This is a genomic window from Pseudomonas sivasensis (assembly GCF_052938085.1).
Genome location: NZ_CP176442.1, coordinates 2498407 through 2611985 on the forward strand (window position 1 = coordinate 2498407; position 113579 = coordinate 2611985).

General features: G+C 61.0%; 108 protein-coding genes (2 of these 108 only partly in view). 57 read left to right on the top strand and 51 right to left on the bottom strand.

The genetic code is table 11. From position 1 onward, the window contains the following. Window positions 1-317, bottom strand: partial view of a helix-turn-helix domain-containing protein gene (locus ACKZ62_RS11630; RefSeq protein WP_032889585.1) — the 5' portion only. Its footprint begins 310 nt before the window's first position; only the first 317 of its 627 coding nucleotides appear in the window; it begins with the start codon at window positions 315-317; the stop codon falls past the left edge of the window. 4 nt (window positions 318-321) lie between these two features. Beyond that, entirely contained in the window at window positions 322-480 is a 159-nt protein-coding gene (locus tag ACKZ62_RS11635) for a hypothetical protein (RefSeq protein WP_163033225.1), read from the bottom strand. A 237-nt stretch (window positions 481-717) separates the two neighbouring features. Here ACKZ62_RS11635 and ACKZ62_RS11640 point away from each other — a divergent pair, with 237 nt between their 5' ends. The 3 genes from ACKZ62_RS11640 to ACKZ62_RS11650 all read left to right on the top strand — a co-directional run bounded on the left by ACKZ62_RS11640 (window position 718) and on the right by ACKZ62_RS11650 (window position 4423). Beyond that, window positions 718-2835 carry a TonB-dependent receptor family protein gene (locus ACKZ62_RS11640; protein WP_095184461.1) on the top strand — a complete coding sequence of 706 codons (2118 nt, stop codon included), beginning with the start codon at window positions 718-720 and terminating at the stop codon, window positions 2833-2835. A gap of 116 nt (window positions 2836-2951) precedes the next feature. Beyond that, window positions 2952-3494, top strand: a complete 543-nt coding sequence (locus tag ACKZ62_RS11645) for a sigma-70 family RNA polymerase sigma factor (protein WP_447096696.1) — start codon at window positions 2952-2954, stop codon at window positions 3492-3494. Then, window positions 3491-4423, top strand: a complete 933-nt coding sequence (locus ACKZ62_RS11650) for a FecR family protein (RefSeq protein ID WP_447096697.1) — start codon at window positions 3491-3493, stop codon at window positions 4421-4423. Before ACKZ62_RS11645 ends, ACKZ62_RS11650 begins: the two co-directional genes overlap by 4 nt. Here ACKZ62_RS11650 and ACKZ62_RS11655 read toward each other — a convergent pair. Continuing rightward, entirely contained in the window at window positions 4420-6231 is a 1812-nt protein-coding gene (locus ACKZ62_RS11655; RefSeq protein WP_032889581.1) for a sigma-54-dependent Fis family transcriptional regulator, read from the bottom strand. The genes ACKZ62_RS11650 and ACKZ62_RS11655 overlap by 4 nt on opposite strands. Window positions 6232-6467: 236 nt before the next feature. Between ACKZ62_RS11655 and ACKZ62_RS11660 the strand changes: the two genes are divergently transcribed. The 8 genes from ACKZ62_RS11660 (at window position 6468) to ACKZ62_RS11695 (ending at window position 15044) form a co-directional block, all read left to right on the top strand. Continuing rightward, window positions 6468-7562 (top strand): ABC transporter ATP-binding protein, encoded by a 1095-nt coding sequence (locus ACKZ62_RS11660; RefSeq protein ID WP_032889580.1) that lies wholly within the window; start codon window positions 6468-6470, stop codon window positions 7560-7562. Then, window positions 7562-8659, top strand: coding sequence for an ABC transporter ATP-binding protein (locus ACKZ62_RS11665; RefSeq protein WP_122822437.1), 1098 nt, complete (start codon window positions 7562-7564; stop codon window positions 8657-8659). The genes ACKZ62_RS11660 and ACKZ62_RS11665 overlap by 1 nt, the downstream gene beginning before the upstream one ends. After that, window positions 8656-9522 (top strand): carbohydrate ABC transporter permease, encoded by an 867-nt coding sequence (locus ACKZ62_RS11670; protein WP_032889576.1) that lies wholly within the window; start codon window positions 8656-8658, stop codon window positions 9520-9522. Before ACKZ62_RS11665 ends, ACKZ62_RS11670 begins: the two co-directional genes overlap by 4 nt. Window positions 9523-9532: 10 nt before the next feature. After that, the gene (locus tag ACKZ62_RS11675; RefSeq protein WP_003232361.1) at window positions 9533-10333 is read left to right on the top strand and encodes a carbohydrate ABC transporter permease; all 801 of its coding nucleotides are present in this window, start codon (window positions 9533-9535) and stop codon (window positions 10331-10333) included. A gap of 10 nt (window positions 10334-10343) precedes the next feature. Continuing rightward, window positions 10344-10616, top strand: coding sequence for a DUF2160 domain-containing protein (locus tag ACKZ62_RS11680; protein WP_014718862.1), 273 nt, complete (start codon window positions 10344-10346; stop codon window positions 10614-10616). A gap of 32 nt (window positions 10617-10648) precedes the next feature. Then, window positions 10649-12391, top strand: a complete 1743-nt coding sequence (locus tag ACKZ62_RS11685) for an ABC transporter substrate-binding protein (protein WP_032889572.1) — start codon at window positions 10649-10651, stop codon at window positions 12389-12391. 317 nt (window positions 12392-12708) lie between these two features. Further along, entirely contained in the window at window positions 12709-14088 is a 1380-nt protein-coding gene (locus ACKZ62_RS11690) for an iron-containing redox enzyme family protein (RefSeq protein ID WP_095184465.1), read from the top strand. 11 nt (window positions 14089-14099) lie between these two features. Then, on the top strand, window positions 14100-15044 hold the full coding sequence (locus tag ACKZ62_RS11695) for a methyltransferase (RefSeq protein WP_181639965.1): 945 nt from the start codon (window positions 14100-14102) through the stop codon (window positions 15042-15044). A 113-nt stretch (window positions 15045-15157) separates the two neighbouring features. On the opposite strand, the gene ACKZ62_RS11700 is transcribed toward ACKZ62_RS11695, so the two are convergent. Further along, a complete protein-coding gene (locus ACKZ62_RS11700; RefSeq protein ID WP_339482966.1) occupies window positions 15158-15589 on the bottom strand; it encodes a hypothetical protein in 432 nt (143 codons plus the stop codon). A gap of 1001 nt (window positions 15590-16590) precedes the next feature. After that, window positions 16591-17379: an AraC family transcriptional regulator gene (locus ACKZ62_RS11705; protein ID WP_095184469.1), complete on the bottom strand. Its 789-nt coding sequence runs from the start codon at window positions 17377-17379 to the stop codon at window positions 16591-16593. A gap of 85 nt (window positions 17380-17464) precedes the next feature. Between ACKZ62_RS11705 and ACKZ62_RS11710 the strand changes: the two genes are divergently transcribed. From ACKZ62_RS11710 to ACKZ62_RS11720, 3 genes are all read left to right on the top strand, one after another. Next, a complete protein-coding gene (locus tag ACKZ62_RS11710) occupies window positions 17465-18463 on the top strand; it encodes a bile acid:sodium symporter family protein (RefSeq protein ID WP_099602696.1) in 999 nt (332 codons plus the stop codon). 77 nt (window positions 18464-18540) lie between these two features. Next, window positions 18541-18903 (top strand): type 1 fimbrial protein, encoded by a 363-nt coding sequence (locus ACKZ62_RS11715; RefSeq protein ID WP_095184471.1) that lies wholly within the window; start codon window positions 18541-18543, stop codon window positions 18901-18903. Between the two features lie 123 nt (window positions 18904-19026). Then, window positions 19027-20211: a sugar transporter gene (locus ACKZ62_RS11720; protein ID WP_032889558.1), complete on the top strand. Its 1185-nt coding sequence runs from the start codon at window positions 19027-19029 to the stop codon at window positions 20209-20211. 39 nt (window positions 20212-20250) lie between these two features. On the opposite strand, the gene tal is transcribed toward ACKZ62_RS11720, so the two are convergent. The 7 genes from tal to ACKZ62_RS11755 all read right to left on the bottom strand — a co-directional run bounded on the left by tal (window position 20251) and on the right by ACKZ62_RS11755 (window position 27436). After that, window positions 20251-21174 carry a transaldolase gene (tal, locus tag ACKZ62_RS11725; RefSeq protein ID WP_032889556.1) on the bottom strand — a complete coding sequence of 308 codons (924 nt, stop codon included), beginning with the start codon at window positions 21172-21174 and terminating at the stop codon, window positions 20251-20253. A gap of 24 nt (window positions 21175-21198) precedes the next feature. Further along, window positions 21199-22152 carry a sugar-binding transcriptional regulator gene (locus tag ACKZ62_RS11730; RefSeq protein WP_032889554.1) on the bottom strand — a complete coding sequence of 318 codons (954 nt, stop codon included), beginning with the start codon at window positions 22150-22152 and terminating at the stop codon, window positions 21199-21201. Between the two features lie 45 nt (window positions 22153-22197). Further along, window positions 22198-22998 (bottom strand): SDR family oxidoreductase, encoded by an 801-nt coding sequence (locus tag ACKZ62_RS11735; protein WP_447096698.1) that lies wholly within the window; start codon window positions 22996-22998, stop codon window positions 22198-22200. 11 nt (window positions 22999-23009) lie between these two features. Further along, the gene (locus tag ACKZ62_RS11740) at window positions 23010-23789 is read right to left on the bottom strand and encodes an SDR family oxidoreductase (RefSeq protein ID WP_447096955.1); all 780 of its coding nucleotides are present in this window, start codon (window positions 23787-23789) and stop codon (window positions 23010-23012) included. Between the two features lie 132 nt (window positions 23790-23921). After that, a complete protein-coding gene (locus ACKZ62_RS11745; protein WP_032889548.1) occupies window positions 23922-25430 on the bottom strand; it encodes a sugar ABC transporter ATP-binding protein in 1509 nt (502 codons plus the stop codon). 15 nt (window positions 25431-25445) lie between these two features. Next, complete coding sequence (locus ACKZ62_RS11750; protein ID WP_032889545.1) at window positions 25446-26378, bottom strand: sugar ABC transporter substrate-binding protein; 933 nt, start codon at window positions 26376-26378, stop codon at window positions 25446-25448. 50 nt (window positions 26379-26428) lie between these two features. Beyond that, window positions 26429-27436 carry an ABC transporter permease gene (locus ACKZ62_RS11755; RefSeq protein ID WP_050442857.1) on the bottom strand — a complete coding sequence of 336 codons (1008 nt, stop codon included), beginning with the start codon at window positions 27434-27436 and terminating at the stop codon, window positions 26429-26431. Window positions 27437-27798: 362 nt separating this feature from the next. On the opposite strand from ACKZ62_RS11755, the gene ACKZ62_RS11760 reads away from it, so the two are divergent. The 3 genes from ACKZ62_RS11760 to ACKZ62_RS11770 are packed head-to-tail and all read left to right on the top strand — an operon-like array spanning window position 27799 to window position 31038. After that, window positions 27799-28635 carry a transketolase gene (locus tag ACKZ62_RS11760; protein WP_032889543.1) on the top strand — a complete coding sequence of 279 codons (837 nt, stop codon included), beginning with the start codon at window positions 27799-27801 and terminating at the stop codon, window positions 28633-28635. Next, a complete protein-coding gene (locus ACKZ62_RS11765; protein ID WP_447096699.1) occupies window positions 28625-29557 on the top strand; it encodes a transketolase family protein in 933 nt (310 codons plus the stop codon). The genes ACKZ62_RS11760 and ACKZ62_RS11765 overlap by 11 nt, the downstream gene beginning before the upstream one ends. Before the next feature lie 5 nt (window positions 29558-29562). Further along, entirely contained in the window at window positions 29563-31038 is a 1476-nt protein-coding gene (locus tag ACKZ62_RS11770) for an FGGY family carbohydrate kinase (protein ID WP_447096700.1), read from the top strand. 352 nt (window positions 31039-31390) lie between these two features. Here the strand turns inward: ACKZ62_RS11770 and ACKZ62_RS11775 are convergent, their stop codons facing one another. Continuing rightward, complete coding sequence (locus tag ACKZ62_RS11775; RefSeq protein WP_447096701.1) at window positions 31391-32335, bottom strand: aliphatic sulfonate ABC transporter substrate-binding protein; 945 nt, start codon at window positions 32333-32335, stop codon at window positions 31391-31393. 208 nt (window positions 32336-32543) lie between these two features. Next, complete coding sequence (locus ACKZ62_RS11780; RefSeq protein WP_032889532.1) at window positions 32544-32879, bottom strand: hypothetical protein; 336 nt, start codon at window positions 32877-32879, stop codon at window positions 32544-32546. A 90-nt stretch (window positions 32880-32969) separates the two neighbouring features. Between ACKZ62_RS11780 and ACKZ62_RS11785 the strand changes: the two genes are divergently transcribed. The 3 genes from ACKZ62_RS11785 to ACKZ62_RS11795 all read left to right on the top strand — a co-directional run bounded on the left by ACKZ62_RS11785 (window position 32970) and on the right by ACKZ62_RS11795 (window position 34807). Then, window positions 32970-33314: a hypothetical protein gene (locus ACKZ62_RS11785; RefSeq protein WP_032889529.1), complete on the top strand. Its 345-nt coding sequence runs from the start codon at window positions 32970-32972 to the stop codon at window positions 33312-33314. A gap of 55 nt (window positions 33315-33369) precedes the next feature. Continuing rightward, the gene (glsB, locus tag ACKZ62_RS11790) at window positions 33370-34278 is read left to right on the top strand and encodes a glutaminase B (RefSeq protein ID WP_032889526.1); all 909 of its coding nucleotides are present in this window, start codon (window positions 33370-33372) and stop codon (window positions 34276-34278) included. Window positions 34279-34432: 154 nt separating this feature from the next. Continuing rightward, window positions 34433-34807: a hypothetical protein gene (locus ACKZ62_RS11795; protein WP_164558480.1), complete on the top strand. Its 375-nt coding sequence runs from the start codon at window positions 34433-34435 to the stop codon at window positions 34805-34807. A 73-nt stretch (window positions 34808-34880) separates the two neighbouring features. Here the strand turns inward: ACKZ62_RS11795 and ACKZ62_RS11800 are convergent, their stop codons facing one another. The 3 genes from ACKZ62_RS11800 to ACKZ62_RS11810 form a co-directional block, all read right to left on the bottom strand. Continuing rightward, window positions 34881-35120, bottom strand: a complete 240-nt coding sequence (locus tag ACKZ62_RS11800; protein WP_447096702.1) for a DUF6124 family protein — start codon at window positions 35118-35120, stop codon at window positions 34881-34883. Between the two features lie 506 nt (window positions 35121-35626). Continuing rightward, complete coding sequence (locus tag ACKZ62_RS11805; RefSeq protein WP_032889518.1) at window positions 35627-36871, bottom strand: saccharopine dehydrogenase family protein; 1245 nt, start codon at window positions 36869-36871, stop codon at window positions 35627-35629. A gap of 28 nt (window positions 36872-36899) precedes the next feature. Then, entirely contained in the window at window positions 36900-37997 is a 1098-nt protein-coding gene (locus ACKZ62_RS11810) for a carboxynorspermidine decarboxylase (protein ID WP_074847089.1), read from the bottom strand. 185 nt (window positions 37998-38182) lie between these two features. Between ACKZ62_RS11810 and ACKZ62_RS11815 the strand changes: the two genes are divergently transcribed. From ACKZ62_RS11815 to ACKZ62_RS11850, 8 genes are all read left to right on the top strand, one after another. After that, window positions 38183-38851, top strand: a complete 669-nt coding sequence (locus ACKZ62_RS11815) for a DUF2268 domain-containing putative Zn-dependent protease (RefSeq protein ID WP_447096703.1) — start codon at window positions 38183-38185, stop codon at window positions 38849-38851. A gap of 315 nt (window positions 38852-39166) precedes the next feature. Then, the gene (locus ACKZ62_RS11820) at window positions 39167-40186 is read left to right on the top strand and encodes a LacI family DNA-binding transcriptional regulator (protein ID WP_179178815.1); all 1020 of its coding nucleotides are present in this window, start codon (window positions 39167-39169) and stop codon (window positions 40184-40186) included. Beyond that, the gene (locus ACKZ62_RS11825; protein WP_447096704.1) at window positions 40170-41174 is read left to right on the top strand and encodes an ABC transporter substrate-binding protein; all 1005 of its coding nucleotides are present in this window, start codon (window positions 40170-40172) and stop codon (window positions 41172-41174) included. Before ACKZ62_RS11820 ends, ACKZ62_RS11825 begins: the two co-directional genes overlap by 17 nt. Continuing rightward, window positions 41175-41993 carry an ABC transporter permease gene (locus ACKZ62_RS11830; protein ID WP_447096705.1) on the top strand — a complete coding sequence of 273 codons (819 nt, stop codon included), beginning with the start codon at window positions 41175-41177 and terminating at the stop codon, window positions 41991-41993. Then, entirely contained in the window at window positions 41990-42784 is a 795-nt protein-coding gene (locus tag ACKZ62_RS11835) for an ABC transporter permease (protein WP_032889505.1), read from the top strand. Before ACKZ62_RS11830 ends, ACKZ62_RS11835 begins: the two co-directional genes overlap by 4 nt. Further along, window positions 42781-43812, top strand: a complete 1032-nt coding sequence (locus ACKZ62_RS11840) for an ABC transporter ATP-binding protein (protein WP_447096706.1) — start codon at window positions 42781-42783, stop codon at window positions 43810-43812. Before ACKZ62_RS11835 ends, ACKZ62_RS11840 begins: the two co-directional genes overlap by 4 nt. Window positions 43813-43822: 10 nt before the next feature. Further along, window positions 43823-44656 (top strand): phosphodiesterase, encoded by an 834-nt coding sequence (locus ACKZ62_RS11845; RefSeq protein ID WP_447096707.1) that lies wholly within the window; start codon window positions 43823-43825, stop codon window positions 44654-44656. A gap of 171 nt (window positions 44657-44827) precedes the next feature. Next, window positions 44828-46147: an OprD family porin gene (locus ACKZ62_RS11850; protein WP_447096708.1), complete on the top strand. Its 1320-nt coding sequence runs from the start codon at window positions 44828-44830 to the stop codon at window positions 46145-46147. Between the two features lie 14 nt (window positions 46148-46161). Here the strand turns inward: ACKZ62_RS11850 and ACKZ62_RS11855 are convergent, their stop codons facing one another. Both ACKZ62_RS11855 and ACKZ62_RS11860 read right to left on the bottom strand, forming a co-directional pair. Beyond that, a complete protein-coding gene (locus ACKZ62_RS11855) occupies window positions 46162-46635 on the bottom strand; it encodes a GNAT family N-acetyltransferase (RefSeq protein WP_099602707.1) in 474 nt (157 codons plus the stop codon). A gap of 142 nt (window positions 46636-46777) precedes the next feature. Next, window positions 46778-48421 (bottom strand): sensor domain-containing diguanylate cyclase, encoded by a 1644-nt coding sequence (locus ACKZ62_RS11860; protein WP_122681248.1) that lies wholly within the window; start codon window positions 48419-48421, stop codon window positions 46778-46780. Window positions 48422-48603: 182 nt separating this feature from the next. On the opposite strand from ACKZ62_RS11860, the gene metE reads away from it, so the two are divergent. Continuing rightward, window positions 48604-50892, top strand: coding sequence for a 5-methyltetrahydropteroyltriglutamate--homocysteine S-methyltransferase (gene metE / locus ACKZ62_RS11865; protein WP_447096709.1), 2289 nt, complete (start codon window positions 48604-48606; stop codon window positions 50890-50892). 740 nt (window positions 50893-51632) lie between these two features. Here the strand turns inward: metE and ACKZ62_RS11870 are convergent. Continuing rightward, window positions 51633-52787, bottom strand: coding sequence for an acetyltransferase domain-containing protein (locus ACKZ62_RS11870; protein WP_447096710.1), 1155 nt, complete (start codon window positions 52785-52787; stop codon window positions 51633-51635). 134 nt (window positions 52788-52921) lie between these two features. On the opposite strand from ACKZ62_RS11870, the gene ACKZ62_RS11875 reads away from it, so the two are divergent. The 4 genes from ACKZ62_RS11875 (at window position 52922) to yfcF (ending at window position 57755) form a co-directional block, all read left to right on the top strand. Then, entirely contained in the window at window positions 52922-53419 is a 498-nt protein-coding gene (locus ACKZ62_RS11875) for a sigma-70 family RNA polymerase sigma factor (RefSeq protein WP_095184486.1), read from the top strand. After that, window positions 53416-54369, top strand: coding sequence for a FecR domain-containing protein (locus tag ACKZ62_RS11880; protein ID WP_447096711.1), 954 nt, complete (start codon window positions 53416-53418; stop codon window positions 54367-54369). The genes ACKZ62_RS11875 and ACKZ62_RS11880 overlap by 4 nt, the downstream gene beginning before the upstream one ends. A gap of 89 nt (window positions 54370-54458) precedes the next feature. After that, window positions 54459-56894, top strand: a complete 2436-nt coding sequence (locus tag ACKZ62_RS11885; RefSeq protein WP_447096712.1) for a TonB-dependent siderophore receptor — start codon at window positions 54459-54461, stop codon at window positions 56892-56894. A gap of 228 nt (window positions 56895-57122) precedes the next feature. Next, window positions 57123-57755, top strand: a complete 633-nt coding sequence (gene yfcF / locus ACKZ62_RS11890) for a glutathione transferase (protein ID WP_099602229.1) — start codon at window positions 57123-57125, stop codon at window positions 57753-57755. Here the strand turns inward: yfcF and ACKZ62_RS11895 are convergent. Continuing rightward, window positions 57730-58002, bottom strand: coding sequence for a hypothetical protein (locus ACKZ62_RS11895; protein WP_032889487.1), 273 nt, complete (start codon window positions 58000-58002; stop codon window positions 57730-57732). The two genes, yfcF and ACKZ62_RS11895, sit on opposite strands and share 26 nt — an antisense overlap. Before the next feature lie 130 nt (window positions 58003-58132). On the opposite strand from ACKZ62_RS11895, the gene ACKZ62_RS11900 reads away from it, so the two are divergent. Both ACKZ62_RS11900 and ACKZ62_RS11905 read left to right on the top strand, forming a co-directional pair. Beyond that, on the top strand, window positions 58133-58777 hold the full coding sequence (locus ACKZ62_RS11900) for a hypothetical protein (protein ID WP_032889485.1): 645 nt from the start codon (window positions 58133-58135) through the stop codon (window positions 58775-58777). Between the two features lie 34 nt (window positions 58778-58811). After that, the gene (locus ACKZ62_RS11905) at window positions 58812-59144 is read left to right on the top strand and encodes a hypothetical protein (RefSeq protein ID WP_095185009.1); all 333 of its coding nucleotides are present in this window, start codon (window positions 58812-58814) and stop codon (window positions 59142-59144) included. Window positions 59145-59244: 100 nt separating this feature from the next. Here the strand turns inward: ACKZ62_RS11905 and ACKZ62_RS11910 are convergent, their stop codons facing one another. Next, window positions 59245-59991 carry a creatininase family protein gene (locus tag ACKZ62_RS11910; protein WP_099602230.1) on the bottom strand — a complete coding sequence of 249 codons (747 nt, stop codon included), beginning with the start codon at window positions 59989-59991 and terminating at the stop codon, window positions 59245-59247. Window positions 59992-60021: 30 nt separating this feature from the next. Further along, window positions 60022-60732, bottom strand: coding sequence for a murein L,D-transpeptidase catalytic domain family protein (locus ACKZ62_RS11915; protein WP_032889480.1), 711 nt, complete (start codon window positions 60730-60732; stop codon window positions 60022-60024). A gap of 40 nt (window positions 60733-60772) precedes the next feature. On the opposite strand from ACKZ62_RS11915, the gene ACKZ62_RS11920 reads away from it, so the two are divergent. Further along, window positions 60773-62374, top strand: a complete 1602-nt coding sequence (locus ACKZ62_RS11920; RefSeq protein WP_099602232.1) for a L,D-transpeptidase family protein — start codon at window positions 60773-60775, stop codon at window positions 62372-62374. A 7-nt stretch (window positions 62375-62381) separates the two neighbouring features. Here ACKZ62_RS11920 and ACKZ62_RS11925 read toward each other — a convergent pair whose 3' ends face one another. The 6 genes from ACKZ62_RS11925 to ACKZ62_RS11950 form a co-directional block, all read right to left on the bottom strand. Then, on the bottom strand, window positions 62382-64118 hold the full coding sequence (locus tag ACKZ62_RS11925) for an ABC transporter ATP-binding protein/permease (RefSeq protein WP_122752805.1): 1737 nt from the start codon (window positions 64116-64118) through the stop codon (window positions 62382-62384). Next, window positions 64115-66871 carry a M16 family metallopeptidase gene (locus ACKZ62_RS11930; RefSeq protein ID WP_447096713.1) on the bottom strand — a complete coding sequence of 919 codons (2757 nt, stop codon included), beginning with the start codon at window positions 66869-66871 and terminating at the stop codon, window positions 64115-64117. Before ACKZ62_RS11930 ends, ACKZ62_RS11925 begins: the two co-directional genes overlap by 4 nt. A 29-nt stretch (window positions 66872-66900) precedes the next feature. Further along, a complete protein-coding gene (locus tag ACKZ62_RS11935) occupies window positions 66901-69720 on the bottom strand; it encodes a TonB-dependent receptor plug domain-containing protein (RefSeq protein WP_447096714.1) in 2820 nt (939 codons plus the stop codon). Between the two features lie 139 nt (window positions 69721-69859). Continuing rightward, window positions 69860-70819 (bottom strand): FecR family protein, encoded by a 960-nt coding sequence (locus tag ACKZ62_RS11940; protein ID WP_032889996.1) that lies wholly within the window; start codon window positions 70817-70819, stop codon window positions 69860-69862. A 109-nt stretch (window positions 70820-70928) separates the two neighbouring features. After that, window positions 70929-71432 carry a sigma-70 family RNA polymerase sigma factor gene (locus tag ACKZ62_RS11945; protein ID WP_032889474.1) on the bottom strand — a complete coding sequence of 168 codons (504 nt, stop codon included), beginning with the start codon at window positions 71430-71432 and terminating at the stop codon, window positions 70929-70931. Between the two features lie 121 nt (window positions 71433-71553). Continuing rightward, on the bottom strand, window positions 71554-72045 hold the full coding sequence (locus tag ACKZ62_RS11950) for a P-loop nucleotide/nucleoside kinase family protein (RefSeq protein WP_032889472.1): 492 nt from the start codon (window positions 72043-72045) through the stop codon (window positions 71554-71556). 79 nt (window positions 72046-72124) lie between these two features. On the opposite strand from ACKZ62_RS11950, the gene dapF reads away from it, so the two are divergent. Then, window positions 72125-72928 (top strand): diaminopimelate epimerase, encoded by an 804-nt coding sequence (dapF, locus tag ACKZ62_RS11955; RefSeq protein WP_099602236.1) that lies wholly within the window; start codon window positions 72125-72127, stop codon window positions 72926-72928. On the opposite strand, the gene ACKZ62_RS11960 is transcribed toward dapF, so the two are convergent. Further along, complete coding sequence (locus ACKZ62_RS11960) at window positions 72916-74058, bottom strand: PAS domain-containing sensor histidine kinase (RefSeq protein ID WP_095184496.1); 1143 nt, start codon at window positions 74056-74058, stop codon at window positions 72916-72918. The genes dapF and ACKZ62_RS11960 overlap by 13 nt on opposite strands. Beyond that, on the bottom strand, window positions 74048-74863 hold the full coding sequence (locus ACKZ62_RS11965; RefSeq protein ID WP_099602237.1) for an alpha/beta fold hydrolase: 816 nt from the start codon (window positions 74861-74863) through the stop codon (window positions 74048-74050). Before ACKZ62_RS11965 ends, ACKZ62_RS11960 begins: the two co-directional genes overlap by 11 nt. A 128-nt stretch (window positions 74864-74991) precedes the next feature. Between ACKZ62_RS11965 and ACKZ62_RS11970 the strand changes: the two genes are divergently transcribed. Beyond that, a complete protein-coding gene (locus ACKZ62_RS11970; RefSeq protein WP_447096715.1) occupies window positions 74992-76221 on the top strand; it encodes a TPM domain-containing protein in 1230 nt (409 codons plus the stop codon). Window positions 76222-76241: 20 nt separating this feature from the next. Here ACKZ62_RS11970 and ACKZ62_RS11975 read toward each other — a convergent pair whose 3' ends face one another. The 3 genes from ACKZ62_RS11975 to ACKZ62_RS11985 all read right to left on the bottom strand — a co-directional run bounded on the left by ACKZ62_RS11975 (window position 76242) and on the right by ACKZ62_RS11985 (window position 78467). Further along, a complete protein-coding gene (locus ACKZ62_RS11975; RefSeq protein WP_447096716.1) occupies window positions 76242-76667 on the bottom strand; it encodes a GNAT family N-acetyltransferase in 426 nt (141 codons plus the stop codon). Window positions 76668-76713: 46 nt separating this feature from the next. Continuing rightward, window positions 76714-77913, bottom strand: coding sequence for a hypothetical protein (locus ACKZ62_RS11980; RefSeq protein WP_032889461.1), 1200 nt, complete (start codon window positions 77911-77913; stop codon window positions 76714-76716). A gap of 62 nt (window positions 77914-77975) precedes the next feature. Next, entirely contained in the window at window positions 77976-78467 is a 492-nt protein-coding gene (locus ACKZ62_RS11985) for a GNAT family N-acetyltransferase (RefSeq protein ID WP_095184501.1), read from the bottom strand. Window positions 78468-78673: 206 nt separating this feature from the next. On the opposite strand from ACKZ62_RS11985, the gene ACKZ62_RS11990 reads away from it, so the two are divergent. Beyond that, the gene (locus tag ACKZ62_RS11990; RefSeq protein WP_122681824.1) at window positions 78674-79138 is read left to right on the top strand and encodes a GNAT family N-acetyltransferase; all 465 of its coding nucleotides are present in this window, start codon (window positions 78674-78676) and stop codon (window positions 79136-79138) included. 61 nt (window positions 79139-79199) lie between these two features. Here the strand turns inward: ACKZ62_RS11990 and ACKZ62_RS11995 are convergent, their stop codons facing one another. Both ACKZ62_RS11995 and ACKZ62_RS12000 read right to left on the bottom strand, forming a co-directional pair. Then, a complete protein-coding gene (locus ACKZ62_RS11995; RefSeq protein ID WP_122756578.1) occupies window positions 79200-79967 on the bottom strand; it encodes a PaeR7I family type II restriction endonuclease in 768 nt (255 codons plus the stop codon). Window positions 79968-80009: 42 nt separating this feature from the next. Beyond that, window positions 80010-81719, bottom strand: a complete 1710-nt coding sequence (locus ACKZ62_RS12000) for an Eco57I restriction-modification methylase domain-containing protein (protein ID WP_447096717.1) — start codon at window positions 81717-81719, stop codon at window positions 80010-80012. Between the two features lie 304 nt (window positions 81720-82023). Here ACKZ62_RS12000 and ACKZ62_RS12005 point away from each other — a divergent pair, with 304 nt between their 5' ends. After that, window positions 82024-82353 carry a DHCW motif cupin fold protein gene (locus ACKZ62_RS12005; protein ID WP_032889453.1) on the top strand — a complete coding sequence of 110 codons (330 nt, stop codon included), beginning with the start codon at window positions 82024-82026 and terminating at the stop codon, window positions 82351-82353. A 10-nt stretch (window positions 82354-82363) separates the two neighbouring features. On the opposite strand, the gene ACKZ62_RS12010 is transcribed toward ACKZ62_RS12005, so the two are convergent. Continuing rightward, window positions 82364-82846 (bottom strand): copper chaperone PCu(A)C, encoded by a 483-nt coding sequence (locus ACKZ62_RS12010; protein ID WP_095184506.1) that lies wholly within the window; start codon window positions 82844-82846, stop codon window positions 82364-82366. Next, complete coding sequence (locus ACKZ62_RS12015; RefSeq protein ID WP_032889449.1) at window positions 82846-83451, bottom strand: SCO family protein; 606 nt, start codon at window positions 83449-83451, stop codon at window positions 82846-82848. The genes ACKZ62_RS12010 and ACKZ62_RS12015 overlap by 1 nt, the downstream gene beginning before the upstream one ends. Before the next feature lie 181 nt (window positions 83452-83632). On the opposite strand from ACKZ62_RS12015, the gene ACKZ62_RS12020 reads away from it, so the two are divergent. Then, window positions 83633-84016, top strand: coding sequence for a DUF2946 domain-containing protein (locus ACKZ62_RS12020; RefSeq protein ID WP_032889447.1), 384 nt, complete (start codon window positions 83633-83635; stop codon window positions 84014-84016). A 62-nt stretch (window positions 84017-84078) separates the two neighbouring features. Further along, window positions 84079-84624, top strand: a complete 546-nt coding sequence (locus ACKZ62_RS12025; protein ID WP_447096718.1) for a putative natural product biosynthesis protein — start codon at window positions 84079-84081, stop codon at window positions 84622-84624. Between the two features lie 124 nt (window positions 84625-84748). Here ACKZ62_RS12025 and ACKZ62_RS12030 read toward each other — a convergent pair whose 3' ends face one another. Together ACKZ62_RS12030 and ACKZ62_RS12035 are read right to left on the bottom strand one after the other, a co-directional pair. Then, window positions 84749-85030: a hypothetical protein gene (locus ACKZ62_RS12030; RefSeq protein ID WP_447096719.1), complete on the bottom strand. Its 282-nt coding sequence runs from the start codon at window positions 85028-85030 to the stop codon at window positions 84749-84751. Between the two features lie 61 nt (window positions 85031-85091). Then, entirely contained in the window at window positions 85092-85568 is a 477-nt protein-coding gene (locus ACKZ62_RS12035; RefSeq protein ID WP_122681830.1) for a PA2171 family ribosome-binding persister protein, read from the bottom strand. 324 nt (window positions 85569-85892) lie between these two features. On the opposite strand from ACKZ62_RS12035, the gene ACKZ62_RS12040 reads away from it, so the two are divergent. Next, window positions 85893-86099 (top strand): PLDc N-terminal domain-containing protein, encoded by a 207-nt coding sequence (locus ACKZ62_RS12040; protein WP_095184509.1) that lies wholly within the window; start codon window positions 85893-85895, stop codon window positions 86097-86099. Between the two features lie 62 nt (window positions 86100-86161). Here ACKZ62_RS12040 and ACKZ62_RS12045 read toward each other — a convergent pair whose 3' ends face one another. Then, window positions 86162-86722 (bottom strand): type 1 glutamine amidotransferase domain-containing protein, encoded by a 561-nt coding sequence (locus tag ACKZ62_RS12045; protein ID WP_032889437.1) that lies wholly within the window; start codon window positions 86720-86722, stop codon window positions 86162-86164. A gap of 340 nt (window positions 86723-87062) precedes the next feature. Between ACKZ62_RS12045 and ACKZ62_RS12050 the strand changes: the two genes are divergently transcribed. Together ACKZ62_RS12050 and ACKZ62_RS12055 are read left to right on the top strand one after the other, a co-directional pair. Next, entirely contained in the window at window positions 87063-87494 is a 432-nt protein-coding gene (locus ACKZ62_RS12050; RefSeq protein WP_032889435.1) for a hypothetical protein, read from the top strand. Beyond that, on the top strand, window positions 87491-88228 hold the full coding sequence (locus ACKZ62_RS12055) for a DUF72 domain-containing protein (RefSeq protein ID WP_241150244.1): 738 nt from the start codon (window positions 87491-87493) through the stop codon (window positions 88226-88228). The genes ACKZ62_RS12050 and ACKZ62_RS12055 overlap by 4 nt, the downstream gene beginning before the upstream one ends. Here ACKZ62_RS12055 and ACKZ62_RS12060 read toward each other — a convergent pair. Then, window positions 88193-88978 (bottom strand): DeoR/GlpR family DNA-binding transcription regulator, encoded by a 786-nt coding sequence (locus ACKZ62_RS12060; protein WP_099602245.1) that lies wholly within the window; start codon window positions 88976-88978, stop codon window positions 88193-88195. The two genes, ACKZ62_RS12055 and ACKZ62_RS12060, sit on opposite strands and share 36 nt — an antisense overlap. A 121-nt stretch (window positions 88979-89099) precedes the next feature. Between ACKZ62_RS12060 and ACKZ62_RS12065 the strand changes: the two genes are divergently transcribed. Further along, on the top strand, window positions 89100-90260 hold the full coding sequence (locus tag ACKZ62_RS12065) for an alpha-hydroxy acid oxidase (RefSeq protein WP_032889430.1): 1161 nt from the start codon (window positions 89100-89102) through the stop codon (window positions 90258-90260). 192 nt (window positions 90261-90452) lie between these two features. Here the strand turns inward: ACKZ62_RS12065 and ACKZ62_RS12070 are convergent, their stop codons facing one another. Next, window positions 90453-91379: an alpha/beta hydrolase gene (locus ACKZ62_RS12070; RefSeq protein ID WP_032889428.1), complete on the bottom strand. Its 927-nt coding sequence runs from the start codon at window positions 91377-91379 to the stop codon at window positions 90453-90455. A 162-nt stretch (window positions 91380-91541) separates the two neighbouring features. Between ACKZ62_RS12070 and ACKZ62_RS12075 the strand changes: the two genes are divergently transcribed. The 6 genes from ACKZ62_RS12075 to ACKZ62_RS12100 all read left to right on the top strand — a co-directional run bounded on the left by ACKZ62_RS12075 (window position 91542) and on the right by ACKZ62_RS12100 (window position 97224). Then, window positions 91542-92387 (top strand): SDR family NAD(P)-dependent oxidoreductase, encoded by an 846-nt coding sequence (locus ACKZ62_RS12075; RefSeq protein ID WP_447096720.1) that lies wholly within the window; start codon window positions 91542-91544, stop codon window positions 92385-92387. Between the two features lie 35 nt (window positions 92388-92422). Continuing rightward, complete coding sequence (locus tag ACKZ62_RS12080) at window positions 92423-93010, top strand: NUDIX domain-containing protein (RefSeq protein ID WP_447096721.1); 588 nt, start codon at window positions 92423-92425, stop codon at window positions 93008-93010. Between the two features lie 88 nt (window positions 93011-93098). Then, complete coding sequence (locus ACKZ62_RS12085; protein ID WP_122681833.1) at window positions 93099-93689, top strand: antibiotic biosynthesis monooxygenase; 591 nt, start codon at window positions 93099-93101, stop codon at window positions 93687-93689. Next, a complete protein-coding gene (locus ACKZ62_RS12090; RefSeq protein ID WP_181639940.1) occupies window positions 93686-95524 on the top strand; it encodes an amidohydrolase in 1839 nt (612 codons plus the stop codon). Before ACKZ62_RS12085 ends, ACKZ62_RS12090 begins: the two co-directional genes overlap by 4 nt. A 21-nt stretch (window positions 95525-95545) precedes the next feature. Beyond that, window positions 95546-96163, top strand: a complete 618-nt coding sequence (gene ycaC / locus ACKZ62_RS12095) for an isochorismate family cysteine hydrolase YcaC (protein WP_032889415.1) — start codon at window positions 95546-95548, stop codon at window positions 96161-96163. A gap of 179 nt (window positions 96164-96342) precedes the next feature. Next, window positions 96343-97224: a LysR family transcriptional regulator gene (locus tag ACKZ62_RS12100; RefSeq protein ID WP_447096722.1), complete on the top strand. Its 882-nt coding sequence runs from the start codon at window positions 96343-96345 to the stop codon at window positions 97222-97224. Here the strand turns inward: ACKZ62_RS12100 and ACKZ62_RS12105 are convergent. Next, a complete protein-coding gene (locus tag ACKZ62_RS12105; protein WP_447096723.1) occupies window positions 97211-98248 on the bottom strand; it encodes an AraC family transcriptional regulator in 1038 nt (345 codons plus the stop codon). The two genes, ACKZ62_RS12100 and ACKZ62_RS12105, sit on opposite strands and share 14 nt — an antisense overlap. A 1-nt stretch (window position 98249) precedes the next feature. Then, window positions 98250-99164, bottom strand: a complete 915-nt coding sequence (locus ACKZ62_RS12110) for a GGDEF domain-containing protein (protein WP_032889407.1) — start codon at window positions 99162-99164, stop codon at window positions 98250-98252. 382 nt (window positions 99165-99546) lie between these two features. Here ACKZ62_RS12110 and ACKZ62_RS12115 point away from each other — a divergent pair, with 382 nt between their 5' ends. The 5 genes from ACKZ62_RS12115 to ACKZ62_RS12135 all read left to right on the top strand — a co-directional run bounded on the left by ACKZ62_RS12115 (window position 99547) and on the right by ACKZ62_RS12135 (window position 106040). Beyond that, window positions 99547-102060: a TonB-dependent receptor gene (locus tag ACKZ62_RS12115; protein ID WP_447096724.1), complete on the top strand. Its 2514-nt coding sequence runs from the start codon at window positions 99547-99549 to the stop codon at window positions 102058-102060. Between the two features lie 144 nt (window positions 102061-102204). Then, window positions 102205-104070, top strand: a complete 1866-nt coding sequence (locus ACKZ62_RS12120) for a phytase (protein ID WP_032889402.1) — start codon at window positions 102205-102207, stop codon at window positions 104068-104070. 46 nt (window positions 104071-104116) lie between these two features. After that, entirely contained in the window at window positions 104117-104809 is a 693-nt protein-coding gene (gene tolQ / locus ACKZ62_RS12125; protein WP_447096725.1) for a protein TolQ, read from the top strand. A 14-nt stretch (window positions 104810-104823) separates the two neighbouring features. Then, complete coding sequence (gene tolR / locus ACKZ62_RS12130; protein ID WP_122752824.1) at window positions 104824-105270, top strand: protein TolR; 447 nt, start codon at window positions 104824-104826, stop codon at window positions 105268-105270. After that, complete coding sequence (locus tag ACKZ62_RS12135) at window positions 105267-106040, top strand: TonB family protein (RefSeq protein ID WP_447096726.1); 774 nt, start codon at window positions 105267-105269, stop codon at window positions 106038-106040. The genes tolR and ACKZ62_RS12135 overlap by 4 nt, the downstream gene beginning before the upstream one ends. A 1112-nt stretch (window positions 106041-107152) precedes the next feature. Here the strand turns inward: ACKZ62_RS12135 and ACKZ62_RS12140 are convergent. The 6 genes from ACKZ62_RS12140 to ACKZ62_RS12165 form a co-directional block, all read right to left on the bottom strand. Beyond that, the gene (locus ACKZ62_RS12140) at window positions 107153-108100 is read right to left on the bottom strand and encodes a D-isomer specific 2-hydroxyacid dehydrogenase family protein (RefSeq protein ID WP_447096727.1); all 948 of its coding nucleotides are present in this window, start codon (window positions 108098-108100) and stop codon (window positions 107153-107155) included. Further along, entirely contained in the window at window positions 108097-109266 is a 1170-nt protein-coding gene (locus tag ACKZ62_RS12145; protein ID WP_447096728.1) for an acyl-CoA dehydrogenase family protein, read from the bottom strand. The genes ACKZ62_RS12140 and ACKZ62_RS12145 overlap by 4 nt, the downstream gene beginning before the upstream one ends. 76 nt (window positions 109267-109342) lie before the next feature. Next, a complete protein-coding gene (locus ACKZ62_RS12150; protein ID WP_447096729.1) occupies window positions 109343-110026 on the bottom strand; it encodes a peroxiredoxin-like family protein in 684 nt (227 codons plus the stop codon). Next, window positions 110023-111381, bottom strand: coding sequence for an LLM class flavin-dependent oxidoreductase (locus ACKZ62_RS12155; RefSeq protein WP_447096730.1), 1359 nt, complete (start codon window positions 111379-111381; stop codon window positions 110023-110025). The genes ACKZ62_RS12150 and ACKZ62_RS12155 overlap by 4 nt, the downstream gene beginning before the upstream one ends. 11 nt (window positions 111382-111392) lie before the next feature. Then, a complete protein-coding gene (locus ACKZ62_RS12160; protein ID WP_447096731.1) occupies window positions 111393-112367 on the bottom strand; it encodes an ABC transporter substrate-binding protein in 975 nt (324 codons plus the stop codon). Between the two features lie 101 nt (window positions 112368-112468). Continuing rightward, window positions 112469-113579, bottom strand: the 3' portion of a protein-coding gene (locus ACKZ62_RS12165; RefSeq protein WP_447096732.1) for a rhodanese-related sulfurtransferase. It continues 473 nt past the right edge of the window; the window shows 1111 of its 1584 coding nt (coding positions 474-1584); its start codon lies beyond the right edge, outside the window; it ends in the stop codon at window positions 112469-112471.

Genomic DNA, 113579 nt, shown 5'->3' on the forward strand with positions numbered 1-113579 from the left:
AGGCGTTTGCTCTGTTGCGCCGGCAACACCTCGACCCCTTCGAATGCGCGGTCTTCCAGGAACGCCGCCACCGACACTTTCAATCCTTTGGCAATCTTGCACAGCACCTTGATCGACGGCACGCTGCGCCCGGATTCGATCTGCGCCAGCATCGCCCGGCTCACGCCACAGGCACGGGCCAGTCCGTCCAGTGACAAATGGCGCTTGCTGCGCAGGCGTTGCAGGTTATGTGCGACGCACAGGCTGATTACATCGTCGTCCGTAGTCGTTTTGGGTAGTGGGGCGGGAGGTTCGGGAAGCACATGCAGGAAATTCATCGGCCTACGCCCGGCGGGTATCGCTGGGCGTCGCAGCGTGGTTGGTAAACACCGCCAACCCTGCGCGTGCCGCGTACATCGTCCACATCAACTCAGCCGCTGCGCGGGCCTGGCGGCGTTTGCGGTGAAGGGTAAAGTCAATGACGTTCGCGGATGTTGGCATCAGGGTGATCTCGTAGGTGACTCAGTGGCTCCACAATAATGGTTAGTGGTTATTTCTTTAAATACTGAGTTTGCATGTGTTAATTCGTTTTTGGACTTAAAAAGAAAGCGGGTCCGAAGGTGTTGTGGGAAGGGTCTGGTCCATTAAAAAGGCGTGACTTGGTGATCATCGTTGGCTTCCCATCACTGTTCGCGTGACGGCCCAGCCGTCACGCCCCCGCATTTCAAGGACTCACCCATGCTGCTGCGCCAACCTCCATTCCTGTTTGCCGCCCTGACCTTAAGCTCGCTGGTGCATGCCGAAGACTTGCAGCTGGCACCGGTCGAAGTCACCACCGCTGAAGCCACGGCTGGAGAAGTCGCTCAGGCACAGCTCAAGAGCGTGCCCGGCGCCACCAATTACATCGACATGAGCAGCGTGCAGCAGGGGCGGGTGAGCACCAACGAAGATGTGTTCAAGTACCAGCCGGGGGTGTACGCCAAGGCGGCGAATAACGAAGGGGTGAAGCTGTCCATTCGCGGTTCGGGCCTCAACCGCAGCCCTGGCTCCCATGCGTCGGGGCTCTACGAGATGTTCGATGGGCTGCCGCTGACCGGCCCCGGCGGCACACCTTATGAGCTCAAGGATCCGTTATGGCAAAGCCGGGTCGAGGTGCTACGCGGCGCCAACGGTTTTGATCAGGGCGCCCTGGCGCTCGGTGGCGCGGTCAACTATGTGACCCGAACCGGCTACGACGCACCCAAGCTGCAGGTGCGCTATGAGGCGGGCAGTCGTGGCTACGCCCAGCGCGAGATCAGTTCGGGGCAGGTGCTGGGGGATGCGGACTACTACATCAGCCTGACTGACTCGGAATCCGACGGCTACCAGCGCCAAAGCGCGGCCACAGGCAAGGGCGTGGCTGCCAACTTCGGCTATCGCTTTAACCCGAATCTGGAAACCCGCTTTTATTTCCGTTACCGCGAAACCACCAACGACACACCCGGCAAACTCACCCGCGACCAGATCAGTCACGACCCGCGTGCCGCCAACAGCCTCAACGCCGCTCGCGACTCCAAGCGCCTGCAACCCGGCTCAACCTGGATCGCCAACAAGACCACCCTGCAACTGGACGACAACTCCCGCCTTGAAGTTGGCCTGGCGTATCACGATTACCCGATGGACCTGCGCGAGGGCACTATCCGTCTGAAAGTCGCCTACACCGACGTCAGCAGCACCCTCAATTACATCCGCCAGGACACGGTGTTCGGTCACGACAGCAAAACCACCCTAGGCCTGCGCACCACCCAGGCGATGCCCAATAACGGCGGTGCCGAGTATGTGCGCATTCCCGCTGGCAACACGGCCAGCTACGCTCCCGGCACCAAGACCCGCGACTACAGCTACCTCGGTTCCGACACCGTGTTGCATATCGGCAACGACCTGGAACTGATACCAGACCTGTGGCTGACCACCGGCCTGGCCGCCATCTACACCCGCCGCGAAACCCAGGTCAGCTATCCCGAAGGCCAGGCGCCGCTCAGCCAGCACGATTGGGACTACGCGCCTCGCATCGGGCTGCGTTACGACTTCAACCCGCAATTGCAGGTGTACGGCAACCTCAGCCGCTCCGTCGAGCCGCCGCACGCGTGGTCGATGATCTGGGGTTCCAACAAGTATTTCCCTGCGGGCAGCGGACCGGCCACCGGATTGGCGCGTGAAGGCGTCAGCCTGAAAAACCAGACCGCCACCACCCTGGAAGTCGGCGGTCGCGGTGAAGCGTGGCTCGGCCAGTGGGACCTGGCGCTTTACCGCTCCGAAGTGCGCCACGAACTGCTCACCGTAGAAACTCAAGCCCAGACTTCAACCAGCAATGCCATCGTTGCCGAATCCAACGCCAGCCCCACCGTACATCAAGGTGTGGAACTGGGCCTGCTCAGCCCGGTGTGGGATGGCGGCCGCAGCGGCAAGCTTGACCTGCGCCAGGCCTACACCTTCAGCGACTTCCATTACCGTGACGACGAGCGCTTTGGTGGCAACACCTTGCCGGGCATCCCCAAGCACTACTATCAGGCGCAACTGCGCTACAGCCACCCGACCGGTTTCTACACCAGCCTCAACACCGAGCATTCATCAAAGGTGGCGGTGGACTACGCCAACTCCTACTACGCCGCGGCCTATACGATCGTCGGCGCAACGTTCGGCTACGACGCGCCAAAGCAGGATTGGCAAGCTTGGGTTGACCTGCGCAACCTCACTAACCGCCGTTACGCCAACACGGTCACGCCGGGCTATGACGACAAAGGCCTGGATGTTGCTCGGTCTACACCCGCGGATGGTCGTGGCATCTATACCGGCGTGTCGTGGAGCTGGCGCTAAGCGGACACACCTGTGGTAACGGGCTTTCAGAGAATGTGAGCCCGCTTGCTCCAACGCTGTTTTACTGGCATTGTTTGCGCAATTGGTAACACTTCCCATTTGAGAATTTTTTGCGCATGCATGACATTCCGGCCGCGCTGGGCGACTCAGCGCGTCAGCAGGCCCTTACGGCGATGTACCGCGAGCACCATGGTTGGTTGCATGGCTGGCTGCGCAGGAAACTCGGTTGCTCCCAGCACGCTGCCGACTTGGCACACGACGCATTCATCCGTGTCCTGATGATGGCCGAGCCGCAAGCTATCAAGGAACCCCGGGCCTTCCTGGCCACCACGGCAGGGCGCCTGCTGATCGACGGCGCCCGTCGTCGGCGTATCGAAAAAGCCTATATGGAAGCGCTGGTCATCCAGTGCGAAGACGCCGGCATGCCCGACCCGGCGGCGATCCATGTTGCGCTACAAGCCTTGGAACGCATCGCCGAAATGCTCGCCGGTTTACCGACCAAGGCCCGCGAGGCGTTCCTGTTGAGTCGCCTCGATGGGTTGACCTACAGCGAAATCGCCGCACGCCTGGCGGTGTCCCCAAGCACCGTCAAAAACTACATCTCCAGCGCCCTGGTTCACTGCTATCACAGCCTGCACGTGGCGGATCCACTGACATGAACTCCGAACAGATCATCCAGCAAGCAGCGAATTGGCTGACGCGCCTGCACGATGAGGATGTCACCGACGCTGACCGTCAGGCCTTCACTACCTGGTGCGAGGCCGACCCGCGCCACGCCGTGGCCATCGATCGCATGCGCGCCTTATGGGGCAGCCTCGACAGCGTGCCGGCGCAACCGGCTCGCCTCGCCCTGAACCGCGCATTTGCCCCGCAACGGGCGCGCAGTGCACAGGTGCTGGGGGTGCTCGGCGTCGTGTTCTGCGGTTGGCTGAGCCTGGAGCACCTGCCGGTGTGGATGGCCGACCAGCGCACCGGCATCGGCGAGCGCCGTCAGATCGCGCTCGAAGACGGCAGCCAGTTGCAGCTCAACAGCAACTCGGCGGTGGACGTGAAGTTCGACGGCCACCAGCGGGTGATCGAACTGCTGCAAGGCGAACTCTGGGTAGACGTGGCCAAAGATGCGCAACGGCCGTTCGTGGTACGAACCGACCAAGGTACGGCGACCGCACTGGGTACGCGTTACCTGGTCAAGCGTGCGCCGGACGGCACAACAGTGGTCACTGTGATCGAGTCCACCGTGGCGGTTAAAGGTGAGGTCGAGGAGGGCGTCAAGGTCATCGCCGGCCAGCGTTCCGTCCTCGACCATGGCCGCGCCATGCCTGCGCAGGCGATCGGCAATGCCGACCCGGACGCTTGGACTCGCGGCCTGCTCAAAGTCAACGACCAGCCGCTGAGCGAAGTACTGCAAACCCTGGCCAGCTACCGTCCCGGCATGGTGCGTTTCGACCCACAAGCGCTGCGCGACCTGCGCGTGTCTGGCGTGTTCAAGCTGGACGATACGGCGGCGGCCCTGTCGACCTTGGCGGATAACCTGCCGATCCAGGTGGAGTACTTCACCGACTTGCTGGTGGTGATCAAGCCCCGCTAGTGCTGGCGCAGGCGTTTGTACAAGGTATTGCGGCTCACCCCCAGTTCCCGCGCCAAGTGGGAAATATTCCCGCCGGCCGCCTTCAAACGTTGGGTCAGATCAATGCTGTCGTCCAGGTACTCACTGGTCGGCAGCGGCGGCGCCACGTTCAAATCCACAAAAAAATCATCCGGCAGATGCTCCGCCCGTATCGGTTGCTCCTCGGCCATCGCCAGCGCCACCTGCAAAACGCTGCTGACCTGGCGCAAATTCCCCGGCCATGGGTGCTGCTCGAATAACGCCAGCACCTCAGCGCTCAAACCGGCCCATTGAGTGGGCTCGCGGTGTTGTTGCCACAGTTGCTGGAACAGCGCCTGCTTGTCGGTACGCTCGCGCAAGGGTGGCAACTCCAGGGTCAGGCCGCCGATGCGGTAGTACAAATCCTCGCGAAAGCGCCCGGCTTGCACCAGCTCGCGCAGTGCGCGGTTGGTCGCCGATATGATGCGCAAATCCACTGGGAACAACTCGCTGCTGCCCACCGGTTGCACGCAACGCTCCTGCAACACGCGCAGCAGGCGCGCCTGGGTCGGCAGCGGCATATCACCGATCTCATCGAGAAACAGCGTGCCCTTGTCGGCCTTGCGAATCAGGCCAATGCTGCCTTTTTGATTGGCGCCGGTGAACGCGCCTTTTTCGTAGCCGAACAGTTCCGATTCCACCAGCTCAGCGGGAATCGCCGCACAGTTCACCGCGATAAACGCCTTCTGGCTGCGGGAGCTGGCCTGGTGCAGGGCTTTGACGAACACTTCTTTGCCCACGCCGGTTTCGCCGTGGATCAGCAGCGGGATATCTTTTTCCAGCAAACGCTCGGCCTGGCGCACGGCTTTTTCTACGCGAGCATCACCAAAATGCAGGGTGTTGAGACCAATCGTTGCCTGTTTCGAAACCACAGGCTCAGTGAAGACGCGCGCCTGCACTGGCATCTGCTTGGGGCGTTTCAATAAGCACTGAAACCGATTGCGTCCCGCCGCTTGCAACGAAAACGGCAAGCCCTCCGGTTGGTTGAGTAACTCCAGCAGCGACACTTTGAACAAGCTGTCGATCATCACCCGCGACAGGCTGATGCCCAGCAGGTTATCGGCGCGGCGGTTGGCCGACAGCACCTGGCCACTTTCATCAAAGATCAGCAGGCCCGCCCATTGGCTGTCCAGGTTGCTCAGGCCGGTGTTGAAGGTCAGTTGGAAATGCTCACCACGAAATAGATTGAGGATCAGCCGGTTCTCAACGGTCTGGCTCATCATCTTGACCATGCCCAGAGTGTGGGAGGGCGGCAGGTAACTGTCGCTGGACACATCCAACACCGCGATGATCTCGCGCTGAGCATCGAAGATTGGCGCCGCCGAGCCGGTCATGAAACGGTTGGCCTTGAGGAAATGTTCGTCGTGTTCGATATGCACCGCCTGGGCACAGGCCAGCGCGGTGCCGATGGCATTCGTACCGCTGGAGCGCTCCTGCCAACTGGCACCGGCGCTGAATCCACGGGCCAGTTTGGGCTCGATAAAGCGTTGGGTGCCCCACGAGGTCAACACCTGGCCCTGGTTGTCCGCCAGCATGATCAGGCAGTTGGAATTGCTCAGGATGTTTTCGTAATAGGGCAGGACTTCCTGGTGCGTGGTCTGCACCAGGGAATGCTGGCTTTCCAGCAGTTGGCTGATGCCGTCGGCCGGCAATTGATCGAAGCTGGGCGTGCTTTGGTGGTCCAGGCCGAAGGCGCGGCAACGGCGCCAGGAGTCTTGGATGATGGTGTCGTGCGCCAAGGGTTCGGCCATCGGGCGACCTTCTGTTTTTATTGTTTTAATGGGGCCCCGCAGGCGCGGGGGCCCCATTAGTGTTGTTCAGAACTGTTCATTGTCAACCCCCTGAGTGTTCAGTTGTTCAGCCCGATTGTTCACTCCCGAACATCCCATTCACTCCATTTCCTTGTGGATCAAGCACCTGCCGTTTTTGGCACGAAACTCGCTCTGACGACTGGCCAGATTCATTCCAATAATAAAAAGGTCGTGTCATGTCATTGACCCTGGAACATGTCTCCCGCGTCGTCGAAGGCCAAACCTGGATCGACGATGCCACCCTGCGTTTCGAACCCGGTTCCTTCAACGTGCTGCTCGGTCGCACCCTGTCCGGAAAGACCAGCCTTATGCGCTTGATGGCCGGCCTGGACAAACCCGACAGCGGTCGCATCCTGATGAACGGCGTCGACGTCACCCACAAGCCGGTGCGCCTGCGCAACGTGTCGATGGTGTACCAGCAGTTCATCAACTACCCGACCATGACCGTGTTCGAAAATATCGCCTCGCCGTTGCGGCAGGCCGGTGTGTCCAACGAGGTGATCCAGAGCAAGGTGCTGGAAACCGCCAGGATGCTGCGCATTGAGAAGTTCCTCCAGCGTCACCCGTTGGAGCTGTCCGGTGGTCAGCAGCAACGCACGGCCATGGCCCGCGCGTTGGTCAAGGATGCCGAACTGATCCTGTTCGACGAGCCGCTGGTGAACCTGGACTACAAACTACGCGAAGAGCTGCGCCAGGAAATGCGCGAGCTGTTCCAGGCCCGCCACACCATTGCGATTTACGCCACCACCGAACCCAACGAAGCCCTGGCCCTGGGTGGCACCACCACCATCCTGCACGAAGGCCGGGTGATCCAGAGCGGCAAGGCCGCGGAGGTCTACCACCAGCCACAGACGGTGCTCGCCGCCGAGCTGTTTTCCGAGCCACCGATCAACCTGATGCCTGGGCGTATTGCTGGCAACGAGGTGAGCTTCGCCAATTTTGTGCACTTCCCGCTGAACGTCGACCTGCGCCCCATCGGCGAGGGTGAATTCCGCTTTGGCGTGCGCCCCAGCCATATCAGCCTGGTGCCGAGCAACGACGACGATCTGGAGCTGGCGGTAACCGTAGAAGTCGCCGAGATCAGCGGCTCGGAAACCTTCCTGCATGTGCGCAGCGAACACTTCCTGTTGGTGCTGCACCTGCCGGGGGTACATGAGTACGACGTCGACGCGCCGATCCGCGTGTATATCCCCACCCATAAACTGTTTGTGTTCGATGGCCAGGGCCGTTTGGTCCAGGCCCCCGGGCGCCGTGTCGCGAGGGTTGCCTGATGGCCGAGATCCATTTGCAGAACCTGGCGCACAGCTATAACCCCGCGCCGACCGGGCCCGAAGACTACGCGATTCGGGAAATGAACCACGTCTGGGAACAGGGTGGCGCCTACGCTTTGCTCGGCCCGTCGGGCTGCGGCAAGTCGACCCTGCTCAATATCATTTCCGGCCTGCTCAGCCCGTCTGAAGGCCAAGTGTTGTTTGACACGAAAGTGGTCAACGACCTCACGCCCGAGAAGCGCAACATCGCCCAGGTGTTCCAGTTCCCCGTGGTGTACGACACCATGACCGTGTTCGACAACCTGGCGTTCCCGCTGCGAAACCAAGGCATGGCCGAAGCGAAAATTCACAGCAAGGTGCAGGAAATCGCCGAAGTCCTCGACCTGCAAAACCTGCTGAGCAAGAAAGCGCGCAACCTCACCGCTGACGAAAAACAGAAAGTCTCCATGGGCCGTGGCCTGGTGCGTGACGACGTGTCGGCCATCCTGTTCGATGAGCCGCTGACAGTGATCGACCCGCACCTCAAATGGAAACTGCGGCGCAAGCTCAAGCAGATCCATGAGCAGTTCAACATCACCATGGTCTATGTCACCCATGACCAGTTGGAGGCTTCCACCTTTGCCGACAAGATCGCGGTGATGTATGGCGGGCAGATCGTGCAATTCGGCACGCCACGGCAATTGTTCGAGCGGCCTAGCCACACGTTTGTCGGCTATTTCATCGGCAGCCCTGGGATGAATCTGATCGAAGTGCAGGCCGAGGCGGGCGGGGTGCGGTTTGCCGGCACCCACTTGCCATTGCCCGAGGCGTTGCAACAACGCATCGCCAGCACGGACTACAAGAAATTGCAGGTGGGCATCCGCCCGGAATTTATCCACGTGTGGGACGAGTACAACCCCGACGCCATGCAGGCCGATGTCACACATCTGGAAGACCTCGGCACCTACAAGATCATGACGCTCAAGCTTGATGGCGCCACCTTGAAAGTGCGTTTGGCCGAAGACAAACCGGTGCCCGAAGGCACGGCCTCCATCAGCTTTCCCGCGCAATGGCTGATGCTCTACGCCGATGATTACCTGCTGGAGGTGCTGCCATGAACAAGGTGCAGAACAACAAGGCCTGGTGGTTGGTGCTGCCGGTTTTCCTGCTGGTGGCGTTCAGCGCGGTGATCCCGATGATGACCGTGGTCAACTATTCGGTGCAGGACATTTTCGACCAATCCAGCCGCTATTTCGTCGGCGCCGATTGGTACAAGCAGGTATTGCTCGACCCGCGGCTGCACGACTCCCTGCTGCGCCAGTTCATCTATTCGGCCTGCGTGCTGTTGATCGAAATACCCCTGGGCATCGCCATCGCCCTGACCATGCCGACCAAGGGCCGTTGGTCGTCCCTGGTACTGATCGTGTTGGCGATCCCACTGCTGATCCCGTGGAACGTGGTGGGCACCATCTGGCAGATCTTCGGCCGTGCTGACATTGGCCTGCTGGGTTACAGCCTCAACGCCATGGGCATCAGCTACAACTACGCGGCCAATACGGCGGATGCCTGGGTGACCGTGCTGGTGATGGACGTATGGCACTGGACTTCACTGGTCGCCCTGCTGTGCTATTCGGGGTTGCGGGCGATTCCGGACGTGTACTACCAGGCCGCGCGGATTGATCGTGCATCGGCCTGGGCAGTCTTCCGACATATCCAACTGCCCAAGATGAAAAGCGTGCTGCTGATCGCGGTAATGCTGCGGTTTATGGACAGCTTCATGATCTACACCGAGCCCTTCGTCCTGACCGGCGGTGGACCGGGTAACGCCACCACTTTCCTGAGTCAGACGTTGACCCAGATGGCTGTAGGTCAATTCGACCTAGGCCCGGCGGCGGCGTTTTCCCTGGTGTATTTCCTGATCATCTTGTTGGTGTCCTGGCTGTTCTACACCGCCATGACCCACTCTGACGCCAACCGCTGAGGCCGCTGACATGAGCAAACGCAAGCTTATTCCGCTGCTGATCTACATCCTGTTCCTGCTGGTGCCGATCTACTGGCTGTTGAACATGTCCTTCAAGAGCAACACCGAAATCCTCGGCGGGCTCACGTTGTTTCCCCAGGATTTCACCCTGGCGAACTACAAGGTGATCTTCACCGACCCCAGTTGGTACACCGGCTACCTCAACTCGCTGTACTACGTAAGCCTGAACACGGTGATTTCCCTGAGTGTGGCGCTGCCGGCGGCGTATGCGTTCTCGCGCTATCGTTTCCTGGGGGATAAGCACCTGTTCTTCTGGCTGCTCACCAACCGCATGGCGCCGCCGGCGGTGTTCTTGCTGCCGTTCTTCCAGCTGTATTCGTCCATCGGTTTGTTCGACACGCACATCGCTGTAGCCCTGGCTCACTGCCTGTTTAACGTGCCGTTGGCGGTGTGGATCCTCGAAGGCTTCATGTCCGGCGTGCCCAAGGAAATCGATGAAACCGCCTACATCGACGGCTACTCGTTTCCGAAGTTCTTCGTGAAGATTTTTATCCCGTTGATCGGCTCCGGCATCGGTGTGACTGCGTTTTTCTGCTTTATGTTTTCCTGGGTCGAGCTGCTCCTGGCGCGCACCCTGACATCGGTCAACGCCAAGCCCATCGCAGCGGTGATGACGCGCACGGTGTCGGCCTCGGGTATCGATTGGGGCGTGCTGGCAGCGGCGGGGGTGTTGACCATCCTGCCGGGCATGCTGGTGATCTGGTTTGTTCGCAACCACGTGGCCAAGGGCTTTGCCCTGGGCCGGGTCTGAGGAGTCGATGATGGAATGGATGGCCTGGACCACCCCCACTGCACTGTTCTTTGGCGGCATCGCCCTGATTCTGGCGGGCATGACCACTTGGGAACTGCGTTCGCCGAGCATCCCCCGGCGCGGTTTGTTACCGATCAGCACCACCCGTGGTGATCGCTTGTTTATCGGTCTTCTCGGCAGCGCCTACCTGCATTTGCTGGTTATCGGCGTTACCGACTGGAGCATCTGGGTGGCGTCCGCGCTCTCCCTGGTATGGCTGTTGAGTGTGATGCGTTGGGGTTGATGCCCTTATAAATAAACAACCTGGAGGTCTCTATGTTGAATAAGAACAATAAGCTGCGACATAGCATTTCATTGGCTGCCGTACTGGCCCTCAGCGGTTTGAGCGCCACGGCTTGGGCCGATGCGTACGAAGATGCCGCGAAAAAATGGATCGGCAGCGAGTTCAAACCGTCCACGCTCACGGCTGAGCAGCAGCTTGAGGAGCTCAAGTGGTTTATCAAGGCCTCGGAACCGTTCCGTGGGATGAAGATCAACGTGGTGTCGGAAACCCTCACCACCCACGAGTATGAATCCAAGGTGCTGGCCAAGGCCTTCAGTGAAATCACCGGGATCAAGCTGACCCACGACCTGCTTCAGGAAGGCGACGTGGTCGAGAAGCTGCAAACCCAGATGCAGTCGGACAAGAACATCTATGACGGCTGGGTCAACGATTCCGACTTGATCGGTACGCACTTTCGCTATGGCAAGACCGAATCCATCACCGACCTGATGGCCAACGAAGGCAAGGACTTCACCTCGCCGACCCTCGACCTCAAAGACTTTATCGGCCTGTCCTTCACCACCGCGCCGGACGGCAAGATCTACCAGCTGCCCGACCAGCAATTCGCCAACCTTTATTGGTTCCGCGCCGACTGGTTCGAGCGCCCGGAGCTCAAAGCCAAGTTCAAGGAGAAATACGGCTACGACCTCGGCGTGCCGGTGAACTGGTCGGCCTATGAAGACATCGCCAAATTCTTCAGCGAAGACGTCAAGGAAATCGACGGCAAGCGCATCTACGGGCACATGGACTACGGCAAGAAAGACCCGTCCCTGGGCTGGCGCTTCACCGATGCCTGGTTCTCCATGGCCGGCGGCGGCGACAAAGGCCTGCCCAACGGCTTGCCGGTGGACGAGTGGGGCATTCGCGTGGAGGACTGCCATCCGGTGGGCTCCAGCGTGACCCGCGGCGGCGACACTAACGGCCCGGCCGCGGTGTTTGCCACTCAGAAATATGTGGACTGGATGAAAGCCTATGCGCCACCGGAAGCGGCGGGCATGACCTTCTCCGAGTCGGGGCCGGTGCCGTCCCAAGGCAACATCGCCCAGCAGATCTTCTGGTACACCGCGTTCACCGCCGACATGGTCAAACCGGGCTTGCCGGTGGTGAATGCCGACGGCACGCCGAAATGGCGCATGGCGCCGTCGCCTGTGGGACCTTACTGGGAAAAGGGCATGAAGAAGGGCTATCAGGACGTAGGCTCCTGGACCTTCCTCAAATCCACGCCTGAGAAGCAAAAACTCGCGGCCTGGCTCTACGCGCAGTTCGTGACCTCCAAAACCGTCTCGCTGAAAAAAACCATCGTGGGTTTGACGCCGATTCGTGAGTCCGACATCAACTCCCAGGCCATGACCGACATGGCCCCCAAACTCGGCGGTCTGGTGGAGTTCTACCGCAGCCCGGCGCGCACCGAGTGGTCACCGACCGGCACCAACGTGCCGGACTACCCACGTCTGGCGCAACTGTGGTGGAGCAACATCGCCTCGGCCGCCAGCGGCGAGAAAACCCCGCAACAGGCGCTGGACAACCTGGCCAAGGAGCAGGACGCGATCATGACGCGCCTGGAACGCTCCAAAGTGCAACCGGTGTGCGGCCCGAAAATGAACCCCGAGCGTGACGCGCAATACTGGTTCGACCAACCGGGCGCACCGAAACCGAAACTGGCGAACGAGAAGCCAAAAGGCGAGACCGTGAGCTACGGCGACCTGCTCAAGTCGTGGGAGGCGGCGCGTAAATAACAGGTCTGCTGGATTTCTGTGACGAGGGAGCTTGCTCCCGTTGGACTGCGCAGTCGTCTCATTTTTGGGGGCGCTTCGCGGCCCAACGGGGGCGGCTCCCTCGCCACATCTATCAGTGCCTCTCGGCGCCATTCGAACCGAACTCCATGGCGGTCAGAACAACTGACCATCGCCGCTGATCCGTACCTTGCCAACCCCGATTGAATTTTCCGCATACCCGCAGGTTCTGCATTTTAGAAGCGTGTGGTTTTCAGCGCTCTTGCGGGGCCTCCTTGTCGGGAGGCCTGGTTGTATCGGACTTTGCGGAAACTGCCATCATGACGCTACTTACAGCGCTGTCGGGCCAACCGGCCTCTATCACCCACCCGGTTCACGGTCAGTATCGCGGGGTTTACCAGCAGCTCTATCGCGAAGCTCCGGGCGCTGAAGAGGCTGCGCGGGCGTTTCTGCAAGGGCAATTGAGCCAGGTGCGCGAGGCGTCGTCCGAGCTGCCGCCATTGCCTGAAGAATTGTCGGCCTGGATCGAGCAGCGGTGTGCCGATGTCGCCCAGGCCTACGCCGGGTACTTGGAACAACGCCAGCAAGGCCATCCAAGGCGCTACTTCCAGAACAAAGCTCAGGCGTTGTATTTCCTGCAACGCGTGGCGCCGACCAAACAGGTCGACGGCGCCTGGCTCAACGGTTTGCTGCGCTATTGGCAGGATCCGCGGTTCGACGGCCTGCTCACCACCTACCTGGAAGAATTGGGCGACGGCGAAGCGGCGCAGAACCATGTGCTGATCTACCGCAAATTGCTCAGCGATCACGACGCCGACAGCGACGCCGGCCTCGACGACGCCCACTACCAGCAGGGAGCTCTGCAGCTGGCGCTGGGCCTGTGTGCCGAAGCGTTTTTGCCGGAAATCATCGGCTACAACCTCGGCTATGAGCAGCTACCGCTGCACCTGCTGATCACCGCCTACGAATTGAGCGAGCTGGGGATTGACCCGTATTACTTCACCCTCCACGTCACCATCGACAACGCCAGCAGTGGCCACGCGTGCAAGGCGGCGCAGTCGGTGCTCAGCCTGCTGCCGCTGGGGGAGGGCCGTGCGGAGTTCTACCGGCGCGTTGCCGAGGGTTATCGCCTTAACGATCTTGGCCCTGGCACGCTGGCGGTGATCGACGCGTTTGATCTGCACGACGAGGTGGTCGCCATGCTCGAACGCAAGCGCACCTTCGGCCAGCACATGCATTCGGACTACTGCCGCTTCGAGGGCAAGACTGTCAACCAGTGGCTGGCCCAGCCGGGTCAGGCCGGCGCGTTTCTCAAGGCGATGGAAGACAAGGGCTGGATCAAGCGCCACCACGACCCGGCCGACAGCCGCTTCTGGCAATTGATCGAGGGCGCTGGCGCTGCGATGTTTGGTGTGTTCAGCGGCTATGAGAAACAGGTGCTGCATGACTGGATCGCCGGTGACTGGATCAGCGGCGAGCGCATCGCGCCCGTACGGCCGGGGCGCGGCAGCCGGACTTCCCGCGAGCACCATCGCCCGGCCGACCCGGATATTCAGGCGCTGGTGGATTCGTTGTGGAATTTGCCCGATGAGCAGCAGCTCACCGCACTGTTGCCCTGGCTCTCGGCACGCCGCCACTGCACGCCTGCCGGGTTGTATGCGACTCGCCGATTTATCCAACTGCGCGCACGTCTGCGCTAAGGAATTCACCCATGTCTGCGCAACAACTCGCTGATCGCGCCCTGCTGAACCTGGGCCGGGGCTTGAAGGAAAACGGCTACCGTTTCATCACGCCGACGCCGTTGACCCATGAACGGTTTTACCAGCGTCTGGGGACGCCGCTGGCGGTGGACCTTCGTGACGTGTTCGGCTGGTCCATGCCGTTTGATCACGGGCTGTTACCTGATGCCTTTCGCGAAGAATTGCAGCAAGCCGATGTAGTCGAGCAGCACGATTCGCTGTGGCGCAGCACGGTGCGGTGGTCGAGCCTGAGTGATCTGTTGTTCGCCCATTCGGCGTATCCCACCACACAGGCGGATGCGGTGTTTTTCGGGCCGGACAGTTACCGTTTCGCGCAACTGATCGAGGCCCATCTGCAGCAGCGTTTCGAGCCGATTAAGCGCGCGGTGGATATCGGCTGCGGCGCAGGTGTGGGCGCGCTGATGATCGCCCGCGCGCGGCCTGACGCTGAAGTGCTGGCGGTGGATATCAATCCGCGCGCCTTGCGCCTCACGGCGGTGAATGCCGAGTTGGCGGGGCTGGTCAACGTCAGCGCATACCACAGTGATGTGCTGGGCAGCGTCCAAGGCGAGTTCGATTTGATCGTCGCCAACCCACCCTATATGAACGACGACCGCGAACGCGCCTATCGGCATGGCGGCGGGGCGCTGGGTGAGGAACTGTCGGTGCGTATTGTCGGCGAGTCCCTCCCACGCCTGGCCTTGGGCGGCAGTCTGGTGCTGTACACCGGGGTGGCGATCGTCGCCGGGGAAGACCCTTTCCTGAAGGCGGTCATGCCTTTATTGGGCAGCGATGCAGTGGGCTGGACCTATCGCGAACTTGACCCGGATGTGTTCGGCGAAGAACTCGACAAACCGGGGTATGAGCGCGTGGAGCGTATCGCCGTGGTCGCGCTCACCGTTACGCGCTTGTTCTGACGCCGCCCAAGCCAGTGTCGCCGACACGCACGCCTGTCTGCGGCAGGTGGTGGACCGTCTTCTGGCCCAGCGTCGGGGTGACTGCTGATCAGCTGCCGCCCCGAGCTGAAAGGTCAGGCGGCCGCTTGCGGTTGCAGATGGAGCTCGCCGTCGACTTCCTTGACCAAGCCGCTGGCAAGGAACAACGGTGCCAAGCGCTTGTGCAGCTGTGGCTCGACAAATTCCTTGACCGTATCCAGTGCCAACACGCCACTGAGCGGCAAATCGGCCTTGGAGTACGACAACCATGCCTTCTTCAGCGCCATCAGCACATCACTGCCCGCTGTGGAGGCAAAGCGGCGTTGGGTCGGTTTACTGTCGAAGTTGAAAGTGTGCTGGAACTCATAGCCGCTTTCATCGCCACCGCTGGCACTGCAGCGGATGCAGGTGCACGGGCCATCACCGAAGGCGCTGCGCAGGTAGGCGTTGAAGTCCACCACGGGCTTGAGTGACAGACGCTTATCCACCTCGAACAGGTCCCCAGTCATTTTTTCGTCAGTGTTCAAGGTGCATTTCCTCGCGGGTCGGTGGCCGTTTTTCAAAGCGCGGCACAATAGCAGCCGGGCGAAGTGTGGAACAGCATTTCCACGCAGAGCGGGCTGGTGCCAGGCATGTTGCGTGGGTTGATCACCGAAACTTGCGGGGAGGGGGGGACCCGATGAGTATGGGGCTCTACACAACTCCCAGAGGCTGACACAACTCCCTGAGCCTCACATAACTCCTAGAGGCTGACACATGACCCTGTGGCGAGCGGGCTTGCCCCGCGTTGGGCTGCGCAGCAGCCCCAAAACCAGACGCTGGGTTCTAACAGAAAAATCCCCACTTTTGCTGGCTGAGTACATATCCGTTGCTGCGGTAACGGCCGCCTAGGGTTCTGCTCTTACAGCAGTTCACTTTTGTAAAGGCCGGCATGCCAGCCCAGCCAAAAGTAACCAAAAAACCTTCGCCCCACCACTCGGCACCTCGCCTAGGCTCGGTGTGCCCGTAATCCGACATTGATTTGGGGGGCCGCCGCCACGCGCCGTCCATGGCGCAGGGGGCTAAACCGGCATCCCTGCCGGTTTAGCCCCCAAATCAATGTCGAATTCCGGCCATCGTGGTTGACGGGGCGATTTCAGATCAAAAGCAAGAGCGCGGCGGCCTTAGAGCCGACCGGATTCTCAGCTCCAACTCCGTCCAAATGTGGGAGGGGGCTTGCTCCCGATGAGGGTGTGTCAGTTGATGCAGCTGTGACTGACCCACTGCTATCGGGAGCAAGCCCCCTCCCACAGTTTGATCTCCATAGATCAGACAGATAGGTCCTAGCCTGCTGTCCTGCTTTTGCTCTGCTTTTGCTCTGCTTTTGCTCTGCTTTTGCTCTGCTTTTGCTCTGCTTTTGCTCTGCTTTTGCTCTGCTTTTGCTCTGGCTTTTACATCCTTTTCACTGACGAAGTCAGCGGTCTGTTGATCTGCGCTTTTGATTGTGTGAATCGCCCCCGCCCACATTCGACCTTCAGTGCCTGAGGCGTCACCGAAAGAACTCCCCCGGCGTCGCATCAAACTGCTGGCGAAACGCATTGATAAACGCCGACGTCGACTCATACCCACACCCCAGCGCCACATCCGTCACGCGCTCGCCTTGCTCCAGGGCGGGCAGGGCGCTCAGCAGGCGTAAGCGTTGGCGCCAGGCGCGGAAGGTCAGCCCGGTATCCCTCAAAAACAAGCGGCTGAGCGTCTTTTCGCTAAGCCCCAGTTTTTCGCTCCATTGCCCCAGTGTGGTCTGTTGCTCCGGGCGCAGGTTCAAGCTGCGGTAGATCTGTCGTAAACGTGGGTCGAGAGGCAGTGGCAGCATCAAATCCACTTGGGGCGCGGCGGCGAGTTGGTCGAGTACCACTTGGGCCAGGCGCCCCTCGGGACCGTCCTCGGCATATTCCACCGGCAGCTCGCTGAAGCTGCGGATCAATTCGCGCAACAGGCTGCTCACCTCCAGCACGTGGCAACACTCCGAGGCCCAGGCGGTCACGCTGCAATCGAGGTACAGGCTGCGCATCTCGGTGTGGGGCGAGCTGAACACGCGGTGCGGCATGCCCGCCGGGATCCACACCGCCCGCTGCGGCGGCGCGACAAAGCGGCCGGCGCTGGTCTGGATCTCCAGCACGCCTGAAATCGCGTAAGACAATTGCACCCACGGGTGACTGTGGCGCCGGGTCAACGCGCGATTGGGCAAGGATTCGGTGCGCCCGTACACCGGCCGTGGCAGGCTGGACAGCCCGGGGATGCTGCGGCGCACCGTTTTGTCATGTCCTTTAGGCGGCATTTACTGGCTCATTGGCGTTAGTCGGTAACAAGCCGTTACGTTAGAGTCGCGGTGACGCTCTTGGCAACCCCTGGAAGATCCGCTTATGACACGCCCTCGTTTTCTGCCCGACAACTTCACCCTGACCCTGATCGCCACGGTGATCCTCGCTTCCTTGCTGCCCGCCAGCGGCCAGACCGCCGTAGCCTTCGGTTGGGTCACCAACCTGGCCATCGCGCTGCTGTTCTTCCTGCACGGCGCCAAGCTGTCGCGCCAGGCCATCGTTGCCGGGGCCGGCCACTGGCGCCTGCATTTGCTGGTGTTCAGCCTGACCTTCGTGCTGTTCCCCTTGTTGGGCCTGGCGCTCAAGCCGGTGCTGTCGCCGCTGATCGGCAAAGACCTGTACATGGGCATGCTTTACCTCTGCGCCTTGCCGGCCACCGTGCAATCGGCGATTGCCTTCACTTCGCTGGCGCGGGGCAATATCCCGGCGGCGATTTGCAGCGCGGCGGCGTCGAGCTTGTTCGGTATCTTCCTTACGCCGCTGCTGGTGACGTTATTGCTCAACGTGCACGGCGAAGGCAGCTCCACGGTCGATGCCATCCTGAAAATCAGCGTGCAACTGCTGCTGCCTTTTATCGCCGGGCAAATCGCGCGGCGCTGGATCGGCGAGTGGGTGGGCCGCAATAAGGCCTGGCTCAAATTCGTCGACCAAGGCTCGATCCTGCTGGTGGTCTACGGCGCATTCAGCGAAGCGGTCAACGAAGGCATCTGGCATCAGATCCCACTGTGGGAACTGGGCGGTCTGGTGGTGGCCTGCTGCGTGTTGCTGGCCTTGGTGCTGGTGGCGTCGAGCGTGCTGGGCAAAGCGTTTGGCTTCAATCAGGAAGACCGGATCACCATTTTGTTCTGCGGTTCGAAGAAGAGCCTGGCCACCGGCGTACCCATGGCACAAGTGCTGTTTGCCGGGGCGAGCATGGGGGTGTTGATTTTGCCGTTGATGCTGTTTCACCAGATCCAGTTGATGGTCTGCGCGGCGTTAGCGCAGCGGTATGCCAAGCGTCCTGAAAGCGTTCCGGAGTTGATGGCGCAGGTAGATCCTTGATTCAAACCGACGAATAACCTCAAGTTACTGCTCAGCCCGGCGACTTACTGCTTACTGGCCCAAGAAGGAGTGTCGGCATGAGCAGTAAAGGTATTTCGGTAATCGCAGGCCTCCTCGGCCTATGGGCAAGTACATGCGGCGCGGCGCAGTCCGTGGGGCAGGGCACCATCGCGTTCAGTGGCAGCATCGTCGAGCCAGGGTGTGCGACAAATGCGCGCAGTGGGCTGGTGACGGAAGGCAAGGGCTGTGTCGCTTCCGGTCGTGCCAATCGCTTCGACGTGCGCAGTTTGATGCCGGTGGCGGGTGTCGCCGTTCCCCGGCTATCGCCTGTTGCAGACAGCGGCCTTGGGCGTGATCACGATCAGCGGTATGTGCTGGTAGACAGCGCCGGCCAGCCGATTGTGTCGGGCAAATACGTCGTCACTGTGACCACACCGTGACAAAACTGAGGGTGTCTTGAGGGGTATCGGCGTCAACAGCCAGCCGAGAAACCTATAGAATGCCAAGCGGCGGCGCTTGTCCTGGGTGGCCGTTTGATCATCGCCAGAGTACCTCGCCTTTCAATGAGCATTTCAGCCGCAACCCCCCAAGCCAACTGGCAACCGGTCATCGCCCTTGCGCTGGCCGCGTTTGTGTTCAATACCACCGAATTCGTACCGGTCGGCCTGCTGAGCGCCATTGGTGCCAGCTTCGACATGCCCGTGTCCAGCGTCGGCCTGATGCTCACCATCTACGCCTGGATCGTGTCCCTGACCTCACTGCCGGTGATGCTGCTGACCCGTAACGTCGAGCGGCGCAAATTGCTGATCGTGCTGTTCGGCATGTTTATCCTCAGCCATATCCTTTCCAGCGTGGCCAACAGTTTTGGCTTGCTGATGGTCAGCCGGATCGGCATTGCCTTGTCCCATGCGTTGTTCTGGTCGATCACCGCGTCCCTCGCGGTACGCCTGGCGCCGGAGGGCAAACAAGTGCAAGCCCTCGGGTTGCTGGCCACCGGTACGTCATTGGCGATGGTGTTGGGGATTCCTCTGGGGCGTCTGCTCGGCGAGGCCATGGGCTGGCGCACTACCTTCCTGGTGATCGGCGCTTTCGCCGCCGCTCTCGTGTTCTGGCTGGCGCGCACGTTGCCACCGTTGCCGAGCCAGAACTCCGGTTCCCTGCGCAGCCTGCCGCTGCTGTTCAAGCGCCCGGCGCTGGTGGCGCTTTACGTGCTCACCGCGCTCACGGTGACCGCGCAATTCACCGCCTACAGCTACATCGAACCCTTCGTCGAAGGCGTGGCCGGGATGGATGGCAGCGCCGTGACCCTGATCTTGCTGGTCTTCGGCGGCGCGGGCATCATCGGCTCGTTGCTGTTCAGCCTGGTGCACCGCTTCAACCCGCACCTGTTTGTGGTGGGCGCGGTGTTTATCCTGGCCGCGTGCCTCACGCTGATGCTGCCCTTGAGCGGCGCCGAGTCGTACCTGGTGATCCTGAGCATTTTCTGGGGCATGGCGATCATGGGCTTCGGCCTGGCCATGCAATCCAAAGTGCTGGTACTGGCGCCGGACGCCACTGACGTAGCCATGGCGATGTTCTCCGGCATCTACAACATCGGCATTGGCGGCGGCGCCCTGATGGGCAGTTGGGTCGGCAGTCACTTCGGTTTCGCCTGGATTGGCGTGGCGGGGGGGATGCTGGCTGCGGTGGCGTTGATCGGGTATTGCCTGGCGATTCGCAGGTTCGGCACGGGTGTGGCACAAAGCTGATGCAGGAGCGAGCCAGCTCGCTCCTACAGGTTGACGGCGTTACAGCCCAGCCAACAGCGCCTCCAACTTCTCCTGATCCCGCGCAAACTGGCGAATGCCTTCGGCCAGTTTTTCGGTGGCCATTGCATCTTCATTCGACGCCCAGCGGAACTGCGCTTCGGTCAACGGTTGGCGCGCTTCACCGGCTGCCCCAGGTTGCAGCTTGCGTTCCAGCGGCCCGTTGTCTTCGGCAAGCTTTTGCAGCAAGTCCGGGCTGATGGTCAGGCGATCACAGCCGGCCAGTTGTTCGATCTGGCTGAGGGTACGGAAGCTGGCGCCCATCACCACGGTCGGGATGGCGTTGGCTTTGTAGTAGTTGTAGATGCGCGTCACCGACTGCACACCTGGGTCTTCAGCCCCGGTGTAGTCCAGGCCTGTGCTCTTGCGGTACCAGTCGTAGATGCGGCCCACGAACGGCGAGATCAGGAACACGCCAGCGTCGGCGCAGGCCTGAGCCTGGGCGAAGGAGAATAGCAGGGTGAGGTTGGTCTGGATGCCGGATTTTTCCAGGCGTTCGGCGGTGCGGATGCCTTCCCAGGTGGAGGCCAGTTTAATCAGCACGCGGTCGCGGCCGACGCCGGCCTGGTCGTACAGGGCGATCAATTGGTTGGCCTTGGCCCACAGCGCGTCTTCATCGAAGGACAGGCGCGCGTCGACTTCGGTGGAGATGCGCCCCGGAATCACCTTGAGAATGCCGCAGCCCACTGACACCGCGAAGCGGTCACACGCCAGGCCTACATCGCCTTTGGATGACGACACCGCATTGCGCAGCAATTCGGCGTATTCCGGGATCGCAGCGGCTTTGAGCAGCAGTGACGGGTTAGTGGTGGCGTCGACAGGGCGCAGGCGGCTGATGGCTTCCAGGTCGCCGGTGTCGCAGACCACGGTGGTGAATTGCTTGAGTTGTTCGAGCTTGGACGTCATGAGCGGCTGTCTCCAAAAAATAGGTTATTGGTTGAGGGCCTGTGCGGTATCCAGGTCGGTAATCAGGATGTCCAGGTAGCCGCCCTTGAGCGCGCCGCGTATCGCCTGGACCTTGTTCAGCCCGCCGGCCAGGCCGAGCACGCGGTGGATTGAGCGCAGCTTGGGCAGTGCCACCGACACCACGAATTCTTCATCTTCTTCCAGCACCGGCTTGCCCTGGGCATCGAAGTAGCGCAGGCAGATATCGCCCACCGCACCGCGCTCGGCCAGGAGGCGCAGCATGTCTTCGGTGTAGTAGTTGCCGCTGTTGCGCAGCAATTGCGAGGGCTCCAGGTCGCCGATACCGACGATCGCCAGGGTGATGCTGTCAAAGCGTTGCAGCACTTCCTTGACCTCTTCCATCTGCACGATGCGCTGCTTGCTCTGCACCGATTGCTCGATGCTTTGGGACGGCAGCAAATACGCCGGGCAGTTGAGCAGGGTGGCCAGGCGTTGGGTCAGCAAGGTGGCTTCGAACGCGCCTTTGTTGCCGACGCCACCGAGCAGTTGCACCACTTCTTCGGCGCCTTGCTTGCCCGACTGCGCATGCAGGTGGCCGACCATGGCGCGAATGGTGCTGCTCCACGATGAAATGCCGATATGGTCCTGGGGCGACAGGCTGGTTTCCAGGTAGTGCGCAGCGGCCGAGCCGATGGCTTGCTTGATGCTTTCGTCATTGCCGGGCTCGGTGGCTTCCACCACGATCACCCGGCGCACGCCGTAGCGACGTTGCAGTTGGGTTTCCAGTTCCAGGTGCAGGCCTTGCAGGCGCATCACGCTGATCTTCACTACGCCTTCCTGCAGCGCCCGGCGCAGGGCGCGGCTGATAAAGGACTGGGACAGGTCCAGCTGCGTGGAGATTTCGGACTGCTTGAGCCCTTCTTCGTAATAGAGGCTCGCGATCTTGGTGATCAGGCGCTGTTCTTCGATCTGGCTCATGAAAGCCTCAGTTATTGACACAATGGCCGTGAGGATACCAAACCCTTACGACATGATCAGGCCGCCGTCGATATTGATCGCCTGGCCGGTCAGGTACGCCGCGTCGTCGGAGGCCAGGAACGCCACCAGACCCGCCACATCCGAGGGCTTGCCGGCCCGGCGCAGGGGGATGTTCTTGACCCATTCGGCCATCAATTCACCCTTGCCGTAACGTTTTTCGTCGGTGCTGAGGATCTCGCCCCACACGCGGTCGTTGTAGTCCCACATCTCGCTTTCGATGATGCCGGGGCAGAATGCGTTGACGGTGATGTTATGCGGCGCCAGCTCCAGGGACAGGCTTTGGGTGATGCCGATCACGCCCATTTTGCTGGCGGCGTAGTGCGGTGTGTAGATATAGCCTTGGCGGCCTTGCCCGGACGAGGTGTTGATCAACCGCCCACTGCCTTGCTTGACCATGTACTTGGCCGCTTCCCTGCACCCCAGCCACACGCCGGTGGTGTTGACCTGTAGCACCTTGTCGAAATCAGCGCGGGGCATTTTGTCGTAGTGGTCGATGGTGATGATGCCGGCGTTCTGCACCGACACGTCGATGCTGCCGAAGCGGGCGTGGCCTTCGCGGTAGAGCTTCTCGATATCGCTTTCGTTGGTGACGTCGATGCCGAGGGCGAGGGCGCTCACGCCGTATTCCTGGGCCAGTTGGTCGGCGGTGAAGGTCACGCGCTCCAGGTCATTGGAGGCCAGCACCAGGTTGGCGCCTTCCTGGGCGAAGCGCTCGGCTATGCCGGCACCAATGCCACGGCAGGCGCCGGTGATCACTACGGTTTTACCGCTGAAACGTTGCGACATCACAAGACTCCTTACCAGCACACAAAGCCGCCATCGACCAACAGGTCGACACCGGTGCAGAAAGACGACGCCTGGCTGACCAGGAAAATCGCCGGGCCGACCATTTCTTCCACGCTGGCCATACGGCCCATGGGCGTGGTCTGTTCAAAGATCTTCACCTGGTCGGCGACTTCCGGGCGCGAGTTCATCGGCGTGGCGGTGTAGCCGGGGCTGATGCAGTTGACGCGCAGGCCCTTGTCGGCCCATTCCATCGCCAGGCTTTTGCTCAGATGAATCACCCCAGCTTTGGAGGTGTTGTAGTGCGCCTGCAACAGGCCACGGTTGACGATGCTGCCGGACATGGAGGCGATGTTGACGATGGCACCTTTGCCACGCGGCAACATCACGGCGGCCTGGGCTTGGCAGCTGAGGAAGATGCCGGTGAGGTTGATGTCCAGTGTGGTTTGCCAGCGTTGCAGTTCCAGGTCTTCGGCGGCCTGGGCGTTGGCGATGCCGGCGCAGTTGACCGCGACGCTGAGTGGGCCGAGTTCTTGTTCGGTTTGCGCGACGGCTGCATCCAGGGCGGCGCGCTCGGTGACGGTACCGCTCAACGCCAAGGCGCGACGGCCCAGCGTCTGGATGCGCTCGACCGTGCTGGCAATGCCGGGGCTGCCCGGAAGATCAAAGCAGGCTACATCCGCGCCGGCTTCGGCCAGCCCGACAGCGATGGCTTGGCCGATGCCGCTGCCGGCGCCGGTGACAAAGGCCACTTGGCCCTGAAGACTGAAAAGCTGCATGGATAACTCCGTTATTTGAAATCACAGTGGACCCGTGTGGGAGGGGGCTTGCTCCCGATAGCAGTGGTTCAGTGACAGATGCTTCTACTGACACTCCCTCATCGGGGGCAAGCCCCCTCCCACAGTTGGATCTGTGTAGGTGTTTGGTTATGCGGTGGCCATTTCCATCACCGACACCGGTGTGGCCTCGCCACGCTCCAGAATCCCCATCTGCCGGCCTCGGCTCATCACCATCACCCGATGGGACAACCCCAGCACTTCATCCAGGTCGGAACTGACCACAATCACCGCCATGCCCTTGGCCGCCAAGTCCGCGATCACTTCATAAATCGCCGCCCGCGCGCCCACGTCGATGCCGCGTGTTGGCTCATCCAGAATGAACACCTTGGGGTTGCGTGCCAGCCACTTGGCGATGATCACCTTCTGCTGGTTGCCGCCGGACAAACTGGAAATCCGCGACTGCGGCGAACCTTTCACGCCGAGCCGCGCCACCGCCGTTCGGGCGAATTCACGCAGCGGGGCAGGGAGCACCCAACCGCGTTTGTCCAGCAGGTCGGTGTTGCCGTAGACCAGGTTGTCTTCGATGCGATGTTCCACGACTACGCCTTGCTGTTTGCGGTCTTCAGGTACCAGCACTACACCGGCCTGAATCGCTTCAAACGGGCTGCGCAGCTGGCGCACTTCACCGTCCAGCACCATCTGGCCCTTGATGTCCTGGGCCGCACCGGCAATGGTGCGCACCAGTTCCGTACGCCCGGCGCCTACCACGCCGGCAATGCCGAACACTTCGCCGGCGCGCACGCTGAAGTCGATGCCATGCAAGGCGAATTCGCGGCAGGTCAAATCCTTGACCTGCAACATCACCTGCTCCTGCGGCGCCTGCAGCGCGGGGAAAATCCGCTCCAGGCTGCGCCCGACCATCTGCTCCACCAGCTCGCGCACCGGCACTTGCGCGGTGGCATGCAGGGCGATCTGACGACCGTCGCGCAGCACCAGCACGCGGTCGGCGATGCGCGCGATTTCTTCCAGGCGATGGCTGATGTAGATAAACGACACGCCTTCTGCTTTCAGCCGTTCCACCTGCTTGAACAGCAACTCGGTTTCTTCAGCGCCCAGCGCAGCGGTGGGTTCATCGAGAATCAGCAAGCTGGCCTTCAAGGTCAGCGCCTTGGCGATTTCCACCAATTGCTGGGCCGCCACACTCAGGCCTTCGACCTTGCGCGACGCCGGCACGTTGAGCCCCAGGCGTTCCAGTTGGATCTGCGCCTGGGCCTCGATGTAGTCGCGATCGACCCGCCCGTAACGCATGGGCAGGCGACCGACGAAGATGTTCTCGGCGATCGACAGTTGCGGCAGCAGACGGATTTCCTGGTGGATCAGGCCGATACCTGCGCCCAGTGCCGCACCCGGCGAGGCGGGTGCATACGGAGCGCCGAGCCAGGTCATGCTGCCGCCAGCTTCGGGTTGCACGAGGCCTGCGATGATCGACGACAAGGTCGACTTACCGGCACCGTTTTCACCGAGCAGGGCCAGCACTTCACCGCGGCGAATATCCACATTGACCTGGGACAACACCTGCACCGGGCCGTAGGCCTTGCTGATATTGCGCAGGCACAGCACCGCATCGGCGCTGCTATCCAGAGCTGCTGCTTGCATGACGACCTCCAAGGCTTACGGGTGCTGTTGCAGGAACGGCGCGACGTTTTCTTTGGTGGTCAGCACGGTGGGCAGCAGTTGCTCCTTGGGCACGGCCTTGCCGGCTTTGAGATCAATCGCCGAGGCCACGGCCAGGCGCCCCATTTTCTGGGTCTGCTGAGTCATGGTGGCATTGAGCACGCCGCTTTCGACGGCCTTGAGCCCGGCGACGTCGCCGTCAAAACCGACGACCACGACCTTGTGATCCAGGTTGCCGACCTTCACCGCTTGGGCAGCGCCCAGGGCCATGGCATCGGCGCGGCCGAAGAATACGGTGATATTCGGATCACGCTGGAGCAGGTCCTGGGCCACGGCGAAGCCTTTGTCCTGAGCCCATTCGGCGGGTTGCTGGGCCACGACCTTGAGGTCCGGGAAGGCTTTCAGGCCCTCCTCGAAACCCTTGGCGCGATCATTCTCCGGCGTGGTGCCGAGTTGGCCTTGCAGGATCGCAATGCGGCCTTTGCCGTCGGTGATCTTGCCCACGTACTCAGCCAGGGTCTTGGCGCCGGCCACGCTGTCGCTGGCGATAAAGGTGTCGCCTGGTGCGTCGGGGGCGTTGCGGTCCACGGCGATCACCGGGATGCCCGCGGCCTTGGCGGCTTTGACGGGCACACCGGCGGCGGTAGCACCGGCGGGGATGTAGATCAGCACGTCGATCTGGCGGGTGATCAGGTCTTCAATCTGGCTGACCTGGGTCGAGGAGTTGCCTTGGGCGTCCACGGTGATCACCTTGATCCCCTTGGCCTTGCCCTCGGCTTCCACCGATTGCTTGATCTGGTTGAAGAAGTCGGCCTGCAGGTTGGCCACGGCCAGGCCGATGGTCAGGTCCTTGGCCCAGGTGGTGCCGGCAGCGGTAAGGGTCGCGGCCGCCAGAGCAGTGGCGATAAGCAGTTTCTTGGGGCTGAACATGTCGGTGACTCCTGGTTTTATTGTTGGAGGGTGTCAACTGTCGAACAGGTTTAACGGGCAGTACTGGAACGGCGTCGAAGGGTGTCGATGGTCACGGCGAGGGCGATGACCACGCCGATCACCACTTGTTGAATAAACGGGGAAACGCCCAGCAGGTTGAGGCCATTGCGCAACACGCCAATGATCAGCACGCCCACCAGGGTGCCGCCGATGCTGCCGACGCCGCCGCTGAGGCTGGCCCCGCCAATCACCACGGCGGCAATAGCGTCCAGTTCCAGGCTGAGGCCGGCACTGGGTTGGGAAGAGTCGAGGCGCGCCGCCAGGGTCACGGCGGCGATGCCGGCCAGCGCGCCGCTGATGGCGTACACCCACAAGGTAATCGCACGCACCTTGATGCCGGACAGGCGCGCCACTTCAGGGCTGCCGCCCATGGCGTAGAGGTTGCGGCCGCCGGCACGAAAGCGCAGGAACACCCACGCCACCAGCAGCATCACCAGAAACAGCCCGACGGTTGCCGAGAGAAAGCCGAAGTGCCGCACCGTGGCCAGGCTGGTGAACCACTCCGGGTAGCCGACGATCTGCCGGCCTTCGGTGAGGATATTCGCCAGGCCACGGGCCACCGACATCATGGTCAGTGTGGCAATAAAGGGCGGCAGCTTGGCGTAGGTGATCAACGCGCCGGACACCAGCCCGGCGAGCATCCCGGTGGCAATCGAGATCGGAATCGCGAAGCCCAGCGGCACTGCCTGATCCTGGTAGAGCCAGCCGAGCATCATCATCGAGAAGGCCAGCACCGAGCCTACCGACAGGTCGATGCCGCCGATGACGATCACCGCCGTCATGCCGATCGCCAGGATGCCCAGCACCGTGACCTGATCGAGGATGTTCAGGCCATTGCGCAAGGAGAAGAAGAATTCGGAACTGAAGGAGAAGACCAGCACCAGCAACACCAGCCCGATCAACGGGCCGCCGATGTTGCTGGGCAGCAGTTTCACAATACGTGGGCGGGGTGGCGGCTTGAGTTCGGCCGGGTGCTGGACAATAGCTTTGGCGTCCACAGTGTTCTCCTGATTTATTTTTTTTGGAGTGCTTTCAGGTCGCTTGAATATTTAAGCGTGCCTGACTGTTAATTCAGATTCCAGTGACACCGTGGCAAAGTCAAGCGCTTAATTTTTCAGGTATGCCTCTAAACCGGCGCTTTCACCACGGCCAAAGCCACGGGATAGGCCAGCCCGTGTGGGATTTTGCCCGTTTGTCCGAGGGATGTTTCTTCTATTTATTTCGTTTTTCCGTGGATCGCTCACTTGACCGCGCGGACGATCAGCGTCTAAATATAAATATATTGTCACTGCTGAATAAATATTCAAACACAGCTTTGGACACTTTCACCTCACGTGGTCAGCCCCACAGGAGCCGCTGCATGAATGCCTTCCAGTACGACGCCCACCAGATCAAGGAACAGGCCCGCCTGATCCGCCGCCATGTGATCCACCTCAACGCCGATTCACCGGCGGGCGGTCACACCGGAGCGGACCTGTCGGAAACCGACATCCTCGCCACTCTGTACTTCCGCATCCTCAATACCGGCCCGGAACGCACTGAAGACCCTGATCGAGATATCTATATCCAGAGCAAGGGCCATGGCGTGGGGGGGTTGTATTGCTGCCTGGCACAGGCGGGCTATATCCCCACCGAATGGTTGCCCACTTACCAGCACTTCAATTCCCATTTGCCCGGCCATCCGGTACGCCAGAAAACCCCCGGCATCGAACTCAACACCGGCGCCCTTGGCCACGGCTTGCCAGTGGCAGTGGGGCTGGCATTGGCGGCAAAGATGTCCGGCAGCAAAAAACGCATCTACGTGCTGACCGGCGACGGCGAACTGGCCGAAGGCTCCAACTGGGAAGCCGCCATGGCGGCAGCCAAGTACGGGTTGGATAACCTGTTTGTGATCGTCGACAAGAACAAACTGCAACTGGCCGGCCTGACCGCCGAGATCATGCCGCTCGACCCACTGGACGTGAAATGGGCTGCCTTCGGCTTCACCGTCAGCGAATGCGATGGCAACGACGTGGGCCAGTTGATCGAAACCCTGGAAACCATGCAGACCCAAACCGGCGCGCCCCAGGTGCTGATCGCCCACACCATCAAAGGCAAGGGCGTGTCGTTTATCGAAGCCCGCCCTGAATGGCACCACCGTGTGCCGAAGGGCGATGAAATCAATGCAGCACTGGAGGAGTTGAACCATGGCGAGTGAACATTTGGCGAGTGTCATGGTGCAGGCCTTTATTGATGCAGTCGACGCCGGGTTGGACGTCGTGCCAGTGGTCAGCGATTCCACGTCGACGGCCAAGATCGGTCCGTTTGTGCAGCGCTTTCCAGAGCGGTTGATCAATGTCGGGATTGCCGAGCAGTCCTTGGTCAGCGTCGCGGCGGGGCTGGCGCTGGGCGGCAAGATTGCAGCCACCTGCAATGCGGCGCCGTTTCTAATCTCTCGCGCCAATGAGCAGATCAAGGTGGACGTCTGCTACAACCAGGCTAATGTGAAAATGTTCGGCCTGAACGCCGGTACCAGCTATGGCCCGTTGGCCAGCACCCACCACAGCCTTGACGATATTTCTGTGATGCGCGGCTTCGGCAATGTGCAGATTTTTGCCCCGGCGGATGCCGTCGAGTGCCGGCAGATCGTCGATTACGCGCTGCGTTACCACGGCCCGGTGTATATCCGTCTCGATGGTAAAGCCTTGCCGGATGTTCACGGTGCCGACTACCAATTCAAACCCGGCCATGTAGATATCCTGCGCCAGGGCGCGGACGTTAGCATCGTGGCCCTGGGCTCGGTGGTGCATGAAGCGGTCGATGCTGCGGCCTTGCTGGCGGAGCAGGGCATCCAGGCTCAGGTGATCAACCTGTCGTCGATCCGGCCCTTGCAGCGTGATGTATTGCTCAGCGCCTTGAGCGGCACCCGCGCCGTCATCAGCGTGGAAGAACACAACGTTAATGGCGGCGTCGGCAGCCTGGTCGCTGAAGTGCTGGCTGAAGCCGGGCTGGGCATTCCATTGATCCGCCTGGGTATCGGCGATGGCGAGTACGCCGCCGCCGGTGCCCGCGAACCGACCCGCGCCTTGCATAACATTGACGCGGCTGGGATCGTGGCGGCTGCCACTCGGTTGCGGTGAAATCAATGAATAACAACACCCCGCTGATCCTTGCGATAGATGAAGGCACCAGCAACGCCAAGGCGGTGCTGGTCAACGAACTGGGCCAGGTGATCGCGCGCGGTTCGCGGCCCTTGAGCATCAGTCATCCCCAGGCCGGGTTTTCCGAGCAGGACCCGCTGCTGATCTGGCAAAACACGTTGGCTGCGATTGAAGAGTGCCTGGCCCAGGTAGATCGGCCGATCACTGCGCTCGCGATCAGCAACCAGCGCGAATCGGTGGTGGCTTGGGATAGGCATACCGGTGAGCCATTGTCGCCGTGCATCAGTTGGCAGTGCCGACGCTCTACGGCGTTGTGCACGCAACTGCATGCGCAGGGTCATGAAGCGCTGATCCTGGAAAAGACCGGGCTGGCGTTGGACCCGATGTTCTCCGCGGGCAAATTTCGCTGGATTCTCGACAACCTGGACAATGGTCACGCCCGCGCCGCTGCGGGTGATATTTGCCTGGGCACGGTCGACAGCTGGCTGTTGTGGCAACTCAGCGGCGGTCAGGTGTTCGCCACCGACTATTCCAATGCCGCACGCACCCAGTTGTTCAACCTGCACTCATGCGCCTGGGATCCTGAGCTTTTGGCACTGTTCGGCATTCCTGCTGCGGCCTTGGCGCCGATCCAGCCGAGCGCCGGGTTCTTCGCCGAAACCGTCGCCGTGGGCGGCTTGCCCGCCGGTATCCCGGTGATGTCGATGATTGGCGACTCCCATGCCGCGCTGTACGGGCAGGGCGGTTTTGCGCCGGGTTTGGTCAAGGCCACCCTCGGCACCGGTTCGTCCTTGATGACGCCCATGAGTGGCCCGATTGCGTCCACCCATGGCTTGTCCACCACATTGGCCTGGCATGACGGCAGCCAACCCACCTTCGGCATGGAGGGCAATATCGTCCATACCGGCGCTGCCGTGCAGTGGGCGTCGCGCCTGGTGGCTGGCGAATCCCTGGATGCCTTGACCGAACAGGCTGCGCAACTGCCGGATAACGGCGGTGTGTATTTTGTCCCGGCGCTGTCGGGCCTCGGCGCACCGCACTGGAAGGCCGACGCCCGTGGGCTGATCTGCGGGTTGACCGAAGCCACGTCCGGCGCGCACATCCTGCGCGCCTCGCTGGAATCCATCGGCTATCAGATTCGCGATGTGTTTGAGGCGATGCAACAAGACATCGGCAGTCCTTTGAAGGAACTGTGGGTGGACGGCGGCGCCACGCGCAATCGCTGGCTGATGCAGTTCCTTGCCAACCTGCTGCAACGCCCGGTGGTGCGCAGCCTGTCGCCGGAGGTGTCGGCGCTGGGCGCAGCGCACCTGGCGGGACGGGCGTTGGGCGTGTGGGTGAGTGATACGGCGCTGGGGCAGTTGGAGCGCCAGCGCGAGCGGTTTGAGCCGCAGGATGACCCCGCAATGGCAGGGCGTTATGCAGAGTGGAAAAAGGCTTTAGCCCGAACACTCCTCTAACGGCATATGCAAACCCACTGTGGGAGGGGCGGTGCGACGATTCGACTTGCCGCCGATGAGCATAGGGATCTACATAACGTTGACTCAACACTGAACGTCCGGCAGATAGGGCTGTTGTGGCGAGCGGGCTTGTCCCGCGTTGGGCTGCGTAGCAGCCCCAAAACCAGCCTCAACAGAGTGTCTGATACACCGCATTCTTCTTGACTGGGGCTGCTTTGCAGCCCAACGCGGGACAAGCCCGCTCGCCACAGGGATATTTGTCAGCGTCTGAAAAGTTGTTTAGATACCCATGGTCATCGGGGGCAAGTCGAATCGTCGCACCGCCCCTCCCACAGTTGGACTGTGCCAGCCTTCAAGGCCGCCAGGTCTGCACATCCTTGGCATCCACCGCCTTCGGCAACAACCCCGCCTTGAAGAACGCATCGGCGATTTTCTGCTGCTCACCCAACTGATCCACCGTCACTGGCTGCACCTGATAACTGCGGTGCGCGTTCGCCGCTTCCACCGTGGCCACGTCCAGGTTGCCCCACAGCGGGCCGAGCACTTTCGCCGCTTCTTGCGGATGGGCTTTCACCCACTTGCCGGTCTTTTCCAATTCCCCATACACCACCTTCAACACTTCTGGGTGCGCCTTGGCGTAGGGCGTGCCTGTCAGGTAGTAACGCTTGTAACTGGCGAGGCCTGCGCCGTCGGCCAGTGTGCGGGTCGGCAGTTGGCGCTGCACGCTGGTGAGGAAGGGTTCCCAGGTGACCCAGGCGTCGACTTTGTTGTTTTCGAACGCCGCGCGGCCATCGGCTGGCGACAGGTAAGCCGGTTCGATATCCGAGAACGCCAGGCCAGCTTTATTCAGGGCGGCGATCAACAAATAGTGAGTGCCGGCAGCCTTGGTCACCGCGATTTTCTTGCCCTTCAAGTCCGCCAACTGTTGGATCGGCGAGTCCTTGCGCACCACGATGGCCTGGGCCGAAGGCGAGGGCGCTTCCTGGGCGAAGTAGGTGAGTTTGGCCTGGGCGGCCTGGGCGAAGATCGGCACGGTGTCGGCCACGTCGGCACTGATGTCGACGTTGCCGACGTTCAGCGCTTCCAGCAGCGGCAGGCCGCTGGGGAACTCATGCCAGCTCACCTCGATGTTGTCAGCCTTGAGGGCTTTCTCCAGGGTGCCCTGGGTCTTGAGCAGGGTGATCAGCGTGGAGGATTTCTGGTAGCCGATGCGCACGGTTTCCTGGGCTTGCGCACTAAAGGCAACGGAAAAGGCCAGCAATCCTAATACAGCGGCGAGTGGACGACGAAGGGACATGGTGGGCTCGATCTTCAACGAAATAGCCCTGAGCTTAATGATCTAAAAACCATTCGATAAATACTCTTTCGATCTGAGCTTAGGATGCTTTCAGCCGCTTCCTGCCCGCTGGAACAGCTGGGCCATGGGCGGGTGCGCGGCTTCGATCATCAAGTAATACACCTCCGTTTCGCTGCCCCCGCGCGCCGAATGGGGTCGGTGGTGTGGCTCAGTCCACGCAGATCGCCCGGCCCAGCTTGCCTTTCTCTACCGTCGCCGAGCAGCCGAAGTGGCCGTTATCTACCTGGCACGCGCCGGTCACCGGGCCGTTGCCGGACTGGGTGGTGACACTGGTCTGGCACTCGCCTTCACACTGACTGGAGTCGGTGCACGCCTTGCCTGCGTCCTTGTATGGCGTGATGCACTTCCAGCTTTGCAGCTTTCCGACTTGCTTCATGGTGCCGCCGCCTGCCAGGCAGGTGGACGCTGCAGCGTCCTGAGCGGGCGGGGTCGTGGTGCATGCCGATACCAGCAGTAAAGCGGCCAGGCCAATCATCAATTTCATGCAAAGTCCTCGTGGAGTGAGCGCAGCGGTGCAGTGTACGGGCATATGGACTACTTTGATTGACGAGCGATCCCCACCCGGTAATGACTCATGCACACGTTATGGAAGCGGTATGTGGCCCTGCTGGAAAATGACCTGAGCACTCAGATCTTCGACAATGTGAAAAACCTGCTGGTGTGCGCGCTGCTGTTCGCGGCGGGCACCAATACGCTGCTCGGGCAACGTGAACTCTTTATCGGCATGTTCGCGTCAAACGTGGCGGGCTGGGGGCTGATCATCCTGTCCACGGTGTTGATGCTGTTGAACGTCAGCGACGGCATTCGCCGGCTGGCCAAGCTGCGTTATCACTTGGCATTGCAGCTGTTGTTGATCTTGGTTTATCTGGTGGTGGCCGAGCGGGTTGTGGAGATTGTGTGGGGCTTCCGCGCCCATTGAAGTATCCTCCGCACCCCGCTTTCCACTGATTCAAAGACAGATGACAGGACAAGACATGCAGGCGCTGCTGGAGTCGATCCTCGACGAAGTGCGCCCACTGATCGGCCTCGGCAAAGTCGCCGACTACATTCCCGCGCTGGCCGATGTACCGGCCAACCAACTGGGCATCGCCGTGTATGGCAACGACGGTTCGGCCTACCGCGCCGGAGATGCCGATACGCTGTTCTCGGTGCAGAGCATTTCCAAGGTGTTCAGCCTGGTGCAGGCCATCGACCATGGCGGCGAATCCATCTGGGAACGCCTGGGCCACGAGCCGTCGGGGCAACCGTTCAACTCGTTGGTGCAACTGGAGTTCGAGCGCGGTCGCCCGCGTAACCCATTCATCAATGCCGGTGCGCTGGTGATCTGCGACATCAACCAATCACGCTTTGCCGTGCCGATTCTGTCGATGCGCGACTTCGTGCGGCGCCTGTCGGGCAACCCGCAGATCCTGGTCAACAGCGTCGTCGCCGACTCCGAAGCCCAGCACGGCGCACGCAACGCGGCCATGGCCTACCTGATGAAATCCTTCGGCAACTTCCACAACGACGTGGATGCGGTGCTGCATAGCTACTTCAACTACTGCGCCTTGCAGATGAGCTGCCTGGACTTGGCCAAGGCGTTCAGCTTCCTCGCCAACGAGGGCACGAGTGCCCACAGCGGCGAACAGATCCTCACCGCGCGCCAGACCAAGCAAGTCAACTCGATCATGGCCACCAGCGGGCTGTATGACGAGGCGGGGAATTTTGCTTATCGCGTGGGCTTGCCGGGCAAGAGCGGGGTCGGCGGCGGCATTGTCGCGGTGGTGCCGGGGCAATTTACCGTGTGCGTGTGGTCGCCGGAGTTGAACGCGGCGGGGAACTCACTGGCGGGGATCAAGGCGTTGGAGTTGTTGAGTGAGCGGATTGGGTGGTCGGTGTTTTGATGGCTGGCTCTGCAGATCCTTGCAGCGCACCATTCAACTAGACAGATTGATGGCCTTTTGATAGCTTTTTATAAGGTTGATCAAATCGCTATATGTCAGCGATAGGATAGTGTGTCTCCGGCTATACCGGGCTCTTATCAAGGAAGAATGTATTTTGAACGTAAAGTTTTTAGGTGTGATTGTTTTAGCCTTCGCCTGTACGAACAGTTTTGCGGCGAACAATATAAAAATCTCAGAAAAGATAGGTTCGATTACGAAGAAAAAAGGTAACTCATATACACTTTCAGGTATTGGAAAAGAAGGCGAGGCCAAAAGTGTTAGTGTGGAGTTAGAGAAAGTTGACGGTGCTAGAGGTTCTAGCGTGCGCGCTATTTATACGTTCAAAGTTGATGAGTGCGGGACGCTAACGTTCATACAAGCAGCTGGCCAAAAATATGCGTTGCTTTCACTCGATGATCAGGTTTCAGCGGATGCGGAACCTGCATGTCCAATCTTTTTTGGCTCAACAGAAAGATGGTTAATCAAATAGCTTTCAAAACATATGAGCAATGATGGTCGTTCCCCTGCGCAGCACTTTGCTGCGCAGGGGAACGATCTTTATCTCAAACTGCTGGGTCGGTGATGTCTAGCACCTTGTCCACCAGCAGTTGTACGCCTTCAAGCATGCGGCAGATGCCCAGGGCCACATTGCGTTGCGCGCCGTCGATTTCAAAGGCCAGGTGACTGGCGATGTCGGTGATGGAGGATAGATCCTGGGACGCGTTGACCAGCAGGGTTTCGGTGCCCAGGTTGGGGCGTACGGTGAAGAGTTTATCTGGGGGATTGGGGCTGTCTTTAATCATGGTGAAGCTCCGTCGACAAGTGGAGCCGCCAGCGTTCGCGGTCAAACGAAGAGGGTGGCAGCTGTACGCGGGTTGACCGACCGGTTGTCAACGAACCCGGCATACCCGAAGGTATCCCGCGCACAACTGCCGCGACACGATACCTCAGGCACAAAAAAAACGCCTGGGATAGGTGCAGGGCGTAGCAGTTCGTTAACAAGGCCGGACGGTCAAATCCGGTCGCTGAATTGGCAGCGACGGCGGAGAGATTAGTCAGCCGCGTTCCGAGCGACAACCTGAAACAGTCGTGGGAAAACTCTGAGAGTTCGGGGCGAAGTGCTATCCCTGTGGGAGGGGGCTTGCTCCCGATAGCGATGTGTCAGTGACAAGTGTATTGACTGTCACACCGCCATCGGGAGCAAGCCCCCTCCCACATTTGGATCTTCATTAGGTTTGGGATTTATGTGAGCCCAAACAAAAAATGCGCCCCTGAGGGCGCATTTTTTTGTTCGGTCAGCTATCGCCTATCAGGCAATTGCATCCCAGGCTCGATCACCGTGCTCGTCCTTGATCCGAGTCGGCAAGCCCATCACGTCCAGCGCCTTCAGGAACGGCTCAGCCGGCAGTTCCTCGACGTTGGCCATGTGTTTCACATCCCACTCGCCACGGGCTACCAGCAGCGCTGCAGCTACCGGTGGAACGCCTGCGGTGTAGGAGATGCCCTGGCTGTCGGTTTCAACGTAGGCTTCTTCGTGATCCGCTACGTTGTAGATGAACATCTCGCGCGGCTGGCCGTCCTTGGTGCCTTTGACCAGGTCGCCGATGCAGGTCTTGCCGGTGTAGCCCGGGGCGAGCGAAGACGGGTCGGGCAGCACGGCCTTGACCACTTTCAACGGCACCACTTCCAGGCCTTCGGCGGTGGTGACCGGCTTCTCGGAGAGCAGGCCGAGGTTTTTCAGCACGGTGAACACGTTGATGTAGTGTTCGCCGAAGCTCATCCAGAAACGCACGTTGGGCACGTCGAGGTTTTTCGACAGCGAGTGCACTTCATCGTGGCCGGTGAGGTAGAGGTTCTGCGAACCCACGACCGGGAGGTCGTCGGTACGTTTGACTTCGAACATGGTGTTGCTGGTCCACTGGCTGTTCTGCCAGCTCCACACCTGCCCGGTGAATTCGCGGAAGTTGATTTCCGGATCGAAATTGGTGGCGAAGTATTTGCCATGGGAGCCGGCATTGACGTCGAGGATGTCGATCGAATCAATGCGGTCGAAATGCTGTTGCTGCGCCAGCGCGGCATACGCGTTGACGACACCCGGGTCGAAGCCCACGCCAAGGATGGCGGTGATGTTCTTCTGTTTGCACTCTTCCAGGTGGTTCCATTCGTAGTTGCCGTACCACGGCGGGGTCTCGCAGACCTTGCCCGGCTCTTCGTGGATGGCGGTGTCGAGGTACGCAACGCCCGTGTCGATGCAGGCACGCAGTACCGACATGTTGAGGAACGCGGAACCCACGTTGATGACGATCTGCGATTCAGTCTCGCGGATCAGGGCCTTGGTCGCTTCCACGTCCAGGGCGTTCAGCGCGAAGGCCTGGATGTCGGCGGGAACCTTGAGGCTACCCTTGGCCTTGACGCTGTCGATGATGGCCTGGCATTTGGAGATGTTGCGCGACGCGATAGCAATACGACCGAGTTCGTCGTTGTGCTGCGCGCACTTGTGGGCCACCACCTTGGCGACACCTCCTGCACCAATGATAAGAACGTTCTTTTTCAATTGCTTTATTTCTCCTATATCCGCCAGCTTACGAAAGGCTGGACAGGTAGTCGTCGTAACCAAATTCACGAACCACTTCGACTGTACCGTCGAGTTGTTTCACTACGATGGACGGCATTTTCAGGCCGTTGAACCAATTTTTCTTGACCATGGTGTAGCCCGCGGTGTCGATGAACGACAGCCGATCGCCGATGGCCAGCGGACGATCAAATTGATACTCGCCGAAGATGTCCCCGGCCAGGCAGGATTTGCCGCACACCATGTAGGTGTGTTCACCGTCGCTCGGCGCCAGTTTGGCGTTGAGGCGGTAGATCAGCAGGTCCAGCAGGTGGGCTTCGATGGAGCTGTCCACGACGGCGAGGTTTTTGCCGTTGTAGAGGGTGTCGAGCACGGTGACTTCCAGGGAGGCGCTGTTGGTGATCGCCGCTTCGCCGGGTTCCAGGTAGACCTGCACGTCGTACTTCTGCGAGAACGCCTTGAGACGCTGGCAGAAGGCGTCGATGGCATAGCCTTCACCGGTGAAGTGGATGCCGCCGCCGAGGCTGACCCAGTTGACCTTGTGCAGCAGCGCGCCGAAGCGTTCTTCGATGGTGTTCAGCATTTGGTCGAACAGGTTGAAATCGCCGTTCTCGCAGTTGTTGTGGAACATGAAGCCGGAGATCTGTTCGATCACGCCTTCGATCTTCACCGGGTCCCATTCGCCCAGGCGGCTGAACGGGCGCGCCGGGTCGGCCAGCAGGTAGTCGGAGCTGCTCACCTGCGGGTTGACGCGCAGGCCACGGGTCTTGCCTTCGCTACGTTCGGCAAAACGCTGCAGCTGGCTGATGGAGTTGAAGATGATCTTGTCGCAGTTATCGAGCATCTCTTCGATTTCATCGTCGGCCCAGGCCACGCTGTAGGCGTGCGCCTCACCTTCGAACTTCTGGCGACCGAGCTTCAACTCATACAGCGACGACGAGGTGGTGCCGTCCATGTATTCCTGCATCAGGTCGAACACCGACCAGGTGGCAAAGCACTTGAGCGCCAGCAGGGCCTTGGCGCCGGACTGCTCGCGCACGTAAGCAATCTTCTGCATGTTGACCAGAAGCTTCTGTTTATCGATGAGGTAGTACGGCGTTTTGATCATTTTTGAGAGCCTGCGGCGGTGCCTGCCAAAAAAGGACACGCATTGTGCCCGCACTTGGATCGAATCGAAAGGTTAGCCGGCGGATTTTGCTGCGCCGCTTTTAATCTGACCTGCCAATGTGACAGCTCGTGGGTATGATCAGCCACTCGGGTGACGACACAACGTTGGGATGACGAGAGGTGAGAATGGACGCATGGACACTGCACTGGCTGGAAGCTTCGGGCTCCCTGGCCACGCATCGCAAGGCATTGATGCAAGCGTTCGATGTCGCCTACCGGGGGATTTCCCAAGTGATGCCACCACCACGCTTGGATGTACTGATTCAACGGCTGCCCGGCGAAACCATCCCGGAGTTGGGCCTGGTTGGTCGCGCTTATCGCAGCACGATGTTCTCCCTGACCCTGGACCCCGATAACCCAAATTTCGCCACGAGCCTCGAAGGCGGCGCAATGAGTCGACATGTGGTGCATGAGGTGCATCATTGCCTGCGCATGGCTGGGCCGGGGTATGGCTGGACGCTGGGGGAGGCGCTGGTCAGCGAAGGCCTGGCAGGCAGGTTTGTACAGCATGTGCTGGGCAGCGAAGCCGAGGCGTGGGAGAGGGCGTTCAGCCTTGAAGCGCTCAGGCGTTTTCCTGGACACCTTAGCGAGCTTGAGGCGACGTACTACGATCACAGCGCCTGGTTTTTTGGCACCGGCGACAAGCCTCGATGGCTGGGGTATGCCTTGGGTTATCAGATGGTCGGATTATGGTTGGCGTCGGTAGGAGCGCCTGATGCAGATACGTGGCTCAACGTTTCAGCCAAAGACATCCTGGCGATCGCGGCTGAGGAGGGCCTGGTGATTCGTGCCTGACGAGGACCGACGGACAAAGTCAGCAGGTTTGCCTGCTTTCAGCGCGGTCGCACGTAGACACCGTCCTATCCAACACCGCGCAAATTTGTAGCAGCTGTCGAGCTCCGGCGAGGCAGCGTCCGCCGCGACTCGAGTCTGAATCGGCAGCGCGCCTGACGCAGCCTCGCTTGCAGCTCGGCAACTGCTACATGCGATCACCTGACATTAGAGCGTGTCGGGGCCTGGCTGACATCAAACCGTCATCTCCCCACCACCTTCCTGCCACATTCCCCCGTTACTGTCCTCGCCAATGAGATCGATCTCAAGCGAGTAAACATGACTGACCTGAAAGACGTTGCGCGGCTGGCTGGCGTATCCCGCGCCACTGCCGCCCGCACCTTTGCCTCTCCCGAGCAGGTGCGCCCGGCGACCCGTGAGCAGGTGTTCGCCGCCGCCCGTGAGTTGGGGTTTCGGCCCAACCTGCTCGGCCGCCAACTGCGCCTGCAAACCACCCAATTGATTGGCGTGGTAGTGCCCAACCTGCTCAACCCGGTGTTCGCCGAGCAGTTCCAGGCCATGGAGCGTGCCGCGCGGTTGCGTGGCTACAGCCTGGTGCTGGCGACCACCGACTACAGCAGCGAGCGCGAGTGCATCGTAGTGGAAGAACTGCTGCGCCAGCGCGTCGATGGCCTGGTGCTGACGGTCACCGATGCCGAAAGCAACAGCGTGCTCAGCAGCCTGAATACCGAACAAACCCCGTTCGTGCTGGCCTATCACCAACCGAGCAACCCCAACTACAGCGCCGTGTCGGTGGACAACCGCGCGGGCATGGCCTTGGCCACGCGCTACTTGCTGGAGGCCGGTCATCGACGCATCAGCATGGTCGCCGGCCCCGCCTTGCAGTCCGACCGCGCACGCCTGCGCTATGCCGGTTACTGCGACGCGATGAAGGAATACGGCCTCAAAAGCCGCGCGGTGATCGAAATGCCCGCGCATACCCAGGCCGAATTCGCTGCCATCCAGCCGTACCTCAACGGCCCCGACGCCCCCAGCGCGCTGGTGTGCTCCAACGATTTCCTGGCTATCAGCCTGATCGCAGAGCTGCGCCGCAATGCCTGGAATGTACCCGGGCAGTTGTCGGTGATGGGCTTTGACGGCATCGCCCTCGGCACCCAGATGCACCCGACCCTGTGCAGCGTGGTGCAGCCCATCGCGCTGCTGGCCAGCACGGTGATTGACCAACTGCTGGCGCAGATCGCCGGGAATGCCCCGGTTTCCCATTGCCTGCCTTGCCATATCCGGCCGGGCGAAAGTACCCAACCCTTTGAGGAGTTCCTTGATGCGCGCATTCAGTAAAACCCTGGCAGCCGTGCTGCTGTGCGGTGTGGCCAGCCTGGCCCAGGCCGCCGAAACGGCTATTTGCTACAACTGCCCGCCGGACTGGGCTGACTGGGGCACCCAGCTCAAGGCCATCGCCGCCGACACGGGTGTGCAGGTGCCGCTGGATAACAAGAACTCCGGCCAGTCCTTGGCGCAACTGGTGGCCGAAAAGGCCGCGCCGGTCGCGGACGTGGTGTATTACGGCGTGACCTTCGGCTTGCAGGCGCAAAAGGCCGGTGTGGTCGATGGCTACAAACCTAAGGGCTGGGAGCAGATCCCCGCCGGGTTGAAAGACCCCGCCGGCCAGTGGTTTGCGATCCACTCCGGCACCTTGGGCATCATGGTCAACGTCGATGCATTGGGTGGCCTGCCGGTGCCGCAAAGCTGGGCCGACCTGCTCAAGCCTGAATACAAAGGCATGGTCGGCTACCTGGACCCGTCCAGTGCCTTCGTCGGTTACGTCTCTGCCGTGGCGATCAACCGCGCAATGGGCGGCGACCTGGACAACTTCGCCCCGGCCATCGACTACTTCCAGAAGCTGGCGAAAAACGCGCCCATCGTGCCCAAGCAGACCGCCTATGCGCGGGTGCTGTCCGGCGAGTTGCCGATCCTGGTGGACTACGATTTCAACGCCTACCGCGCCCGTTACAAAGACAACGCCAACGTCGCCTTCGTGATCCCCAAGGAAGGCAGCATCAGCGTGCCCTATGTGATGAGTCTGGTGGCCAACGCGCCGCACCGCGCCAATGGCAAGAAGGTGCTGGACTTCGTGCTGTCGGACCAAGGCCAGGCACTCTGGGCCAAGGCTTACTTGCGCCCGGTACGCCCGGTGACCATGCCGGCAGACGTCGCCGCGCAGTTCCTGCCCGACAGCGATTACGCCCGCGCCGGTGTGGTGGACTATCAGAAAATGGCCGCTGTGCAGGAAGCCTTCGCCGCCCGTTACCTGAACGAGGTCAAGTAAGTGGCTGCATCGGCAAAACAGGCGGCCTGGGCGCTGGCCCCGGCCTTTGCGGTGCTGTTCGCATTCTGGCTGTTGCCGCTGGCGCACTTGATGGTGCTCGGCGCCGAAAGCCGCGACAGTCTCGGCAGCGGCTATTGGCAGGTGCTCAGTAGCGCGCAGTACCTGGGCAGCCTGGCGCAGACTTGCGTGCTGGCGATCGTGGTGACGTTCACCGCGTTGTTGATCGGTGGCCTCAGCGGCGTATTCCTTGCGCGCCAGCAGTTTTTCGGGCGTTCGGCGTTGGTGGCCTTGCTCACGTTTCCCCTGGCGTTTCCGGGGGTGGTGGTGGGCTTTCTGGTGATCCTGTTGGCTGGGCGCCAGGGGCTGCTGGCGTCCCTGGGCCTGCAAGTGGCCGGTGAGCGCTGGATCTTTGCCTACTCGCTGGCCGGGCTGTTTGTCGGCTACCTGTACTTCTCGATTCCCCGGGTGATCCTCACGGTGATGGCCGCGTGCGAAAGCCTCGACCGCAGCCTGGAAGAAGCCGCGCATTCGCTGGGAGCAGGGCACTGGCGGGTGGTCTGCGACGTGATCGTGCCGGGCCTGGCGCCGGCGTTGGCGTCCTGCGGCGCGATCTGCTTCGCCACGTCCATGGGCGCTTTCGGCACTGCGTTCACTTTGGGCACGCGCCTGAATGTAACGCCGGTGGCGATCTACAACGTGTTCACCAACTACGCCAACTTTGCCGTCGCCGCCGCGTTGTCGGTGGTGCTCGGCGCGGTGACCTGGGCGGTGTTATTGCTCACGCGGCGCCTGGTGAAAAATGCGGGGACTGTCTTGTGAAGCGCTCATCGCTGTTTGTGATTCAACTGCTGTTCACCTTGCTGGTGTGCGCGTTCATGTTGGTGCCGGTGCTGATGTCGTTGCTGGCCGGGTTGACGCGCAATTTCTTCGTCGGCCTGTCCAGCGGCCTGACCTTCGACTGGCTGATCCAGGTCTGGCAGGCCTATTCGCCCACCGTATGGCTGTCGTTGCAATTGGCGCTGGCGTGCGCGGTGTGTGTCTGCGTGATCGGCGTACCGGCGGCCTATGCGCTGGTGTGCATGAACAACCGCTTCAGCCGTGCCTTCGAAGAACTGATGGTGTTGCCGGTGGCGATGCCGGGGTTGGCCAGTGCGCTGGCGTTGCTGCTCACCTACGGCCAGTTCGGCACGTTTCGCAGCAGCTGGTTGTTCATTCTGGTGGGCCATGTGTTGTTCACCTTGCCGTTCCTGGTACGTCCGGTGATGGCGGTGATGCAACGCCAGCAACTGCCGGTGCTGGAAGAGGCGGCGGCCAGTCTGGGCGCCGGGCCGATCAAGCGCTTTTTCAGCGTGGTGGTGCCCAACTGCCGGGCGGGGATTCTCGCTGGCGTGCTGATGGTGGTGACCTTGTCGTTGGGCGAATTCAACCTGACCTGGATGCTCCACACACCAATGACCAAGACATTGCCCGTGGGCCTGGCCGACAGCTACGCCTCGGCGCGCCTGGAAATCGCTAGCGCCTACACCCTTATCTTTTTGCTGATGATCGTGCCGCTGCTGATTGCGTTGCAGGCCATCAGCGCGCGTTTGTCCCGTGGAGAGCGTCGATGACCGCTATCACTATTCGCCTGCAAGGCTGTCGCAAGGCGTTCGCCGACGGCACCGTGGCTGTGCATGATCTGAACCTGACCGTTGAAGGCGGTGAAACCCTGGCGATCCTCGGCCCGTCCGGCTGCGGCAAGACCACCACCTTGCGCCTGATTGCCGGCCTGGAACGCCCTGATGTGGGGCAGGTTTTTTTCGGCACCGACGACGTCACCCGCCTGCCCATCGAGCGCCGCGACGTGGGCATGGTGTTCCAGAACTACGCGCTGTTTCCCAACCTCGATGTGGCCGGCAATATCGTCTACGGCTTGAAGATTCGCGGCATGGCGCCGCTTGCGCGGAACAAGCGCTGCGAGGAATTACTGGAGCTGGTGGGCCTGCAACAGCATGGCAAGCGCAGCATCTACGAATTGTCCGGTGGCCAGCGTCAACGCGTGGCCTTGGCCCGTGCCTTGGCGCCGCGCCCTAAAGTGCTGTTGCTGGACGAACCGCTGGCCGCCCTGGATGCGCAATTGCGCGAGCGCTTGCGCAGCGAGCTGAATGAACTGCTGCGCGGCCTCGGTATCACCTCGGTATTTGTCACCCACGATCAGGGCGAAGCCATGGCCCTGGGCGATCGTATCCTGGTGATGGAGCACGGCCGCGTCGCGCAATTGGCCAGCCCACGGGAGATCTACCAGAAACCGGCCAATGCGTTCGTCGCTGGTTTTGTCGGCAACCTCAATGCCTTTGCCGTTACCTCGCGAACAGCCCATGGCCTGAAAGTCTGCGGCGGCGAGTTGCCGTGGCAGGCCGCCGACGTGCCCAACACGGTGTACTGCCGCCCCGAACACCTGCGGGTGATGGAGAGCGAAGGGCACTTGCACGGCCATCTATTGGCGCAGTTTTTCCAGGGCGCACAAAGCCGCCTGCTGGTGGACGTGGGTGGCCCGCAACCGCTGCTGGTGGACAGCAGCGACAACCACCTGCACGCCGTCGGCGCGCCGATTGCCCTGGCGATTGCGCCGCACATGTTGTTCACCCTGAATGCGTGAGAGTTTGCTTGTGAATCGTCCGTTTCTTGTTGCGCAAATCAGCGACCTGCACCTTAAAGCCGGCCAGCGCCTGACGTACGGGGTGGTCGATACCTTGGGCGCGCTGCGCCGTGCCGTCGACCATTTGAACGCCAGCCAACCCCGGCCCGATATCGTGGTGGTCAGCGGTGACCTGGTGGACTTCGGTCGCGCCGATGAATACGCCGTGCTGCACCCCGAACTCGCGCGCCTGCACATGCCGTGCTACCTGGTGCCCGGCAACCACGACACACGCGGTCCGTTGCTTGAGGCATTCCGTGATCACGCCTATTTGCCGTCGTCGGCAGAGGGGCCGTTGGACTGGGTGGTGGACGAGCATCCACTGCGCTTGATCGGCCTGGACTCGACTATCCCCGGTGGGCATGGCGGCCAGCTACTGGACAGCCAATTGCACTGGTTGGACGAGCAACTGGCACGCCGCCCGGACGCGCCGACGTTGCTGATCCTGCACCACCCGCCGTTTATCAGCGGCATCGGCCATATGGACCGCGAAGCCTTTATCAATGCCGCCGCACTGGAGCGCGTCGTGGCGCGCCACCCGCAAGTGGAACGCCTGCTGTGCGGGCACCTGCACCGGCCGATGCAGCGACGCTTTGGCGGCAGCTTGAGTTGTGTGTGCCCCGGCACCTCCCATCAGATTGTGCTGGACCTGCAAGACGCCGCGCCCGCGCATTTCAACCTGGAACCGGCGGGGTATTTGTTGCATCACTGGGATGCGCAACACGGCTTGATCAGCCACAACGGCGTGTTCGGGGATTACCCGGGGCCGTATCCGTTTTATGACGCTCATGGATTGATTGACTGAGGTTTACGGAGGTTTCACTTCACTCAACTAGCTGACTAAGCAACTGAGTAATCGAGCAACTAGGCAACTGAATAACCGTTAACGCCGCGGCCAACTTCACATTTGGCCGACGGCATCCTGCTGCCCATTTTTTGCGCCCGGAACTTGGATTCCGCGCCGGAGTTCGTCCTGATGAAAGCCACGTTGAATGTATTAAGTGTATTGACCGGCGGCCTGGGCATTGCTCTGAGCCCCTTGGCGTCTGCTGACTTTTTGAGCGACAGCAAAGCCAACTTGAGCATGCGTAACTTCTACTTCAATAACGACAACCGCGACGGCACGGCGGCACCGTCGAAGACCGAAGAGTGGGGCCAGGCCTTTATCCTCAACTACCAGTCGGGCTTCACTGACGGCACCGTCGGTTTTGGCCTGGACGCCATCGGCATGCTCGGCGTGACCCTCGACAGCAGCGCCGCGCGCCATGTCGGCAGCTCGATGATCCCCACCGAAGACGGCAAGGCCACGGATAACTGGGCCCGTGGCGGCGCGACCGCCAAGGCACGCTTTGCCAAGACCGAAGCGCGCTACGGCTACCTGCGCCCGAACCTGCCGATCCTGGTGAGCAACGACGGCCGCCTGTTGCCGCAGTCGTTCGAAGGCGGGCAAGTCACCAGCAAGGACATCGACAACCTGACCCTGGTCGGCGGCCAGCTTGAGCACACCACCGGTCGCGGCTCCAGCGACCGCAGTGGCCTGGCCGCGGCGGGCGGTACCCAGGAAAGCAATAAATTCACCTACGCCGGCGCGGACTACCAACTGACCAAGGACCTGATGGTCCAGTACTACTACGCCAACCTCGAAGACTATTACCAACAACATTTCGCCGGGTTGATCCACGTATTGCCGCTGGGCGAATACGGCTCATTGAAAACCGACCTGCGCTACTTCAAGACCAGCGCCGACGGCAAAAACAGCAGCGTCGCCGGCCGTGCCGAGGGCTACAAGCTGGGCGGCTATACCAAGAACGGCAACGGTGAAATCGACAACAACACCTGGAGCGCCGCGTTCATCTACTCCCTGGGCCCGCACGCGATCACCGCCGGCTACCAGCAAGTCTCGGACGACAGCAACTTCGCCCAACTCAACCAGGGCGGCCTGGTGAACAAAGGCGAGGGTGGTGCCAGCCTGTACCTCTACACCGACCGAACCGTGCAGACCTTCATCCAGGCCGGCGAACGCACTGCCTTTGCCCAGTACGCCTACGACTTCGCGTCGCTGGGTGTACCCGGCCTGAAGGCCTCGGTGATGTACCTGAAGGGCGACCACATTCTTACCGCCAGCGGCAACGACGCCAGCGAGTGGGAGCGGGACATCTCGTTGGATTACGTGGTGCAGAGCGGCACGTTCAAGAACGTCGGGTTCGGCTGGCGTAACGGCGTGTCACGCAGTGAAGTGGCGCGGGACCAGGACCAGAATCGGGTGTTTGTGAGTTATTCGATTCCGTTGATGTAGTACAGCTGAGCGCCTCACCTCTGTAGGCGCGAGTGGGCGCTCAGTGATCGTGCATGCGTTGCGGTGTCATCGCTGATCTGATGAAAACCGCAGCGCAGATAAAATGCTGCGGCTTCGGGTGTATCGGTAGATAAGCGCACATCGTGGAATTTCAGCGTGGCGTAATCCAGCAGTGCTTGAACCAAGGCCTTACCCACGTCTCGCCCTCGCATTTGGGGAGTCACGTATACCCGGCGCAGCCGGCCCACGGTTGAGCCGGCGTAGGGATCACGGGAAACGCCGCCGACTGCAATCAGTTGCTCCTGGTAAAACACGCCCAAAAGGTACTCGCCCGGTTGTTCGAACCGATTGGCGCCTGTTTCCCACTCTGTGATCAGGCGCGTGAGGAACCTGAACCCTTCGGCAATGGCTTGCGCTTCCAGCGTGTGGATCTCGTCTGGGAGTTCTTCCAGTCTACGTATCGAAGGGGCTTCGCTGGAGGGCTTCATAGGGACTCTTTGTGTGGGCACTGAGCGTTCGACCTCATAGCTGATTGCGCCCCAAAGACAACAGCCTTGGGTAATGACATCCCTGTAGGGACCTATCCGAAATAGCGTGGCGGGCACTGTACCTGTGGCGAGGGAGGCGTGCTCAAACCACCCGGTTCCTGCCCGCGGCCTTGGCCTCATACAAACACATGTCCGCGCGTTTGAGCAGTGCCAGGGAGTCACGGTCCGAAGGCTCGGCCACGCCCACGCCGATGCTCACGGTCAGACGGCCTACGGTTGGAAACACTGCCGCCTCGACGGCCGCGCGGATTTTTTCGGCGACCACGTCGGGGCTGTCCGGCGCTTCGACTTCCGGCAGCAGCACGGCGAATTCTTCCCCGCCATAACGCGCCACAAAGTCAGTGGCGCGCGTCGTACTTTCTATCAGCGCGGCGAGTTGGCACAGCACATCATCGCCAATGGCGTGGCCGTAGGTGTCGTTGACGCGCTTGAAGTAATCGGCATCGATCAGTAGCAGGGCGAAGGTGCGGCCGGTACGCTGGAACAGCAGGCTGTTCTCGGCGAGTTTTTCATCGAAGCGGCGACGGTTGAACACGCCGGTGAGGGCATCGTGGGTGGCCAGCTTGAGCAACTCGGCGTTGGCCTGGGTGAGGTCGGCGGTGCGTTGGGCGACAGTGGCTTCCAGGGAGGCGTTGGCTTCCTGCAGCTGGCGTTCCTTGGCCAGCAGCGCTTGGGTCATGCCGGTAAGCGAGCGGCCCAGTTGGGCGATTTCCAGCACTGAGTGCTCCTGTGGAAACACGGCGCCGGGCTGGTGCTCCTGGACTTGCTTGGCGGATTTGGCCAGTTGTTCGATAGGGCGACTGAGGGAGGAGGCCAGGTAATACGCCGCGACCATAAACGCCACGGCGGCGAGTACACCGAGTATCAGCAATTTGTAGAGCAGCGTGCGCGCCGGTTGCAGGGCCACATCCAACGGCTGGCGCACCATGATGTACCAAGTCATTTTTGCGTTGGAGGGGCTGGGCACCGCGACCGAAGCGGTCACAAAGCCGTCCGCCGTGGACCAGCCGGAAGGCGTGACCAGCTTGTCTTTAGGCATCTGCTCGCCGGCCAGCAGTTCGGGATAAAGCACCTTGCCGTCGAAGTCGACAATCAGCGCCTCGATATCAGGGATGGCGTCCTTCTGCATCACTGCCGAATCGACGATTTGCGTCACCCAGCGCCAGTGCGCATGGGCCCCCAGCACGCCGATGGTCTCGCCCTTGGCGTTACGGATAGGCTCGGCGAAATCAATAAAACGCAACAGCTCGCCGTTGGCCGCCCCTGGCAGCAACTTGGCCAGCAGCACCGCCTCATGGGGATCGCCGGTGTACTCGCCAAGCAGACCGGCCTGGAACCATGGGCGCTGGCTGACAGATTGATTCACCAGCAGCCCATTCACCGCCTGGCGCACACGGCCGTCTGCATCGGCGACGCCCATCCACGCGTACTCGGCGCGAGACTGGGTACGCAGCTCCATCAGCGTGAGGATGTCCGGCTCGTTCAAGTCACCCTTGCGAAACAGCGGCGCTTTGCTGAGCAGGGTCACTTCCAGCTGACGCTCGCGCAGTTGCACGGCCAACAGCGCAGCCGTGGAGCGCGCTGTGCTCAACAAAGCAACGCCGCTGGCCTGCTTCATCTGCCCAGTTGCGATGTGCCCTACATAAAAGCCCACGCTCAGCAAGGTGAGCAGGGATAAACCGGCAAACCATAAGGTCAGGTGACTGCGCAGGCTGGCTTTGATCATGGGTGCTCATTTGAATGTATTGTTTGCGAGCATAGTACCCGCAATGAATGAGTGCCGTGTCGGCTAAAGGCAAGCTTCAACATGAGCGAAACTTGTGCTGATCTAAAATAGAATGAGTTTGTCTCACCATGATCAATTCCCGACAATGACTGCCATACATAACGACATTGGAGTTGTAAGTCATGGCTGTCGCTCATTCCCTGGGATTTCCGCGCATTGGACGCGATCGTGAACTGAAAAAAGCGCAGGAAGCGTTCTGGAAGGGTGAGCTCGACGAGGACGGCCTGCGCGCCGTTGGCCGTGACCTGCGCAAGACCCATTGGGCGTTGCAGAAGCAGGCCGGTATTGAGTTGCTGCCCGCTGGCGATTTCGCCTGGTACGACCAGGTGCTGACTCACTCGCTGATGTTCGGCGTGATCCCTGAGCGCTTTCGCCCGGCGGATGGCAAGGCCACCCTGCAAACCCTGTTCGGTATGGCGCGGGGTGTCAGCGACAACTGCTGCGGCGGTGCCCACGCCCAGGAAATGACCAAGTGGTTCGATACCAACTACCACTACTTGGTGCCTGAATTCAGCGTCGACCAGCACTTCCATCTGGGCTGGGATCAACTCTTCGAAGAAGTGCAGGAAGCTCTCGAACTGGGCCACACCGTCAAGCCGGTGGTGATTGGCCCGTTGACGTACCTGTGGCTGGGCAAGGCCAAGGGCGGCGACTTCGACAAGCTTGATCTGCTGGAGCGCCTGCTGCCGTTGTATGGCCAGATCTTCCAACGCCTGGCGGACCTGGGCGTGGAATGGGTACAGATCGACGAGCCGATCCTGGTGCTCGACCTGCCACAAGAGTGGAAAAACGCTTTCGAACGCGCCTATAACCTGATCCAGCGCGACCCACTGAAAAAGTTGGTGGCGACCTACTTCGGTGGTCTGGAAGAGAACCTCGGCCTGGCCGCGAACCTGCCAGTGGATGGCCTGCACATCGACCTGATACGGGCGCCGGAACAGTACCCGACCATCCTCGACCGTCTGCCGGCGTACAAGGTGCTGTCCCTGGGGGTAGTGAACGGACGCAACGTCTGGCGCTGCGACCTGGAAAACGCCCTGGCGACCTTGCAGCATGCTCATGAAAAACTCGGTGATCGCCTTTGGGTGGCGCCGTCCTGCTCGCTGCTGCACAGCCCGGTGGACCTGGGCCGTGAAGACAAGCTGGATGCCGAGTTGAAAAGCTGGCTGGCCTTCGCTGTGCAGAAGTGCGCCGAAGTGGCGGTGCTGGCCCAGGCGGTCAACCAACCTGAAGCGCCCAACGTGCTTGCTGCTCTGACGCACAGCCGCACCGTGCAGGCCGCACGCGCCGCTTCGCCAAGAATCCACAAACCGGCCGTCCAGGCACGTGTTGCCGCTATTACTGCCAAGGACAGCCAGCGCCACTCGCTGTTTGCCCAGCGTATCGAGCAACAGCGCGCTGGCCTCAAACTGCCGTTGTTCCCGACCACCACCATCGGTTCGTTCCCGCAAACAGCCTCGATTCGCCTGGCGCGCCAGTCATACAAGGCTGGCAAGTTGAGCGAGGCCGAATACGTCGAAGCGATGCACAGCGAAATCAGGCACGCCGTCGAAGTGCAGGAAAACCTCGGCCTGGATGTGCTGGTGCATGGTGAAGCTGAACGTAACGACATGGTCGAGTACTTCGCCGAGCAACTGGATGGCTACGTGTTCACGCGCTTCGGCTGGGTCCAGAGCTACGGTTCGCGTTGCGTGAAACCAGCCGTAATTTTCGGCGACCTGAGCCGTCCGAAGGCGATGACCGTGGAGTGGATCCGCTATGCCCAAGGCCTGACCCACAAGGTCATGAAAGGCATGCTGACCGGTCCGGTGACCATGCTGATGTGGTCGTTCCCCCGCGAAGACGTGAGCCGTGAAGTGCAGGCCCGCCAACTGGCCCTGGCGATTCGTGATGAAGTGCTGGATTTGGAAACCGCTGGCATCAAGATCGTGCAGATCGACGAAGCCGCGTTTCGCGAAGGCCTGCCGTTGCGCCAGGCACAGTGGCAGCACTACCTGGATTGGGCCACCGAAGTGTTCCGCCTGTGCGCCTCTGGCGTGCGTGACGACACCCAGATCCATACCCACATGTGCTACAGCGAGTTCAACGATGTGATCGAGTCCATCGCAGCGATGGATGCCGATGTGATCACCATCGAAACCTCACGTTCGGACATGGAGTTACTGGACGCGTTTGAAGCCTTCGCCTACCCGAATGACATCGGCCCGGGAGTCTACGACATCCACTCGCCACGGGTGCCCGATGCATCGGAAATGGCTAACCTGCTGCGCAAGGCAGCCAAGCGGATCCCGGCCGAGCGGTTGTGGGTGAACCCGGATTGCGGCTTGAAGACGCGCGGCTGGCCGGAGACTGAGGCGGCGCTGATTCATATGGTCACTGCGGCGCGTCAACTGCGAGCGGAATTGGCGTAGCGCGGTTAAAAATGTGGGGCGAGGTTTGCTTTCGATGGCGGTTTGTTGGTGTGCATATCCGTTTCTGCGGTCACGGCGGGTATTGGTTCCGCCCTTACGGCGGGTCACTTTGGAAAAGCCCCAAAGTAACCAAAGGGCTCTTGCCCCAACACTCGGCACCTCGCCTAGGCTCGGTGTGCCCTCACTCCGGCTTGAATCCGTGGGCCGCCGCGATGGGCCATCCATGGCCCAGCGCGGCTAACCCGGCGTCCTGCCGGGTTACCCACGGATTCAAGCCTGCGTTCGGCCAGCGTGTTTGACGGGGCGCCTGAGATCAAGATCAAAAGCGCAGATCAAAAGACCGCTGACTTCGTCAGCGAAAAGGATGTAAGGGCCAAATCAAAAGCAGATCTAAAGCAGATCTAAAGCAGAGCAAAAGCAGAGCAAAAGCAGAGCAAAAGCAGGACAGCAGGCTAGGACCTATCTGTCTGATCTATGGAGATCAAACTGTGGGAGGGGGCTTGCTCCCGATAGCAGTGGGTCAGTCACAGCTGCATCAACTGACACACCCTCATCGGGAGCAAGCCCCCTCCCACAGTTGGACGGAGTTCGGCTTAAGAATCCGGTCGCCGTAAGGGCGAAACCGTAAGCCGCCGTTATCGCAGCAACGGATATGTACTCAGCCAGCATCCTGACTCGGAGATATCGAAGTCAGGGCCTGTAGCATCGCCACACTGCCCCTCCCACAATTGAATCTACGCTCAGAGGTATTTGAGCCACGCCAGATCCCGTCGACGCGCTTTCAGGCCGGCAAACCAGCGCACTGGCACGTAAAGCACCAGCGGCAGCAACAGAACCGCCAGCCATACGGCACCGATGCTGTCGAACCCGAAGTAGTTGCCATGGTTGAGGCCGAACGCCGCCACACACGCTACATACAGCACCTTCAGCACATACAGGTGCAGCAGGTAAAAGAACATCGGCGCTGCACCAAACACGGCCAATACTCCGATCCAACGTTTATGCCCCGCGCGCTCAATCGCCAACAGCAGCAACAGTCCAATCCCCAAGGTCAACGCAAGGAACAACAACGAAGGCGGGTACTTGGTCACGTTGAAAAAGCTCATCACCGTTTGCACGCCGCTCTCGTACGTCTGCCAAGGCTTCTCGCCGTAGCCGTTGACCGCACGCAACATCACAAACCCCATCAACGAACCCGCACCGGCCAGCAACAGATGGCGCTGGCGCGCTGCAGGCACGGTGGCATTGGCGAACCACGGACCGATGCTGTAGCCCAGTGCAATCACACCGATCCACGGCAACACCGGATAGGTAGTGCGCAAGCGCAGGTCGGCGGACACGTCGATCCAACTGCGTTCATGCAGGATTGCCCACAGATTCTGCAGCGCCGAACCTGGAGCAAAGTGCACGCCATCCAGCAGGTTGTGCCCGCCGATGATCACCAGCGCCACGATGATCAGCAGCGGGCGCGGCAGCCACACGAGGGCGGCGAGGGCGATCATGCTGATGCCAATCGCCCAGATTACTTGCATGTAGATCACGCTCGGTGGGAGCTGGAAGGTCCAGGCAAAGTTGACCAGGGTGAATTCCAGCACCACCAGGAACAACCCGCGCTTGAACAGGAACGCCGACACATCGCGGCGGCCTTGGTATTTCTGGCCGTACAAAAACGCGGATAACCCCGTGAGCAAAACAAACACCGGCGCGCACAGGTGGGCGAGGGTGCGGCTGATAAACAGCGCAGGTTCGGTGTTGTCGATGCTCATCGGGTCGCCGACCTGACGGTGCAGAAGGAAGGTTTCGCGAACGTGGTCGAGCAGCATGAACAGGATCACCAGGCCGCGCAGGGCGTCGATGGAGAGCAGGCGTTGACGGAGGGGAACAGCATCGGTCATGGGTGTGGTCGCAGGGCTGGGTGGAAAGTGGATGTTATCCTATAACATTAAATTGCACATTGCTGAGGTCCGTCGCCCAGACTAGAATGCGATCAATTCTTAATTACTCCGTGGCCTTGATGCCGGTGACTCGCATGTCGTCCCCCCTCAACCTGCCTATTCAGGCGCTGTACTGCGAACACCACGGATGGTTGTACCGCTGGCTCGACCGCAAACTGGGCAATGCCAGTGATGCGGCCGACCTGGCTCACGACACCTTCGTGCGGTTGCTGAGTCGCCAGAGCTGCGCCGGTTTTGGCAGCGAGCCACGGGCGTTGCTCACTCATATTGCCAAGGGCCTGATGATCGACAGTTGGCGTCGTCAGGAGGTCGAACGCGCCTACCTGGAAACCATCGCCCACTTGCCCGAGCAGCAAGTGCCATCGCCGGAAACCCGCTGGCTGATTCTCGAAGCGCTGTACCGTATCGAAGCCATGCTGCGCGACTTGCCCGAGAAAACCCGCCAGGCGTTCCTGATGTCGCAGCTCGATGGCCTGACGTACCAGCAGATTGCCGATGAGTTGAAGGTGTCGCTGGTGTCGGTCAAACGCTATATGCGCGATGCTTTCCTCGCCTGCCTGAGCGTGGCATGAACCCGTCGATTGACCCGCTGATCCTGGGCGAAGCCGCCGACTGGATGGTGCAGTTGCAGTCCGGCAGCGCGACCGACGAAGACCACCGCGCCATCGCCCAATGGCAAGGCCGCAGCGCCCAGCACGCGCAGGCCTGGCAGCGTGCGCAGGCGATTCTGGGGGACTTCAACAGCGTGCCGAGTGCGATTGCCGGCGATACCCTCAAGCGTATCGGCCGCAAAAAATCCCTTGGCCGGCGCCAGGCATTGGGGTTGTTGCTGCTGGCAGGTCCGGCGACGTGGCTGGCCTTGCAGCAAAAGCCCTGGCAGTCGTGGGCGGCCGACCAGCGCACCGCCATCGGCGAGCAACGCAATTTGACCTTGCCTGACGGTACGCGCCTGCTGATCAACACCGCCAGCTCGTTGAATATCGGCTTCACCGATCAGGTACGGCGCATTGAACTGCTGCAAGGCGAAGTGATGATCACCACCGCCAAGGACCCTGCGCCAAGCCATCGTCCGTTTATCGTACAAACCCGCCACGGCACCGCCCGTGCGCTGGGCACGCACTTCAGCGTGCGTGTCGGTGAGCACAGCAGCCGCGTGGCCGTGATCGAAGGCGCGGTGGAGATGCTGCCTACCCACGCCGAGCGTGGGTTGATCCTCAAGGCCGGTGAGCAGAGCGCATTTGGCAACGACAGCGTGGCGGCGGTTGGGCCGCTGGATGTCAGCGCCATGACCTGGGAGAACGGCATGCTGCTGGCCCAGCATATGCGCCTGGCGGATTTGCTCGACGAACTGGGGCGCTACCGTGCCGGCGTGTTGCGTTGCCACTCAGGTGTGGCGGGGTTGACCGTTTCCGGGGCATTCCCCTTGCGTGATACCGATGCCAGCCTGCGCCTGTTGCAGGAAACCCTGCCGGTGACCGTCAGCCGCTTGACCGGCTACTGGGTCACCGTCGAGCCGCGTTGAAATTTCTTTCAGATTCGCTGATACCTTTTTCGTTGTCGTCCGGTGTAGGGGAGAACCCTCAACGTTGCACCGCGCCGACAGGAACGCCCATGAACGCCAGACTGCACCTCGTTTGCCCCCGTCCCCTCAAGACGCTGAGCCTGGCTGTTGCGCTTGCCACTCTCGCACCGCTGCACAGCGCCATGGCAGCAGAGACAGTCGCGGGCGCCGCGCGCAGCTATGCCCTCGCGCCGGGGCCCTTGGGCAATGTGTTGGCGCAGTTCGCGGCGTTATCCGGTGTGCCGCTGTCGTTTGATTCCGCGCTGCTCAATGACCAACAGAGTCCGGGCCTGCAAGGCAGCTACACTGCGCAATCGGGTTTCATGCAACTGCTCCAGGGCAGCGGCTACACCGTGCAAAGCACCGGCAGCGGCGGCTACACCGTGGTCCCCGAGGCCACTGGCGACGTGCTGCAACTGGGCGCCACCACCATCAGCGCCGAAACGAGTGGGGCAGAGGTGGACACCTATGGCGGTGGCCAGGTAGCGCGTTCGGCGCGCCTGGGGGTGTTGGGCAATCGCTCGATCAATGACGTGCCGTTCAGCGTGGTCAGCTACACCTCCAAAACCATCGCCGACCAACAGGCGCGCACCGTGGGCGACGTGTTGCTCAACGACGCGTCGGTGCGCCAGTCCTCTGGGTTCGGTAACTTCTCCCAAGTGTTTACCATCCGCGGCCTGCCACTGAACACCGATGACATTGCCTTCAACGGCCTCTATGGCGTGCTGCCCCGGCAGATCGTCACCACCGAGGCCCTTGAGCGTGTGGAGTTGTTCAAAGGCCCCAACGCCTTCGTCAACGGCGTATCGCCGGCGGGCAGCGGGATTGGCGGCAGCGTCAACCTGGTGCCCAAGCGCGCCGAAGACACCGCGACCCGCAGCATCAGCCTCGACACCACCACCGACGGCCAGGCCGGTGGGCACCTCGACCTGGGCCAGCGCTTTGGCGAAGACAACCGTTTCGGTGCGCGGGTCAACCTGGCCAAACACGGCGGTGACACGGCCATTGAGGATGAATTCAAAAGCTCACAACTGATCGCCATCGCCCTGGATTACCGTGGCGAGCGCCTGCGCATGTCCACCGATTTCGGCTACCAGAAAGAGCGTATCAACAGCGGCCGCTCGGTGGTTTACCCCACAGGTACCCAAGTGCCGAAGGCGCCATCGGCGAAACACAACTACGCCCAGGACTGGAGCTGGTCGGAGTTGGAAGACACCTACGGCATGTTCAATGCCGAGTACGACCTCAATGACAACTGGACGGCGTACGTGGGCGGCGGCGCCAAGCACACGCGGGAGAATGGTCAGTATTCGTCGTTGTATGTGGGCAACAACGGTGCCGGGCAAGTGGGCTTTTTGTATTCGCCCCATGATGAGGACAACAAGAGTGCCATGGCCGGTTTGAACGGGCACTTCAGCACTGGGCCGGTGACCCATCAGATGAACGTCGGTCTGTCGGGAGTCTGGGGCGAACAGCGTTCGGCGTTTGAAGCGATCCTGCGGGGCAATCGCAAGCCCGGCGATCTGTACAACCCGACCCAGATAGCGCGCCCGACCGTCACCTATTTCGGCAGCGATGTGCACGACCCACGCATCGTTGGCAAAAACCGCATCAAGAGTGCTGCGGTGTCCGACACCTTGGGCTTTATCGACGATCGCGTATTGCTGACGTTGGGCGTGCGCCGCCAGACCATCGAAGTGGACGCCTGGAACACCACCACCGGCGTGCGCAGTGCCAACTATGCCGAGTCGATCACCACGCCGGTTTATGGCCTGGTGGTCAAGCCTTGGGAGCATGTGGCGTTCTACGCCAACCGAATCGAAGGCTTGGCCCAAGGTCCGACGGCGCCGCTGACCAACGTGACCAACCCCGGCGAAGTCTTTGCGCCCAACCGCAGCAAACAGACCGAAGCCGGGGTCAAGTTCGATTGGGACAGCTATGGCGCTACCCTCGGCGTCTACCGCATCGAACAGCCGAACAGTGCGACCAACACCAACGCCAATGGCACCAATACCTTCAGCGTCGACGGTCAGCAGATCAACAAAGGTGTGGAGCTCAACGTCTTCGGCGAACCCCTCGACGGCCTGCGCGTGCTGGCCGGTGCAACCTGGATGAACACCGAGTTGAAGAACACCGCCAACGGCCTCACCGACGGCAACCGCGCCGCCGGTGTGCCGCGTTTTCAGTTCAACGTGGGCGCCGACTGGGACATTCCGGGCATCCAGGGCGCTGCGGTTAACGCACGGCTGCTGCGCACCGGCGGCGAGTACGTCAACGCTGACAACACACTCAGCATTCCGGCCTGGACCCGTGTTGACCTCGGTGCGCGTTATGGCTTCAAGGCCGACGACAAGTTCATCACCTTGCGCGCCAACGTCGAGAATGTCGCGAACAAGGCGTACTGGGCGTCGGCGTCGACCGCCAATAACTACCTGACCCAGGGCGAGCCACGCACGGTGAAGCTATCGGCAACGGTGGACTTCTAAAGGGTAAACACGGTCCACTGTCGAACGTGTTGGGGGGGGGGCGCCAGACGCCCACCCCAAGCCGATCTATAAAGGACGTGTAGGCACCCACCGGTAGCCCTACACGGGCGAGGTCGATATTCAGGCGTTTTAAGCAGTATTCCCGCCAGGAATGCCCCCATAAAAACCCTGCATTGTCTTTATCCGCGCACATCTCGTAGCGTGAGGGCTCATTCAAGGAGATTGCCCATGAGCCAGAGCCCGTTGCGCCTTTACGTTGATTCGCTGTTCACCAGCCCCTACGCGATGTCGGTGTTCGTCACCCTGCGGGAAAAGGGCCTGGCCTTCGAACTGGTTACCCTGGACCTGGATGCCGCGCAAAACCAGACCGCCGATTTCGCCCGGCTGTCTGTGACCCAACGGGTGCCAACCCTGGTGGAAGGTGACTTTGCGTTGTCGGAATCTTCGGCGATCACCGAGTATCTGGAAGAGGCCTACCCTGGGACAGCGGTGTACCCCGCCGATCCAAAGCAGCGGGCGAGGGCGCGGCAGGTGCAGGCGTGGTTGCGCAGTGATTTGCTGCCAATTCGTCAGGAGCGTTCCACGCTGGTGGTGTTCTACGGTCAGCAGATGCCGCCGTTGTCACCCGTGGCCGAAGCGGCCGCCAAGCGGTTGATCACTGGGGCGCAGGCGTTGTTGGCGGGTAACCCGACGAACCTGTTCGGTGAGTGGTCGATTGCTGATGTGGATCTGGCGATCATGCTCAACCGCCTGATCCTCAACGGCGACCGCGTACCGGCTGAGTTGGTGGCGTATGCCCAGCGTCAGTGGCAGCGGCCGTCGGTGCAGGAATGGGTCAATCAGCAACGTCCTGCGCTGTAGCGTTTGCGGTGATGTGTTCCACACGCCGATCCAGGTCTTCCCAATCGGCCATGCCCAGCACCCGCGTGGTGTTCAAGCCGCGCAGGTAACCGCGCAGTTGTTGGGCGCTGGCACAGACTTGGTCGGCGTCGGCGTTGATGTCCTGCAGCACGGTTTCATAGTCGACCAGGTAATCGGCGACCCGCTCGCGAAATTCCGGCAAGACGGCTTCACGGATGCGGTCGAAGGTTTTCTGGTGGGGCTTCATGGCGGCTCCTTATCGGTTTTATCGCAACACTATCGCTTCAGATAATAGTCACCATCACGCAACGCAAGTTCTGTTTTCGCACGGAAAGCGCAAAATCCCTTCATCGAGACGCTGTTCAAGGAAATGCGCGATGAGGACGATTATTCAGCTTGGTCTAATGATTCTGATGCTGGGTACGGTGGCAGTGAGCAACGCGGCCATCGCCGGCGAACTGCGTACAGGCCATTTGCTACCCATCGCCGGTAGCGTAAACTCCCTGCAGCACACGCAGTCAGTCGGTGTGTTGTTGAGCGACAATACTCGCGACAACCTCAGCTATCTGGAACGCTACCACGATATGGCCTTGAATGGCGCCAAGGATGCCCTCGACGGGCGTATCCGCCAGGCGTTCGTCAACAGCTCCGACCCGGAGTTGGCCATTGATTGGTTGATGAGTTCGCTGCAGGGCGCCTTTTTGTCGGTGACCGTCTACGACAACCTGGATGCCTTGGTGCAGGCTCATCCCGATGTAGTGGTGATGCTCGATACCCATAATCAACTGCTCACCCAGCGTAACGATCAGGTCGAGGCGCGCTTTATTGCGCGGTTCTATGACGCCGACCTGCAATACATCGCCAAGGCCGAAGGCTCGGTGCACAAACAGGTGCCGTCGGTGTGGGTCCGTGACAAAGACGCGCCGGAAATTGCCGCGCAGATCGAGCAGCAGCGGGATGTGCAGTTGGATGCTTTGAAGCAGTTTGATGCGTCGCTCAAGGCGCTGGTACGTGCCGGTTGATGTGAACGTTTATATTCAATATCAGGATTTTTTCATGCGCTCTTTTTTTGTACCGGCTACGGCTCTGTTGATGGCCGGCTGTGTCTCTGCCCCAAACACTCCAACTTTGACCCTGCAAACCAGCAAAGGCCCTGACGCCTATTTCCAATGCGTCTTGCCCAAGCTGGAAAAACACGGGATTACGTCGACCGTGACCCAGAACTCGCGCCACGCCCGCGCGGTGTTGACCAGCAAGATTGCGGCCGACGATGTGCTGGAAGCCTACAAGGCTGGAGAGGGCGCCAAGGTGTTCCTGTATGAGCGCAAGCCGCTGGCGTCGGCGTTAACGCCGTCGCGACTGGAATTGGCGGCGCAGGAATGTAAGTAGCACGCACATCCAATGTGGGAGGAGGCTTGCTGTGGTGAGCAGGCTTGCCCTGCGCTGGGCTGCGAAGCAGCCCCTTCCCACAGGTTGATGTGTACTCGACCTAGGCTTTGGCTTCGTTGCTGAAACTGTTGACGGTCTTGACCAGCCCTTGAGCCGCCAACGCCACCAATTCACCGCCTTTCTCCACCGTCGCCAGCGCCGGGTCCGAGCCCATGCGTCCATCGGGGAAGCGTGCACGGAAGTCCAGGGCTTCGCGGATCGGACCTGTGTTGGCGATCTGCGGCGAATAGTCGGCCGACTTGATCGAGTCCGGATACGCCCACTGCGTCACCGCGATCTCTGACGGCGTGGCATGACTGCCGTGGCCTACCGGGAATTGGCGGTGGGCCAGGTCACTGACGCCTTCCAGGTCCCACCAGTTCACCAGCTTCAGGGCGAAGCCGGCGGGTCGACGGGCAAAACTGGCTTCGGCGTACAACTCGGAAAACGCCGCCTCGATGGTTGCGATATTCCCGCCATGGCCGTTGAGGAACAGGATCTTGTCGAAACCATGCCCGGCCAGCGAACGTACCCAGTCGCCAATCGCGGCGATAAAGGTGGAAGGGCGCAAGGAAATGGTGCCGGGGAAACCCAGGTGATGCTGGGCCATACCGATATTGAAGGTCGGCCCGATCAGGATGTCGGCGTTTTTTTGCGCCTCAACGGCGATGATTTCCGGACACATCCAGTCGGTGCCCAGCAGACCGGTCGGGCCGTGCTGCTCGTTGGAGCCGATGGGGATCACCACCGTGCGACTGCGCTCCAGAAACTGCCCGATCTCGATCCAGGTCGATTGGTGTAGAAGCATTGAACGCTCTCTTTTATCTGTGGGGACAGGCTAACCGCCACGGATTGTACGACTACTTGCCACCTGTTGGGGTTTGCAATTGAGGTAAGTCGAGGACTTCAACCAGCGCTGGTCGGGGTACCACGAAAACATAAACTGCCCGTCCTTGAGTTTATCCACCACCTGGCGTGCCACCTGTGGGCGCACCGCCGGGCAACCCTGGCTGCGGCCGATACGGCCTTCGCGCTTGCTCCACAGCGGGCTTACGTAGTCGGCAGCGTGAATCACGATGGCGCGATCACGGGCCTGGTCATTGAACCCCGGCTCCAAGCCGTCCATGCGCAGCGAGTAACCGTGGGTGCCCAGGTAACTTTCCTGGGTGCGGAACAGGCCCAGGCTGGATTGATGGCTACCTTCGGTGTTGGAGAACTGGGTGGCGAAGTTCTCCCCGGACTTGGCGCCGTGGGCCACCAGGTCGCGCAGCACCAGGGTTTTCTTGCGCAGGTCGAAGATCCACAGCCGACGGGCGGTCGACGGCTGAGAATAGTCAATCACGGCCAGGCGCTCGGAGCGTTCCTCGCCATTGCTGACTGCGCACTGCATCGCGCTCAGGGCACTTTTCAGCACAGTGGGATTGAGTTCTGGAGCCGAGCGCGCCAGGCTGCTATACAAGGAAGGAGGGTTGCCATTGGCGGCGAGCGCAGAATTGCTCAATACAGCCAAACTCAAGGCGATCCCCAGGCGATACATAAAAGTCAGCATCTACAGTACATCTCCCCCACTGTGGATTGGAGCCAAGCCATTGTTCAAAAAACACGCATGTTACTTGAGCATTTGCCTGCTCGTTGCACCATTGGTCGCCACAGCGGATGCGCTGCCGGTGGAACCGCTGCCGGTCACGACCCCCGCGCCGGTGGACCTGGCCCCGTTGCAACAAGCCCTGGCGCAGTTGCCCAGTGTTTGCCCAGGCCTGGCGCCGCAGATTGACGCGCCAGCCCTTGCGCGCCTGCAAGCGTTCTATCAGCAGCAAGGCGATGCACCGTTATGGTCGGACGAGACGCGCCGCCAAGCACTCCAAACGCAATTGCTGATGCTCGCCGACGATGGCCTGGATCCCACCCACTATAGTCTGCCCGCGCCGCACGCCACGCAAAACGTACTGTGCAGCGATATCGACAGCAGCCAACACTACCTGCAAGCCCTCCAGGACTTGCACTTCGGCCGGCTGCAGCAATCGCGCTTCGAACCGCTGTGGCATTCCCAGCCTCCCACCCGCGATCCCAACACCGACGTGCTGGCCTTTGCCGCCATCGGCTTGAATGACATGGCGCAAGCGTTCGACCAGGCACGCCCCAGCGCAGATTTGTACCGCAGCCTGCGCAATGCCTATTCCACGGTGCGCCAGCAGCCATTGCCCCATTGGGAGGCGGTTGGCAGCGGCCCGTTGTTGCGTCCCGGCATGGAAGACCCACGCGTTCCGGAACTGGCGCGCCGGCTCTACAGCGGTGGTTATCTGCCCAGCGAACCGAAGGGCGTCGGCAAGCAATACCGTCCTGAGTTAGTCACGGCGGTGAAGGCTTTTCAGGTCAGCCACTCCTTGCAATCGGACGGTGTGATCGGCGCCGGCACCGTGGCCGAACTCAACATCAGCCCGGCCATGCGCCGCGAGCAACTGCGCATCAACCTTGAACGCTTCCGCTGGCTGGCCCAGGACCTGGAGCCCGAAGGCGTGCTGGTCAACGTCGCCGCCGCGCAATTGAGCGTGTACCAGAGCGGCATCCCTGTGTGGCAAACCCGCCTGCAAGTGGGCCGCGCCGAACGCCAGACGCCGCTGCTCAAATCCCGCATTACCCGGCTGACGCTCAACCCCACCTGGACAATCCCGCCGACCATCATGCGTGAGGATAAACTCCCGGCCATCCGCCTGAACCCTGAATACCTGCGCCAGCAAAACCTGCAAGTGCTCGACGCCGAAGGCCACCCGCTGGCGCCCGAGCAGATCGACTGGGCGCGCCCCGGCAATATCCTGCTGCGCCAGGAAGCTGGGCCGCGCAACCCGTTGGGCAAGATCGTGATGCGCTTTCCCAACCCGTACTCGGTGTACCTGCACGACACCCCGAGCCAGCCGCTGTTCACCAAAGGCCCTCGCGCATTCAGCTCCGGTTGCGTGCGGGTGGAACAACCGTTGTTGTTGCGCGATCTGCTGGTCAGCCCGGCCGAACGCGCGCGCACCGATGAACTGCTGGCCACTGGCGTGACCCATGAATTCAGGCTGTCCACACCGGTGCCGGTGTTGCTTGGTTACTGGACGGTCGAAGTCGACCGCCAGGGTGGGTTGGTCTACGCGCCGGATATTTACGCGCGGGACCTGGTGTTGATGAAGGCGATGGGCAGCGTGCTCTAGTCCCCGGTCAGTGCTCTTTCTGTGGTGAGCGGGCTTGTCCCGCGCTGGGCTGCGCAGCAGCCCCAAAACCTGCCACAACCCCAGCGTTTTGTGCCGTTTCAGGGGACCAGGTGCGATCAAACAGTGGCGCCAGCGCCACCTGATGACTGATGCCAATCACTGTGCATTCAGGCAATTGCTCACGCACCAGCACCAATAGGGCATGCGCACTGGCTTCATCCAGCTGATTGGTCGCTTCATCCAGGTACAACGTATCCGGCGCATACAGCAGCGCGCGCGCCAGACCGATGCGCTGTTGTTCACCGCCCGACAGTTCCCGCGCCCATTCACGTTGTTCGTCCAGGCGCTTTACCAACCCCGGCAACCCCACCTGTAGCAGCACGGCAACCAAGCGCACGCCACTCGGCACTTCAACCGCAGGGTAAGCCAGCAACTGACGCAGCGGCATGCTCGGCAGATAAGGCTTCTGCGGCAGCAAAAGGCTGCGCCCTGGCGGCAATTGCCAGCCGCCCCGGCAATACGGCCAGAGGCCCTGCAAGGTGCGCAGCAACGTGGATTTGCCGATACCACTGCGGCCGGCAATCAACAGCCACTCCCCCTGAGCCACTTGTACTGACACATCGCCCAGCAGCAGGCCCGCGTCAGGGCGCAGTACATCCAGGCCGCTGACGCACAGGCAGTCGCCAATCACCGGTGCCTGGGCCTGGCAGCGGCTGGCGGCGATGGCGTGTTCAAACTGCCCCAGCCGTTCCACCGCCGAACTCCAGCGCATCAACTTCGGGTACAGCTTGATAAACCAACTGAGGGAGCCTTGCACCGCGCCAAACGCGCTGCGGATCTGCATCAATCCGCCTAACGTGATGGTCTTGGCCAGAAATGCGGGCAAAGCGGCAAACACCGGAATGATCAGGCTGACCCGTTCATAGCTGACGGTAAACAGGCTGAGGTTACGCTCGCGGCCCATCAGTTGCCGCCAGTTGTGCGCAATCGCCTGGAAACGCTCAGCCAGGTGCGCGCGCTCCACCGCCTCGCCCCGGTACAGGGCGATCTGTTCGGCGTGTTCACGCTTGCGCAGCAGGCTGGCACGAAAGTCAGCTTCATAGTGCTGGCGGTCCACGTTCAGGCGGTGCAGCGGACGGCCGACCCAGTGGGTGATCAAGCTGCCGGCCAGGGTGTAGAGCACCACAATCCACACCAGGTAGCCCGACAGTGTGATGCTGTATTCGCCGACGCTGAACGTCTGCACCCCCGACAGTTGCCAGAGAATGCTCATGAAAGCACCGACCTGGGCCATGTTGATGATGAACGAAGCCACCAACTCCACACTCAGGTCGGCAACGATATCCACGTCCTCGCTGATGCGCTGGTCGGGGTTGTCCGGCTCGCCGTTCAGGCCCAGGCGGTAGAAGGCCTGGTCAGCGAGCCAGGCATGGGTGAACTGCTCGGTCATGGCCTGGCGCCAACGCAGCACCAAGGCTTTGCGCACCCAGTCCAGGGCAACGACGATCAGCACATAGGCGCCGAGGTAAATCACGTAGCGGCCCATCAGCGCGTACAGCGCAGGCGTGTCGAATGCGCCGAGGGTGTCGTAGAAGCTTTTGCTCCAGGCGTTGATCAAGACATTGATCTGTACGATCAACAGGCCCATGCCGATGATGCTGACCAGCATCAGCCAGCCCAGCCACTGCGAGCCCTGGCGCCAGAACGGCGCGGCCAGGCGGTAGAACGTACGCAGGCTCTTCAAGGGGCATCCACCTTTGGCAGGACGCGCAGCAGCACTTGGTTATTCGCCGGGAACAATTGGCTGGCCAAGGGTTTGAGCAATTCCAGGCGCAGGCCGTCCGGCAAACGGGTCTGGCGGCTCAGGTAGCGCGGGTCTTGCCATTGGCGTTCGCTGAGCAGCAGGCGGCGCCATTGGGTGGTGGGATCGAGCAAGCGCTTTCGCTCCTGACGGCGCAGTTCCATGCGTTCGTCAGCGACCCATTTCGCATCCACCGAACGGCCTAACTGCGCCAGAGTCTGCTGGGCCAGCGCCCACAGTTCGTCGGCGCGTTGGGGGTCGCAGGTGAAGCTCAACTGGCTTTCGATGCGCTGGGTGTCGGGGTTCAGTTCGCTGTCGAAGCGCAGGCGGTAGACGCCGGACGCCTCGCCACGCAGGCGTTGCTTGAGCTGCTGGTTGGCCAGTTCACGCAGGGCTGCGACACGGGCCGCCGCTTCGGGCGTCCATGGCTGTTCGCTGAAGCTGTTGGCTTCGAGTACCACGCGAGGTTCCAGGGCTACGGCGATGTCGGCGCGGCGTTGACCGGGTTTTTGCAGGGCAGGGCGGCCGGGTTGGGCAACGCCGCGCGGGATATTGGCCAGTTGCTCACCCACGGCTTTTGCCAGGTGCGCCGGATCCATGTCCGCCATCAGGTAGTAGGTGACCGGGGCCTGCGTGAGCTGCTGCCAGTCCTCATTCAGGGTGCTTGATTGCAATGCCTCCAAGGCGTGTTGATCCGGGGCTTGCCAGGTGTCGACGCCGTAGCGCAGTTCACGTCGGGCGGCGGCGATGGCGTCGGGTCGGGTGCTCACGCGGGTCAGCAGATCATCGCGGGCAGCGCTGAACAGTTCGCCATCGATCGGCGCGCCCACCTGGCTCTGGCGATAGCTTTGCAGCAGTGTGGTCAGGGCGACAATCGAGGCGTTTGAGCGGGCGCTTAATTGCAGGCGCGTAGCACTTTGTTCAAGGCTCAAGGTTGCCCTGTGCTGTTTACGCCACGCCTCCAATCCTGGCGCGCCACTCTGGTTGCCCAGTTGCGCCGCCATTTGCAGGCGCCAGGCGGGTACGTCGCGGCGCTCGTAACCGGCGGGCGATTCGGCTTGCAGTCGCCATTGGCCGTCTTCGGCATTGCGGCGCAGCCAGACCAGGCTATCACCGTTGCTCAGTTGCCAGTGCTCGACCTGTTCAGCGGTAAAGCTGCGTTTGCCCAGCACCGAACCGGGGGCACCAGCCGATGGCAGTGTGAAGGTGGCAGCAGGCGGTGCCACCGGCGGGGCCGACTGCGGCGCTGCCAGTGATGAGAGGGCAATGGACGCGCGCAACTGTTGCACATCGTCCACCTTCGGAAGGCGCACCACACGGTTGCCCGGCGCGGTGAATTGCAGCACTTGGTCGGGGCTGTTCAGCCAACGGTTCAGGCGGGCATTGAGGGCTGCGAGGTCGATGGTGTCCAGCGCGTTAAGCGTGCGCTGGGCTATCTGATGCGGCGCGACGACGGGGCGGTTCTGCACGGCGGCATCGTTGAGCGAGGTCACCCATTGCTCGAAGGTGCGCGACTCATCCTTGGCCAGCATGGCGTCTGCCAATAAGCGGATTTTGCTCCGTTCCCGGTCCAGATCCTGCGCAGTCAACCCGTGTTGGCGCACACGCTCCAACTCGGTCAGCAGCTGCCTCAGGGCATCGTCATGATGAGCACCGTCAACACCGGCCGCGACGCCCAGTACGCTGGAATACTCGCCGATCAAGGTCTTCTGCGTCGTAAGGCTGCGCACGCCGGTTGGCAGGGGTTGGCGGCGTAACTGGGCCAACAGCGCCGACAGGGCCATGCGGTCGACCAAACGCTCGCGGCTGGCTTCGGCCGTGATGCCACGGCTGTCCGGTTCGTGCAGGCGAAACAGCAGGGACACTTGGTTGCTGCCGGTTTGCGGGTCTTGCAGGCGGAAGATTTTGAGCTGGTTATCGAGAGGCAGTTCGCGGTGTTCACGTTCCGGTAGTGCCTTGGCGGCCGGGGCGCCGAAGGCCTGCTGGATCTGCTGCGTCAACTGCTGTGGCTCGAAGTCGCCGACCACCGACAACACCATGTTATTGGGTACGTACCAACGCTGTTGAAAGCGCTGCAAGGCACCGAGCGACGCTTCGCGGATCGCCGTTTCATTGCCGATGGTGCGGTGTTGTGGGTAACGCGAACCCACCCGTTGAGTGGCCGCGCGTTGGTCATTCATGCGTTGGGCCACGCCAAGGCCGCCGCGCCATTCTTCGATGACGATGGGGCGTTCGCGCTCAAGGTCTGCGGCGTTGTAATCACCCGCGAACACCAGTTGCGCAAGCTTTTCCAAGGCTATCGGTGTTTGCGTGGTACCGGCCATGGGGCTGAGCAGGTACTGGGTGCGGTCATAGCTGGTCATGGCGTTGTAGTTGCGGCCCTGCACCCAACCCAACGCGGTCATCTGCGCACGCAGGTCGCTGGCTTGGCCCGCACGGCTGCGGAAGGTCAGGTGTTCGAGCATATGGGCCACGCCCACCTGGTCGTCGTCTTCATCCACCGAGCCGGCGCGCACGGTCAGGCGCAGGTCCAGGCGACCGGTTTGGGTGCTGTCCTGCACCAAGCGGTATTCCAAGCCATTGGCCAGTTGGCCGCGCACCACCTGGGGCGCCCACGGCAGCGGTTCTTGGGTGACGGGCGATGCGCAGGCGCACAGCAGCAGTGGGCCGAGCAGGCCTGCAAGTAACTTATTCATCAAGGGTTCCAGGCTAATCAGGTGGCTGGTTAGAAGCGGTAGCCGACTTCGAGCCAATATTGGCGGCCGACTTCATAGGTGACGGTCGAGCTGCCACTGCCGACGATCTCGTTGACGTGGTCGGTGACGTTGGTGATGTCCACCGCGGCGAACAGCGCCTGCTCCTTGCCCGTGGGGATTTCCCAACTGATGCGCATGTCCCACGTGGGGGCGGCCTTGACAGTCGCGGCGTCGTACACCGCCAGGTCATCGCCGTCGACGGTCACGGTTTTGCTGGTACTGACGATCTGTTCGTAGGGACCGCGATAGCGCAGGAAGTTACTGATGGTGAGGTTCCACTGCGGGATCTCGGTGATGGTGGTCAGGCGGGCTGTCCAGGGGCGATTGAAGTCGCTGGCAGGCAGGTCGCTATAGGCCATGCGCTTGCCGTCGTAGATCACGTCAGCATCGGCGAATTCATCGGCGTCGATACCTGACTCGTAAGTGCCGTAGGCGTCTTTGGTGCGTGACCAGTCAAAGGCTGCTTGCACGCTGGTGCGGGTGCCTTGCCAATTGAATTCCCCTTTGGGGGTGATGGTCAGGCTGATGTTATCGCTCTCGCTGGAAGCTTGGTTGGTGTAGGTGTAGTAGATGCTGTCATAGCCGGCTTGTGCTCCCAGGCCCAGCACGCGAGAGGAAGCCTTGACGATTTTGTCCTTGCCTTCGCGGTGCACGTACTTGAGGCGAAAGTCGGTGTCGAGCCAAACCTGATCAAGCCCCAGGGTCCATTCGTCATCGTAGGGCACCTTGAGGTCGGTCAGCTTGTTCAGGTTTTCCACTTGAGTGGAACGCCACGCGCCGTCTTGGGTGGTGCGGGTGTAGAGCGTGTTAAAACCCTGGCGACCGTCGGCCAGGCGGTATTTGAACAGGTTGCGGCCGTAGTAGCGGTTGACGCCGAATACCAGCACGGTACTGCGGTCACCGAAGAAGTCGTAGTCACCGGCAAAACGTGGGGCCAGGTTCTGTTGTTGCATGTAGTCGTCGCCTTCCAGGCGTAACCCCGGACGCAGGCCGAGCTTGCCGATCTGCATCGCGTCTTCGACGAACACTGCGTATTTGTTTTCCGTCAGGTCGATCTTGCCGGCGCCGTACTCCAGGCGCGTACCGGCCCACTGGCGGGTGGACCCGTTGAGCAGCGTACCGATGGAACACAGGTTGTCGCTGTTGGCGCAGGTGGCAATGCTGTCGCGCTTGTTGATGGTGGCGGAGGTGGCCATTTTTTCCCGCTCCCAGGTCGCTTGGGTGCGGGTCAGTTGCAGGCCGGTGACCACTTTGTGTTCGGTGCCCGCCCAGTTGAAGGCCTGCCAGTCAGCCTTGAGTTTGTAGTCGATGCTGCTCTGGGTCTGGTCCAGGTTGCCATAGGCACCCTCGCCACTACGGGAGTTGGTAGTTTCCGGGCGACCCCAGTCTTTGGTCGTGGAGTAGAACCAGGCGATCGCGTCATTGGATTCGGAGCGGCGCGAGCTGTTGAGGTCGCTGACCGCCAGCGTGTGCGACCAGCGCGCCGTGTCGCCTTCCCATACGGCTTTGACCGAGCCCTGCCAGCCGCCGTTGATGTTGGTGAAATCAGCGTTGCGGTAGTTTTCGCGGAAATAGGTGTTTTCCTGGGGCGCCTGGATAAATGAACCGTCGAGGCTGAGCCTGTCGTTGACGTTCCAGTAGGACTTGACCATGTAGTTGTCGAGTTGACGCGTCTGGTCTCGAGTGTTCTCGCCGGTGGGGCTGTTGTAGCCCCCGGTGTAGGTGTTCAACGGAATGACCGAGCGCTTTTGCGAGAAGCTCAGGATGCCGCCGAAGTCTTCGGTCAGGTGGCCTTCGAGTCTGCCGCGCAGCGTCGTCTTCTCGAACTCGGGCTGGTATTGCTCGTTGGATGCGTTGTCGAAGTTAGCTTGGTCTTTTTCGGTGATGTGGTAACTCGTCCACGCCGACCGGCTCATGGAATAGGAGAATTTACCGTGCAGCGCCTGCGTGGGCCGACGGGTGATAGCGTCGACTACACCACCGTTGAATCCCCCATATTCGGCGGGCACGTTGCTGTCGTAGACCGTCACTTCCTGCAGCAGGTCGGCGTCCAGGGCGATGCCGTGGGAGCGACTCGGTGCTGCATCGAACTGACGGGTTTCGCCGTAGCCGTGGGCGCCGGGGTCGAGGTCGTTGTTGATCGAGATACCGTCGATCATGAAGTTGTTCTGGTAGAACTTGGCACCGTTGATGCTGATGTCCGCCGGGTCGATTTCTCCGGGGGTCTTAGAACTCTGCTGCGCACCGCTGAACTGCACGCTAGGGTGCATTTGCAGCAGCGTGGTGATGTCGCCATTGGCGCCGGGGAAGGCCTGGATCGCCTTTTGATCAATAACGGTGGCGCCCTGGAACGAGTTTTCCTGGGTGAAACCCAGCACCACCGTGCTGTCCAGCATTAAGGGTTCACCGGCAGCGGCATTGGGCAGGCGATGGAATACCAGCGCGCCATCCTGATAGCCCCAGCCGATGCCGGTCCCTTGCAACAGGTAAGCGAGGGCAGCGTCGTTGCTCATGTCGCCATTCACACCGGGGGAACTCACGCCCTTGAGGAGCTGCGGGTCAACGCTCACTTGCTTGCCGCTCTGTAGGCCGAAGGCGATCAAGGCGCCGGCCAGCGGCTGCGGCGGGATGTTGAACACGTGGCCCGAGGCGGGCGCATCGGGTTGCGCCAGGGCCAGCGGCAGCGGGCCAAACGCGCAGCAAAGCCCGAGCACGCTGGCGGCAGCACCTTTTTTCAGGCGCAGCGGCCACGTGCCCGGCGTACCGAACGGGTGAAGGGTGTGTGTCATGCAAAGATCCCCGCGCCGGCACAAAAAACCGGCCAGTCAATGAATACGAATAAATCTCAATTGCTGCGCGCGGGACAGAAGACGGGACAGCGCGGGGGATTTTCAGAAAAAAGCTGAATTATTTTTGAATGCCGGGAAATTACTTGCTCAACACCAGCAGCCACGGGCTGTAGGCGCTGACTTTTGCGCCGTAGGGTTGCAGCACGGCCTGCAGCGCCGCCTTGGGTTTGCGCAGGTCGTAAACCCCCGTGACCCGCTGCGCACCCAGTTGCTTATCGCGCAGCACAATGATGGCGGGTGTATAGCGGCGCAGTTGTTCCAGTACCTCGTTGATCGGCAGGTCATCGGCAATCAACTGGCCCTGACGCCAGGAAGCAGCCTGGCTGGGGGAAAAACTGCCGAGTTCGGCGCGCCCGGCGCGCAAGGTGAGGCGTTGCCCCGGCACCAGGCTGGCGAGGGTGCGGCGGGCTTGCGCATCGGTGACATTGACCGAGCCTTGTTGCACGGCGACGCTCGGATCATCCGGCGTGGCATTGACGTTGAACGCGGTGCCGGTCACGGTCACGCGCAATGTCGTGGTCAATACATGAAAGGGTTTGCTCTTGTCCGGCGTCACCTTGAAAAACGCCTGGCCGGTCAGCAATCGCACATCGCGGTGATTGTCGGCGATGTCGACGGCAATCGCCGAATGGCTGTCGAGTTGCACCACGCTGCCGTCACTGAGGGTGATGTCGCGGGTTTCCCCAGCGCCGGTGCGGTAATCGGCTTGCCAGCGCAGCAGCAGGCTCGGCGCCAACGCCACCACCAGACACGCCGCGATGGCAGCGGCGACCCAGCGTCGAACCCGGCGCGGGCGGGCGGTGTAACGCTGCAGTGGCGCTGCGGGCTGTGGCCAATGTTCTGCGCTGACCGGCGCTACATGCCCAGTCAACTGCCATACGCGTTCAGCCTTGCGATAGGCCTTGGCATTGGCCTCGCTGGCTGCGCACCAATCGGCCACTTGCCCACGCAGGTCCGCATCCAGCGGGGCCTGTTGCACGCGCATCAGCCAGTCGAGGGCCTGGTCGCGGCGGGCGTTGGCGCTATCCTCGGTGGGCATGAATGGCGTATCTCCGCAGGCAAAAAACGGCGGGCAGGATCCCATGGATTCGCCCTTCACCGCAAAAGACGCATCAGCAGAGTTTTTTTTCAGAAAAGTTTTGGTGCGCTCAGTCATCGTCCACCTCCAGGCAGTCCATGCAGTGGCGCAGCGCGTCGTGAACCAGTTGATGCACCAATGCAGTCGACACCCCCAAAGCGGCGGCTACCTGTTGCAACGTGAACCCGCCCAGCCGATGCATTTCAAAAGCGCGGCGGGTGCGCTCGGGCAATTGGGCCAAGGCGCGGGAGATGGCTTCCAATTCATTCTGGCTGCTCACTTCACGCTCAGGGGAGGCGCTGCTGGAGGGCAAGTCGTTGAGCAATTCGTCGCCACCGGGCTGCACCCGCTCGGTGGCGGTGCGACGCGTCAAGTCCAGGGCAAGGTTGCGCACGATGCGGTACAGGTAGCTGGCCGGGTGGCGGATATCGGCCTGCTCATCCTGGCCGCTGAAACGCAACCAGGCTTCCTGCACCACGTCCTCGGCGCGCGCGCGGCAGCCCACGATGGGCGTGGCATAGTCCAGCAGCGCGGCCCGGTGGGTCAGGTAAAGCTGGAGTTTTTCATCCGCCAAGAGAGTCAGCTGCCTGCGCGCGACTGTGCCGCGTGGCACAGACTGGGAAGTGAGAGGGCGCGGAGTTTAGCGGTGGTTGATAATGGTTATCAACAACTTGATCGCTTTTGTTGCGCGGCAATCAACGGCGCAAGTGCTTGAGGAGCTTTTCAACAGCCTGCGCCGCATCGATCTGGGCGGTGTCGACCGTCAATGGCGCGTCATTCCAAGGTTCGTATTCATGAACCAAGACCGACTGCCAGCTCGGCGCAATTAGCCCTGGAATATCGCTCTCACGGCTTTCGACGCGGCGTTGGTGCTCGCGCGTATCAGAGCAAACGATTTGGATATCGACCAACGCCACCCCCGCCGTTGCGGCAGTTGCTCGCCACGCCGCGCGGCTTTCCTGCACCGGGTTCACGCAGTCGGCGACCACCGTATGCCCCAACTGCAAGTTGCTCAAGCCCAGAGCGTTCGCCACGCCATAGCCGCTGGCGCCCGGCACCACAGCTGCATCGCGAAGCGCTTGCTCGATGACATCGATGCGCAAGTAAACCGCATTGAACCGGCGTGCCAGTTCGCGGGCAATCGTGGTCTTGCCGGTGCCGGGCAAGCCGCTGAAGACGATAAGCATGGTTCGGTCCTTCGATAGTTCACAGGGGCGGGTTCAGGGTATCCTCCACTTCCTCCACAGGTCGACCCCAGGACACTCCATGCCCTTGCAGTTCGTAAAAATGCACGCCCATGGCGATGACTTCATCATCGTCGACCGCCGTGGCCTGGACGACCCGATCACCCCACAGATCGCCCGCCGCCTGGGCAATCGCCACACTGGCATCGGCTTCAATCAACTGGCCGTGGTGCTTGATTGCGAAGATGCCGTCGCGCGTATCAAGTTCTGGAACCCCAACGGCACAGCGCTGCAAACCTGCGGGAGCGCCACCCGAGGCGTGGCCGACCGTTTGATGTATGAAATCGGCGGCGATTCGGTTGTGCTGCGCACTGACCGTGGCCTGCTGACCTGCGTGCGCGAGTCGGGGCGGCGGGTGTCGGTGAACATGGGCGAGCCGTCGTTGGACTGGGCATCAGTGCCGCTGGCCGAGGCCATGGACACGGGCACCTTGCCGATCGACGGCAGCCCGGCGGCGTGCAGCATGGGCAATCCCCATTGCACGTTTTTTGTCGACGACATCAACGCCATTGATGTGGCCGCAGTAGGTCCGGCGTTGGAGCTTCATCCGTTGTTCCCGGCCAGGACCAATGTGCATTTTGTGCAGGTGCTGGACCGTGGGCATATCCGCCTGCGCATCTGGGAGCGTGGCGGTGGCGTGCCGTTGGGTTCCGGTTCGTGCTGTTGCGGGGCGGTGGTCAATGGCATCCGGCGCGGCTTGCTGGATGCCACGGTGCAGGTGCAGTGCGATGGCGGCACGGTCACCGTGCACTGGGCGGGTGAGGGCGGCGTGGTGTTGACCGGCAGTGTCGAGCCGATCATGCAGGGCAGTGTCTATCTGTCCTGAAACTTCACCGTAAACGTGGTGCCGGCGTTGGCGCAGGAACTCACCGCCACATCGCCGCCATGCACTTTGGCCAGCTCGCGCACGATATACAGCCCCAGGCCCACACTGCGTACGTCACTGCCCTGGTCGGTGCCGCGGGTCATGGGCTCGAACAGCCCGGTCAGCAAGGCTTCGGGAATTGCCGGGCCGTGGTTGTGCACGGCGACTTCACACGCGCCATCACCCAGGTTCGAGGTGATGGTGATGGGCAGCAGCGGGTCGCCATAAGCCACGCTGTTGGCCACCAGGTTACCGATGATCTGCTGCACACGGTCTGCGTCCAGACACGCGCCGCCACTGCCTTTGGCCTGATGCTCCAACGTCGCTTTGGGGAATGCCACACGCAGCTCATCCACCGTGCGATGAATCACGTCATGCAGGTCCAGCGGCGCCGCCTTGATGCTGATGCCCTGGCCGACCCGGGCCTGGGTGAAGTCCAACAGGTCGGCAATCATGCGTTGGGCGCGTTCGGATGATTGGCCGATATGCCCAAGTAGCTGGCGTTCTTTGGCGGTGCGCTCGCCACGGTTGAGAAAGTCCGACGCCATGCGGATCGCCGTAAGGGGGTTTTTCAGGTCATGGCTGACAATCGCAACCATCTGCTCGGCAAACAGTGCGCGGCGCTGGGCAATGGCGTAGGCCTCGCTCAGTTCGGCCTGTGCCTGGTGCAGCGCCAGTTCGGTAGCGGTCTTTTCCTGCAGCAGCGCTTCGGCCAGGTTGCGTGCGTTGAGCAACTCGCGCTCGTACTTGTCCCGGTCGGTGGTGCCGAACAACGCCAGGTCGTGCACTACAGCGCCGGCCTGTTCGCGTTTGTTGCCGTTGAGCAGCACGGTCACCTTGTGCCCGTCGTGGTGCAGCATGTCCAACTTCACTTCGGTGACGCTGCCGTGCATGCGCAGCATCGGCGCCAGGTGGGTCTGGTGGAAGATCCGCCCGCCTATGGTCAGCAGGTCCTGGAAGCGATGGCCGCACAACTCGGCATTGCTGAACCCCAACCAATCACTGAAGCGCGCGTTGGCTTGCAGGATCGTGCCGTCTTCCGAGGTGACGGCCAGGGCGCAGGCGGCGCTGTCGAACAGCTCAGTGGGCACGGGAAACCGCCCAAGGCGCGAGGAATGTGTCCATGGCCGCCGCGCAGGCTTGCGGCGCGCTCATGTGGGGGCAGTGGCCGACGTTAGCCACCAGGCAATAGGTGCTGTTGGGCAACACGCGGTGCAGGTATTCGCCCACGGCCACGGGGGCAATCAGGTCGTCGCTCGATTGCAGGATCAACACCGGGGTGGTCAGGCCGATCACGTCCTGGCGGTTGTCGGACATGAAGGTGACGCGCGCGAATTGCTTGGCGATGTCCGGTTCGGTGCGGCAGAAACTGTCGGTGAGTTCGTCACTCAGCGCTGGTTGCCCAGGCGCGCCCATGATCACCGGAGCCATGGCGCTGGACCAACCGAGGTAGTTGCTGTCGAGGGTGTCGAGCAGGTCGTCGATATCGCTGCGCTTGAAGCCGCCTACGTAGTCATCGATATCGATATAGCGCGGTGAGGGACCGATCATCACATGGGCAGCGACACGGCCGGGGCTCAGGCGATCGGCGAGGGTGCCGATCATCGCGCTGACCGAGTGCCCCACCAGAATCACCGGGCCTTCGGCATAGGCGTCGATGATCTCGTTGAGGTCGCGGGCGTAGCCTTCCAGCACGTTGTATTTGGTCTTGTCGAAGGCGCTCAGGTCAGACAGACCGGCGCCCACCAAGTCATACATCACCACGCGAAAGCGGTCTTCAAACTGCGGTGCCAAGTATTTCCACATGGCCTGGTTGCAGCCGAATCCATGGGAAAACACCAGGGTCGAAGCCCCACGGCCCATCACAGTAACGTTGTTGCGGTGGCGTAGGTCCATGTGGGTCCCGAAATTATGGCGTATTGCTATATACGCGGCAGTTTAGATAGTCATCGGCGTGGGGTCACGCGTTATAGCGCTGATAAGGTAAAGTCGGCGCCTTCAGGAAGAAACTTCAGGTAACAAACATGATGCGGTGGTTACGGCAATCTCTCTCGATTCTGCTGGTAGTGGTGTTCACCAGCCCGTTAATCAGCGCCCAGGCTGACACCTCGCCGATTGGCATCGCCCTTGACCAGCGGGTGATCGACGTCACCAACACCCTCGACACCAGCACCACCACTCGTCTGAAAGAGCAGCTCGCCGCCCTCGAACAACGCAAAGGCGCCCAGGTGGCGGTGTTGCTGGTGCCCTCCACTGGCGAGGCGAGCATCGAGGATTACGCCAACCAACTGTTCCGCGCCTGGAAACTGGGGCGCAAGGACGTCAACGACGGCATCCTGCTGCTGGTGGCCAAGGCTGATCGCAAGGTGCGTATCGAAGTGGGCTACGGCCTGGAAGGCACCGTCACCGACCTGTTGGCCCACCGCATCATTGAGGAGCACATCACGCCGGCGTTTCGTCGGGGCGATTACGCGGGCGGCATCAGCCAAGGCGTGGATGATCTGGTCGTGCTGGTGGACGGCGGAGAGTTGCCTCAGGTGACAGGCCCCGGCGTTGCGCCCGAGGCCATCGCGGTGTTGCTCGCGTTTATCGTTGGTGCGATTGGCGGCGTGCTGATGGCCGCGCGCAAGCTGGGTTGGCGTGGGGCGTTAATCGCCACGGCTGCCGTCACTGTGTTGCTGGTGGTGTTCGCCGGTGGCCGGGAATGGCCGGTTTATCTGCTGGTATTGCCGCTGAGCATCCTGATTGGCGGCGCCACCTTCGGCGCATTGTGGCTGGCGCGCACGGCGTTCTACTGCGTGATGGGGGTGCTGGCCTATGTCGTCGGTGTGGTGATAGCCAACCGGTTTGTAGAGGTCAGTTATGTCCATTGGCTGGTCTGGCCGTTTGGCGGGGCGTTAGTGCTGGGCTTATACCTTGGGTTGTACTTCGTCATCAAAGCATCCTGGAAAAAGAGCCCGCGCTTTTTCCTCCTGCGTGCGTTGGCGGTCACGGCTGTCTACGTTGCCGCAGGGATGCTGCTGGGGCACGGTTACCAGGGCTGGATCGTGGCGATCCCCGTGGCCTCCTTCGTGGCGTTTATTGTGTTTGTGCAGAGCATTGCCAGTTCCGGGTCGGGTTCGAGTCGGAGTTCCGGTTCAAGCTCCAGCTCTAGTGGCTCCAGCTCTAGCTCCAGCTCCAGTGGCTCCAGCTCCAGCAATTCCTCCGGGGGCGGCGGTTCCAGTGGCGGCGGCGGGGCTTCGGGGAGTTGGTAAGCCTGACGAGGCCCTGACCGTTACAGCTGTTTAGAGAGAAAAACGCGGCTGCTGCCTTGGGGCGCGCAGGGTATTTCCCCAAACCGCACCCATCCATTTTTCTCGTAAAACCCCGGCGCCTGAAAGCTGATGGTGTACAGCACCGCATTCAGGCAGCCCCGACGCCGAGCTTCGTCTTCAAAAGCTTTCAGCAACTGGCTGTCGAGGCCCGTGCCACGCAGGGAGTCGGGCAGGTGAAACAGGTCAAGGAAGGCCATGCCGAACGCTGTTCTACCCGTAATGCCTCCCAAGACTTCCTGGGTGTGCGGGTCTCTGATCAACACCGTCAAAGGGCGCCGGTCATGGTAACCGGCGGCCTGTTCGTTGAAGGCGGCCAGGCCGCTACTCAGGATGCGCTCGGCGTCGGGGTTGGGTTGGTCGCTGATTTCAATCTGAGCATGCTGCATCGCGATGGCGTCCGTGTTGTGCCTAACCTTGGCGCTGGCCCGTGGTTCAGTGGGGCGAGGCGTCTGATGAGTGTTCGGGTGATGCTTGTCCTGTTTTGTTTCCAGAGGGCGTTGCAGCGTCTGTTGCCGGCGCCGACTTCCTGGGTGTGCGAATCGCGTTGCTGCTTTGAGTGAGGACACAGTAGTCGGAATGTTCCGGCCACTCCTTGAGCGTTTTGTTGATCAGGCGGGTTGGGCACAAAAGCAGCACATCGCCGAAGGAAAACAGTGGGAATGCGCGTACCACGGGATGACCACGCAATTCTTCGACCTCGCCCCAGATTTGCGTATCGAAATCTTCCGTGGCCCAGGTTTTTGTCAGCCAGAACCTGGCCTCCACCGGGTCACGCGCCTTCATGGCAAGCGCCGCCGAATAAACGATGGAGGCAGAACTTCCCGGTGCAACAACAATGACCATTGCCGCGCAGGCGACCACTGCCAGCAGGCTAAAGAACAGGCGCTTGAACAGGTCCCCCTTGCAGACATAGAACACCACCACGGGCAGTAGGGGGACGGTGGTGGCGAACATCGAGATAAACATCAAGCGGTTCATGCCGTCGAGCGTGTCTTTGTCGGCATAGGCGCTGTAGATCAAGCTGGCGGGAAATACCGCAGAGAACACCGTTGCAATCAGCAACAATGCAAGCATGAGGATGAACAAGCCCCGTACCGGCCAGCTGCGAGGTTTTGCGGTACTCGCAAAGGTTGCACAGATGTCGACGGCAACGCGGAATCCGGGTAACGCCACCAGGCCAAACAAGGTGGCGGCAAGACCAACCAGGGTATAGAGCAGCGTGTCGTCACCGCTCAACGAAGGCCCCTTGAAGCTGTGCCACAGCATTGCAAGGATACCGCTCAATACCGGCACAAACAGGATGCCCACCAATTTGCGCTGTTGGGACGCCGCATCACTGAACAAGGACATCGTTAGCCCGAACAGGAATGTGGTCGATAACAGAATGAACAGGTACACCCCCAGCATGCCGGCGACGGCGGCGAGCCAGGGAATCAGCGCCGACTTGGCCTCCAGCGCAGCGGCCATCAGGTCCGGGCGGCCTATCGCAGTCGCGTAGGTGGACAGCGTATAAAACCCCAGCAATGTGCCCAGCCCCGCGAAAATAACGCTGAGGGGCGCCCAATAGATGGCCATTCGTTTGAGGTTTTTCTTAACAGCTTGTTGAAAGGTGGGCGGTGTTGCGTTGAGCACGAAGTGATTCCTTCCCTGGACAAAAATAGCGGTGATGTACCCGGAGCATGTTGGGCTGAGCGTTAAAGCGCCATCACCATCTCATGCCACGCCATCCCGCCGTGATCCGAAGGCGAAGGCCGAACATAGGTGTAACCCAGCCGCGCGTACAACGGCACATGCCGCTCCTTGCACATCAGGTGAATGGTTCGTTTGCCTAGCGTCTTCATGCGCTGCACAAACTCGCTCATCAACACCGTGGAATAGCCGTTGCCCTGATGCGCTGGGTCGACCACCACCGACATGATCACCACATTCGGCGCCTCGGGTGCATGCCCCACCAACTCCTTGAATGCCTCGTCCGACATCACCACTTCATGGGCGCAGCCACTGTTGATAAATCCCACCACCTCGCCATCGGCTTCAAGAATCAGGAAGCCTTGCGGGTACAACGCAATGCGCGTGGCGATCTTCTCCAGGGTCGCGGCTTCGTCGCCTTCGTAGGCAGTGATTTCTATCTCAAAGCAACGGGCAGCGTCGGCGGGGAGGGCGTTGCGCAGGGTGAGGGAGGGCATGCAGGTTCCTGGGGCATTGATTGAAAGGGCACATGATAGATACAAACCCGCCACGTGGCACAGTCTACGGTGTATGTCGCGACATCCTGACTGTTGCACTGCCCCCAGCATCGCGCCACTTGATCGCGCTAATATAAAAAACCACGTCTGGCTCCAAGGTATCGATCAGGCCTTGAAGTCACCAACACGCATAAAGGAAGGACCCTGTGCTGGAAATAAAACGCGCCACCCCCGAAGACGCCAACGCCGCTTTTGACATCCGCCGCGAAGCCATCCGCAGCCAATGCATCGGTGCCTACACCGCTGAGCAAATGGCGCTCTGGACTCGCGGCAGTGCCGACGATGGTTACAGCACGTTGATGGAAAAACCGTTTTACCTCGGCTGGGTAAACGATGAACCGGTCGCCACCGGCATGCTCGACCTCGACAACAATGAAGTGGGCGCGTTGTTTGTACTGCCGCAGTTCACCGGGCGTGGGTACGGCAAGGCGATGCTGGATCATCTTGAGGCGCTTGCGCGGGAACTGGAGTTAGCAGAGGTGGTGCTGGATGCGACGTTGAATGCGGCGAGTTTCTATCGGGCATGCGGCTATGTGGGGGAGCAGCCGGCGATCTACCACTCGCCGTCGGGGCTGGAGTTGGCGTGTATACCGATGACTAAGCGGATTTAGCGCGGCTTGAACGGCGCCAAAAGGTAATACGTTTACATCCTCTAATTGGCGCTTGATTTATTTAAGCTTCGCTGTTTTGGATGTTGATGCTCTGGACGACTTCGCAATGTTTTGACAGCTTCAACATAAAGGTTTGTATGCTTGTTGATGCACTTACATTTGAGTAAGTGCCACTGGTTTTAGGTTCGTTGGGTGACGCTATTAGCGCTGTTGCGGTGTATAGCCCTTTCATCATAAGGCGTTTACACATTAAGTCGTAACGGTCGATATAGGAGATGCCCTTGGTTCGAGGGTGGGTTCCGTCCTTGCGGCGGGTATAAGATACATCTCTAACGGATTCATCCAGCAGAAAGCCAGGCATGACGGGGAAAAATGACATATTGATGTTGGGTGTGGCGCGACTAGCGGCGCTATCCTCAACCACGATGATGTAACCGGTGAATATATTTGCGTCTTCGCCAAATGCGGATTCTTCTATGGCTGTACGAAGATCCAGGCTGCTACCTAAGACTTCCTCGGTACGATTGTTAAAATTATTGCCGATTGACCCTACCTGAGACTTGAACTCAATGGCAGCGATAAGCTTGCCGTCATCCACTACAACGACATCCCAAGATTTGTGTGGCCGAAAAAAGCCAGGAAGTTGCGATGTGTTTCTTCCGATGTAGGCCTTTGCATTTGCCAGGCCGCTTTCTCTCACTACATGTTCAATTATGTGAACGAAAGCATTGAGAGTTTTTCCACCGAGAACGCCTTTGCCACCGTTTCGGACTGTCCAGAACTTAACGATCGCGTCTGTCACCCGCTCGTCTAACCAGCTGAGTTCCATATTAATTCCTTATGATTTTGGAGAATATATTGGCTGACGGGGCTATCCGCCGATGCACTTGATTTCTTCAGGGCTCATTCCGTACATTTTGAACGTCGCGGCATTACACGCTTTCAAATCTAAGTTCTGTGCGGCGTCGATAAGTTCGGCTCTGAGCTCGGAAGGTATGCTGTCCCAGGAGGGAAGCCTAATTCTACGCAGGTACTGAGCTTGGAACCTCATGAAACCACCTCTCATCTTCGTCGAGTAGGTGGCCACGAACAGCCGTGAAACAGCAGACAGCAATACCGCTTGAAGCGCCCTTAAATTCCATGAGTCGGAAGTGACGACGTATAAATTATGGTGCGGGTAAAGCTCGCCATTTTCATATACGACGTGTGCTTCACCTTTGATATCAGGAATAAGCAACTTTGGTTTTTTTGCGAGGGAGGGAGTAATTCTGTCAATGGTTTTATACCAGTTGGCAGGTGCTTTTTTTGCGCAGTGGCGCGCTTCGATAACTTCTCTTCTGGCGTTCAGATACTTTTTCAGGCGTGGGTAGTCCGACAGGTCGACGAGCCCTCCGTCGTCCTTGTAAGGGTTAATAACGCCTGCTCCTTTCCACAGGACCTCTCCCGTAGTGATGTCCTTTGTCGTTGCGAGTGGGAGTTTGCGGTCTGGCTCTACGTCCAGAGTGTTGAAGTCGCCTATAAAGGCTTTATCCGCACCCGTAGCGACGCCTATCCCGACCTTGCAACCCGCGCCCTCTAAACATGGGAATTCGGTTTCTAATCTGCGCACAAGGTTCAGTTGGTCGGAGGAGTCTAATAACCATGGATCTGCGCCATTAGGGACTTTGGCCAGCTCTCGTACTCCGTTGGCCTCGTTCGGCCGATCTTTTGATAGCAGCCTGGCTGACAGGTCCGCTAAATATGCAGCCTCTATATCGGGTTGATGCGCGACTCTGGTCGTTCCGGATTTTTCACGGCTGATGATCGTCACTGCAGGATAAGCCACGACATTTGTATGAAATGCCGGGACATCAGTCATATCAACGTAGATCTGCAAGTGAAAGCTTTCAGCGACTAATCGGCGTAACGGACCACCGTACCGATTTTTCATCCAGCGATCCGCGCATATAAATCCTAAGTGCCCGCGGGGAGATAGCAGGGAAAGGGCGCGCTCGATAAACGGTACATAGAGGTCAGCTCGGTCATAGAGCGTTTGATAACGCCTACGGTATTCTGCAAGCAGAGCGGCAGGAATCAACTCTTGCCTGACGTAGGGCGGGTTACCCACTACATAATCGAAATCACCCTCGAATGGCAGAAGTAAAAAGTCACCTTGAATCAGCCAAGTGCTGGCGAGTGTCTTGGCTGAGTCGGATGATAAGCCACGCTGCACAAGCAGGTTGATGACCGCTGTGTAGGTGCTTTGAAAGGTATCTCGGTGAAGTTCAACGCCGCGAATGGCGTTAGACAGATCCTTGATTTCGGATTCGTCGCCACCGTTTGTATTCCAGGCAGTGAGCAGGCGTTCGATGGCTGGTAAAAGAAAGTCGCCGCTGCCGAAAGACGGCTCCATCAGCCTGAGCTTATGCAAGGGGCGATCACTGGTATACCCAGCGAGGTCTAAAATAAAATTAACGACTTCAGCGCGGGTGAAAAATGCCCCCAATGCTTCAGAGCTGCCGCCAGACGCCAGAGCTTCTGTCGCCGAAGCGATAGGGCACTCAAGTAGGGAGGGCTGAAAATAAATGGGTTGGGAGGGCATGGTTCATCTCATTGATTGCTAAACGGGGCGCAGAAGTCGTGCGAGCCTCGTGTGCGTAGGCGGCGTGGAGCAGCCTACGGGACGCTCTAGGATACATGAAGCAATGTGGGAAAAGAGGCCTGTCCCATGGACTTCAGGCGATGGCTTCTGGGAACCGGCTGCATCAGCGCGCATCCACGGGAACAAGACCGGCAGGATAACAAGCGTCGCCACCTGTATCCCACAAAAGCATGGGATCTGTGTCTGTCGCCTACCGTTGCAGGCCGATAGCCTCCCTCCACCATCACTCACGACTGAGCCCCCCATGAACCTCACCGCTGTCCCCTTTGGCACCACCGACTGGTCCGCCATCGACCCCGTCGTTTACCCCGGCGTTACCGGCCATGCGCTGTGGCGCACCTGCCATTTCGGAAACACTCGTGTACGCATGGTGGAGTACACCCCCGGCTACCTGGCCGATCACTGGTGCAAACGCGGGCATGTGTTGTTGTGCCTGGAAGGCGAGTTGGACACGGAGTTGGAAGACGGCCGTCAGTTCACGCTGACGGCCGGGATGAGTTACCAGGTAGGTAATGACATGGAAGCGCATCGCTCATCGACGAGCGTTGGGGCGAAGCTGTTTATCGTGGATTGATGCAGCACGGTCAGTGCATCTTGCTGTGGTCCATATGGCTATGGTCCACACCATCCAAACCACGTGCTGGCGCGGTCACTTCCACGGTCTGCTGTTCACCCTTGGCGTTTTCCACCGTCAGGGTCAGCGGTACTTGGTCGCCTTCCTTGATCTGCCCGGTCAGGCCCATCAGCATCACGTGGTAGCCATTCGGGTCGAGTGTGACGGCCTTGCCTGCGGGCAAGGCCACTGCGTCTACCGGGCCCATGCGCATGACGTCGTCTTTCATGCTCATTTCATGGATCTGCACGTCCTTTGCCACCGGCGATGCCACACGCAGTAACTTGCTGTCGCTGTCGGCCGTGACGGTCATGAACGCGCCGCTGGACGGCTGGCCCTGCACCGTGGCGCGCACCCAGGCGTCGGTCACTTGCACCTGGGCGCTGGCGTGGGCGGCGAAACCCAAGAGGGCGAGGCCGAAGGTGAAGCGCTTGAGGTGTTGAACGGCAGTCATTAGCAGACCTCCATGACGGTGAGCAGGTCTTCTGCGCACTCTTTTGCGGTAAGGGATGCTTGCAGGCCCAGGCGCAGGTTGCCGCGCGTGTCGAAGACGAAACTGGTGGCCGTGTGGGACAGCGTGTAGGTGTCGCCGGCGGGGATCTTTTCATAAAAGATCCCGAACTCCTTGGCGGCCACGGCGATTTCTTCGGGGGTGCCGTACAGCGCTTCGAAGCTCGGATCGAAGGCCTTGACGTACTTGTCGAGAATCTCCGGTGTGTCGCGTTCCGGGTCGAGGGTGATAAAGATCACCTGCATGATCTCGCCGTCGCGGCCCATCAGCTTCTTGGCTTGGGCGGCGCGGGCGAGGGTGGTCGGGCACACGGCCGGGCACTGGGTGAAGCCGAAGAACACCACCGGCATCAGGCCACGGTAGGAGCTGAGGGTGACGGTGTCGCCCTCGGTGTTCTTGAGCTTGAAGGTGCGGCCCATGATCTTGTCGCTCAAGTCCTTGCCGTACTTGAAGTTCAACCTGGGGCTGTTGTCACAACCGGTCAGCAGGCCCAGACCCAGCAGGCCCATGCCGGTCAGGACCTTGCGGCGGGTGAATAACGTACTCATCAACTGTGCATCCTGTGAAACGCCTGCATTGCTCTGGATCTACACATCAGGCTTTGAAAAGGAGTAAACGAGGAGGGCGCCAAGTCTACCAACCCTGGCGATGGCACGTAATCTGCGACGTTCTGCCACAGGGGGCCGCCGTATTTCATCCCTTTGCGGCTTCGGTGGTAGAGTCGCCGCCATGAAATCGAGCCACCCTGACCGTTCGCCAATCGTCTGGACCCTGTACTTCTGCGTACTGATGAACCTGTTCGTGTGCGGTTTGGGCCATGGCCAGATGATGGGCCAGGAGCTCAATGGGATCGGCGGCGCGTTCTGTTCGGTGGACGGTAAGCAGGCGCCACTTTCCGACAAAGGGTTGGGCAGCCCGTCTTCCAGCAACATCTCGAACTACTTTGCCTGCCCGGTGTGCGCCTCGCTGACGGTCGCCCTGGTGTTCCTGATTGGACTGGCGTGGCTGTTGGGCCTCGGACAAACCCCGCGCCCGGCCCATGAACAACGCAACAAGGCGCCGCCGCGCCATGCCTGGCCCTCGGCCAATCCCCGCGCTTCCCCCGCATTCTGACGTGTGCCTTGGGCTTCCTGTGACCAGGAGGCGTTCTATCGTCACGACTGTGAGTGCATTTCATGAACCAACAATTGCCTGCAGGCGCCAGTCGCCTGGTCAGCAAGGTGTCCCGTCGCCTGCGCGCGGAACCGGCGCGGGCTGAATACCCGGTTAACTCCCGCTGCTTCGTGCACTTGGATGCACGCCTTTTGCCCTACTGGCACACCCTGTTCGATATCTGCCCAGCCCTGCTCAAGCTCGACCCGCCCGAGGGCTTGAACCTGTTCCGCAGCTTTATGACCTGGGCCTATCGCAACCAGCCCGCGCAGGATTGGACCTACCACCTGAATGTGTGCCGCTGGTTGCTGAGCTCGACGTATCGCCAGCACATCGACGATGAGCCCATCGAAGCGTTCATGGCGGCCGCCGCAGCGTGTTGGGTCAACACCGATACCAGCCACGCGCAGGGGGTAGTCCTGGCCTGGCAATCGATGACGGTGTTCGATTGCAAGCAAGCGATGTTCGCCGACGCTGCACCCTCAGCCTTGCCACCCTCGCCATGGGATTTCGCCTGGTGCCCGTTGAACGCCCAAGGACGCTTCAACGGCTGGTTGCCTGTGCCTTGATCGGTATCAAGGCGCGTGCGTATTGCGTTGGCACCAAATGGTGCAGCACATCGCAACGTCGGTGGCGTGGCCCGGAACAGCGTTCCCTGACTGACAGGCTGCGCTGCCGATTACGGTTGAGCTGTCAGCTGCCGGTGCGTGGTTTTGGCTGACGGTCTTTGTCTTCATCATCGCGGTCATCAGCCTTGGGAGTTTTGTCCGGCTGTTTGACGGTGTCCTGGCTTTTTTTGCCGCTGTCGGCCGGGCTGCTCGGGTACGTGCCGGGTGGCAGCGCGGAGCCTGCAGCCCCGTCGCCTGCAACAACATTGGCTGCAGGTGTCGGGTTGTCGCCGAAAGCGGCGAGGGCGGGTTGGCCTGAAAGAGCCGTCAGGCAGAGTGCAAGCACGATCCTTTGTCTATTCGTCATGATTCAATCCTCTTGATTCATCGAACACACCCGTGGACTTGTCCACGGGCCGACGGGTGCGTCACGCAGCCATTGGCTTGTCCGCCATCGCCTTTTTATGCGCGGCCTTCATGGCTTGCATTTGTGCACCCAGTTCTTCCAGCAGAGCTTTGCCCAGCAGTTTCTTCGCCTGAGGAAACATCTCGGTTTCCTCTTCTTCAATGTGGTGTTCCAGCAGTTCCTTGACCACCTTCACCCGACCGGAAAACTCGGTGGTGGACGGCTCCGTCTGCTTCAGGTCAGGCAGCACCAGCGAGTCGACGGTGCGATGCTCTTCCTTGGCTTCGTGGTACATGATGTCCTGCTCCTTACCGCCGGCTTTACGGAACGCCGGGTACAGAATCTCTTCTTCAAGCTTGGTGTGCAGGCTGATTTCCATTTCGAGTTTAGCCAGCAACTCGGTGCGCTTTTTAACCCCGCGTTCGGTGGATTCGCTCAGTTGGGTCAACAATGCTTTAACACGTTCATGGTCGGCTTTGAGCAGGTCGATGGCATTCATGATGAAACCTCACAGTCAGGGTATGGGCGCGTCGAGGTGCGCGCGTTGTCTGGTAGGAAATTGCATAAGTCAGACCATCATGGATGATCGGTTAAACGTCATTCGAATCAATAAGTTGAGATTGATTTTAGAAAGCCTGTGTCGTGCAGCTTGCATGGTCGGTCCCCAACCAGGTTGCATTAAACCCGCTTCTACCTGCGCACTGGACAGACGGAGGTGGCTCGGCATGTGCCGCAACCATTGGGCGAGAGCGCCCTGGCGTAATTTCGATGGAACCCTTGGGGGGAATGCTTGACCTAACCCATAGACCTCAGGAGGTGAATCATGGAAATAAATTATGTCTGGATCGGATTGGCGGTAATTCTGCTGCTCTTGGAATTGTGGGCAATTAACGTCGTATTGCGCAGTACCGGTGGCTGGGAGACCAAGGGGCTGTGGCTGGTGATCCTGATCTTTGTGCCGTTGCTGGGCCTGATTGCGTGGGCGATGTTCGGGCCCAAACGCGAGATGCCGGAACACCGCAAGAGCTGACGCCTAAGGCCGTTAGCAAACAGGCGCCCTATGGGCGCCTGTTTACGTTCAGGTGCCAGATATCAGCCAGCCAGCGCCTTGGCAATCGCCTCATTGAATGCCGGCAAATCGTCGGGTGTACGGGAGGTGATCAAGGTCCAGCCATTGGCGTTGCATTGCTTGACCTCGGCGTCGACCCAACCGGCAGCGCCGGCGTTTTCCAGGTCGATGCGGACGCTTTTGTAGGAGGTCAACGTCTTGCCTTTGATTACGCCCGCGTCGATCAGCGTCCACGGCCCATGACAAATGGCCGCAATGGTTTTGCCGTCGGCGGCGAAGTCCTTGATCAAGCGCAGCGCCGCTGCGTCCTGGCGCAGGGTGTCGGCGTTCACGGTACCGCCGGGGATCACCAGCGCATCAAAATCGCTGCTCTGCACATCCGACAGTTGCACCTCGGATTCCACGGTCCTGTCCTTTTCGGTATCACCGACAAACGTTTGGGTGCTGCCGCCCTTGCTGGAAGCGTGGGTCACCGTCGCGCCAAAACCGCGCAGCGCTTCCAGGGGCTTGAGCAACTCGTCGCGCTCGATGCCGGTGTTGGAGGTGATGATGAGGATTTTCTTTCCGTTGAGTTGCGAGGTCATGGTCGAGTGTCTCCTGGGTGAAGGGGGTTAATGGTCGTGTCTGGCCTGTCGCTTCCTGGCCATTTCAGCTTCGCCGATACCTGACTGTTGAGGGCGCGCGTGGGCAAAAGGTTTAAATTTTTTTGCGCCGATTTCTACGCTGAAATTTCCTTGAACTATCGAGATACCCAGGGCTCTGCTTTACACAGGACGCGATTTTTTGTGCGCCCTTAATTGCTTGGAGAGATACCGTGGCCGCTCCCCTAACTGCCGTTAAAACACCTGACCGTATGAGCTCGCAAGAGGCACGGAAAAGTGCAGACTCAGCCGCCACGGCTGATCGCAAGCGGGGTCAATAAGCATGGCGCGCGCGATTACCGCTGCTGAATTGGGGATCGAACTCAAGCCTGAGGACGACAGCGGTTTGTTCAAGTGGTTTATCGCCAGTTTCCTGATGGGCAAGCGAATCCAGGCACCCATTGCCGCACAGGCATACAGGGTGATTGTGGAGCAGCAGGGGCGCGACACTGCCCGCAAGTTGCAGCACTGTACGTCGCGAGAGTTGGTGGCAATGCTGGGGCGTGCCCATTACGTTCGCTACGACGAATCTACTGCGCAGCGGCTGCTGGACCTCAGCGCGAAGCTGAACGCCGATTACGGGGGAAAGATCACTCACGTACGTCGCGCCAGTGCAGACCGCAAGGCGTTTGAGAATCGCTTGGCCGAGTTCGATGGCGTAGGCCCCAAGACCATCGAGATTTTCATGCGCGATGCGGCGGCGGTCCTGTTTTGACGGGATTGTTGTACGTCGGCTGTGCGGGCTGGAGCTTGCCGCGTGAGCACTGGCCGGCGTTCAGCGACGCGGGCACGCATTTGCAGCGCTACGCGTCGCGCTTTAACGCGGTGGAGATCAACAGCTCGTTCTATCGTCCACACCTGCCGAAAACGTACGCACGTTGGGGCCAATCCGTGCCGTCTGCGTTTCGTTTTTCGGTGAAGGTGCCCAAGCGTATTACCCACGAGTTGGGCCTGCAGCGTTGTGAAGCTGCGCTGGATGAGTTTCTCGAACAGTGCGCGCCACTGCGTGAACACCTGGGCTGCCTGCTGGTGCAACTGCCTCCCTCATTGAGCTATGAGCCCTCCAGTGCCAGCGCCTTTTTCATGGCTGTTCGCCGATGTTTTGCCGGCAATGTGGTGCTTGAGCCGCGCCACGCCAGTTGGCTGGCAGCTGAGGCGATGTTGCAGGATTTGCACATAGGACGGGTGGCAGTCGACCCACCCGTGATCGACGCCACGCCCACCTGCGCGGGATGGCAAGGCGTGCGCTATTGGCGCCTGCACGGATCACCGCGCATCTATCACAGCGCCTATGGCCCGGAGCGTGTACTCGGGTTCGCAAGGCACCTGAGCCGGTCTGCTGCAGATGGCATTCCTACCTGGTGCATTTTCGACAACACCGCCAGCGGCCATGCGGTGGCTGATGCCTTGTACCTACTCGACCTCAACCCGCAACACTTCCAACCCTAGCTGCTCGTACGCCTCCACACTCGGCACATGCCACTCGGTAATCAACGTATGAATCCGGCTGCACGGCGCCACCACAAACGGCTCCACCGCGCCGAGTTTGTCCGCCATGGTCACCGCAACCACCTGGGAAGCGCTGTCGAGGAAGGCTTGCTTGACCGCGACTTCATCAAAGTGCAGCGAGCTGATGCCTACTTGCGGATGCAATGCGCATACGCCGGTAAACAACAGGTCGGCCTTGATGCTCTGGATCAGGCGTACGGCTTCGTGGCCGCCGGTGGACAGCGTGGCCGGGTTGAGTTGGCCGCCGGCCAGAATCACGGTCACATTGGGATGGTCGGCCAAGGCAATGGCGATCATCGGTGAGGTTGTGACCACCGTCAGCCGGATCGCGCGCGGCAATGACTGGGCGATCTGCAGCGTGGTCGAGCCGGAATCGAACAGCACAATCTGGCCGTCTTCCACCCTCTGTGCGGCCAACTGCGCGAGTTGGCGTTTAGCGTCATTGGTCTCGCCGACACGGGTGAAAAAATCTTTGCCTGTGTCCTTGGGCCGAGGCAGGGCGCCGCCGTGTACGCGCTGCAACAGGCCGGCGGCGGCGAGTTCGCCGAGGTCACGACGGATGGTGTCCTGAGACACGGCAAAGTGTTCCACCAGTTCCGAGGCGGTGACTTTGCCGTCGCGCTCCAGCAGCAACAGAATCTTCTGTTTGCGAAGGGAAGGCAGGTCGATGGCTTGATGAGTGTCGTGCATGTTTTTGCGCTTTTTTGCGGGTTTGTGCGAGATTAGTCGCCCGTAGATATAAACGCAATCACTGGTTGAGCGACCGTGGTGCGGCTACTCTCTGCGCTCAGTTCAGGGAGAGGTGACCTAGATGTCGTTGATCACAACCATCGAAGATTTACGCAAGCTGGCGCAAAAACGTGTCCCAAGGATGTTCTACGATTATGCCGATTCCGGCTCCTGGACTGAGAGCACCTACCGGGCGAATGAAAGCGATTTTGCCCGGATCAAATTCCGCCAGCGGGTGGCGCGCAACATTGATGAGCGCTCGATCCGCACCGCTATGATCGGCCAGGACATGGCCATGCCCGTGGCCCTGGCTCCCACCGGCCTGGCGGGTATGCAGCATGCCGATGGCGAGATTCTCACCGCCCGCGCTGCCGCCAGGTTTGGCCTGCGCTACACCTTGTCGACCATGAGCATCTGCTCCCTTGAAGACATCGCCGAACAGGTGGGCCAGCCGTTCTGGTTCCAACTGTATGTGATGCGTGACCGTGGCTTCGTCGAGCAACTGATCGAACGCGCCAAGGCCGCTGGCGTGGATGCGCTGGTGCTGACCCTGGACTTGCAGATCCTGGGGCAACGGCACAAGGACCTGATCAACGGCCTGTCTGCGCCGCCCAAACTGACCCTGCCGAATATCCTCAATATGGCGACCAAACCGCGTTGGGTGATGGGCATGCTCGGCACCCAACGGCGCGGTTTCGGCAATATCGTCGGGCATGTGAAGGGTGTGGCGGACATGAGTTCGCTGTCGTCCTGGACCGCCCAGCAATTCGACCCGCGCCTGAGCTGGGACGATGTGGCGTGGATCAAGAAATGCTGGGGCGGCAAGTTGATCATCAAGGGCATCCTCGATGTCGAAGACGCGCGCCTGGCGGCTGATTCCGGTGCGGATGCCTTGGTGGTGAGCAACCACGGTGGCCGTCAGTTGGACGGCGCGCCGTCGAGCATCAGCCAGTTGCCGGCGATTGTCGACGCGGTAGGCGAGCGTATCGAGGTGTGGCTCGATGGCGGTATTCGTTCCGGCCAGGACGTACTCAAGGCGATGGCGCTCGGCGCTAAAGGCACCATGATCGGTCGTGCGCATTTGTATGGTTTGGGTGCGATGGGTGAGGCGGGCGTGACCAAGGCACTTGACATCATCGCCCGTGAATTGGACGTGTCGATGGCGCTGTGTGGCTATAACGATATACGCGATGTGAACCGTGAGATTTTGCTGCCGGGGACCTTTCCCGAAAGCATTGTTTGAGCAAAAAAATCGTAAAAATACGAAAAGAGTTGTCCACGAAAACCGTGGGTATCTCTGTGGATAACTTTGCAAGACCCCGGCGGGTATGGCGATTTAGCCCGCGGTCAATATTTGATCAACTTTCGGCGAGGCCCAGTATGGGCAGGGTTTGCGCTTGACAGCCAAGCGCGAACCCAGTGCCGAAAAGCTGTTTTATGACTCGCCCTTGCGCTCCGCGGAGTGCGTGACAACGTGGGCGGGCATCTTGGCCTGCATCAAGTTGTCGAGAGCCTGGCGATAACTGCGACCGGCCAGACTCATGCTGTTGTTATGGCTGGCGCCGGGCACCAGCAACAGCCGCTTGGGTTCCTGGGCAGCTTCAAACAATTGCTGGCTGAAGCGTGGCGGCACGTAGCGGTCGTCGAGGCCATGCACCACCAGCAACGGCATATGGATGTCGGCAATCTTGTCGATGGAATCAAACTTTTGCGACAGCAACCAGCGCACCGGCAACGACGTGTTGGCCACCGCCGTCGCCACGTCTGCCAAGGAGGTAAAGGTGGATTCGATCACCAGGCCGCGCACCGGCCGAGGCGTTTGCTTGCCCAGTTCGGCAGCCAGGTCGATGGCGACCGCGCCACCGAGGGAATGCCCGTAGATCAGGCGCTTGCTCGGGTCGGGTTGCAGCACTTGGAAACGTTCCCAGGCGATACGCGCATCTTCGTACACGGTGGTTTCCGACGGCAGCTCGCCGCGGCTTTGGCCAAAGCCGCGATAGTCGATGGCCAGAACCGAATAGCCGAGGGCATGCAATTGCTCGATGCGGAACAATTGCCCGGTGAGGTTCCAACGTACGCCATGCAGGTAGAGGATCGCTGGCGCGTCCTTTTTGTCCGCCGGGTACCACCAACCATGAATGTTCTGCCCCGACTTAAAACTGGCGGGCTTGAGTTCAAATTCCTGCACCGCCTTGGGCAAGCCGCTGTACCAACTGGCGGTGCCCGGTTCGATGCGAAACACCAGTTCGCGCTCCTTGTGTTGCAGCACGCTGCACCCTACCGGCAGGCCGACGATCAACAACGCCATGCACAGCAGGGGCAACCAGCGCAGGCTCAGGCGCGATAGAAAACGAGAGGGCATGAAGATTCCTGAACAAAGGTGAAGCTGGGGTTTTACCAGATGGCCTACACAGGCAGGTATAAATTCGACGGCCGCCCACGGCGATTGCTTGCAAAGTGTTACAGCATTGAACAACCCGTACACCGGTTGTTAGGGTAGGCGGCCGAACAGGAGAGCAAGCACATGGATTTCACAGGTAAAACCGCCATCGTCACCGGCGGTGCGCGGGGGTTGGGACTCAGTTATGCACGGGCACTGGCCCTGGGCGGTGCCCGGGTGGTGATCAGCGATATCGGCGCCGACAAGGTGGGCGCCGGCAACGATACCTCGGTGGTCCAGGCGGCGGCAGAAGCCTTGCAGGCCGAAGGGCTCGCGGTGATCGGACATGGCGGTGACTTGTCCACCAACGAGGGCTGTCAGCAACTGGTTGCGTACGCCATCGAGGCATTCGGTCAACTCGATATCCTTATTCACAACGCCGGTTGGGTGGGTTACCAGAACATCCAAGACCTGGATGCCGCGTTCCTGCAGCGGGCCATGGACATCAACCTCTACGCGCCACTTTGGCTGTGCAAGCACGCGTGGCCGCACCTTCTGCGGTCAACCGCGCCACGGATTATCCTCACCACGTCCGACCGCGCCATGTACGCACAATACGAGCAGACCGGCCTGGTGGCCTACAGCGCTGGCAAGATGGCGCAACTGGGGATCATGAACGCGCTGAGCCATGAGGGCGCCGAGGCCGGCATCCGGGTCAATGCGATCTCGCCGGTGGCCAAGACGCGGATGTGGGGCGTGACCGAGGAACCTGACGAACTCAAGCCGGATTTGGTAACCCCGGGGGTATTGTTTCTCGCCTCCACGCTGTGCGAGGACACGGGCTACATCCTGCGGGCCAGCAACGGTCAATTCACCGCAACGCGCTTCACTGAGAATCCCGGGGTGGACTACCCGCGCAACCTGGCGCGGATCAACGCCGGCAGTGCTGAAGAAGTCGCGGCCGCGTGGCCTCGCATCAAACAAGCGTGAACCCCCGATTACTCCTTGGAACAAAGAGCCCGACCATGGACAACAGCCCCGTTCGCATCACCGCCGAAGAGACCCTCTCGGACAACTGGTACCTGCTGAAAAAATACAGCTTCGACCTGCGTCGTCGCGACGGCAGTTGGCAAGCTCAGACCCGCGAGGTGTACGACCGAGGCAATGGCGCGACCATCCTGCTGTACAACCGCGCGCAACGCACCGTGTTGCTGATTCGCCAGTTCCGCATGCCCACCTTCGTCAATGACTATCACGGTTACCTGATCGAAGCGGCGGCGGGCTTGCTGGACAATGCCAGCCCCGAGGAGCGTATTCGCCTGGAAGCCGAGGAAGAGACCGGTTATCGCGTGGGGCGGGTTGAGAAGGTCTACGCGGCGTTCATGAGCCCAGGCTCGGTCACTGAGCGGATTCACTTTTTTATCGGCGAATACCAGCCGGGGGATCGGGTCAGTGGTGGCGGTGGCCTGGAAGAGGAGGGCGAGGACATCGAGGTGCTGGAACTGGGCTTCGAGCAGGCCCTGGCGATGGTGCAGAGCGGCGAGATCGCCGACGGCAAGACCATCATGCTGCTGCAGCACCTGGAGTTGCGTATGTTGAAAGAAGGCTGGTGACTTAAACAGCACGTACATCCAATTTTCCCACCCCCCATCCGCGGCAAACTCCCCTCATCGCTGACATTTCAAGGCAGAGGGGCACACCATGGACCCAGCACCACAGACGGGACCCGACGAAGTCGTCACCCTGGTCGTCAAACACTTGATCAAGCAAGGCCAGGAAGCCAACTACGAAGCCTGGCTGCGCCGGATTGTGCGCATCGCCGGCGAGCGCCCAGGGCACTTGGGTGTCGACGTGGTGCGCAGCAAACAGAACAACCTGGCGCTATTCACTTGCGTATTGCGCTACCGCTCCACCGACGACCTGGAAACCTGGCTCGACTCCCCCGAGCGTAAAACCCTGATTGTCGAAGCTTCGCCGATGCTGGCCGATGGCGACAAGACCGAGATCGGTGCGGCCAACGAATTCTGGTTCGCGCCCCTGGCCGACAGCGCCGCCAAGCCGCCGCGCTGGAAACAGGCGGTCGTCAGCCTGTTTGTGATTTTGCCGCAGACCTTGCTGTTGCCGTTTATCTGGGGGCCCATCCTGCGTCTGCACCCTTTCCTGTCCAACTACGTGGTCTCCACCTTCCTGGTCACCCTGACCATCGTGCTGCTGGTGGTGTACCTGCTGATGCCGGCGGCTACCCGCCTGTTCGCACCCTGGCTTGAAGCCTCTGTAAAGGAAACCCTATGAACGCCGATCTGATTCTGTTCAATGGCCAGTTCCACACCGTGGACCGTGAAAACCCGCGCGCAACCGCCGTCGCCATCAGCCAGGGCCGCTTTGTCGCCGTCGGCACCGATGGCGAGGCCATGGCCCTGCGTGGCAGCGGCACCCAGGTCATCGACCTCAAGGGCCGCACCGTGATTCCCGGCCTCAATGACTCCCACCTGCACCTGATCCGTGGCGGGCTGAACTACAACCTCGAACTACGCTGGGAAGGCGTGCCGTCCCTGGCCGATGCACTGCGCATGCTCAAGGACCAGGCCGACCGCACGCCCACGCCGCAATGGGTGCGCGTGGTGGGCGGCTGGAACGAATTCCAGTTCGCCGAAAAACGCATGCCGACCCTGGAAGAGCTCAACCAGGCCGCGCCGGACACGCCGGTGTTTGTGCTGCACCTGTATGACCGCGCCTTGCTCAACCGCGCCGCCCTGCGCGTGGCCGGCTACACCAAAGACACGCCGAACCCGCCGGGCGGCGAGATCGTGCGCGACAGCAACGGCAACCCCACCGGCATGCTGGTGGCGCGGCCCAACGCGATGATTCTGTATTCGACCCTGGCCAAGGGCCCGAAACTGCCGCTGGAATACCAGGTCAACTCCACGCGCCAGTTCATGCGTGAACTCAATCGCCTGGGCCTCACCAGCGCCATCGACGCTGGCGGCGGTTTCCAGAACTACCCCGATGACTACGCGGTGATCGAGCAACTGGCCAAGGACGAACAGCTGACGGTGCGCATCGCCTACAACCTGTTCACCCAGAAGCCCAAGGAAGAACTCAGCGACTTCAAGAACTGGACCGGCAGCGTCACCCTGCATCAGGGCGATGACTACCTGCGCCATAACGGCGCCGGCGAGATGCTGGTGTTCTCGGCGGCGGACTTTGAAGACTTCCTGGAGCCGCGCCCGGATCTGCCCCTGACCATGGAGCAGGAGCTGGAACCGGTGGTGCGCCACCTGGTGGAACAACGCTGGCCGTTCCGCTTGCATGCCACCTATGACGAGTCCATTTCGCGCATGCTCGACGTGTTCGAAAAGGTCAACCGCGACATCCCGTTCAATGGGCTGCCGTGGTTTTTCGACCACGCCGAGACCATCACCCCGAAAAATATCGAGCGCGTTCGAGCCCTCGGCGGCGGCATTGCGATCCAGGACCGCATGGCGTTCCAGGGTGAGTATTTTGTCGAGCGCTACGGTGCCAAGGCTGCCGAAGCCACGCCGCCGATCAAGCGCATGCTCGCCGAAGGCGTGCCGGTAGGGGCGGGCACCGACGCCACACGGGTGTCGAGCTACAACCCTTGGACCTCGCTGTACTGGATGGTCAGCGGCCGTACCGTCGGCGGCCTGGAACTGCACGCCGAAGGTCTGCCGCGCCTCACCGCGCTGGAGCTGTTCACCCATGGCAGCGCCTGGTTCTCGTCCGAGCAGGGCAAGAAAGGCCAGATCAAGGTCGGCCAATTGGCGGACGTCGCCGCGCTGTCAGCGGACTTCTTCAGTGTCGATGAAGAAGCCATCAAGTGGATCGAGTCAGTGCTCACCGTGGTGGGCGGCAAGGTCGTGTACGGCGCCGGCGACTTCGAAGACTACGCACCGCCGCGCGTGCCGGTGCTGCCGGACTGGTCGCCGGTGGTCAAGGTGCCGGGTCACTGGCGTCCAAATTCGCCTTTGCAAGCTCAAGTACACCAATGCAGCGGCCCGTGCGGCGTGCATTCCCACAGCCATGAGAAAGCCCGTCTTTCCAGCGTGCCGGTTAGCGACTTCCAGGGTTTCTGGGGTGCGTTCGGCTGCTCGTGTTTTGCCTTTTAAAACCCCCCAAGGAGTTAACCTATGACTTACAAGCGCTTGAACAAAGATGACGCCGTCGTACTGTTGGTCGACCACCAGACTGGCCTGATCTCCCTGGTACAGGATTTCTCCCCCAACGAATTCAAGAACAACGTGCTGGCCCTGGCCGACGTGGCGAAGTTCTTCAACCTGCCGACCATCCTGACCACCAGTTTTGAAGGCGGTCCTAACGGCCCACTGGTGCCAGAACTCAAGGCACTGTTCCCGGACGCGCCGTACATCGCCCGTCCTGGCCAGATCAACGCCTGGGACAACGAAGATTTCGTCAAGGCGGTCAAGGCCACCGGCCGCAAGCAGATCATCATTGCCGGTGTAGTGACGGACGTGTGCGTAGCGTTCCCGACCCTGTGTGCCCTCGCTGAAGGCTTCGAAGTGTTCGTCGTCACCGATGCTTCCGGGACCTTCAATGAAACCGTGCAACAAGCCGCCTGGGCGCGCATGACCGCCGCCGGCGCCCAACTGGTGAACTGGTTCTCCGTGGCCTGCGAGCTGCAAGTGGACTGGCGCAACGACATGGAAGGCCTGGCCAACCTGCTGTCGCCGCGCATCCCCAACTACCGCAACCTGATGAACAGCTACTCGGCGTTTACTGCCAAGTAACCGGTTTTCAAGCCTGTAGGTGATCAATGTGGGAGGGGGCTTGCCCCCGATAGCGGTGCCTCAGTCAAAGCTATTGAGACTGACACACCGCAATCGGGGGCAAGCCCCCTCCCACATTTGATTTGTGGTGTTGCGACCATCCAGTTATAAATCAGCCCATCGTCCACCGAGAAGCGACAATGAACCCCTTCGAAGACATGCGCCTGTTCTGCCAGGTCATGGAATCCGGCAGCTTCACCGCTGCCGCCGAACAATTGGGCCTGTCTAAGCAATTCGTCAGCCGCCGCCTGATCCAGCTGGAAGATCGCCTCGGCGTGCGCCTGCTCAACCGCTCGACGCGCCGGCTGGATGTCACGCCCCTGGGCCAGAGCTACTACGAATCCGCCTTGCGCCTGCTCGGTGAAGTCGAGCAAGTGGAGCAGGGCATCGCCGGCCAGAACAGCGAACCGCGCGGCACCATTCGCCTCAGCGCGCCGTTGTCGTTTGCCATGGCGCACCTGGGTTGCCTGTTACCGCAGTTTTTGCAGCGCCATCCCCAAGTGTCGGTGGAAGTCGACCTCAGCGATCGCCCCGTGGACCTGATCGGCGAAGGCTACGACCTGGTGTTGCGCATCGGCACCCTGGAAGACTCCACCCTGATCGCCCGCCGTATCGCCAGCATCCAGCGGGTGTATTGCGCCAGCCCCGACTACCTGGCTATGCGCGGCACACCCTTGCAACCCGATGATCTGGCTCAACACGACTGCCTGCCTTACGGCCATGGCCGTCAAGTGCAATGGCGCTTCAAGGGCAAGGTGCAGGCGCTGAATGTCAGCGGTCGCATGCGCGTGAATAACGGTGAGCTGTTGCGTGACACCGCCATCGCCGGGCTGGGCGTCACTTACCTGCCGACCTTTATCGTTGGCGACGCGTTGAAGGACGGTCGCCTGATCACCATTCTCGACGACTTCGCCCCCGAAGCCCTGACCTTGTCGGCGGTCTATCCCCAACATCGGCAAAGCTCGCGGCCGGTGCAGGCGTTGGTGGAGTTCCTGCGCGAGCGCCTGGCTAGCGGCTGTTGAACAACTGGCGGATCAGGTTCGGGGTGCTGCCAGTCCAGCGCTTGAATGAGCGTCTAAAGTTCGCCGCATCATTGAAGTTCAGGTACGCCGCCACTTCATCATTGCTGTAGCCCTTGACCTGGTACAGGTGCAGCGCCACCTGTTTGCGTACCCGGTCCACTTGCTGCTGAAAGCCGGTGTGGTGTTTGTGCAGTTTGCGCTTGAGGGTCGCTGGGCTCATGGCGAAGGCCTGGGCCGCCTGTTCCAGGCTCGGCGGTTGGCGCACCTGCTCGCGCAAATAGTCGTAGAGGCAATCGAGAAAACTGCCGGCAAAGCCCAAATGTTCGATCTGTTCGCGAGCTTGCTGGCGCGCGACCTGGCCGGCGGTAGCCGAAGCCCCGGGCCAGGCGCGGGTGAGGTGTTCGCGGGGGATGCACATCATGTCCAGCGGGCGCTCGAAGCGCGTCTCTTCGCCCAGATGCACCCAATACTGCTCGACATAACGCGGCTCGGCATGGCTGAAACTGCACACCCACGGCAGACGCTCGCCGCTGAGCCATTGGCTCATGGCAACCAGCGACGTCATGCTCGCTTCCAGCAGAAACCGCCACTGCTCGCCAGCGCCGCAACTGTCCAACCAATACAGGTAGGCGTGGTGCTCATCCAGCTCCACTTGCAGGGTGACCAACGGGCTGAGCAGCACCTGTTGCTGAATAAGGATCTCCAGCGCCTGATGCAGATTCTGTGCATGGCCCAAGGCATGGCTGGCTGCGCCGTAATAGCCGGGCAGCAAGCGCTGGCCCAACAGAAAACTGCTGTCGTCGGCATCCAGGAGCTTTCGACTGTTACCGATCAGTGCCAGGAACTGCTGCGGGCTCAAGCGCGCCGTTCCCGCCAGGATGTCCTCGTGGAACAGCCCGGTGCCGCGCAGCAAACGATGGCTGTCGATGTCACGGGACAGGGCCAGGTCAATCAGCGTGGCCGGTTGGTTGTGCCCTGGTATGAAGCGGCTGTCGGCCTCATACCAGTTGATTTTCACCGCCATCTCAGGCGCTTTTCGCGAGAGGTTGCTTGGCCCTGGCCAACGCCAGGTTCAGGCGCTTGAGCAAGTCCTGGGGCGGCTCGTCCAGGGCCATCACCACTGCTGTGGTCGCCGCCAGTTGCAGGCGTTCGCCCTGTTGCCGGGTTTTGTGGGCCAGGCCATGTACCGCTTGCTGCAACTCCAGCGCGAGCTCTTTGGCCTGGCGCTCGCCGGTGTTGGGCAGCAGCACCACAAAGCGGTCACCGGCCAGTCGACAAAGCAAGTCCTGGCGGCGCAGATTGAGCAACAACAAATGGCTGAGGGCCTGGAGCACGGCGTCACCTTCGGCATGCCCGTAGGCCTGGTTGATGGCGGCGAAGTTGTCCAGGTCCAGGGCCAGCAGTGACAGCGGTTGTTGCTGTTCGCGGCTGTCGTGCAGGCTGTCGGCCAATTGGCGCTTGAGGTAGTCGGCACCGGCCAGGGGCGTGAGTTTGTCGAACAGCCGGTGCTCGCGAAACAGCCGTTCGCGCTTTTCCATCTGCGCGCTGATCGCCAGTTGTTCGCGGTGCCAGTGGTAGATGCCGATGGTCAGCAGAATCATGCCCACTGGCATCGGGCCGGATTCCAGCCAGTGGTCCCAGGTGATGCTGTCGGGCAGGCGGATAAACTCATCGAGGCTGTCGATCCACCACGAAAAGAAGATGCACGACAGCCCCAGCGCCAGGTAATTGGTGACGCGCCCGGCGGGGCGGCTTTTGAGCACCAGGCCCAGCCACACCAGGGCGAGCAGGGCGGAACCGCCTTCGCCGAAAATATCCAGCCAGACCCACTCGCTGACGCTCTTCAACTCGCCGCAGGCCAGGTGCAGGATCAGCCCGGCGTTGGCGGCAATGAGCAAGAGCGCGAGTTTCCAGCGATGAGGTTTGAGCACGGAAAACATGGCCGCGGGTCCTTGGGCGAATGAGCGATGGGCGCCAGCACAGCAGATGGATGTGACGGTTGGATGACGGCGTGGGAGGGTCGAATCAGCTCACCTCAAACACACTGGAGATCAAGAAATGTGGGAGGGGGCTTGCTCCCGATGGCGGTGTATCAGTCAACAGATAGGCCAGCTGACCCACCGCTATCGGGGGCAAGCCCCCTCCCACAGGGGATCTCCACAGGTCATATCAGCTCATTCCACGTCCCGGTTCGGGCAAAACCCCCGGTTTACGGGGCTTCGCGCCGACCCCTGTCACAGAACCGTCATCCCCCACCCCTAGCTTGCCCTCCCAGTTGCCGGGCCATTTGCCTGGCGCCAACGGATTCTTGGGGAGGATTTCATGTACAAGCGCACCGGGCTCGTCAGCTTCACGCTCACCGCCTTGGCCCTGGCGATTGCCAGCGAACGGTTGAGCGCCGCCGAGGCCACCACCACCGAGCATGTCGAAGTGGTCGGCCAGGCCGCTGCCATCGATCAAGCGCTTAAAGAGCAGCGCAGCTCTGACAGCATCAAAAGCGTGGTGCATGCCGACGGCGTGGCCCAGTTGCCGGATGAAAACGTCGCAGAAGCGGTGCAGCGTTTGCCCGGCATCAGCGTCGAGCGCGATCAGGGCGAAGGGCGATTTGTCAGCGTGCGTGGCCTCGGTCCGGACCTCAACAGCGTAACCATCAACGGCACCCTGGTGCCCGCCCCGGAAAGCGCGCGCCGCGCCGTGGCCCTTGATGTGCTGCCGTCAGAATTGGTGCAGTCGCTGTCGGTGATCAAGACCCTCACCCCGGACATGGACGCTAACTCCCTCGGTGGCACCGTCGACGTGCAGAGCCTGTCGGCCTTCGACCACAAAGGCCTGTTCTACACCGGCAGCACCGAAGCCAGTTACGACAAGAATACGAGTCAGACCAGCCCCAAATTCTCCGGCGCGGCGAGCAACCGTTTCAGCCTCGGCGATGGCATCGACAACTTTGGCGTAGCCGCAGCCCTAAGCTGGCAGAAGCGTGATTTTGGCTCGGACAACGTCGAAACCGGCGGTGCCTGGGACTTCACCGACGGCGCCAAACTCAACGAATTCGAACAGCGTGATTACGACATCAGCCGCGAACGCGCCGGCGGTGGACTGAACTTCGACTACAAGCCCGATGACCTCAGCAGCTACTACCTGCGCACCCTCTACAGCCGCTACAAAGACACCGAAACCCGCAACTCCACCAGCATTGAATTTGCCGACCCCCAAGCCGCCGGTGAACTGGGCGACGCTGAAGCCAAGCGCAAGCTGAAGAACCGTGAGGAAACCCAGGAAATCCAGTCCTACGTGTTCGGCGGTGAGCGCATGCTTGGCCTGTGGACCCTCAGCGGTCAGGCCGGCTACAGCCAATCGAGCGAAGACAGCCCGGCGCACATCGCCGGAGCCACCTTCGACGGCGGCGACTTTGCCAACAGCGGTTTCTACGACAAGGACAAGCCACGGCCAATCATCGGTGCCGGTTTCTACGACCCAAGCAACTTCACGCTCGACAAAGTTGATTGGGAAAAACAGAACACCAAGGACACCGAGAAAAACCTGCGCCTGGACCTGGCCCGCGACTACGACCTGAGCGGCTATGCGTCCCAGGTCAAATTCGGTGGCAAGGTGAGTCGCCGTAATAAGGACAATGACCTGGAGGCCTGGGTCTATAAGGACTTCGACACCCTTGGCTACACCGCCGACCAGCTCAACCTGACCCAGTTCCAGAAGGGCAGTGTCGACTATCGCCTGGGCAACTATGGGCCAGGCATCAGCGCCAGCGGCATCAAGCAACTGATCGGCAGCCTCAATGCGGCGGACTTTTATGACGAGACCGAGTCCCGGGTCAACGACTTCACCATTCGCGAAGACATCAACGCCGGCTACCTGATGAACACCATCAACATCGACGACTGGCGCTTTATCGCCGGCCTGCGCTACGAAGGCACCGAGTTCGAAGCCAAGGGTACCGGCGCCACCGATGGCGTGTTCACTGCCACCGAGACCAAGCGCCAGTATCACCACTGGCTGCCGGGCCTGCATGCGCGCTACCAGATCGACAAAAACACCCAGGTGCGCGCGGCCTGGACCAAGTCCGTGGTGCGCCCGACCTTCGGCCAACTGGCGCCGGGTTTTGTGATCGACGATGACGAAGCCACCTTTGGCAACCCGGACCTCAAGCCCCTGGAATCGAGCAACCTCGACCTTGGCATCGAGCACTTCATGGGCCGCGCCGGCACCGTCTCGGCGTTCGTGTTTTACAAAGACATCAAGAACTTCGTCTACAACACCGACGTGGCCGGCACCGGCGCCTGGACCAACTTCTCCGAGGCCCACACCTACGCCAACGGCGACAGCGCCAAGCTCTATGGCCTGGAACTGGCCTACTCGCAGAAATTCGACTGGCTGCCCGCGCCCTGGAACGGTCTGCTGATCGGCGCCAACAGCACCTTCAGCCGCTCCAGCGCGGATATCGAAGGCTTCGACGCCGCCAGCGGCACGAACCGCAAACGCAACATCAGCCTGCCGAACCAATCGGACACCGTCGGCAACCTGATGCTCGGTTGGGAAGACGACAAGCTCAGCCTGCGCCTGTCGGCCAACTACAAATCGGCCTACCTGTATGAACTGGCCTCGATCAACGACAAGGCCCACGACCTGCATGTGGACGCGCAGACCTTCGTCGATTTCAGCGCGCGCTACTCGCTGACCAAGAACCTGCAAGTCAGCTTCGAGGCCCAGAACCTCACCGATGAGTCGTACTTCGTCTACACCGGCCACCGCAGCTACAACGGCCAATACGAAGAGTACGGCCCGACCTACAAGCTCGGCCTGACCTTCACCCATTTCTAACTCACACCTCGATTCCAATGTAGGAGGGCGCTTGCTCCCGATAGCGGTGGTTCAGTGAATCTATCTGCTGACTGACACACCCTCATCGGGAGCAAGACCCCTCCCACATTGGAACTCCATTGTTTTCGAAGGATTTGTTTGTACATGAGAATCTCCACGTTGTACTTGCTGATATCGGTGTTGACCTGCACTCATGCACTGGCTGCCGACCTGACCCTGACGCCTTGGGCGACATCCCTGAACGCCGAAGCAGTGGCTTTCCTCCCCAGCACCCCCGAGCGCCTGGCCGCCAGCACCCGCGACGGCCTGCAACTGCTCGACGCCAAAGGCACTGAACTGACCCGGTTCAAAGGCAACTTCAGCAGCCTCGACACCCGCACCGCAGGCGCCCAGGTACTGGTCGCCAGCCTCGACAATGATCGTCAACAAGCGCTGTTGATCACCCTCGACGCCGCCAGCAAAACCTGGGGCAAACCGCTGTACCTGCCGGCCCGCGATTACCCGGTGAACGGCCTGTGCCTGTACCGCGATTCAGCGGCCAACCTGTTTGTGTTTTTGGTGGGTGAGGAGGGCAAGGGCGAGCAATGGTTGGTGGGCAATGGCGCGACGCTGCTGACTGAACCCCAGCGTGTGCGCGGTTTGCCGCTGCCACCATCGGCGCAGTTCTGCCAGGTGGACGACGGGACGAATCAACTGATAGTCAATGAAGAAAATGTCGGCTGGTGGGCCTACCCGGCGCACCCGGAAGCGGACGTGAAACGCACCCCGGTGGCGGTGTTCGATAATCCCAAACGTGAAGCCGGTGCCGTCGCCCTGGTGCCGGGTGGCGTGGTCGCGCTCGATCCAAAGACTGCGCAACTTCACTTGTTCCAAAGGACGGGCGAGCGCTGGGTGGAACAGCCGAGCCTGAGCTTGCCTGGCCTGAAAGAACCCGAGCAATTGAGCGTCAACGGCCAACAGCTGCTGGTACGCGACGACGACAGCGGCACTCTCTACCAGGGCAAGCTCAACTGGCAGGCCAAGCCGGTAGCGGCTGATCCTGTACTGCCGGAAGTCGCCGCCGTGCGCCAAACCGACCCAGTGGGTCGCCAGGGCGATGCAGCGGATGATCCGGCGATCTGGATTCACCCCGACACCCCGGCCAAAAGCCGCGTGCTTGGCACCAACAAAAAACAAGGCCTGTTGGCCTATGACCTTGACGGCAAGCTGTTGCAGGAACTGGCGGTCGGACGCCTGAACAACGTCGACGTCCGCCCCAACTTCAAGCTGGGCGCCCAGACCGTGGATCTGGCCGTCGCCAGTAATCGTGATCACAACAGCCTCAGCGTATTCAGCATCGACCGTCAGAGCGGCGAGTTGCGCGAAGCCGGTGAAGTGCCTACGCCGCTCAAGGAAATCTATGGCATCTGCCTGTATCAGCCCGCCAGCGGCGAGATCTATGCCATCGCCAACGGCAAGGACGGCACCTTCCTGCAATACCGCCTGAGCGCCCCGGATGGCCGTGTGCAAGGTGAGCTGGTGCGCCAGTTCAAGGTCGACAGCCAGCCTGAAGGCTGCGTGGCCGACGACCAGCGCCAGCGCTTGTTTATCGGCGAAGAAGACGTGGGGGTGTGGGCGGTGGACGCTCGTGCCGATCAACCGGCCACCCTCACTAGCGTGATCAAGGTCGGCCCGCAGTTGCACGCGGACGTCGAGGGCCTGGCGCTGTATCAGAGCGACAAACGCGACTATTTGGTGATCTCAAGCCAAGGCAACGACAGCTACCTGGTGGTGGATGCCGAGCCGCCGTTTGCGATTCACGGTGGGTTTCGCGTCGGCCTCAATGCCGCCGCCGGTATCGACGGCGCCTCGGAAACCGATGGCTTGGAGGTCACCGCCATCAACCTGGGCGGGCCTTGGAGCCAAGGCATGCTGGTGGTGCAGGACGGCCGCAAGCGCATGCCCGAGCAAACCCAGAATTTTAAATTCGTACCGTGGGCTGACGTGACCCGTGCGCTGAAATTGCCGTGAACCGTCATCACCCCGTCATAACTTTTTAATCGAATAGGACATCACCATGCACGCGACGATGGAACATATGACGATCTGGGGCCTTATCAGTGACGCCAGCCTGTTGGTCAAGGCGGTCATGATCACCTTGCTGCTGGCGTCGTTGCTCAGCTGGTACCTGATCATCCAGCGCGGCAGCGTACTGCGCCGCCTGGAGCGCCAGTTGAATGGCTTCGTGCAGCGCTTTCGCGCAGCGTCGGACTTGCAACCGCTGTACCGCGAAACCATGCAGGCGGGCGAGGGCGGGATTGCGCCGATCTTTATTGCCGGCGTCCAGGAATACCAGCACCTGCACAGCCATGACCCTGCGGTGCTCGAAGGTGTTGAGCGGGCCTTGCAGGTGGCGATCACCGAGCAGGAAATCGAACTGGAAAAGGGCCTGCAATTTCTCGCGACCGTGGGTTCGGTCAGCCCGTACATCGGTTTGTTTGGCACGGTGTGGGGGATCATGAATTCCTTTATCGGTTTGTCCCAAGTGCAACAGGCCACGTTGTCGACAGTGGCGCCGGGCATTGCCGAAGCGCTGATCGCCACAGCCATCGGCCTGTTTGCAGCCATCCCGGCGGTGATCGCCTATAACCGCTTCGCGGCGCGTGGCCAGACGCTGCTCACCCGTTACTACGCGTTTGGCAATGAGCTGCAAGTGCGCCTGCACCGCACCCTGCGCGGTGCGCCGATCAACCTGGCCGTGGCCGCCTGAAAGGAGCAACTCCCATGTTAGTCAGGCCGCAACGCAAGCACGGGCCCAAGGCCGAAATGAACGTGGTGCCGTATATCGACGTGATGCTGGTGCTGCTGGTGATCTTCATGGTCACCGCGCCAATGCTGACCCAGGGCGTGAAGATCGAGCTGCCCAAGGTCGCCGCCGAGGCGCTGGCTACCGATACCCGCCAGCAGATCCTGACGCTGTCGGTAAAGGCCGATGGCGGCTACTACTGGAACCTCGGCGGCGAGCTCGACACCCAGCACCAGACCGACAGCGCCGTGAGCCTGGACGAAATGGGCACCAAGGTCATGCAGGTGGTAGCGGCACGCAGCGACACCCAGGTGTACATCCGCGCCGACGACAACGCCGGCTACGGACGTGTGGTTGCAGCGATGGCGGTGTTGCAAAAAGGCGGTGTCAGCAACCTGGGGCTGGTGACCGAGGCCCCGCAATGACGGCGATGATCATGCACAGTCCGACGCTTGTGATGGAACCCAGGGATACCTCCGGCGTGTGGCGAAACAGCTTCGCCGCCAGCCTGGCGGTGGCGCTGCACGTGGGCGTGTTGGCGGCGTTGATGGTGGGCTGGTCGACGGAAAAACCGATGGTGGAGGCACCTCGCGTGATGCACACGCAGTTGGTCATGCTGCCGCCTGCGCCGGTGGCAGTACCAGAACCGGTGGTTGCTGCACCGTCACCTGCGCCGCCGGAGCCGGTGGTGATTCCGGTACCAGTGAAACCTGCGGTCGACCCCCGAATCCAGGCGCAAAAACTGGAGAAAGCCGCCCTGGCGCGTAAACGCGTCGAAGAAAAGAAAATCGAGCAACAACAGGAACGCCTGGCCACCGAACAACGCACCCGCGAGCTGGAACTACAGCGCCAGGCCCAGGAGCGATTGGCTGCGGAAAAAGCCCGCGTCGCCACACCTGCGCCTGCAGCGGCACCGGCCTTTGACAGCCGCCAATACCAGCCCCTGAGCAAGGAAGCGCCGGATTACCCAGAGCGTGCTTTGGACAAGAACATCGAAGGCGATTGCACCCTGGAGTACAGCGTCAACACCCAAGGCCGCGTGGAAAATCCCAAGGTGTTGGACGGCTGCCACCCGTTGTTCATGCGTCCTTCACTGGCGGCGGCGAACACCTTCCGCTATCAGCCAAGGATCGTTGATGGCAAGGCTGTTGTGGTGCCGGCTGTGAGGAATACCTTTCACTACCGCATCAAATGATCCGTTCGGTTGGCAATGCTGCTGTTGTGGTGAGCTTGGTTTACCAGAGGTGGTGTTTCCGATGGCGGCCTTAAAGCCGACCAGGATGTTGGATGGGATCGAGTGTATATCCGTTGCTGCGGTAACGGCCGCCTATGGTTCCGCTCTTACAGCGGGTCACTTTTGTAAAGGCCGGAATGCCGGCCCAGCCAAAAGTAACCAAAAGGCCTTCGCCCCACCACTCGGCACCTCGCTTAGGCTCGGTGTGCCCGTAATCCGACATTGATTTGGGGGGCCGCCGCCACGCGCCATCCATGGCGCAGGGCGGCTAAACCGGCATCCCTGCCGGTTTACCCCCCAAATCAATGTCGAATTCCGGCCATCGTGGTTGACGGGGCGATTTCAGATCAAAAGCAAGAGCGCGGCGGCCTTAGAGCCGACCGGGTTCTCAGCTCCAACTCCGTCCAAATGTGGGAGGGGGCTTGCTCCCGATGAGGGTGTGTCAGTTGATGCAGCTGTGACTGACCCACTGCTATCGGGAGCAAGCCCCCTCCCACAGTTTGATCTCCATAGATCAGACAGATAGGTCCTAGCCTGCTGTCCTGCTTTTGCTCTGCTTTTGCTCTGCTTTTGCTCTGCTTTTGCTCTGCTTTTGCTCTGCTTTTGCTCTGCTTTTGCTCTGCTTTAGATCTGCTTTAGATCTGCTTTAGATCTGCTTTAGATCTGCTTTAGATCTGCTTTAGATCTGCTTTTGATTTGGCTCTTACATCCTTTTCGCTGAAGAAGTCAGCGTTCTTTTGATCTGCGCTTTTGATTTTGATTTTGATCCTAGGCGCCCCGTTAAACACGCTGGCCGAACGCAGGCTTGAATCCGTGGGTAACCCGGCAGGACGCCGGGTTAGCCGCGCTGGGCCATGGATGGCCCATCGCGGCGGCCCACGGATTCAAGCCGGAGTGCGGGCACACCGAGCCTAGGCGAGGTGCCGAGTGTTGGGGCAAGAGCCCTTTGGTTACTTTGGGGCTTTTCCAAAGTGACCCGCCGTAAGGGCGGAACCAATACCCGCCGTGACCGCAGAAACGGATATGTCCCCCCAACAAACCGCAACCCAAACAAACCCCACACTCAAACGGCATCACCCATTAGCCAGATTCACCAATTCCACACCCAAAACATACCGCTCCAGGTTCGCCAAAAACGTATCAGCAATCTCATTACGGCTATCGGTCGATATCGCCGACGTATGCGGCGACAACCTCACCCTCGGATGCGTATACAACGGGTGCCCATCCGGCAACGGTTCCGGCTCGGTCACGTCGAGCGATGCCAGGCCGATTTGCCCGTTATCCAGCGCTTCCAGCAGCGCCTCCTGATCCACCAACCCCCCGCGCGCAATGTTGATCAAATGCAGCCCCGGCTTGGCGCTGCCCAACACGTCCCGATCGACGATATGGCGCGTAGCCTCGGTCAGCGGTGCCGCCAGCACCAGGTGGTCGGCGCGGGCGAACAGGTCGTGGACGTCCCTGGCCGCCTCGACCCCGTCGATCCCGAACGGGGTCGGGCTTTGGCGCAGCGCAACCACCTTGATCCCCAACGCGTGGGCCTTCTGCGCCAGGCGTTCACCAATCGCACCAAAGCCGAGAATGCCTAATGTGGTGCCCTTGAGCGGACGCAGCGGGGTGAAATTCCACTGTGAATCCTTCACCCAGATATCCGGCAAATGCTTGGACGCGGCAAAGATCGCCGCCAGGGCGAACTCGGCCAGGTTGTCGGCGGCGCTGCCCCGGGAGGTCGTCACCGGCGGGCCGTTGAACAGCCATTGCGGGTAGAAGTCGATGCCCGATGAGACCAAGTGCACCCATTGCGCGCCGTAGGGCCAGCCTGGCGGCGGGGTATCCGGGGCGGTGTAGCCGCGCACGTTGATCGGACGCAGCAACAGGATATTCGCCTGGGGCGGCAGATCGCTTGGCACGCCCACCGGAACGCCGATCACCTGGGCTTCGGGGTGGACCGTGCGCAGGCGAGCGCGGATCACGTCGTTGTAGTCTTCGTCCAACTGGCTGGCAATAATCACGTGAGTCATGCGCGTTCCTTCTGGCGTTGGGCGAACACGGCTTTACCGACGCCTTGCAGTACCGCATCGTTCTGCGGGGTATGTACGCGACTGCACAGCACATCGCGGTAGTGGCGTTGCAGCGGGCTATGGCGCGACAGGCCAGGGTTGCCGGAAGCCTCAATGGCCAGTTCCACCGCGCGAATAGCGTTGTGGGTAACCAGGTACTTCAACTGCGCGGCGTTGGCGGCCGGGGTGTGGCCGTCGGCGGCGGCGTCGAGCAGGCTGCGGTTGGCGAACAGCAGGGTGTCGATATGCCCGACGGTTTCCTGAAAGCGCGGCAAGGTCGACAACGCCGCACCGAGGTTGGACGGCGTGCGTTCTTCCAGCCAGTTCACCAGCCAGTCCCTCGCGGCCTGGGCCACGGCGTCGTATACCGACGAGAGCAGCACCGACATCCACAGGAAACCCTCCGCATCCAACTCCGGCTGCGGTGCGCTCCAAGGGCTGACACTGACGGCGTGGTCCAGCGGCACCAGCACGTTGTCGAGCACCACTTCATGGCTGCAGGTAGCGCGCATGCCGAGGTGGTCCCAGGTGTCGATGATGCTCACGCCGGGGCTGTCCTTGGGCACCAGCCAGGCGCCCACCAGCGGGTCGGCGTCGTCACTGCGCGCCCACACGCTGAACCAGCTCAGGCCATGGCTGCCGGTGGAGTAGATCTTGCGCCCGCGGATGCGCCAGCCTTCGGCAGTGCGCACCGCAGTGGTTGCCGGCAGGCCGCCACGGGCCGGGGTGCCGAGGTCGGGCTCGACGCGCAGGGCGTTGATCAGCGCACCGTTACGCACTGCGTCTTCGGCGACTTTCACGCGCAGGTGCTGGGGCCAGGTTTTGCTGTCTTGCAGGCGTGTGTGTTGCAGGTATTGCATCACCAGGATCAGCGCGGTGGACGGCTCGCCCTTGGCAATCGCACTGATCGCCTTGCGCGCCTGAGGCAGGCTGGCACCGCCGCCGCCCAGGGTCTTGGGCACAGTGAGGGCGACCAGGCCGTGTTCATGCAATAGCTGGAAGTTGGCGTGGGGGAAGGCGCCACTGTCATCGTACTGCGGCGCGGTACTGGCCAGCTCGGTGGTGAGGCGTTCGAGCAAGGCTTCGAAATTGGCGACTTCCACGGAGCGTAGAGACGGTTGGGTCATAAGAATGTACTCGGTCAAAAATGTGGTAGGGGCGGTGCGACGATTCGACTTGCCCCTCCCACAGAGGATTTTTGGCTTAGATGGCGAGGCGCACAGGCTGTTGGCCCAACAAGCGCTCCACCACCTGTACCACCGGCTCGGCTTCGGTACGTACCAGCCAATCCGGGCTAACGTCTACGAACGCGACCGTGCCGTCCTGGGCAATCACCACGACGGTCGGTTGGGGCAACTCCCAGGTCCCCGTACCGGTGGTTTCACCGATGTGACTGCCCTTGGCCAATGCCGCGTTACGCGAGGCTTCATCGAAGCTGTAGAGAATCCCCAAGCGCCGCCCGAGGTTGTTATCCGGGTCGCTGGCGACCAGCAGTTGCAGCGCGTGGTGGGTCTTGATTTCCACCAGGCGTTCCGGCACTTGCGGGCTGATCGCTACCAGCGGTACACCCAATTCGCGCAGGCGTGGGTACAGCTGGCGCTCGTAATAGGGCAGGGCGATGTTGCACGCCGGGCAGCCGGCAAAACGGAAGAAGATCAGCACCGCCGGGCCGTCTGCCAACAGCAGCTCGCGGTTGAGTTCGCCGCCTTCGACGTTGAGCAAGGTAAACGGGTCGAGCTCATCACCGACTTGCACGTAGTCGTCTACCCGCGCTTCATCCACCAGGCGCTGGCGCTGGTCGATATTGACTTGCAACGCCGCCGGGGCCCAGGTCGCTACACGCTCGGCGTGCAGCGCCGCCAACTGACGGTTAAGGGATTCGCTCATGCCAATGCCTCCTGCGGCGCTTGCACCTCGACGCTGTAACGGTTGACCGGTACGTCCAGGCCCAGGTTGTCGCGCAGGGTCTGCCCGGTGTATTCGGTGCGGAACAGGCCGCGCTGTTGCAGCACCGGCACCACCAGTTCGGTGAAGTACTGCAAGCCATCCGGCAGCACCGAGTTGACGATGAAGCCATCGCTGGCACCGCGCTCGAACCAGGTCTGGATCGCATCAGCGACTTGCTCAGGGGTGCCGACAAAATCACGCTTGGGCCGCGAGAACCGCAGGGCCACTTCACGCAGCGTGAGGCCTTCGTCCTTGGCCAGTTGCTTGATGCGATCGGAGCCGCCTTTCTGGCTGTTGGAGCCCAAGTCACCGAGTTCCGGGAAGGGTTCGTCCAGGGGGTATTTACTGAAATCGTGGTCGTTGAACGGGCGGCCGAGGGCGACGATGGCGTCTTCCACGGTGACCAACTCCACGGCCTGCTGGTAGCGGCTTTCCACTTCGGCCTCGTCGCGCCCGACAATCGGGCGGATGCCCGGCAGGATCGACAGGCTGTCGGCATCACGGCCAAAGCCTTTGGCACGGCGTTTGAGGTCCTGGGAGTAGGCCAGGCCTTCTTCGATGCTTTCCACGTGCACAAAAATCGCATCGGAATGTTCGGCGGCAAAGTTACGCCCGTCTTCCGAGGTGCCGGCCTGGAAAATTGCGGGCTGGCCCTGGCGCGAACGCGCAATGTTCAGCGGGCCTTTGACCGAGAAAAACTCGCCCTTGTGGTTCAACGCGTGAAGCTTGTCCGGGGTGAAAAACTCGCCGCTGTGCTTGTTGTAGGCAAAGGCGTCGTCCTCCCAGGAATCCCACAGGCCCTTGACCACGTTCAGGTGTTCCTTGGCGATGCGGTAGCGCACGGCATGGGGCGGGTGCTCGGCCTTGCCGAAGTTATCGGCGGTGCCGCTGAGCCACGAGGTGACCACGTTCCATCCGGCGCGGCCGCCGCTGATATGGTCCAGAGACGCGAACTGACGTGCCACTTGGTAGGGCTCGGTGTAGCTGACGGTCACGGTGGCGACCAGGCCGATATGGGTGGTCAATGCCGCGAGGGCTGACAAGATCGTCAGCGGCTCGAAACGGTTGAGGTAATGGGGGCTGGATTTGGCTTGTATATGCAGGCTATCGGCGATGAACACAAAGTCGAATTTGGCAGCTTCGGCCAGTTCAGTCTGCTGCTTGTAGAAGCCGAAATTCGTACTGGCATTCGGTTGTGCCTGCGGGTGGCGCCATTCGCCCCAGCCGTGGCCGACACCGTGGACCATGGCACCCAGTTTTAAATGGCGTGGTTTTAGTTGACGTGGCTGGCTCATGTTCTGTTCCTTCAGCGCGAGACTTGGTTGTTGGGGGCACGCTTGGCGTTAAAGCTTTTGTCGAAGCCCTGTGACACGTCGATGTGTTTGGTCAGCAGGCCTTCTTTTTGGTAGGTGTCGGCGGTGGTTTGCAGGCCACTGATCACGCTGTCGTCGATCAATACCGGGCTCAGACGGGTTTCCTTGGCCACGGCCACATGCACGGCCAGTGGCAGGCCGGTGATTTTGGTCTGGGCGGCGGCGTATTCGTTGGGGTGCGTATTGGCCCAGGCGTAGGCGCGATCGACGCGGGCGACAAAATCGTCCAGCTGCGTGCGCTTGTCGGCAATGGCCTGGCTGGTGGCCGCGAGGTACAGGTGGTTGCTCAACAGCGTGTTACCACTGGCGATGATTCGCGCTTGGCTTTGGGAGGTCACCACGGTGGTGTAAGGGTCCCAGGTCGCCCAGGCATCGGCGGTGCCGTTATCCAGCACCAAGCGGGATTCGGCGGGCAACAAGAAGATGAACTGCACATCCTGGCTGGTCAGACCCGCGCTGGCCAACGCCTTGATCGCTAGGTAATGCCCGATGGAGCCACGCCCGGTGACGATTTTCTTACCCTTGAGGTCGGCGGCCGTCTTGATCGGCGAGTCCTTGGGTACCAGCAGCGCGGTGGTGTTGCGCCCTTCGGCGTGGATGATGCTGACCACTTTTAAGGACGCCCCGGCGCCCAGCGCGAACACGTAAGGCGCATCGCCCAAGGCACCGACATCCACCGCGCCGGCATTCAGGGCTTCGCCCAGGGGCGAGGCGGAGGGGAACTCCGACCACTGGATGGCATAGGGCACGTCTTCGGTTTCGCCGGATACTTCCAGCAGCGTCTTGATCGTCGATTTCTGATTGGCCACCCGCAGTGGTTGCAGGTCGGCGGCGTGGGCGCTGGTGGCCAGGCCAAGGGCCAGGGCAGTACCCAGGAACAGGCGCTTGAAGGGGGTGGTAAAGACCATGGGATAGAGGCTCCAGGCAGATCAAAAAAGGTGTGGGTTACCTCCGCCTGGAAAGGGGTCGGTGAAGCCTGCCCCCATTCAGAGGCAGGTGTGTTGGATGATCAGATCACGTAGAACCCATGGGTCCCATCACGGGCCAACTGGTCGACCAAACCGAACTCCCAATCCAGATATGCCTGCATGGCTTCCTTGGGGTTGTCGGTGCCTTCGTACGGTCGGCGGTAGCGGTCGATCCGTGGTGAGGCCAGGTGGGTTTCGCCTTCTTCCAGGGGCAATTTCGCGTTGATCCAGCCTGCCGTGCCGTCTTCCAGCAGGAACACTTGCTTGCCGGTGATGGCTTCGACTTCGGCCACCGCCAGGCGCGCCAGTTGGCTGCTGCCGCAGGTCAGCACGTAGCGCTCGGCGCTCGGCACTTTGGCGAGGGCCTGGGGCAGTTGCGCGCGCAGGGCCCACCAGGCGCCGGGAATGTGGCGTTTGACGTAGTTGGCGCTGGCGGTGAAGTCCAGCACCACGGTGTCGCCGTGTGCCAGCCAGTCGGCGAGGGTGTGCGGGCTGATCAGTTCGGCTTGGGGCGGCGTGGGCACCGGGGCGACCCAGGCGCCTTTTTCGCTGAAGTGCGCCGCTTGCAGGTCGTCCAGCACGTGCACGTCCCAGCCCAGTTGGGCGAGCCAGGACGCGGACATGTTGGCGCGCACGCCGTCGTCATCCGCCAGTACCAGGCGTGCGCCGCGTACGCTGGCCACGTGATCGGTTTCCTGGACCAATTGGCCGCCGGGGGTGGAGCGCGCGCCGGGCAGGTGACCGGCTTCGAATTCTTCCGGGGTGCGCACATCGAACAGGTAGGTGGTGCGAGTGGTTTGCTGCTGCCAGGCGTGCAGGTCGTCCAGGGTGGCACGGCCGACGCGGGCCTTGTCGGCGACGCGGCGTGCCTCGATGGCGGCGACCTGGCGATGTTCTTCCGAGGTTGGGGCAAAGCGTCGCGCCTGGCCGTGGGCGAGTGTTTGCCCGGCCAGGGTCCAGCCAATGGTGCCATTGCGAAGTGCGGATACCGGGTTGGCCACGCCCGCATTGATCAGCGACTGGGTGCCAATGATGCTGCGGGTGCGCCCGGCGCAGTTGACGATAATGCGCGTGGCCGGATCCGGCGCCAGTTCACGGGCGCGCAGCACCAGTTCGGCACCGGGCACGCTGATGCTGGTGGGAATGCTCATG

Coding starts and splice junctions, on each gene's coding strand:
- ACKZ62_RS11635 (WP_163033225.1), bottom strand. CDS start 480: ATGCCAACATCCGCGAACGTCATTGACTTTACCCTTCACCGCAAACGC.
- ACKZ62_RS11640 (WP_095184461.1), top strand. CDS start 718: ATGCTGCTGCGCCAACCTCCATTCCTGTTTGCCGCCCTGACCTTAAGC.
- ACKZ62_RS11645 (WP_447096696.1), top strand. CDS start 2,952: ATGCATGACATTCCGGCCGCGCTGGGCGACTCAGCGCGTCAGCAGGCC.
- ACKZ62_RS11650 (WP_447096697.1), top strand. CDS start 3,491: ATGAACTCCGAACAGATCATCCAGCAAGCAGCGAATTGGCTGACGCGC.
- ACKZ62_RS11655 (WP_032889581.1), bottom strand. CDS start 6,231: ATGGCCGAACCCTTGGCGCACGACACCATCATCCAAGACTCCTGGCGC.
- ACKZ62_RS11660 (WP_032889580.1), top strand. CDS start 6,468: ATGTCATTGACCCTGGAACATGTCTCCCGCGTCGTCGAAGGCCAAACC.
- ACKZ62_RS11665 (WP_122822437.1), top strand. CDS start 7,562: ATGGCCGAGATCCATTTGCAGAACCTGGCGCACAGCTATAACCCCGCG.
- ACKZ62_RS11670 (WP_032889576.1), top strand. CDS start 8,656: ATGAACAAGGTGCAGAACAACAAGGCCTGGTGGTTGGTGCTGCCGGTT.
- ACKZ62_RS11675 (WP_003232361.1), top strand. CDS start 9,533: ATGAGCAAACGCAAGCTTATTCCGCTGCTGATCTACATCCTGTTCCTG.
- ACKZ62_RS11680 (WP_014718862.1), top strand. CDS start 10,344: ATGGAATGGATGGCCTGGACCACCCCCACTGCACTGTTCTTTGGCGGC.
- ACKZ62_RS11685 (WP_032889572.1), top strand. CDS start 10,649: ATGTTGAATAAGAACAATAAGCTGCGACATAGCATTTCATTGGCTGCC.
- ACKZ62_RS11690 (WP_095184465.1), top strand. CDS start 12,709: ATGACGCTACTTACAGCGCTGTCGGGCCAACCGGCCTCTATCACCCAC.
- ACKZ62_RS11695 (WP_181639965.1), top strand. CDS start 14,100: ATGTCTGCGCAACAACTCGCTGATCGCGCCCTGCTGAACCTGGGCCGG.
- ACKZ62_RS11705 (WP_095184469.1), bottom strand. CDS start 17,379: ATGCCGCCTAAAGGACATGACAAAACGGTGCGCCGCAGCATCCCCGGG.
- ACKZ62_RS11710 (WP_099602696.1), top strand. CDS start 17,465: ATGACACGCCCTCGTTTTCTGCCCGACAACTTCACCCTGACCCTGATC.
- ACKZ62_RS11715 (WP_095184471.1), top strand. CDS start 18,541: ATGAGCAGTAAAGGTATTTCGGTAATCGCAGGCCTCCTCGGCCTATGG.
- ACKZ62_RS11720 (WP_032889558.1), top strand. CDS start 19,027: ATGAGCATTTCAGCCGCAACCCCCCAAGCCAACTGGCAACCGGTCATC.
- tal (WP_032889556.1), bottom strand. CDS start 21,174: ATGACGTCCAAGCTCGAACAACTCAAGCAATTCACCACCGTGGTCTGC.
- ACKZ62_RS11730 (WP_032889554.1), bottom strand. CDS start 22,152: ATGAGCCAGATCGAAGAACAGCGCCTGATCACCAAGATCGCGAGCCTC.
- ACKZ62_RS11735 (WP_447096698.1), bottom strand. CDS start 22,998: ATGTCGCAACGTTTCAGCGGTAAAACCGTAGTGATCACCGGCGCCTGC.
- ACKZ62_RS11745 (WP_032889548.1), bottom strand. CDS start 25,430: ATGCAAGCAGCAGCTCTGGATAGCAGCGCCGATGCGGTGCTGTGCCTG.
- ACKZ62_RS11750 (WP_032889545.1), bottom strand. CDS start 26,378: ATGTTCAGCCCCAAGAAACTGCTTATCGCCACTGCTCTGGCGGCCGCG.
- ACKZ62_RS11760 (WP_032889543.1), top strand. CDS start 27,799: ATGAATGCCTTCCAGTACGACGCCCACCAGATCAAGGAACAGGCCCGC.
- ACKZ62_RS11765 (WP_447096699.1), top strand. CDS start 28,625: ATGGCGAGTGAACATTTGGCGAGTGTCATGGTGCAGGCCTTTATTGAT.
- ACKZ62_RS11770 (WP_447096700.1), top strand. CDS start 29,563: ATGAATAACAACACCCCGCTGATCCTTGCGATAGATGAAGGCACCAGC.
- ACKZ62_RS11775 (WP_447096701.1), bottom strand. CDS start 32,335: ATGTCCCTTCGTCGTCCACTCGCCGCTGTATTAGGATTGCTGGCCTTT.
- ACKZ62_RS11780 (WP_032889532.1), bottom strand. CDS start 32,879: ATGAAATTGATGATTGGCCTGGCCGCTTTACTGCTGGTATCGGCATGC.
- ACKZ62_RS11785 (WP_032889529.1), top strand. CDS start 32,970: ATGCACACGTTATGGAAGCGGTATGTGGCCCTGCTGGAAAATGACCTG.
- glsB (WP_032889526.1), top strand. CDS start 33,370: ATGCAGGCGCTGCTGGAGTCGATCCTCGACGAAGTGCGCCCACTGATC.
- ACKZ62_RS11800 (WP_447096702.1), bottom strand. CDS start 35,120: ATGATTAAAGACAGCCCCAATCCCCCAGATAAACTCTTCACCGTACGC.
- ACKZ62_RS11810 (WP_074847089.1), bottom strand. CDS start 37,997: ATGATCAAAACGCCGTACTACCTCATCGATAAACAGAAGCTTCTGGTC.
- ACKZ62_RS11815 (WP_447096703.1), top strand. CDS start 38,183: ATGGACGCATGGACACTGCACTGGCTGGAAGCTTCGGGCTCCCTGGCC.
- ACKZ62_RS11820 (WP_179178815.1), top strand. CDS start 39,167: ATGACTGACCTGAAAGACGTTGCGCGGCTGGCTGGCGTATCCCGCGCC.
- ACKZ62_RS11825 (WP_447096704.1), top strand. CDS start 40,170: ATGCGCGCATTCAGTAAAACCCTGGCAGCCGTGCTGCTGTGCGGTGTG.
- ACKZ62_RS11840 (WP_447096706.1), top strand. CDS start 42,781: ATGACCGCTATCACTATTCGCCTGCAAGGCTGTCGCAAGGCGTTCGCC.
- ACKZ62_RS11850 (WP_447096708.1), top strand. CDS start 44,828: ATGAAAGCCACGTTGAATGTATTAAGTGTATTGACCGGCGGCCTGGGC.
- ACKZ62_RS11855 (WP_099602707.1), bottom strand. CDS start 46,635: ATGAAGCCCTCCAGCGAAGCCCCTTCGATACGTAGACTGGAAGAACTC.
- ACKZ62_RS11860 (WP_122681248.1), bottom strand. CDS start 48,421: ATGATCAAAGCCAGCCTGCGCAGTCACCTGACCTTATGGTTTGCCGGT.
- metE (WP_447096709.1), top strand. CDS start 48,604: ATGGCTGTCGCTCATTCCCTGGGATTTCCGCGCATTGGACGCGATCGT.
- ACKZ62_RS11870 (WP_447096710.1), bottom strand. CDS start 52,787: ATGACCGATGCTGTTCCCCTCCGTCAACGCCTGCTCTCCATCGACGCC.
- ACKZ62_RS11875 (WP_095184486.1), top strand. CDS start 52,922: ATGTCGTCCCCCCTCAACCTGCCTATTCAGGCGCTGTACTGCGAACAC.
- ACKZ62_RS11880 (WP_447096711.1), top strand. CDS start 53,416: ATGAACCCGTCGATTGACCCGCTGATCCTGGGCGAAGCCGCCGACTGG.
- ACKZ62_RS11885 (WP_447096712.1), top strand. CDS start 54,459: ATGAACGCCAGACTGCACCTCGTTTGCCCCCGTCCCCTCAAGACGCTG.
- yfcF (WP_099602229.1), top strand. CDS start 57,123: ATGAGCCAGAGCCCGTTGCGCCTTTACGTTGATTCGCTGTTCACCAGC.
- ACKZ62_RS11895 (WP_032889487.1), bottom strand. CDS start 58,002: ATGAAGCCCCACCAGAAAACCTTCGACCGCATCCGTGAAGCCGTCTTG.
- ACKZ62_RS11900 (WP_032889485.1), top strand. CDS start 58,133: ATGAGGACGATTATTCAGCTTGGTCTAATGATTCTGATGCTGGGTACG.
- ACKZ62_RS11905 (WP_095185009.1), top strand. CDS start 58,812: ATGCGCTCTTTTTTTGTACCGGCTACGGCTCTGTTGATGGCCGGCTGT.
- ACKZ62_RS11910 (WP_099602230.1), bottom strand. CDS start 59,991: ATGCTTCTACACCAATCGACCTGGATCGAGATCGGGCAGTTTCTGGAG.
- ACKZ62_RS11915 (WP_032889480.1), bottom strand. CDS start 60,732: ATGCTGACTTTTATGTATCGCCTGGGGATCGCCTTGAGTTTGGCTGTA.
- ACKZ62_RS11930 (WP_447096713.1), bottom strand. CDS start 66,871: ATGAATAAGTTACTTGCAGGCCTGCTCGGCCCACTGCTGCTGTGCGCC.
- ACKZ62_RS11935 (WP_447096714.1), bottom strand. CDS start 69,720: ATGACACACACCCTTCACCCGTTCGGTACGCCGGGCACGTGGCCGCTG.
- ACKZ62_RS11940 (WP_032889996.1), bottom strand. CDS start 70,819: ATGCCCACCGAGGATAGCGCCAACGCCCGCCGCGACCAGGCCCTCGAC.
- ACKZ62_RS11950 (WP_032889472.1), bottom strand. CDS start 72,045: ATGCTTATCGTCTTCAGCGGCTTGCCCGGCACCGGCAAGACCACGATT.
- dapF (WP_099602236.1), top strand. CDS start 72,125: ATGCCCTTGCAGTTCGTAAAAATGCACGCCCATGGCGATGACTTCATC.
- ACKZ62_RS11965 (WP_099602237.1), bottom strand. CDS start 74,863: ATGGACCTACGCCACCGCAACAACGTTACTGTGATGGGCCGTGGGGCT.
- ACKZ62_RS11970 (WP_447096715.1), top strand. CDS start 74,992: ATGATGCGGTGGTTACGGCAATCTCTCTCGATTCTGCTGGTAGTGGTG.
- ACKZ62_RS11975 (WP_447096716.1), bottom strand. CDS start 76,667: ATGCAGCATGCTCAGATTGAAATCAGCGACCAACCCAACCCCGACGCC.
- ACKZ62_RS11985 (WP_095184501.1), bottom strand. CDS start 78,467: ATGCCCTCCCTCACCCTGCGCAACGCCCTCCCCGCCGACGCTGCCCGT.
- ACKZ62_RS11995 (WP_122756578.1), bottom strand. CDS start 79,967: ATGGAACTCAGCTGGTTAGACGAGCGGGTGACAGACGCGATCGTTAAG.
- ACKZ62_RS12000 (WP_447096717.1), bottom strand. CDS start 81,719: ATGCCCTCCCAACCCATTTATTTTCAGCCCTCCCTACTTGAGTGCCCT.
- ACKZ62_RS12005 (WP_032889453.1), top strand. CDS start 82,024: ATGAACCTCACCGCTGTCCCCTTTGGCACCACCGACTGGTCCGCCATC.
- ACKZ62_RS12010 (WP_095184506.1), bottom strand. CDS start 82,846: ATGACTGCCGTTCAACACCTCAAGCGCTTCACCTTCGGCCTCGCCCTC.
- ACKZ62_RS12015 (WP_032889449.1), bottom strand. CDS start 83,451: ATGAGTACGTTATTCACCCGCCGCAAGGTCCTGACCGGCATGGGCCTG.
- ACKZ62_RS12020 (WP_032889447.1), top strand. CDS start 83,633: ATGAAATCGAGCCACCCTGACCGTTCGCCAATCGTCTGGACCCTGTAC.
- ACKZ62_RS12025 (WP_447096718.1), top strand. CDS start 84,079: ATGAACCAACAATTGCCTGCAGGCGCCAGTCGCCTGGTCAGCAAGGTG.
- ACKZ62_RS12030 (WP_447096719.1), bottom strand. CDS start 85,030: ATGACGAATAGACAAAGGATCGTGCTTGCACTCTGCCTGACGGCTCTT.
- ACKZ62_RS12035 (WP_122681830.1), bottom strand. CDS start 85,568: ATGAATGCCATCGACCTGCTCAAAGCCGACCATGAACGTGTTAAAGCA.
- ACKZ62_RS12040 (WP_095184509.1), top strand. CDS start 85,893: ATGGAAATAAATTATGTCTGGATCGGATTGGCGGTAATTCTGCTGCTC.
- ACKZ62_RS12045 (WP_032889437.1), bottom strand. CDS start 86,722: ATGACCTCGCAACTCAACGGAAAGAAAATCCTCATCATCACCTCCAAC.
- ACKZ62_RS12050 (WP_032889435.1), top strand. CDS start 87,063: ATGGCGCGCGCGATTACCGCTGCTGAATTGGGGATCGAACTCAAGCCT.
- ACKZ62_RS12060 (WP_099602245.1), bottom strand. CDS start 88,978: ATGCACGACACTCATCAAGCCATCGACCTGCCTTCCCTTCGCAAACAG.
- ACKZ62_RS12065 (WP_032889430.1), top strand. CDS start 89,100: ATGTCGTTGATCACAACCATCGAAGATTTACGCAAGCTGGCGCAAAAA.
- ACKZ62_RS12070 (WP_032889428.1), bottom strand. CDS start 91,379: ATGCCCTCTCGTTTTCTATCGCGCCTGAGCCTGCGCTGGTTGCCCCTG.
- ACKZ62_RS12075 (WP_447096720.1), top strand. CDS start 91,542: ATGGATTTCACAGGTAAAACCGCCATCGTCACCGGCGGTGCGCGGGGG.
- ACKZ62_RS12080 (WP_447096721.1), top strand. CDS start 92,423: ATGGACAACAGCCCCGTTCGCATCACCGCCGAAGAGACCCTCTCGGAC.
- ACKZ62_RS12085 (WP_122681833.1), top strand. CDS start 93,099: ATGGACCCAGCACCACAGACGGGACCCGACGAAGTCGTCACCCTGGTC.
- ACKZ62_RS12090 (WP_181639940.1), top strand. CDS start 93,686: ATGAACGCCGATCTGATTCTGTTCAATGGCCAGTTCCACACCGTGGAC.
- ycaC (WP_032889415.1), top strand. CDS start 95,546: ATGACTTACAAGCGCTTGAACAAAGATGACGCCGTCGTACTGTTGGTC.
- ACKZ62_RS12100 (WP_447096722.1), top strand. CDS start 96,343: ATGAACCCCTTCGAAGACATGCGCCTGTTCTGCCAGGTCATGGAATCC.
- ACKZ62_RS12105 (WP_447096723.1), bottom strand. CDS start 98,248: ATGGCGGTGAAAATCAACTGGTATGAGGCCGACAGCCGCTTCATACCA.
- ACKZ62_RS12110 (WP_032889407.1), bottom strand. CDS start 99,164: ATGTTTTCCGTGCTCAAACCTCATCGCTGGAAACTCGCGCTCTTGCTC.
- ACKZ62_RS12115 (WP_447096724.1), top strand. CDS start 99,547: ATGTACAAGCGCACCGGGCTCGTCAGCTTCACGCTCACCGCCTTGGCC.
- ACKZ62_RS12120 (WP_032889402.1), top strand. CDS start 102,205: ATGAGAATCTCCACGTTGTACTTGCTGATATCGGTGTTGACCTGCACT.
- tolQ (WP_447096725.1), top strand. CDS start 104,117: ATGCACGCGACGATGGAACATATGACGATCTGGGGCCTTATCAGTGAC.
- tolR (WP_122752824.1), top strand. CDS start 104,824: ATGTTAGTCAGGCCGCAACGCAAGCACGGGCCCAAGGCCGAAATGAAC.
- ACKZ62_RS12135 (WP_447096726.1), top strand. CDS start 105,267: ATGACGGCGATGATCATGCACAGTCCGACGCTTGTGATGGAACCCAGG.
- ACKZ62_RS12140 (WP_447096727.1), bottom strand. CDS start 108,100: ATGACTCACGTGATTATTGCCAGCCAGTTGGACGAAGACTACAACGAC.
- ACKZ62_RS12145 (WP_447096728.1), bottom strand. CDS start 109,266: ATGACCCAACCGTCTCTACGCTCCGTGGAAGTCGCCAATTTCGAAGCC.
- ACKZ62_RS12150 (WP_447096729.1), bottom strand. CDS start 110,026: ATGAGCGAATCCCTTAACCGTCAGTTGGCGGCGCTGCACGCCGAGCGT.
- ACKZ62_RS12155 (WP_447096730.1), bottom strand. CDS start 111,381: ATGAGCCAGCCACGTCAACTAAAACCACGCCATTTAAAACTGGGTGCC.
- ACKZ62_RS12160 (WP_447096731.1), bottom strand. CDS start 112,367: ATGGTCTTTACCACCCCCTTCAAGCGCCTGTTCCTGGGTACTGCCCTG.